Origin of the sequence: Streptomyces sp. SCSIO ZS0520 (genome assembly GCF_025643355.1) — a bacterium.
Lineage (GTDB): Bacteria > Actinomycetota > Actinomycetes > Streptomycetales > Streptomycetaceae > Streptomyces > Streptomyces physcomitrii.
This window is the reverse complement of record NZ_CP092644.1, coordinates 1,088,245-1,203,310: the sequence shown is the minus strand read 5'-3', so window position 1 is coordinate 1,203,310 and position 115,066 is coordinate 1,088,245. Positions and strand designations below refer to the sequence as shown.

Genomic DNA, 115,066 nt, shown 5'->3' with positions numbered 1-115,066 from the left:
GCTCAGAGATCGAACCGCAGGACCGCCCAGACCGCCTTGCCCCCGGTGCGGGTCGAGCGGGCCGCCCCCCAGGAGTCCGCCAGCTGCTGCACGATCAGCAGACCCCGGCCGCCCTCGTCCTCCGGGCCCGCCTGGGCGCCGGGCGGGCAGACCGCCATCTGCCCCTCGTCGTGCACCTCGATCCGCAGCCGGGTCCCCGAGGTCAGCGAGAGCCCGCACAGCACCCGGCTGCTCCCGGAGTGGACGACCGCGTTGGTCGCCAGTTCCGAGACGAGCAGCACCGCGTCCGCGCACACCTCCCCGGGCAACTGCCAGGCGCGCAGCCTTCCGCGCACGGTGTCCCGCGCGACGCGCATGTTCGTACGGAGTGAGGAGAGGCCGAACCAGTGCTCCCGGGGCGGGTAGGGGAGTGCTAACGGGCGGGGCGAAGAGACCATGTGGGGGGTCACGTTGATCGCTTTCCAGGGAGGGCGGACGCGGTGCGGAGGACGGACCTGAGCGGGCGCCCGGCACGGAAGGCGGACGCAGGGCCGGGCTCGACCTGCTGCCTCGACGCCGAATGTGCAACTCCCCAGCCGTAGCCGCGAGTTGACGGCCGGCTGTCCGATCGGAGGGGCTCGCTCACAGACGCAACTATGCTCGCAGGGCAGTTCATGCTGCAACCGGAACCCTGATATTTTCAGAAGGACGCTCTCGGGCTAGCGAGATCATCAAGTCGCTGTCACACTCGGAATGTTGACTGACCCTCAGGAGGTAGGCGGAGCGTGAGCGAAGCTCGATCCGGCGCCGGCACCAGCGCGCCGACGGTGCTGCGCATGATCCTCGGCCGCAGGCTGCAGGACATGCGGCAGAGCGCGGGAGCCTCCCTGGACGACGCCGCCAAGGCCCTGCGGGTGACGCCGCTGACCATCCGCCGCCTGGAGAAGGCCGAAGTCGCCCTCAAGCCCCTCTACGTCGAGAAGCTCCTGGAGACCTACGGCGCCGGGCAGCAGGAGATCGAGGAGTTCGTCGACCTGGCCGAACAGGCCAACAAGCCCGGCTGGTGGCACGTCTACCGCGATGTGGTGCCCACCTGGTTCACCGCCTACGTCAGCCTGGAGACCGGCGCCACCACCCTGCGCACCTATGAGCCGCACTACGTCACCGGGCTGCTGCAGACCCGCGCCTACGCCCGCGCCGTCCTGAGCGGAGGCCTCTCGCACGGCCCCGAGGAGGAGCTGGCCCGCCGGGTCGACCTGCGGCTGCGCCGCCAGGGGCTCCTCGACCGGGAGCAGGCGCCCACCCTCTGGGTGGTCATGGAGGAAGCCGTACTGCACCGGGTCGTCGGCGGCCCCGAGGTGATGCGCGAGCAGATCGACCGCCTCTTGGAGGTCTCGGAGCTGCCGCACGTCAGCATCGACATCCTGCCCTTCACCGTCGGCGCCCATGTCGGGGCCTGCGCCCCCTTCACCTACTTCCGGTTCGAAGAGCCGGAGCTGCCGGACATCGTCTACAGCGAGGTCCTCTCGGCCTCCATGTACATGGACCAGCGTGAGGACGTCGTCGCTCATCTCGAAGCGCACAACAGGATGTCCCTGCTGACCTCCTCCCAGGAGAGCAAGGCGCTCCTGAACCGCATGCGCAAGGAGTATTCATGAGCATCGCCGACGGCAGCGTCTACAACGGCATGCCCGCCACGGACCTCGGCGAACACGGCTGGGAGCGGCCGTGGAGCGGTCCCAACGGCGGCCAGTGCGTGGAGACCAAGCTGCTCGCCGACGGACGGATAGCGGTACGCCAGTCGACCGACCCGGCCGGGCCCGCGCTGATCTACACGCCCGAGGAGATCGGCGCCTTCGTCCAGGGCGTCAAGCAGGGCCTGGCCGACCACCTCACGGCCGGATCCGGCGGACAGCGGACCACCAGCAATGCCAGAGAGGGAAAGGCGACGGGCCACCTCAGGCCCCGGGCCACCCGGCACACCGCAGTACATCTTCTGGAAGGGACAGGATGAGCAGCACCCACCTCGGCCGGGATCTCGACACCACCAGGCCGCACTCCGCGCGTATGTACGACTACTACCTGGGCGGCAAGGACCACTTCGCGATCGACAAGCAGGCCGCCGAGTCGGCCGCCGAGGCCAATCCGAACGTCTTCGCCTGCGCCCGGGAGAACCGCGCCTTCATGCACCGTGCCACCCGGGCGCTGGCCCAGGAGCACGGCATCCGCCAGTGGCTCGACATCGGCACCGGGATACCCACCGAACCGAATGTGCACCAGGTCGCGCAGTCGGTGGTCCCCGAGGCCCGGGTGGTCTACGCGGACAACGACCCGCTGGTCCTGAAGTACGCCGAGCGCCTGATGCGCAGCTCACCGCAGGGCCGCACCGCCTATATCGAGGCCGACTTCCACGACCCCGACTCGCTGCTGAACGCGCCCGAGCTGGGCGAGGTCCTCGACCTGTCCCAGCCGATCGCCCTGTCGCTGAACGCGCTGCTGCACTTCGTCACCGACGACGCCGACCCGTACGGCATCGTCGGCCGGCTGATGGCGGCCCTGCCCTCGGGCAGCGCCCTCGCGCTCAGCCACGCCACACCCGAATTCGACCCGCCCACCTGGGAGAAGCTCGCCGCCGTCTACAACGGCGCGGGCACTCCGGTGCGGTTCCGTACGAAGGCGGAGGTGGCCCGCTTCTTCGAGGGGCTCGACCTGCTCGAACCCGGTCTCGCCATCTGCCACCGCTGGCGGCCCGCCCAGCCCGACGGCGCCGACACCCCCACGGACACCCAGATCAGCCTGTGGGCGGGGGTGGGCATCAAGCCGTGACCTCGCGCGAGCACCACGGCGGCGCCGTCCGCCGGGCCTGACCGGCGGACGGCGGCAGAGACCACGACCAGCTTCTCTCCGGGGGCAGTTCCAGAAACGAAACCGATCACGTGCGCGCCGCCCACCCCCACCCGCGCGGACGTTTTCGAGGGAGTCCCGATGAACACGGTGGCACTGCGTGCGAGAGCACGGTCGTGCGACGAGGCAGCGGTGGCCGGGCAGGGGAACCCGCCACCCGAGCCGGGGACGGGAACCTACGGGCGCACCTGCCTCGGCCCTTCGCGGTCCCGGTCCGGTGAACCGGCGGGACGCGGCCGGGGAGGCGGGGCGGCATGATCGTGCAGGACGCCTACGACCTCTTCCTGGCACACCTCGTCGACTGCGCCCGCTGCCGCAAGGCACCCGGCGGTGAGCTGTGCTGCACCGGCCGGGGCCTGAAGACCACCTGGACCGAGGCCCGCCGCGCCTCCTCGGCCCAGCACCGCAGGAAGAGGACCGTCGCATGATCTGCGTCCGCTGCCAGCAGGGCATCAACCCGGGCGAGCCGTACGACGAACACCACCACGACTCGTCCTCCGCGGCCGGCTGCACCAACTACTCGCACAAGAGGTGCCCCGAGGACGAGGAATCCGCCGGCTCCTCCCGGGACGACCGGTGAGCCGGAGGATGCCCGGTCAGGGCTTCGGCCGCCCCGCCCTCGACGGGCGCGCGACGGGGGAGAGCAGACCCTAGTCTTCGGATCCGACGGTGATGTCCGCGGACCGGAGGCATGAGGCGCCATGTGCTGGAGTGCGACTGCCGACCTGGTGGCCGGTGCCGCCGTCACCGCGGTCGGAGCGGCCTCCGTCGCCGCCGTCCGCAGGCCCGGTGATCTGCCGCTCGCCGCGCTCCCGCTGCTCCTCGGCGCGCACCAGATCATCGAGTCGGTGATCTGGCGGGCGGACGGGGGCACCGGCCCCGCCACCGTGGCCTGGGCGGTCATCGCCCTTCCCCTGCTGCCCTTCTGGGTCCCGCTCGGCGTACTCTGCGCCGCCCGGCCCGGAACCCGGCGCCGGCTGCTGCCCCTGCTCGTCCTCGGCACGGCCACCGCGGCGGCGCTCACCCAGGTGCTCCTGACCCGGACCGTACGCGCGGAGGTACGGGGCCACACCATGGCGTACGCGATCGGGCTCCCGTACCCGGAACTCCTGCTCGCGGGCTATCTCCTTGCCACCCTCGGCGCGCTGCTGCTCTCCCGCGACCGCCTGCTGGTGCTGCTCGGCGCGCTGGCCTCGGCGGGGGCGCTGCTGTGCGGGCTGCTCTGGCGACTGGAGTTCATCTCGACCTGGTGCGCCTTCGCCGCGCTCTGCTCGGTGGTGCTGCTCGCCTGGGCGCGGGGGCGGCGCCGGGCACCCGGGCCCCGGCGGGACGGGCACCGCACCCCGTTCTAGGTCTTGCCCGACCACGCGCGTCCGCCGCCTTCCGGACGACGAGCCGCCTTCCGGGCGACGACGCGCAGGGCCGGACCGGCGGCCCTAGGCTCGGAGCGCACCCGACGGCACCTCAGGAAAGGCCCCGCCCCCATGGATCCCGCCCCCACCCTCGCGGTGACCGGCGCCACCGGCCGTCTCGGCGGGCGGGTGGCCCGCCGCATCGCCGCCTCCGGCACCCCGCAGACCCTGGTGGTCCGCGACCCGGCCCGCGCCCCGGAGCTGCCCGGCGCCCGCGCGGTGCCCGGCAGCTTCGGCGACCGCGAGGCGGTGCGGGAGGCGCTGCGCGGGGTCGACCGGGTGCTGATGGTCTCGGCCTCCGAGTCCGCCGACCGGGTCCGGGAGCACCGCGGCTTCGTGGACGCCGCCGTCGAGGCGGGGGTGGCGCACCTGGTGTACGTCTCCTTCCAGGGGGCCTCGCCCGAGGCGGCGTTCACCCTGGCCCGCGACCACTGGGCGACCGAGCAGCACATCCGCGCCTCCGGGCTCGGCTTCACCTTCCTGCGGGACAACCTCTACGCCGACTTCATGCCGGGCCTGGTAGGCGAGGACGGGATCATCCGGGGCCCCGCCGGACGCGGCCGGGCCGCCGTGGTCACCCAGGACGACATCGCGGAGGCGGCCGTGGCGGTGCTGAGCGACGCCCCCCGGCACCTCGGGGCCACCTACGACCTCACCGGCCCCGAGGCGCTCGGCCTGGACGAGGTCGCCGCCCTGCTCTCCGACCACCTCGGCCGCGAGATCGCCTACCGGCCGGAGACCGTCGAGGAGGCCTACGCCTCGCGCCGCTCCTTCGGCGCCCCCGACTGGCAGCTGGACGCCTGGGTCTCCACGTACACCGCCATCGCGGCCGGTGAACTGGCCGCGGTGAGCGACGCGGTACCCCGGCTGACCGGCCACCCCGCCACCAGCCTGGACCAGCTGCTGCGGCTGGACGGCGCTGAGCTGGCCTGAACTCGCCTGAGGCGGAGAGCGCGCGGCGTCCGGGCGCCGGGTGCGTATGGCGTTCGCGCCGGGGCGCCGGGAGTGCGCGCGCCCCCGGTTCTCAGTGGGCGCCCGGCGCGGTGGACAACCGGGGCAGGAATCCGCGGTCCGTACGCCCTGCGATGTGAGCCGGTTCACTCCCCGGCCGCCGTCGCGGTGCAACGCGCGGGGCCGCCTCGTCGTCTTGCCGGACACAGCGCGCGACCGCGCCCGGGGCCCCCTCGGGAGCCTCGTCGCCGGCGGCGGGCGGGCCGGACCCAGGAGGCGGTATGGCGAAGACGGCGGTCACCGTGGTCCCGGTGCTCCCGCGGTGGATCTCGCACCGGGTGGCACAGGACCGGACCAGGTGCAGCCCCCGGCCCCCGCAGGGGAGGGCGGCCGCGGTCCGGGCGTCCTCCGGCGGCGCCTCGCGGGGTGCGGGCAGCCACCGTCCCGCGTCGGCGACGGACAGGACCGCGGCTCCCGTGCGGAGCCGGAGGGTGACGGTCAGCTGCGGGCTGCCGCTGTGCCGCAGCGCGTTGGTGCCGAGTTCGGTGGCGGCCAGCCCGAGCGTGTGCGCCAGGTCCTCCGGGAGCCCCCAGGCGCGGGCCAGATGCCGTACGAACCGCCGCAGCCGCGGGATCGCTGCGGGGCCCGCGGTCAGGGCGCACACCGCGAACGGTGCGCCGCCCCGGGCCGGTGCCGCCTCCGGGTGGTCCCTCGCGGGCGGGGTCCCCGTCGGGGACTCGGGACTGGTCACGGGATCCTCCTGCCGTGCGACGCTCCGGGAGCCTTCGGGACTCCATGTCCGAAACGTCCGCTTATGCGGCCACTCTCCCCATGTCTGCGCGGGCATCTCAATCGGGGCAGACTGATGTACGGGTACGTAAAAAAACCGGACCGAGGGATGACAGAGGGCACAGCGGTCGGCGCGGACGGTGCCCGCCCCGCACGAGAGCGCTGGTGGCGGCTGCGGACCACGCGCGCCCGGACCCGGGGCCCCGTACTCCTCCTCGTCGAGGGCGCGGCCGGAACCGGGAAGAGCGCCCTGCTCACCCGGCTCCTGGAATGCCGTGAGTTCGCGGCGGCCGAGCACCACCTCCTCGACTGCACCCCGACCGGCCTGCGGACACGCGAACCGGCTCGTGGTGAGGGGAAGCCGGGCCGCCCCGACGGGACACTCCGGCCCCCCGCCGAGAGCCTGCTCGCCGCGCTCGCCTCGGACCCGCCCGCGCACCCCCTCGTCCTGGTGGCCGAGGACGCGCACCTGGCGGACGAGGAGTCCCTGAACGCCCTGTGGGGGTGTCTCGACGGGCCGGTACGGGAGGACCTCACCCTGGTGCTCGCCTACCGGCCGGAGGAGCTCCCTGTCCCCGGTCTGCCCTGGGGCCGGGAGCGGGACTACCCCGCCCGGCTGACCGTGCTGCGGCACCGCCTCGCGCCCCTGGACGAGGAGCGGACCGGGGACCTCGCGCGGACGGCGCTCGGGCCCGGACTGTGCGGCCCCGGCTTCACCGCACGGCTGCACGCGCGCTCCGGCGGCAACCCGCAGGTGCTCGTCGATCTGCTCGGGCTCTGCGCCCCCGCGGACGGCGACACCCGGCCCCGTACCGCGGAGGACGTGGACGAGGCCGGGGTACCGGCGCGCCTGGCCACCCTGACCCTGCGGCGGCTGGCCGCGCTGCCCGGGCCCTACCGCCCGGTGGTGGAGGCGGCCGCGGTCCTCGACGCCCCCGCGCTCTCCGGCGAGCTGGCCGCGGTCTCCCGCTGCCCCGACCACGAGGCGGCGCTCACCGCGGCCCTGGCGACGGGGCTCCTGGAGGAGAGCGGGCAGGACGGTTACCGCTTCGGGGTCCCGCTGGCCGCGCGGGCGGTCCGCGAGCATCTGCCGGGGCCCGTGCGGGAGCGGCTGCACCGGGCCGCCGCCGAGATGCTGGGCCGCGAGCAGCCCGTGCCCTGGGAGCGGGTCGCCGGGCACCGCCGCGGCGCCCGGCAGCTGCGGCTGTGGCTGCGGGCCGTGGAGCGCGCCGCCCGGCACTACGGGGGGACCGGCGACCACCTGGCCGCGATCAGCCTCCTCGAACGCACCCTCGCCGTGGCCCGGGTCCCCCGGCAGCTGCGCGACCGGCTGGCGATCCTGCTCGCCCACAACGCCTTGGAGGGCCCCCGCTCGGACCGGGCGGTGCAGGTCCTGCGGCAGATCATCGACGATCCGGACCTCGACCGGGGGGTACGCGGGGAGGCCCGGCTCGACCTCGGCATGCTCCTGAGCAACCAGGCGGGGCAGCCCCTGGAGGGCAACACCGAACTCATCCGCGCCGTCGAGGAGTTGGCCGACCGCCCCGCCCTCGCCTCCCGGGCCATGTCCCATCTGGCGATGCCGGACTGGCCCGGGCTCTCGCTGGCCGAGAACATGCGGTGGCTGGAGGGTGCCGAGGAGGCGGCCGAGCGCTCCGGGGACGAGGTCGCCAGGGCCGCGGTGCTCGCCAACCGCCTCAGCGCGCTCCTCGGCACCGGCCACCCGGCGGCCCGCGCCCTCCTCGACCGGCTGCCGCGCGCGCACGAACTGCTCGCCTGCCGCCAGCACGCGGCCCGCGGTCTGGTCAACGCGGGTGAGGACGCGGTGGGCATCGGCGACTACGCGCTGGCCACGCGACTGCTCGCCGAGGGCATCGAGTTGTCCCGGCGCACCGGCACCCCGTACAACGTCGCCAGCGGGCGCGGGGCCCAGCTGCTCTGCGACTGGATGACCGGTCACTGGGAGGACCTGCCCGAGCAGGCCCGGGCCTTCGCCGACGAGTCCGAGGGGATGCCGATGCTCAGCGGGCTGCCCGGGATGGCGCTCGCCGGGCTCGCGCTGGCCCGCGGCGACTGGGCCGAGGTCGAACGGCGCCTGTACGGGCCCCACGCGCCCGCCGAGAACGCCGCGCCGGTGACGGTGATGGCGATGGCCTCCGCGCTGCGCATCCGGCTCGCGCTCGCCCGCGGCCAGCGCGAGGAGGCGGCCGGGGAGACGGCCGTGGCCTGGCGGCGGCTGCGTGCCAAGGGCGTCTGGGTGTGGGCCGCCGAGTCGGCGCCCTGGGCCCTGGACGCCGTGCTCGGCATGGGGCAGCGGGAGCAGGCCCGGTCGATGGCCGAGGAGTTCGCGGCGGGCCTGGAGGGCAGGGACGCCCCCGCGGCGAGCGCCGCCCTGGAGTGGTGCCGGGGAGCGCTGGCCGAGGCCGAGGGCGAGGTGGCCGAGGCGGTCGGCCGCTTCCGCGGTGCCGGTGCCGCCTTCGCCGCGCTGCCCCGGCCCTATCTGGCGGCGCTCGCGACGGAGCGGGCCGGTACCCTCGCCGCCGCCGCGGGGACGGACCGGGCGCTCGGCGAACTCCAGCGCGCGGTGGCCGAGTTGAGCGGACTCGGCGCGCTCTGGGACGCGGCACGGGTGCGCGCGGTGCTGCGCGACCTCCAGCCGCCCGAGGAGCGCCGCCCGCGCGGCAGGCCCAGCTACGGCGGCCGGCTCTCCCCGCGCGAGGAGGAGGTCGCGCGCTTCGCCGCCTCCGGCCTGACCAACCGGGAGATCGCGCTGACGCTGCATCTGTCGCCGCGCACCGTCGAGCAGCACATCGCGCACGCCATGCGCAAGACCGGGGCGCAGACCCGGGCGGGGCTCGCCGCACTGCCCCCCGAGCCGCCGGACCAGGGCGCCGCCGGAAGACGGGACGCTCCGGACGCCCGGGCCTGAACCCCCGGCTCCGCAACCACCCGGAACCCGAAGGCTCCGGCGCAGGGGTGAGGAGTCCTCCCGAACTCCCCGGAACCCGAAGGCGCCGGTGCACGGGTGAGGAGTCTCCCGTCCACCGGCGCCTTCCGCCGTGAGCGGCTCCGGCCGCGGGGGCGTGGGTGGCCGCCCCCGCGGCGCGGTCCGTTCAGCCGCTCAGGGCGTGCCCGGCGCCGGGCGCCGGGCCGTCCGCGCCCCCGGGAGCCGCCACCGGCCCGCTGCCCGGGGCGGCGCCGTCACCGTCCGGCCCAGATCCGGTCCACCTCGGCGCGCTCGTCCGCGTCGGGCCGGGAGTTGGCGCAGTCGGGACCCGCGCCGCCGCCGTACCCGGACATCAGCTCGCTGCACGGGCCCGCGTAGTGGTCGGGCAGGCCCAGGATGTGCCCGGTCTCGTGTGCGACGACGCGGGTGGGGTCGAAGCCCTCGTCGGCCATCTGCCTGCTGTCCAGGTAGACGAAGCCGCCGTCGCGGCTGGCGTGCGAACCCTGGCCCTCGCCCTCGCGGTAGAGGAAGTCGCCCTTGCCGTCGGTCTCCTCCAGCCGCACATTGCTCACCGAGCTGTTCCAGATCTCGGTGCTGGCGTCGATGATCTCCTGGTAGCCGGGCGCCGCCGAGTCGTTGTACGTGAGGGTCACGGTTTGGAGTCCGGGCTGAGCGGCCTGCTTGGCGCGGGCCGCCCGCAGGACCAGCTCGGAGAAGTCCCCGCCGCCGGTGTCCCCGCCCTGGGCGTAGGCGGCGACGGCGGTGTGGGGGCTGCCCGCGGCGGCCGCCTCGGCGGTGGTCGGCAGCACGGCGGCCGTGGCCACCGCCGCGAGGCCCAGGGCGAGGCGCAGCGCGCGTGGGTGTGCACTCATGGGGGGTGTGCTCCTGTCCGTCTCCGGCGCGCCGCACGGGCCGTGGTCGTCGCCGCGGGTCGGCCGGGTGACGAGCACTCTGCTCGTGTGCTCATGGGCACGACAATCAGGAGGGCATCGGCTACGCATACGCAGAAAATGGCGCCGGTGCCGCGCCAAGTGCCCCGGGACTACCCGTAGTTGGCGCCAGGACCCCGGGGCACACGCCACGTACACGCTCTCTTCATGGATTCGCCATCAGCCGTGGCGGTCGGCATGAGAAGAAAGTCGCCATGTGCGATGACCTGATACCGCCGAGCGCGGACATGACCGAGCGGCAGTGGCTGGACGCGAAGGCGGCGGCGGGGGAGGCCCCGGCGCCGGGGGAGGCCCCCGGCGGCACCGCGCGCCTGGTGGGGCGCCGTTCGCTGCTCGGCGGGGCGGTGGCGGGCGCGGCCGCGCTCACCGTGCTGCCGGGCGCCACGGGCTTCCCGGCGGCGGCCGCCGGACGGGCGGCGGTGGAGAAGTTCCCGCTCCCCACCGCGCCGAACAGCGCGGGGGAGTTCGCCGTCCTGGTCACCGGGGACGCCGGGACCGGCGCCGAGGAGCAGTACGCGGTGGCGGCCGCCGCCCGCGAGGTCTGCCGCGCCGAGGGGGTCCAGCTGGCCGTGGGCCTCGGCGACAACATCTACGAGAACGGCCCCGAGTCCGACGACGACTCCGAGTTCCAGGAGAAGTTCGAGGCGCCCAACACCGGTATCGACGTGCCCTGGCTGATGGTCCTCGGCAACCACGACTGCTCCGGGCTCATCCCCGGCAGCGGCGGCGACCCCTCCCGCGGCGACCGCGAGGTGGCCTACGCCCGGACCTCCTCGCGCTGGTACATGCCCAGCCGCTACTACCAGGTCGCGCTGCCCGAGGGCGGGGCGCCGCTGGTCGAGTTCTTCGGGATCGACTCCAACCCGGTGGCCTCCTCGGTGATCCAGCTCGACCCGTACTACCACTGGGACGGTCCGTACATGCGCGAGCAGCGGGCCTGGCTGGACGGGGCGCTGTCCGCCTCCCGGGCGCGCTGGAAGATCGTGCTCAGCCACCACCCGTACCTGAACAACGGCAAGCACGGCAGCGCCGGTTCGTACGACGGCTTCACCTTCGGGGACTACACCAGCGGGATCCACCTCAAGGAGCTGTACGAGGAGGTGGTCTGCGGGCGGGCCGACCTGATCATGTCCGGGCACGACCACACCCTGCAGATCCTGGAGCCGACCGTGCGCACCGGCGGCACCCGGCCGGTGGTCTGCGGGGCGGCCGCCAAGTCCGGTGACGGCACAGCCCACTTCACGCACCCGGCGGCCTGGCAGGACTTCGCCGCCCGGGGGTTCATGCTGCTGCGGGCGAGCGCCGAGGCGCTCACCCTGGAGGCGTACACCGTCGATGTCGCGGCCGGTACGGCGCAGTTGGCGCACCGGGTGCGCACCACGGTGCCGGTCGGCGAGGCGGGGGTCAGGGCCGGACGCTGACGCCGCCGACCGAGCGGGCCGATTCCTGAGGTCCCGGAGCCCCTGAGCCCCCGAGACCCCTGAGGCGGGGTCCGCCCGGCATCGCGCCGGGCGGACCCCGCCTCAGGTCACGCGGATCCACCGTCCTCGGATGGTGCGGCCCCGCCGCCCTCAGGTGATCCGCAGTGTCCGCTTCTGCTCGGTGGCCGAACTGGCGCCCGCGTACACGTCGATCGCGCCCGGCTCGACCAGGAACTCGCCCTCGGGGGAGTTGGTCCAGAAGCCGAGGTCCTCGGCGCCCAGCGCGAAGCGGACCGTGGTGCGTTCGCCCGCCTCCAGGGTGACCCGGCGGAACCCGCGCAGCCTGCGCACCGGTTGGGCCAGGCTCGCCGCGAGGTCGTGCACGTAGAGCTGCACCACCTCGTCCCCGGCGCGCTTGCCGGTGTTGCGCACGCTGACCGTGACCTCGACCGTGCGCCCGCCGCGCAGCGCCGCGGCGGAGATCCGGTCGGCGCCCAGGCGCGGGGCGCCCACCTCGAAGCGGGTGTAGCTCAGCCCGTGGCCGAAGGGGAAGCGCGGACCGTGCGCCAGGTCCAGGTACTTGGAGGTGTACTTGTTCTCCGGGTCGTAGGGGCGGCCGGTGTTCTCGTGGTTGTAGTAGACGGGGATCTGCCCGGCCGAGCGCGGGAAGGTGACCGGCAGCTTCCCGCCCGGGTTGACCTTGCCGAAGAGGACGTCCGCGACCGCGTTGCCCGCCTCGACGCCCGGGTGCCAGGCCTCGAGGACGGCCGGTGCCTTCGCCAGCCAGTCGCCGAGGACCAGGGGGCGGCCGTTGACCAGGACCACCACGTAGGGGCGGCCGGTCGCCGCCACCGCCTCGATCAGCTTCTCCTGGGCGCCGGGCAGGGTGATGTCGCTGCGCGCCGCGGCCTCGCCGCTCATCGCCGCGGGCTCGCCGACCACCACGACGGTGACCTCGGCCGCCTTCGCCGCGGCGACCGCCGCCGCGATGCCGCCGGTGTCCTCGCCCTCGGGGTCGGTGCCGCGGGCGTGGGTGACCTTCGCCTTCGGGGCGGCCTTCTTCACCGCGTCCAGGATCTTCCCGGCCGGGAAGCGCTCCTGCGCCTTGGGGATGACCCAGGTGCCCAGCAGATCGGCCGAGTCCGCGAAGGGGCCGACCACCGCGATCGAGCCCACCGAGGTGCTCAGCGGCAGCGCCCCGTCCTCGTTCTTGAGGAGCACCATGGAACGGGCGCCGGTCTGCCGGGCCGCCGCCCGCGCCTTCGCGCTCGGCTCGTCGATCGCCTCGGACTCGTCCACGTACGGCTTCTCGAAGAGGCCGAGGGTGAACTTCAGGCGCAGGATCCGGGTGACCGCCTCGTCGAGCCGGGCCCGGCTGATGGCGCCCTGGGCGAGCAGCTTCGCACCGTGGTCGACGAGATGGGTGCTGGTCATCTCCATGTCCACCCCGGCGTTCAGGGTGAGCCGGGCCGCGTCCGCGCCGTCCTCGGCGAAGCCGTGCGGGATCAGTTCCTGAACGCCGGTCCAGTCGCTGACCACGACCCCGCCGAACTTCCACTCCCGCTTGAGGATCTGGGTCAGGGTGTGGGTGTTCCCGTGCGCGGGGACCCCGCTGACGGTGTTGAAGGAGGCCATCACGGTGGCCGCGCCCGCGTCCAGGGCGGCCTTGAAGGGCGGCAGGTAGTGGTTGCGCAGCCGCGACTCGGAGACGTCGACGGTGTTGTAGTCCCGGCCGCCCTCGGCGCCGCCGTAGCCGACGAAGTGCTTGGCGCAGGCGGCCACCCGGTCCTTCGCCCGCAGGTTCTTGCCCTGGTAGCCGCGGACCTTCGCGGCGGCGAACTCGGCCGTCAGGTACGGGTCTTCGCCGTTGCCCTCGGCGATCCGGCCCCAGCGCGGCTCGTGGGTGACGTCCATCATCGGGGCGAAGGTCCAGTGCACGCCGTTGGAGCGGGCCTCCCGCGCGGAGACCTCGGCGTCCAGGGCGCTGACCTCGGGGTCGAAGCTGGCGGCCTGGGCGAGCGGAATGGGAAACGTTGTCCAGAATCCGTGGATCACGTCCAGGCCGAAGAGCAGCGGGATGCCGAGCCGGGACTCCTCCACCGCGATCCGCTGGAGCGCGTTGGTCGCCTCGGCGCCGAGGATGCTCAGCACCGAACCGAGCCGGCCGGCCCGCGCCGCGTCCTCGATCTCCTTGGTCTCGCCGCCGCCGGGCCCGGTGTCCCAGGTCCACGGCAGCTGCTGGAGCTGGCCCAGCTTCTCCTCGACGGTCATCCGCTTCAGGAGCGCGCCGATCCGCGCGTCGTGCGGGCCGGGCGCCAGCGGCGCCGGACCCGCCGCGGCCGGTGCCCCGCTCGCGGCGGCGCCCTGGACCGCGGCGCCGGAGGCCACGGCCGCGCCGCCCACGGCGGACAGGAGGGTACGTCGTCTGATCACTGCCATGGCTTCACCACTTCGACTCAGGGTCCCGTCGATCGCCCGCTCTGCCTGCGAAAGATGAAGCGAAGCTAGGGGCGGCCCCGGGACCCGTCAAGGGTGCGGGCCGAGGTGTTCCGTACCAGGTGAACCGGCCCGGCGGGTGGTGCGGGACCCCACTTCCCGTGCCCCGCCCAGAAGTTGACGCTCCATCAGGAACGTGGCGTCCGCCACGACCCCTTGCCCCGGGGCGCTTCACGGGTGAGCCTTCGGGGGCCGCGTCACCTGTGCGGCGGCAGAGCGGGGCCACCGCGGCCGAGGAAGGGAAGGGACCGCATCCATGGAGCAGCCGGTTTCGGAGTCGATACGTATCGCCGTGCCCCCGGAGGCCGTCTACCGGGCCGTCGCGAACGTCGGCGACATGGGCCGCTGGAGCCCCGAGTGCACCGGCGCCCAGGTCAAGGACGTCGGCGCCGCCGGGCTCCAGGCGGGCGACCGCTTCACCGGGCGCAACGCCGTCGCCCGGCGGCCCCCCTGGTCGACCCGGTGCACCGTCACGGCCGCCGAGCCCGGCCGGCGGTTCACCTTCGAGGTGCGGGGCGTGGGCCTGCCGGTCGCCGAGTGGAGCTACGCCTTCGCCCCCACCGCGGACGGCCGCTCCACCGAGGTCACCGAGACCTGGGTGGACCAGCGCGGCCCCCTGATGTGGGTCCTCAGCACCCTGGTCAGCGGCGTACGCGACCGGTCCGCCCACAACCGCAGGACGATGCGGGTGACCCTCGCACGGCTCAAGGAGTCCCTGGAGAGCGAGTACGAGGCGGCCTGAGCGGGGCGCGGCCGCGGCGGCCCGCACCGGCCGCCCGGTGCCCGCGGCCCGATATCCGCGGGAATCCCGCCGTGCAGCCAGGGGATCACTTCCGGGTGGCGCGGTTACGATGAGTGTCCGCGTACCGAAGGGCCCCGCCGGGCACGGCAGGCATCCGCGCCGGTTCGGGCGCACACTCGAAAGGGCGGGGGCGCCCGCGACAGTGACGGGGAGGACAGGACGGTGAACGGCGGCAGCCGCAATCGGCGACTGACCAGTCGGCTCGCCGCGCAGAATGCCTCCACCACCCACAACTCCACCGGCCGGAGCCTGCGCTTCCGGCGCGGGCGCGGGGCGGGGACCGAGCAGTTCACCACCCGCTCCCGGCTCGCCTGGCTGAACCTCGCGAGCACCCGGATCGGCACCACCCTCGACCTGGAGCGCACCGCCGAGGAGCTGGCCCGGTTCATCGTGCCCCGGTTCGCCGACGCCGCCGCCGTCGACCTCCTCGAAGCGGTGCTGCGCGGCGAGGAGGGCGCCCGCTGGACCGGCGCGGGCATCCCCGACAGCCGCGCCATGGCGGTCCAGGCCGTGGACTCCCTCGCCTCCCTGGAGCCCACCCCGGTCGGCGAGACCATCGTCCGCACCGAGATGAAGCGCGAGACCCTGCTGCACCGCTACTGCCTGCGGCAGGGCAAGCCGGTCCTGGTCAGCCGGATGGCCGACGAGGACTTCGACCGGGTCGCCCCGACCGACAGCGCCGCCGACAAGATGCGCCGCACCGGGGTGCACAGCTACCTCGCCGTCCCGCTGATCGCCCGCGGCGTCCTCCTCGGCACCGCCGACTTCGTCCGCGCCCAGGGCAGCCCGCCCTTCAGCACCACCGACCTGGCCCTCGCCGAGCAACTCGCCTCCAAGGCCGCGGTGTTCATCGACAACGCCCGCCTGTACGGCCGCGAGCGCGAGCACGTGGTCACCCTCCAGCGCAGCCTGCTGCCGCGCGCCACCCCGCACACCCCGGGCCTGCGGGTGCACGCCGACTACGCCCCCGCCATGGACGCCCGCGGGGTCGGCGGCGACTGGTACGACGTGATGGCGCTGCCGGGCGGCCGCACCGCCCTGATGGTCGGCGACGTGATGGGCCACGGGCTGCCCGCGGCGGCCACCATGGGGCGGCTGCGCACCGTCGCCCGCACCCTGATGATGCTCGACATGGCACCGGAGCGGGTCCTCGCCCGCCTGGAGATGGCCACCCGCGACCTGGAGGACGAGCAGGTCGCCACCTGCCTGTGCGCCGTCTACGACCCCGCCGACTCCAGCTACACCCTGGCCAGCGCGGGCCACCCGCCGCCCCTGCTGCGCGAGGAGTCCGGCGCCGCCGCCTTCCTGCCGGTGCCGGTCGGCGCGCCGCTCGGGGCGGGCGTGATCCCGTACGACCCGCTGCGGGTGCCGGTGCCGCCGGACAGCCGTCTGGTGCTCTTCACGGACGGGCTCGTGAAGACCCGCGAGGACGATGTGCACATCCAGCTGGAGCGCCTGCGGGAGGCCGCCGAGGACCTCGCGATCGGGCGCCTGGACGAGGGCGGTCTGCTCGCTTCCGCGCCCACCGGCGAGTCCCGCTTCGACGAGGCGGTGCTCCTGGTCGCCCGCCAGGCCCCGCCCGCCGGTACCGAGCTGCGGGTCTGGGAGCTGCCGGGCGACGGCACCGCCGCCTCCACCGCCCGCCGCCGGGTCACCGAGCAGCTCGCCGCCTGGGACCTCGACGAGCTCGCCGACGTCACCGAGCTGGTGGTCAGCGAGCTGGTCGGCAACGCGCTGCGCTACGGCAAGGGCCCCGGGCAGCTGCGGCTGCTGCGCGGCGAACGCCTGGTGGTCGAGGTCTCCGACAGCGGTCCCGACCTGCCGCAGATCCAGCACGCGGACGTGAGCGACGAGGGCGGCCGCGGCCTGCAGCTCATCAACATGCTCTGCCGCAGCTGGGGTTCCTGCCGCACCGCCACCGGGAAGGTGGTCTGGGCGGAGCAGGACCTCGGGACCTAGGGCCTCAGGCCGGGCCGGGGCGATCCGGCCCGGGCCGAGGAACCGTGCCGCCGACCGGCCTCTCCGTGCCCCGGGCGCCCCGCGCCCCTCCGCGCCGCCCGCGTCCGCCCCCACGCTTGTCCACCGCTCCGCGAGGGGCTAGCGTACGCATGTAGAAAGCGCTTTCTATCCGGTGAGTGAGGTCCAGACATGGCGCGCAGAACGATCCGTATCGCCCTCAACGGCGTGACCGGCCGGATGGGGTACCGCCAGCACCTCGTCCGGTCCCTGCTCGCCCTGCGCGAGGACGGCGGGCTCGACCTCGGCGGCGGGGACACCCTCTGGCCGGAGCTGGTGCTCGTCGGGCGGCGTGAGCACGCGCTGCGCGAGATCGCCGGGCGGCACGGCCTCGGGGAGTGGTCCACCGACCTGGACGCCGTGCTCGCCGACGACAGCATCGACATCTACTTCGACGCCCAGGTCACCGCCGCCCGCGAGGAGGCGCTCAAGAAGGCGATCGCGGCCGGCAAGCACCTCTACACGGAGAAGCCCACCGCCACCACGCTCGCCGGGGCCCTCGCCCTCGCCCGGCTCGCCGACGAGGCGGGCGTCAAGCACGGCGTCGTCCAGGACAAGCTCTTCCTGCCGGGCCTGCTCAAGCTGAAGCGCCTGATCGACGGCGGCTTCTTCGGCGAGATCCTGTCCGTGCGCGGGGAGTTCGGCTACTGGGTCTTCGAGGGCGACTGGCAGCAGGCGCAGCGCCCCAGCTGGAACTACCGCGCCGAGGACGGCGGCGGCATCGTGGTCGACATGTTCCCGCACTGGGAGTACGTGCTGCACGAGCTCTTCGGCCGGGTCACCACCGTGCAGGCGCTCACCGCCACCCACATCCCGCGCCGCTGGGACGAGCGGGGCGCGCCCTACGAGGCCACCGCCGACGACTCCGCGTACGGCGTCTTCCAGCTGGCGGGCGGCGCCGTCGCCCAGATCAACTCCTCCTGGGCGGTGCGCGTCAACCGCGACGAGCTGGTGGAGTTCCAGGTCGACGGCACCCACGGCTCCGCGGTGGCGGGGCTGCGCAACTGCCGGGTGCAGCACCGCTCGGCGACCCCCAAGCCGGTGTGGAACCCCGATCTGCCGGTCACCGAGTCCTTCCGGGACCAGTGGCAGGAGGTCCCGGACAACACCGAGTTCACCAACGGCTTCCGCGCCCAGTGGGAGCTGTTCCTGCGGCACGTCGTCCTCGACGAGCCCTGGTCCTGGGACCTGCTCGCGGGCGCCCGCGGGGTGCAGCTCGCCGAACTCGGCCTGCGCTCCTCGGCCGAGGGCCGCCGCCTCGACGTACCGGAGCTGACGCTGTGACCCTGCGACTCCCCGCGCCGGGCGGCTCCCTGCGCGACTACCGGCCCAGCGGACGGGCGCTCACCCTCGCCCCCGGCGGACCGCCGCTCGCCTCCCGGCGGGTCTTCTCCGCGGCCCATGTGGTCGCCGACCCGCTGGCCGACACCGGCCCCGACGACCCGGCGGCCGTCGACTGGGACGCCACCCTCGCCTTCCGCCGCCATCTGTGGGGGCACGGCCTCGCGGTGGCCGAGGCGATGGACACCGCGCAGCGGGGCATGGGCCTGGACTGGGCGGGCGCCAAGGAGCTGATCCGGCGCTCGGCCGCCGAGGCGCGCGCGGTCGGCGGCGGGCTCGCCTGCGGGGTCGGCACCGACCAGCTCGGCCCCGGACCGCACACCCTCGCCGAGGTCACCGCCGCCTACGAGGAGCAGCTCGCCTTCGTCGAGGGCTGCGGAGCCCAGGCCGTCCTGATGGCCTCCCGCGCGCTCGCCGCCGCGGCCCAGGGCCCCGAGGACTATCTGAAGGTCTACGGCTCGCTGCTGCGCCAGGCCGCCGAACCGGTGGTCCTGCACTGGCTCGGGCCGATGTTCGACCCTCAACTCGACGGCTACTGGGGCGAGACGGACCTCGACGCCGCCACCGACTCTTTCCTCGCCGTGCTCGCCGAGCACCCCGACAAGGTGGACGGCATCAAGGTCTCGCTGCTCGACGCGGACCGCGAGATCGCCCTGCGCAGGCGGCTGCCGGTCGGGGTGCGCTGCTACACCGGCGACGACTTCCACTACCCGGAGCTGATCGCGGGTGACGAGCAGGGCTTCAGCCACGCCCTGCTCGGCGTCTTCGACCCGCTCGCGCCCTTCGCCGCCGAGGCGGTACGGGCCCTGGACACCGGGGACGCCGAGCGCTTCCGGTCCCTCCTCGACCCGACCACCCCGCTCGCCCGCCACCTCTTCGCGACGCCGACCCGCTTCTACAAGACGGGCGTGGTCCTGCTCGCCTGGCTCGGCGGCCACCAGTCCCACTTCACGATGGTCGGCGGGCTGCACTCGGCCCGCTCCCTGCCGCACCTGGCCCGCGCCTACGAACTCGCCGACACCCTCGGCCTGTTCCCCGACCCGCAGCTCGCCGAGGCGCGGATGTCCGCCCTGCTGCACGTCCACGGAGTACCCCGATGAGCAACCCGCCCGACCTCTCCCGCCTCAGCATCAACCAGGAGACCATCCGCCAGTGGTCGCTGCCCGAACTGGTCGAGGGCTGCGCCCGGGCGGGCATCGGCGGCGTCGGCCTGTGGCGGGCGCCGGTGCAGAAGTACGGGGTCGAGGCGGCGGCCCGGCTGGTGCGCGAGGCCGGGCTCACCGTCACCAGCCTGTGCCGCGGCGGCTTCTTCACCGACCGCGACCCGGCCGCCCGGGCCGCCGCCGAGGAGTCCAACCGGCGCGCGGTGGACGAGGCGGCGGCGCTCGGCACCGGCACCCTGGTCCTGGTCTCCGGCGGCCTGCCCGAGGGCGACCGGGATCTGGGCGCCGCCCGGGAGCGGGTCGCGGACGCCCTCGCCGTCCTCGCCCCGTACGCGGCCTCGGCCGGGGTGCGCCTCGCGATCGAACCGCTGCACCCGATGTACGCCGCGGACCGCTGCGTGGTCTCCACCCTCGGCCAGGCGCTCGACCTCGCGGAGCGCTTCCCCGCCGAGCAGGTCGGCGTCGTCGTCGACACCTACCACCTGTGGTGGGACGACCGGGCGGGCGAGGACATCGCCCGGGCCGGCGCCGGCGGCCGCCTGGCCTCCTTCCAGCTCGCCGACTGGATCACCCCGCTGCCCGCCGGGGTACTGCTCGGCCGCGGTCAACTCGGCGACGGCAGCGTCGACTTCCGCTGGTTCCACGCGGCGGTCACCGCGGCGGGCTGGACCGGCCCCGCCGAGGTGGAGATCTTCAACGAGGCCCAGTGGGAGCGCGAGGGCGCGGCCGTCCTGGCGGAGACGGCGGAGAGGTATGCGGCGCACGTGCTGTGAGCCTGCCCCTGTCCCTGGCCATTGACGGCGGACAAGCCCCGAATCCCCCGTACGCGCGGGGGATTCGGGGCTTGCTTGCTGTCAACGGCTCACCGGCACCCCGCCCTCACTCCTTCACCAGACCGACGTCATCGCAGAAGCCGTTCCCCTCGCCGCCGCGGGCATAGCAGTAGATCCGTGCGGTGCTCGTGTCCGCCCCGGTGGTGAAGCGCACCGAGCCCTCCCGGTACGCGGTGCCGGTGAAGGCCGTGCGTACGGTCGAGCCCTGGTCGTCGTAGGCCTTGGCGCCCAGGGAGAGTTCGGTGCCCGGGGTCGAGACGCGGCCCCAGCCGGTGAGCCGGTAGGTGGCGCCCGGCTCGAGTGCGACCACCTGCTCGGCGGCGGCGGGGGAGCGGCCGGTGCGTACGGCGCCGCTGCCTCGGTGGGCGCCGGAGTCGAGGGCGGTGCCGCCGTAGGTGGTCCACGGGCTCAGCGAGCCGGTCTCGAAGTTGCCGTTGCGGATCAGGGTGCCAGGGGTGCACTGGGCGTCGTCCACCGTGCTCGCCTGGTGGAAACCGGCGTCGGGGTGGCAGACCCGCGGCAGGGGGGTGCCGAAGTAGTCCTCGCCGCCGTCCGCGAGTACCGGTCCGACGCCCCGGGCGGGGGAGCCCTCGGCGAGCTTGTAGTCGGCGGCCGCGCGCCCGTCCTGCTCGACGAAGCGGGGGTCGGCGGTGACCTTCAGCGGGTCGGCGGGCTCATCGGCCGGGTGGTTGCCGGAGAGGACATTGCCGCGCCAGGTGAAGTCGCCGGGCCGGTACGCGTTGTCGCCGAAGCCGGTGTACCCGCCGGAGCCGAGGTTGTGGAAGACGTTGCCGCTCAGCCGGGTGAGGGAGGAACCGGCGCCCTGCTGGATGATCGCCGTCGTCGAACCCTTCGGCAGATAGGCGGTGTTGTGGTGGACCTGCGCGTCCTTCTCGCCCACCGCGAACAGCCAGCGGCTCTTGTCCCCGACGCTCAGATTGTGGCGCACGACCGTGCCGGTGGCGCTGGAGCCCGCCCCGCAGGCCCCGCAGAACAGCATGAAGCCGCCCTCGTTGTCGTGGCTGTAGTTGTACTGGAAGAGCGCGCCCTTGTTGCCGTAGTCGGCGTCGAAGGCCATGCCGTCGTTGTTGTCCTTCAGCCGCCGGACGTGGTGGACCTCGTTGTGCTGGATCGTGGTGTGGTCCGAATTGATGGTCCAGATACCGGCGTTGGCACCCATCGGGCGCATCGCGAGGTCGTAGGCGGTGTTGTGCTCCACGAGCGCCTTCTCGGCCGCGCGCACCACGATCCCGTCCCCGCCGGTGTCGTTGATCGTGTTGCCGCGGAAGACGATCCGGGTGTTGGCCCGCCAGTTCACCTTGCTGCCGCAGCCGTCCCCGGTGCCGTACTCCGGGCGGCACATCCAGGTGCTGTAGTTGGTCAGGCCCTCCCGGTCCACCCGGGAGATACGGGAGTCGCTGACCAGGACGTCGTCGAAGTTGGTCGGGGTCCTCGTGCCGCTGACCCGGAACTGGATGCCGTTGCTCTGCTTGGTGGCGTCCCCGTTCACGTCGTGCACGTAGACGTCGTCCACCCGGTAGTGGCTGCCGACCCCGTCCGGCAGGTCCTCGATCTCCACCAGGAGGCCGTTGCGCTCGCGCTTGGTGGCGCCGGTGTCCCGGTAGGTGATCTCGATGCCGGAGATCTCCCACTGCTCGACGTTGTAGAGGTGCACCGCCGCCTTCTCGGTGCCGGCCGCCTCGCCCGCGACCACCGGCCGGGCGGAGCCCGCACCGTACGGAGCCAGCAGGACCGGGGCCTTCGCGCTGCCCGAGCCCTTCGGCTTCAGGGTCCCCTCGCAGGTGGCGCCGCGCTTGAGCAGCAGCCGGTCGCCGGGGCCGAAGGTGTGGCCGTTCGCCTGGGCGAGGCTGTTCCAGGGGCTCTGCTCGCTGCCGGAACCCGCTGTGGAGGCCGAGCAGTCGAGGTATCGGTCGGCGGCGGCCGGAGCGCCGGCGGCCTCGGGGGCGGCGAGCGCGCCCGCGAGGACGAGGCCGGCCACGGCGGCCCGTCTGAGGGAGAGCAGCATCATGGGACTCCCGGAGGGAGGGGACGGTGAATGTCCCACAACGTAAAATCGGCCATTCGATCGAGTCAACGGTTCTGACCAAGTCGATCGACAAGCGATCAAACGACTGGTAAATGATCGGGTATCTTTTCTGACCCGGGCTGCCGGTCGTCAGGACGAGCGGTGCAGGATCGTCCCCGGCAGCGCGGCGAGCGGCGGCGGACCGCGGCTCGGCGAGGACCACGGAAGGGGCCCGATGAGCAGTTCGGCGCAGGACCGTCGCAGGCGCATCCTCGAAGCCGTACGCGGGCTCGGCAGCGTACGGGTGGTGGATCTGGCGAGCCGCCTGGAGATCCCGGCGGTCACCGTGCGCCGGGATGTCGCCGCGCTGGCGGACGAGGGCAGGCTGCTGCGCACCCACGGGGCGGTCGCGCTGCCCGAGGGCGGTGCCGCGACCGCCGGGGGCGGCGCCGAACGGCTGATCGGCATGCTGGTGCCGACCCTCGGCTCCTACTTCGACGAGGTGGTCGCGGGCGCCAGCGCGGCCGCCGCGGCCGCCGGTGCCCGGGTGGTCCTAGGCATCGCCCCCTACGACTCCGGCGACGACCGCGCCCAGGTGGAGCGGCTGCTCGAATCGGAGGTGGACGGGCTGCTGCTCACCCCGAACTGGAAGCCCAGGACCGGCCTCGACGAGAGCGACTGGCTCGGTGAACTGCCGGTGCCCGCCGTCCTGGTGGAGCGCAGGGCGGCGCCCGCGAGCCCGGCCGCCGAGCTGGACGCGGTCTGCTCCGACCACCGGCACGGCGTCCTGCTCGCCCTGCGCCGCTTCGCCGGGCTCGGCCACCGCTCGGTGCTGCTCGCCGCCCGCGACGACACCCGTACCGCCTACGAGGTGCGCGCGGGCTACGCCCAGGCGGTGGAGCAACTCGGCCTGCGCGGGGCGCCGGTGATCGACATGCCGAGCGCCGCCGACCCCCGCTCCGCGGTCGACCGGCAGCAGGTCGCCGCCCGGATCGCCGAGGCCGCCGCCTCCGGAGCGCGCGCCCTGCTCGTCCACAACGACCAGGACGCCATCCAACTCCCGCCCCTGCTGCGCTCGTTCGGCCTCAGCGTGCCCGAGGACATGGCCCTCATCTCCTACGACGACGTCTTCGCCTCGCTCTCCGCGCCGCCGCTGACCGCGGTGGCGCCGCCCAAGCGGGCGGTGGGCGCGACCGCCCTCGACGCCCTGCTGCGGCGCCTGGACGCCTCCGGTGAACTCCCGGTCCAGCACGTCGAGTTGCTGCCCTCGCTCAAGCTGCGGGCCTCCTGCGGCGAGCCGGTCCGGGGCGCACGGGAGGCCTGAGGCCCCGCAGGTTCGAGGCGCCCGGAGACCCGAGGAGCCGCGGGCCCGAGGGGCGCCCGGGAAGTCTCTGCTCAGCCGCCGGGCTCGACCCGCGGCGCGGGGGAGTGCGCCACCCGTACCGAGCCCGCGGCGACCTCGGCGCGGTGGCTGCCGCCGCCGGGCCAGTCCACCCGTACGGACCAGCCCTCGGGCCGCGGCGTCACCCGCACCCGGGGCCGCTCCCCGGCGTCCCGCGCAGCGGCGCCGGTCAGCCGCAGCGCGGCGAGGAAGAGGCTGCCGCCCGCGCCGGTCGCCCCGTGCAGCACCGGCACCGCCGCCCGCGGGCCGAAGGCGGTACCGGACTCCGCGGTCCGCACCTCGGCCCCGGCGAGACCGAGCAGCCCGCGCAGCTCGCTGTGCGTCCCGTCCCCGGCGCGCACCCAGGCGGTGCCGTCCTCGGCGCCGGTCCGCAGCTCCTCGCCCGCCGGGGCCCAACCGCCGCACACCACCGGGGTGTCGGGCGCGGCCCCGGACACCAGGTGCAGGCGCACCTCCTCGGCGCCGTCCGCGAGGCTCAGCGAGGTGACCTCGACCCCGGGCAGGGGGCGGCCGCCGAGCCGGGGCGTGTGCGCCGAGGCCGCCCAGCCCGGGCCCGCGCCGAGCGGCTCGATCCGGCCGCGCTCGCTGACCTCGTCCCCGTCCCGCAGCCCGAAGTGGTTGTCCGGGAGCCCGTCGGTCGGCCCGGTCGCCGTGGAGTGCGCGAGCGCGGCGTAGAGCGGGTTGTCGGGGGCCACCTCGGCGGCGGGCTGGTCGTCGCTGCCGTGGTTGTGCAGCCGTACGATCCCGTCCGCCGCGGTGGACTGGAGCAGCCAGCCCGGCTCGGGCAACCCCCGGGCGGTGTCGGCGAGTTCGGCCGGTCCCGGCTCCTCGGTCGCGGTCCAGACCGGGTGGTCCGGCGGCAGCAGGAGGCCGAGGAAGCCGCTGGCGGACCAGTACGGCGAGGCGGGGCCCGAGTAGGGCTGGACCAGGGGTGGATGGGCGCCGTGCCAGCCGAGGGTGAGGCGGCCCTCGGCGTCCAGCGCGCCCCGGTCCAGGAAGTAGCGCAGCGCCCCCGAGGCGATCCGGCGGGTCGCGCCCGGCGCCAGCGGGGTCCGCCCGGTCAGCGCACCGGCCCACAGCGGCGCGGCGGCGGCGAACCGGTAGCTGAGCGAGCGCCCCTGGTGGACCGGGGCGCCGTCGGCGCCGAACATGCCGGTGTACGCGCCCAGGTAGGCGGCGAGCCGTCCGCCGTACCGCGCCGTCAGGGCGGGGTCCCGGGCGAGGTGGGCGTGGAGCACCGGGGTGAGGTGCATGGCCCAGCCGTTGTAGTGGTCGAAGGCGCGGGGGCGGCCGTCGGTGTACCAGCCGCCGCCGAGGTACCAGCCGTCGATCTTCTCCAGGCCGCGGGCGATCGCCGCCTCGGCCGCCTCGGTCTCGATGCCCGCCTCCGCGAGGAAGCCGCCGACGGCGAGCGGGAAGAGCCACCAGTTGTTCTCGTGCGGGGTGCGGTGCAGGGCCTCGGCGAGCCAGCGGCCCGCCCGCTCGCGGACCTCCTGGTCCAGCCGGTCCCACAGCCAGGGGCGGGTGAGCCGCAGGGCGAGCGCGATGGTGGCGGCCTCCACCATGGGCTGGCCGCGGTCGGTGATCACCGGCCAGGACTCGCCGTCGCCGCCGGTGAGTTCGCGTGCGCGGGTGGGGTGCCGGGTGCCGGCGTCCAGGCCCGCGGCGTACCGGTCGAGGAGACCGGCCGGGTCCTCGCCCCCGGCGCCCGCGACGCGCAGCGCGGCGAGCTGGAAGGTGCGGGCGTACCCCTCCAGGCCGTCGGAGCGCGGTCCGGACCAACTCGGGCGCGGGCCCGGCAGGTTGATCAGTGCCTGGCCGGGAGTGGCGTGCGGGGCGACCGCGGCGAGCATCGCGTCGGCCGCCGCCTCCCAGTGGCTCCTGGTCCAGCCGGTGTACGGGCTCAGCTTCCGGTCCTCGGGGGGCAGCCGCATGGATCATTTCCTTTGTCGGACGGTCCGGGCGCCGCCGGTGTCCGCGCCGGTCAGAAGGGGTGCGGTGCGGGTGGGGAAGCGGGCGGCACACTCCGGCGTAAGCGATCAAACGATCGAGTTGATCTGACGATAGCAGCCCGCAACCTCCCTGATAAGCGCTGTTGTCCGCCGGGAAACGGGTCTCTTGGCGGGAGGTGACGGGATTGTTGCCTGATCATTTCAGATCATCTGATCGCGAAACCTTGACGTCGATCGATGTGAGCTTCAGGATGGCGGTCAATTCAAGCCTGACATCGCCTTCCGGAGCGCCGAGGGACTGCCGGCGTTCGTGAATCCCCCTGGAGCCGTGCTGTGTCCTCTGCGTCTTCTTCCTCCTCTCCGGCCTCCCGCCGGAAAGTGCTCACCGCCGCCGTGGCCGCGGCGGCCGCCCTGTGCCTGACGCTCTCCGCCTGCGGCGGCTCCGAGGACTCGGCCGCCGGTGACGGCAAGCCGGTCACCCTCACCTTCTGGGGCTGGGCCAAGGGCACCAAGGAGGTCGTCGACGCCTTCAACGCCTCCCACAAGGACATCAAGGTCGACTACAAGGAGATCCCCTCCGGCAACGCGGGCGGCTACGCCAAGCTCTCCAACGCGGTGAAGGCGGGCAACGCCCCCGACGTCTTCAACGTCGAGTACCCGCAGCTGCCGGACTTCGTGAGCCAGGGCGCGGTGCGGGACATCAGCGAGTACGTCACCCCGGACGTCGAGGGGCAGTACCTGCCGCAGGCCGTGGAGCTGACCACGCTCGGGGGCAAGAAGTGGGCGCTGCCGCTGGATGTGGCGCCGCAGACCTTCTACTACCGCGAGGACGTCTTCGAGAAGGCGAAGATCAGCAGCCCGCCCAAGACCTGGGAGGAGTTCCGCGCGGACGCCGAGAAGATCAAGAAGGCCGACCCGAAGGCCCGTATCGCCACCTTCTTCCCGGACGACGCGAGCGCCTTCGAGGCGATGGCCTGGCAGGCGGGCGCCCGGTGGTTCGAGACCGGGAAGGACTCCTGGAAGGTCGACTTCCAGCAGAGCGCCACCCGCAGGACCGCCGCCTTCTGGCAGCGGCTCATCTCCGAGGACCTGATCCGGGTCACCCCCTCCTTCTCTCAGCAGTGGACCGCCTCGCTGCAGAAGGGCCAGACCGTCGGCTACCTCGGCGCGAGCTGGGGCGCCGGTGTCCTCGGCGAGACCGTCCCCGACCAGTCCGGCAAGTGGCGGGCCGCCCCGCTGCCCAGCTGGGACGGCAAGCCCGCCAGCGGCATGGTCGGCGGCACCACCTTCGCCGTCGCCAAGGACAGTGAGCACGCCGAGGCCGCCGTGGAGTTCGCCAAGTGGGCGACCACCACCGAGGCCGGGTTCAAGGCCCGTATCGCCACCGGCACCTCCTCCGCGTACCCGGCGGCCCCCCAGCTGGTGCCGGTCGCGCAGAAGGCCTTCAAGACCGGCTTCCTCGGCGGGCAGGACGTCTACGCCCTCAACCGCAAGGGCGCCGTGTCCATCAACGAGCGGTGGACCTGGGGCCCGGTCATGGGCGTCACCAACAACTCCCTGAAGGACTCCTTCGCCGAGCTCGAGAGCGGCGGCGGCGACCTCTTCGCGAGCGTGCGGCGCGCCCAGCGGGACACCGAGAAGGAACTGAGGAACCGCGGCATCGAGGTGAGCCGCTGATGGCCGCTCCCCTCACCGAGGGACCGGCCCCCCGGCGCCGCCGCGGACCCCTCGGGGCGCCGCTGCTGCTCCTGGCCCCCTTCTTCCTCCTGTTCACCGCCTGCACCCTGGTGCCGATCGGCTACGCGATCCACCTCAGCCTCTACCGCGAGCAGCGCTCCGGGCTCGGCTTCGGCGGCGTGGAGAAGGCGTTCACCGGCCTCGGGAACTACCGGCGGGCCCTGGAGGACGAGGCCTTCCGGGACGGCTTCCTCACCCTCGCCCAGTACTGCGTGCTCTACATCCCGCTGATGATCGGCCTCTCCCTGGCCCTCGCGCTGCTCCTCGACTCGACGCTCGCCAGGGCCCGGCGCTTCTTCCAGCTCGCGCTCTTCCTGCCGCACGCGGTGCCCGGCATCATCGCCGCGCTGATCTGGATGTACCTCTACACCCCGGGCGTCAGCCCGGTGATCGGCGCGCTGGACTCGGCCGGATACCAGATCGACCTGCTCGGCCACCCGGTGCCCGCCGTCGTCAACATCGCGCTCTGGGAGTGGACCGGCTACAACCTCATCATCTTCTTCGCCGCGCTCCAGGCGATCCCGCGCGAGGTCCTGGAGGCCGCCGTGGTCGACGGCGCCGGACCGCTGCGGACCGCCCTCAGCATCAAGGTCCCGCTGATCCGCGCCTCCCTGACCATGGTCGGGCTCTTCACCGTGATCGGCTCCCTCCAGCTCTTCACCGAGCCGATGATTCTGCACGACGCGGCCCCCGGCGTCGTCACCACCTGGACGCCCAATATGTACGCCTACACCGCTGCCTTCGAGCGCAACGACTACGGTCTGGCCGCCGCGGCCTCCGTACTGCTCGCGCTCACCGCCGCCGTGCTCTCCTTCGCCGTCACCCGCTTCGGCGGCGGCCGCTTTGCCAAGGCGAAGGAGGCCCGGGCATGAGCACCACCGCCCCCGTGAAGCCGAGCCGCCGCCGCCCGCTGCCGCCGCCCGCCCCGGCCCCCGGCCGCCGCCCCTGGTCGCTGTCGAAGACCGCGGTCAACGGCGCCCTGGTGCTCGCCACCGTCTACACCCTCTTCCCGCTGCTCTGGCTGCTGACCGCCGCCGCGAAGAACACCGGGGACCTGCTCGGCGGCCGGACCCTGACCCCCGCCCGCTGGAACCTCGGCGACAACCTGGGCAGGCTCGCCGAGACCGGCGACGGGGTCTACTTCCGCTGGTACCTCAACTCCCTGCTCTACGCCGGGTTCGGCGCCCTGCTGTGCGCCCTGGTCTGCGTGGCCGCCGGATACGCCTTCCACGTCTACGACTTCCCCGGCAAGGAGAAGCTCTTCGGCCTCGTCCTGCTCGGGGTGCTCGTCCCCACCACGGCCCTCGCCCTGCCGATGTACCTGCTCGCCTCCGAGCTGGACGTGGTCAACACCTATTGGGCGGTCCTGGTGCCCTCCCTGGTGAACCCCTTCGGCGTCTACCTGGCCCGGGTCTTCTGCGCGGGCTACGTACCCGGCGAGGTCCTGGAGGCCGCGCGCATGGACGGCGCCTCGGAGCTGCGCACCTTCTGGTCGATCGGGCTGCGGATGGTGATGCCCGGCTTCGTGACCGTCTTCCTGTTCCAGTTCACCGCGATCTGGAACAACTTCTTCCTGCCGCTGGTGATGCTCTCCGACACCAAGCTCTTCCCGGTCAGCCTCGGGCTCTACTCGTGGAACACCCAGACCCGCTCCTTCCCCGAGTACTACCCGCTGGTCGTGACCGGTTCGCTGCTCGCCGTCGTCCCGCTCGTCGTCGCCTTCCTCGCCCTCCAGCGGTTCTGGAAGGCCGGACTGGCCGCGGGGAGCGTCAAGTGACCGGCACCCGCGAGACCTCCGCGGCCCACCCCCACCCTCCTCGGGAGACCTCCGTGCACAGCCCCCTCCCGCTGCCCGCGCCCGCCGCGGCGCCCGGCGGCCGACGGCGTCCGCGGGCCCTGCTCGCCATGCACGCCGACCTCGCGGGACGGCTCATCGACCCCGCCACGATGCGCAGGCTGACCAGCCTCGCCGACCTCGACCCGGGCTTCGTCGCCGACGACTTCCGGACCCCGCGGGCCGTCGAGGCGCTGCGCGAGACCGAGGTCATCGTCAGCTGCTGGGGCTGCCCGCCGCTGGACGAGGAGGTGCTCGCCCGCGCGCCCCGGCTGCGCGCGGTGATCCACGCGGCCGGTTCGGTCAAGCACCACATCACCGAGGCCTGCTGGCAGCGTGGCATCGATGTCACCTCCGCGGCCTGGGCGAACGCCCTGCCGGTCGCGGAGTACACGGTCGCCGCGGTGCTGCTCGCCAATAAGCAGATCCTGCGGCTGCGCGAGGACTACCGCGGCCGCAGAGCCGCCCACGACTGGCAGGCCGCCTACGGCCGCGCGGGCAACTACCGCCGTACGGTCGGTGTCGTCGGCGCCTCCCGGATCGGCCGCCGGGTCCTGGAGCTGCTGCGCGCCCACGACCTCGAACTCCTGCTGCACGACCCGTACGTGGGCGCCGAGGAGGCCGCTCGGCTCGGCGCCCGCTCCGTCGGTCTCGACGAACTCTGCGCCGCCGGCGACGTGGTGAGCGTGCACGCGCCCGAACTCCCCGAGACCCGCCACCTCCTCGACCGCCGCCGCCTCGCGCTGATGCCGACCGGCGCCACCCTCGTCAACACCTCCCGCGGCTCGCTCGTCGACCAGGAGGCGCTGACCGAGGAACTGGTCTCCGGGCGCCTGGAAGCCGTCCTCGACGTGACCGTGCCCGAGGTGCTGCCGCCCGACTCACCGCTGTACGACCTGCCGAACGTCGTCCTCACCCCGCATGTGGCCGGCTCCCTCGGCACCGAACTGCACCGGATGGCCGCCGCTGCCGCCGACGAACTGGCCCGTTACGTCGACGGCCGCCCCTTCGCCCACGCGGTCACCCCCGAGGAGGCCCGCATCTCCGCCTGATCCGCCCGATCAACCTGATCCGCTCGGCCGCCTGCCCCGGAGAGCGGTCGCACAGAGTACGCGGCGCGTACGCGCAGTGAGAGCGGCGCCGCGGAGGGGCAGGGGAGCGGTGGTCGGGCCGGGGGAGCGGCGGGGGGTGGCAGCGAGGCCGGGCAGGCCGGAGAATTGGGGCATCTGCCTCCGAAAGGGTTGCCCATGCCCGGCCTCAAGGGCGGCGGAGAGCCGGCCGCCCCCTTCGATCTGCCCAGAACAGCCACCGCCGTCTGCGACGACAGCGGAGTGCTGACGGGCTGGTCCGAGGCGGCGGCCGGACTGCTCGGCCTGCGCGCGCGGGAGGTCCTCGGGCGGCCGGTCGCGGAACTCCTCGCCGAGGGCGAGAACGGCGGCGCCCTGCGCACCGCCCTGAGCGAGCGGCACCCGGGCCCCGACCCCGCCGGGGTGCTCCGCGCCCGGCACCGGGACGGCCGCACGCTCGTCCTCGGGGTGCAGGCCACCGCGCTGACCGCGGACGGCGGACGCCACTGGCACCTCTCCGCGGTGGACATGGCGCGCAACCCCTGGTGGAGCACCAGCCACTCGGTGGTCGAGCGCTTCCTGCGGAACGCGCCCTTCGGCATCGGCGTCCTCGACCCCGAGCTGCGCTACGTCTGGACCAACACGGCCCTCGACGCGATGTCCGGGGTCGGCTGCGCGCAGCGCCTCGGCCGCACCATGGCCGAGGTGCTGCCGGACCTCGACCCCGGGGTGCTCGAAGGGCGGCTGCGGGAGGTGCTGCGGACCGGGGAGCCGGTGGGCGAATTCGAGTACCGCGGCTACGTCCCCGCCGACCCGCACCGCGAGCACGCCTTCTCCACCTCCTGCCTGCGGCTCGACGACACCGAGGGGCGGGTGCTCGGGGTCTGCTACACCGGCGTCGACATCACCGAGCGCTGGCGGACCCGGCAGCGCGTGGACCTGCTCATGGAGTCCGGCAGCCGGATCGGCACCACCCTGGACCTGCAGCGCACCGCGGAGGAACTGACCGAGGTCGCGGTCCCCCGGATGGCCGACTTCGCGGTGGTGGATCTCCTCGAACCGGTGCTGCGCAGCGAGGAACCGGCCGGAACGCCCGGCCCGGACTCCGGCGGCAAGCTGCGCCGGATCGCCCACCTCAGCGTGCGGCCCGGCAACGCCGACATCGTCACCGAGCTGGGTACGGCCCCGTACTACCCGGTGGACTCCCCGATGAGCCGGGCGATGCACGAGGGCCGGGCGCTCCTGGTGCCCGGACCGGACAGCGACTTCTCCTGGCTCGGCCACGATCCCCAGCGCAGCGCGGTCCAGCTGACCTATCCGGTGCGCTCGCTGCTCGCGGTGCCGCTGCGGGCCCGCGGCAAGGTGCTCGGACTCGCCACCTTCTGCCGCTCCGACCGCCGCGACCCCTTCGAACCCGACGACCTGTCGATGGCCGAGGACTTCGTCTCCCGCGCCGCGGTCTGCCTCGACAATGCCCGCCGCTACACCCGCGAGCACCGCACCGCCCTGGCCCTCCAGCGCAGCCTGCTCCCGCAGATCCTCTCGGTGCCGCCCTCGGTGGAGGTCGCCCACCGCTATGTGCCGGCCACCGCGCACGAGGGCGTCGGCGGCGACTGGTTCGACGTGATCAGGCTCTCCGGCGCGCGGGTCGCCCTGGTCGTCGGCGATGTGGTCGGCCACGGCATCCACGCCGTCGCGGCCATGGGGCGGCTGCGCACGGCGGTGCACTCCCTCGCCGACATGGACCTGCCGCCGGACGAGCTCCTCGCCCACCTGGACGACCTGGTGCTCAGGGTCGCCGACGAGCAGTCCGGGGAACCGGAGGTCGAGGGCGCGGCCACCGCGGCGGTCGGCGCCCGCTGCCTGTACGTCGTGCACGACCCGGCGACCCGGCGCTGCACCGTCGCCCGGGCCGGTCACGTACCGCCCGCGCTGCTCTCGCCGGAGGGCACCGTCACCTTCCCCGAACTGCCCGCCGGGCCCCCGCTCGGCGTCGGCGCGCTGCCCTTCGAGGCCGTGGAGTTCGCCCTGCCCGAGGGCGCCACCCTGGTCCTCTACACGGACGGGCTGCTGCGCGCCGCCGACACCGACCTGGACGAGGCGACCGCCCGGCTGCGGACCGCCCTCGCCGGCGCCCGGCCCGACCTCCAGGACGCCGCCGACGACGTCCTCGCGGGGATGGGGATCCAGGCCCGTACCGACGATGTCGCCCTGCTGCTCGCCCGTCCGCACGGGCTGAGCGAGGAGCAGATGGCCACCTGGGAGCTGCGCGCCGACCCCGCGGAGGTGGCCAGGGCGCGGGCGCTGGCCGCCGAGGCGCTGGAGCAGTGGGGGCTCCAGGAGATGGCCTTCACCACCGAGCTGATCGTCAGCGAGCTGGTGACCAACGCCATCCGGTACGCGGCCGAGCCGATCCGGCTGCGGCTCATCCGGCAGTCCGTGCTGACCTGCGAGGTCACCGACGGCACCAGCACCTCGCCCCGGCTGCGGCACGCCCGTACCACCGACGAGGGCGGCCGGGGGCTGTTCATGATCGCCCAGCTGGCCCGCCGCTGGGGTACCCGCTACTCGGCCAGCGGGAAGATCATCTGGGCGGAGCAGGTACTGCCGGACAGCGGCCCGGGGCTGTGACGCCCGCGCCCGGCCCCGGTCAGCCGCGGAACTGGCGGGGCGGCACCCCGTAGTGGGCGCGGAAGGCCCGGCTGAAGTGGAAGGGGCTGACGAAACCCGAGGCGGCGGCCACCTGGCCGATGTCCAGAGCGGTGCTCTCCAGGAGCCGCGCCGCGTGCCGCAGCCGGGCCTCGCGCAGCGCCCGCATGGGGGAGCGGCCGGTGTGCAGGGTGAAGAGGTGGGCGAACCGGGAGGGCGAGAGCGCGACCGCGGCGGCCAGTGAGGCCACGGTGTGCGGGGCGGCCGGATCGGCCCGCAGCAGGGTGAGCGCCCGCCGCACCCGGGGGTCGCCCTCCTCGGCCTCGGCGGTGACCGAGGTGGTGAGCAGCAGGACCCGTTCGACCCCGTTGCGGGCCAGCTCCGCGGCGCGCGGCAGCGCGGCGGCCACGGCGGGCACCGCCCGGTGGTGCGCGGCGACCGGCGGTGGCGGGGCGCCCTCGCCGCTCCAGCGGGCGTCGGCGTGCACCCGGCGCAGCTCCTCGGTGATCAGGGGCCGGGCCGCGGGCGCCACCCCGGTCACCGCGTGGCAGCCGTCGCCCCGCGCGTGCGGGGCGAGCCAGGACCGGGCGGCGGGGCGGATGCGGCAGTGCACCCACCAGAAGTGCCAGCCCCCGGCGTCCTCGGCGACGCGGTACTCCTGGCGGACCCCGGGCGCGAGCACCACCAGGTCGCCCGCCTCCGCGCGGAGGCGGGCGGCGCCCTGCCGCACCCGGCCCGCGCCCCCTTCCGTCCACAGCAGCAGCCAGCTGCGGGAGCCCGCCGCGCGGTGCACGGCGTAACCGGGCCGCTGGTCGTAGCGGCCCACGACCAGCGCGTCGGCGGGCGGTGAGTCCGGGAGCGGGGCAGCAGGATCAGGCATGTCGTCCGAGGGCACGGGCATAGCCTGGCACGCCCCGTCCTCCTACGGTCGGACCATGGACATCGAGGAGTTCCACCGCACCGGATCCACCGTCGCCCGGGCCTTGGTCCCCCGGCAGGAGACCGAGGCCCTGCGCCGGGAGTTCATGGCCCTGCCCGCCGGTGGCCGGGTGCCCGGGCACTTCGAACCCCGCCCGCGCCGACCCGGCGAGGACTACGACCCGCTGGGCGAGTATCCCCGGGTCATGAACCCCCACGAGATCAGCGCCGCGGCCCGGCGGATGCTGCTCGACGCCCGCCTCACCACGGCGGTGGCCGCCCTCCTCGGCGAGGAGCCGATAGCAGCGCAGAGCATGTTCTACTTCAAGCCGCCCGGGGCCCGCGGCCAGGCCCTGCATCAGGACAACTTCTATCTCCGCGTGGAGCCGGGCACCTGTGTCGCCGCCTGGCTGGCCCTGGACCGCGTCGACCGCGGCAACGGCGGCCTGGAGGTGGTGCCGGGCACCCACCGCATGGACCTCTTCTGCCCCGAGGAGGCGGATCCGGGCACGTACTTCACCAGGGAGTACGTGCCGCCGCCGCCCGGCCTGGAGCGGGTGCCGGTCGACATGGAGCCCGGGGACGTCCTCTTCTTCAACGGCAGCCTGGTGCACGGCTCGGAGCCCAACACCACCCGCGACCGCTTCCGCCGCTCCTTCATCTGCCACTACGCCCCGCACTCCACCGCCCGCATCTCCCGCTTCTACCGGCCGCTGAGCCTGGACGGCCGGGACCTCTGCCTCGCCGAGAGCGCCGGGGGCGGACCCTGCGGTACGGAGGTGGCCGGGCCGCACTGAGCGGGCCCGGCGGTGGAACGGCCGAAGGCCGGCACCTGGGGGGTGCCGGCCTTCGGCGGGTGTCGCCCGGTCACCGGCGGGGGGTGTGCCGGTGGGCCGCGAGGGGCCGCGCGTGGTGTCGCCGGGTTGTTCGGTTCGTGGTGCCGGTTGCAGTGCGTGTGGTGGGGTCAGTACGCGCTGTCGACGTTGTCCATGGAGCCGTACTTGTCGGCGGCGTAGTTGGCGGCGGCGGTGATGTTGGCGACGGGGTCGTAGATGTCCTTGGGGGTGCCCTTGACGTGGTAGGCGTCGAAGGTCGGGGGGATCACCTGGAGGAGGCCCTTGGAGGGGACGCCGTTGATGGCGTTGATGTCCCAGTCGTTGATGGCCTTGGGGTCGCCCGCGGACTCGCGGATGATGTTGCGGTGCAGGCCCTCGTAGGAGCCGGGGATGCCCTTGTCCTTCATGATGGCGAGGGATTCGCGGATCCAGCCGTCGAGGTTGTCGGCGTAGGTGGGCTTGCGGTCGGAGGAGCGGTTGGCGGCGGGCTTGTCCTTGCGGTCGGCCTTCGCCTTGCTCTCGGCCTTGTCGCCCTTCTTCTCCGACTTCTCGGCCTTCTCGGTCTTCGTGCCGAGCTTGGCGGTGGCGTCCTTGACCTTCTGGTCGGCACCGGCGTTCTGGTTGGTGATGTCGGTGTGCGTCTCCTTGACCTGGGTGGCCGAGGCGGGCGCGGCGTCGGTGGTGCTGGTGCTGCCGCCGTCGGTGGTGGCCAGGCCGAGGGTGAGGGCGGCGGCGCCGAGGGTGGCGACTCCGGCCATCGTGTACTTCTGGGCCCGGTTCAGGTCACGCGTATAGGCGGCGGTGGCGTCCTTGGCCTGGACGGCCTTTGCCTGCGTGTAGTTCTGGGCCTTGGCGAAGTGCTTTCCGAGACCGTGAATCGTCGTGTTCTTGGGCATGGGGGAGACCTCTTCTTCAGGTACGGAGGAGGTCGCTCTCTCTGTCCGGGGGACGGTTCCGGCGTAAACGGCCTGGGGTTTCCCAGTGGCGCCGAGCGACATGGACCAGTTGTAGCGAGCGGATTTGTGCTTGGCAAAGGTGTGTCATACGAAGCCGCCTAGTGGGAATCGGGGTGGCCGAAAGTCCCGGGACCACCGTGTATGCCCGGCGCTTTTCGGGAGCGCGCCCACTAAAGGGTTTCGTACGTGACGTGGCTCCTATTGCGCGGCTCACATCGCGCGCCCTTCTCCCTGACAATCCGTCGGTCGCGGGTGACGCGGAGTGGAGAAATCCGGCACCCAATCCGACATGTCCGGTGGCGGTGCCGGTCGCGGTGCCGACGGCGCCGGTGGTCGCCGTGCCGGTCGCGGGTCGTGCGCCGGCCGCCCGGTGTGAGGCGGCGCCCGCGCCGCGGTGACGGCGGTCCGCACCGCGATGCCCCGGCCGGGCTGAGGTGAGCGCCGGGTGGCGCCGTCCTCGCTCTCCGTCTCGGTCTCGCGCGTCACGCTCGCCCGCGCGCGGGATTCGCGCGCGCCGAAGGAGGGCGATCTGCCGGGACTGTTCCCAACTATCCATGCGGATCCCCGGAGTTGAGGTTGCCGGGAGGGTGCATGTTTCGGTTATGTTAGGTTAGCCTTACCTAAGTTAATGGGGGTGCTGAGGCGTGCTGGATTCCGAATTGCGGGGCAGGACCGCACTGGTGACCGGAGCAGGGCGCGGCATCGGCGCGGCGGTGGCCCGGCTGCTCGCGGAGCGCGGGGCGACGGTGCTGGCGACCGACCGCTCGGCCGACTTCGAGGACCCCGGCACCGCCGAGCGCACCGGCACCCTGTCCACCCGCCCCCTGGACGTGACCGACGCCGCCGCCGTCGACCTCCTCGTCGAGGAGGTGGTCACCGCCCATGGCCGCCTCGACATCCTGGTCAACGTCGCGGGAGTGCTGCGCCCGGCCCCGGTCGCCGAACTCAGCGACGAGGACTGGGCGTTGACCTTCGCCGTCAACAGCTCCGGGGTCTTCCACACCTGCCGCGCCGCCGCCCGCGTGATGACCGGGCAGGGGCGGGGCAGCATCATCACGGTCGGCTCCAACGCCGCGGGGGTACCGCGCACCGGTATGGCCGCCTACGCCGCCTCCAAGGCGGCCGCCACCCATTTCACCCGCTGTCTCGGACTCGAACTCGCGCCGAGCGGGGTGCGCTGCAATGTGGTCTCGCCCGGTTCCACGGACACCGCCATGCAACGCCAGTTGTGGGCCACCCCCGACGCCCCCGAACGCGTCATAGCCGGTGACCCGGCGACATACCGCACCGGAATTCCGCTCGGCCGTTTCGCGGACCCGGCGGACATCGCCGAAGCCGTGGCATTCCTGGCCTCCGACCGGGCCCGGCACATCACCATGCACGACCTTTATGTGGACGGCGGAGCCACGCTCAAAGTCTGAATTCCCCTCCAGCGCTTTCGCATACCCCCACACCGGTACCCATGCGTGCCGCAGACTCCGGGAGAAGAACCAGTGACCGCGGTCCAAGACCTCCTCGGTACAGACGAGCCCAGATCCTCCACGGTCGGCGCCGCCACCGCGCTGCTCGACGCCTACCAGCCAGAGACGGACCACTTCTTCGCCTCGCCGACCAGGACACTGCTCGCCCACGGCATCCGCGCCCGGGTGCCGCACGACGCGCGCCCGCTCGCCGCCCGGGTCCGGGAGACCCTGGAGGCCACCGGCGACCCCGAGGCCCTGGTCCTCGGCGCGATCCCCTTCGACCAGTCGGGGCCGGTGACCCTGGCCGTGCCTGCCTCGGTGCGCCGGGCCGGGGCGCTCGGCACCGACCCGCTGCTCGGACTGCCGGCCCCGGCCGCCCCGGCCGCCGGCTGGGAGCTGCGCCCGGTGCCCGAGCCGCCCGCCTACGCCGCCGCCGTGGAGGACGCGGTACGGCGCATGAGCGCGGGGGAGTTCGACAAGGTCGTCCTCGCCAGGGCGCTCGATGTGCGCGGGGCCGGGCGGCCCGACATCCCCGGCATGCTCCAGCGCCTCGCCCGCCGCGACCCGGGCGGCTACACCTTCGCGGTGCCCTCGGGCCCCGGCCGCACCCTGCTCGGGGCGAGCCCCGAACTCCTCCTGTCCCGGCGGGGGAAGCGGCTGGTGACCAATCCGCTGGCCGGTTCGGCGCCGCGCAGCGCGGACCTCGCCGAGGACGTCCGCCGGGCCGCCGCCCTCCTCGACTCCGCCAAGGACCTGCGCGAGCACGCCCTCGTGGTGGACGCCATCCGCGCCGCCCTCGCCCCCTTCTGCACCGCTCTCGACGTCCCCGAGCGGCCCACCCTGGTCCGTACCGCCGCCATGTGGCACCTGTCGAGCACGCTGACCGCCACCGTCGCCGACGACTCGCTCAGCGCCCTCGACCTGGCCTGCGCCCTGCACCCCACCCCGGCGGTCTGCGGCGCCCCCACCCGGCTGGCCCGCGAGGTCATCCGCGAACTCGAACCCTTCGACCGGGGCCTGTACACCGGCATCGTCGGCTGGGGCGACGCCCGGGGCGACGGCGAGTGGGTCGTCACCATCCGCTGCGCCGAGGCGGGCGCCGAGGGGCTCAGGCTCTTCGCGGGCGCGGGGGTCGTCGCCGACTCCTCCCCGCAGGCCGAGACCGAGGAGACCGAGGCCAAGTTCGGCACCTTCCTGCACGCCCTGGGAGCCTCCCTGTGAGCACCGACGCACCCCTGACCACCGACGGACCCCCGAGCACCGCGGCGACCGCGGGCGCCGACGCACCCACCTGGCCCCCGGAGTTCGCCGCCCGCTACCGTGCCGCGGGCCACTGGCGCGGTGAGACCTTCGGCGCGATGCTCCGCGAGCGGGCGGCGGCGCACCCGGACCGGATCGCCGTCGTCGACCCGGCGGGCGCCGGACGCCGCTGGACCTACCGGGAACTCGACCGCCGCGCCGACCGGCTCGCCGCGGGCTTCGCCGCGCGCGGCATCGCCAAGGGCGACCGCGTGGTGGTCCAACTCCCCAACACCGCCGAGTTCTTCGAGGTGGTCTTCGCCCTCTTCCGGCTCGGCGCGCTGCCCGTCTTCGCGCTGCCCGCGCACCGCGACGCCGAGATCGCCTACTTCTGCTCCTTCAGCGAGGCCGTCGCCTACATCCACCCCGGGGTGCACGAGGGCTTCGACTACGGGGCCCTGGCCACCCGGGTGCGCCCCGAAGCCCCCACCCTGCGCCAGGTGTTCGCCTCCGGCGGCGAGCCGGGCGAGCACACCCCGCTGCGGGCGGTACCGGCGGCGCCCGTCGCGCTGGACGGCCCCGAAGCCTCGGACCTCGCCTTCCTCCAGCTGTCCGGCGGCAGCACCGGCGTGCCCAAGCTCATCCCGCGCACCCACGACGACTACCTCTACTCGCTGCGCGGCTCCAACGAGATCTGCGAGGTCGACGAGGACAGCGTCTACCTCGTGGTGCTGCCCGCCGCCCACAACTTCCCGCTCAGCTCGCCCGGTTCGCTCGGCGCGCTCTGCGCGGGCGGCCGGGTGGTGCTCTGCCCGCGCCCCGACCCGGAGACTGCCTTCCCGCTGATCGCCCGGGAGGGCGTGACGATCACCGGCCTGGTGCCCCCGCTCGCCCTGGTGTGGACCGAGGCCGCCGCCTCCGACCGGTACGACCTCAGCAGCCTCGACGTCCTCCTGGTCGGCGGCGCCAAGTTCAGCGAGGAGGCGGCCCGGCGGGTCACCCCCGCCCTCGGCTGCCGGCTCCAGCAGGTCTTCGGCATGGCCGAGGGGCTGGTCAACTACACCCGGCTCGACGACGACATCGAGACCATCGTGACCACCCAGGGGCTGCCCCTCTCCGCCGACGACGAGATCCGCATCGTCGACGACCACGACAACGAACTCCCCGCGGGCGAGACCGGCCACCTGCTGACCCGGGGCCCGTACACCATCCGCGGCTACTGGCGGGCGCCCGAGCACAACGCCCGCTCCTTCACCGAGGACGGCTTCTACCGCACCGGCGACCTGGTGCGGATGACCCGCACCGGGCACCTGGTGGTCGAGGGGCGCGCCAAGGACCAGATCAACCGCGGCGGCGAGAAGATCGCGGCCGAGGAGGTGGAGAACGTCCTGCTCGCCCACCCGGCCGTCTTCGACGTCTCGGTGGTGGCCGTGCCCGACGCCTACCTCGGCGAACGCACCTGCGCCTACGTCATCCTGCGCCAGGGCGCCGAGGCGCGGCCCGCGGCGCTCCGGCGCTTCGTACGGGAGCGGGGCCTCGCCGCCTACAAGGTCCCCGACCGGGTGGTCTTCGTGGCGGAGTTCCCGCAGACCGGCGTCGGCAAGATCAGCAAGAAGCACCAGCGGCAGACCGCGGCGCTCCCCGCCCCCCACTGAAAGGCCCGCACATGGCGCTGCCCGCCATCTCCCCCTACCCCATGCCCGGCGCGGACGCGCTCCCCGCTAACCGCGTCGACTGGACCCCGGACTTCTCCCGGGCCGCGGTCCTCGTCCACGATCTGCAGAACTACTTCCTGGGCGCCTTCACCCCCGGGACCTCGCCGCGGACCGAGCTGCTGGCCAACACCGCCCGGCTCACCGAGGAGGCGCGGCGCCGCGGCGCGCCCGTCTTCTACTCCGCGCAGCCCGGCGGCCAGAGCCCCGCCGAACGCGGCCTCCAGCAGGACTTCTGGGGCCCCGGACTCCCCGACGACCCTCAACTCGCCGCGATAGCCGAGGAGGTGGCCCCGCGGGAGGGGGACACCGTGCTCACCAAGTGGAAGTACAGCGCCTTCGTCCGCTCCCCCTTCGCCGAGCGGCTGCGTGCCGCCGGGCGCGACCAGCTGATCGTCTGCGGGGTGTACGCGCACATCGGCGTCCTGATGACGGCCGCCGACGCCTGGATGCGGGACATCAAGGCCTTCGTGGTCGCCGACGCCGTCGCCGACTTCAGCGAGCGCGAGCACCACGAGGCGCTGCGCTGGGCGGCCGGACGCTGCGCCGTCGTCACCACCACCGACCGACTCCTCACGAAGGACTGAACCGTGGCCCTGACCCTGCGGCAGATACGCGAAGACCTGGCGGACGTGCTCGACGAGGACGCCGAGGAGATCCCGGTCGACGAGAACCTGGTCGACCACGGCCTCGACTCGGTGCGCCTGATGAGCCTCGTCGAACGCTGGCGCCGCGACCACGGCACCGAGGTGGCCTTCGTGGACCTCGCCGAACGCCCCGCCATCGAGGCCTGGCTGCCCCTGCTCGGAGCCGAGGGGTGACCACCTTCGCCCCGGCCAGCCCCCGCGGTGCGCGGGCTGCCGCTCACCGCCGCCCAGCGCGGCATGTGGTACGCCCAGGCCCTCGACCCCCTCAGCCCGGCGCAGAACACCGCCGAGTACCTGGAGATCCACGGGCCGGTGGACCCGCGGCTGTTCACCGAGGCGCTGCACCGCACCACCGGCGAGGCCGACACCCTGCGCATGCGAGGGCCTCCGCCCAGGCCGCCCCGCCCGGCGGGGAACCGTCCCGGAGTCACGGCCGGGGCGCCCGGGCGCGGTGGCCGGGCCGCACACCGCGCCCGTCCCCCTGGTCACGCAGGGGGACGGGCGCGGCGGTGTCTCCGGGCGCGGCGCGGGGGCCGCGCTCACCGCTCGCGCGGGCCCCTCACCGCGCGGCCAGCGGGGTGCCGATGCCGGAGAAGGCCTCGGCGAGCGCCTCGGGCCAGGGCCGCAGCGGCGCGAGACCGGCGGCGGCCCAACGGCCGTGCCCGAGCACGCTGTTGGCCGGGCGCGGGGCGACCCGGTCCAGGTCCTCGCTGCTGAGCGGCCGTACGAGGGCGGGGTCCGCCCCGGCCAGCCGGTAGATCTCGCGGGCGAACTCGTACCAGGTGGTGCGCCCGGCCGAGGTGGCGTGGAAGATCCCCGCCGCCCGGCTCACCTGGAGCTCGCCCAGCTCGTAGAGGCGCTGGGAGACATCGCGGGCCCAGGTCGGCTGGCCGTGCTGGTCGTCGACGACGCGCACCGCCTCGCCCGCGGCGGCCTTCTCCTTCATGGTGGCGACGAAGTTGCGGCCGTGGGCGCCGTACAGCCAGGCGGTGCGCACCACGGTGCCGCTGTGCGGGAGTTCGGCGAGCACCGCCTGCTCCCCGGCGAGCTTGCTGCGGCCGTACGCGGTGCGGGGTGCGGGCCGCGCCTCCTCGGGCCAGGGGGCTTGGGCCTGCCCGTCGAAGACGTAGTCGGTCGACAGGTGGAGCAGCCGGGCGCCGGTCGCGGCGCAGGCCTGGGCCAGCCTGCGGACCGCGTCCCCGTTCACCCGCAGCGCCGCCGCCTCGCTCGACTCGGCGCCGTCCACGTCCGTATAGGCCGCGCAGTTGACGACCACCCGGGGCCGGGCGCGCTCCATCGCCATCCGCACGGCGTAGCCGTCCGCCAGGTCGAGGTCGCCGTGGCTGAACGCGAGCACCGGCTGCCGCCGCGCGCGCAGCAGGGCGCACAGTTCGCTGCCGAGCATGCCGCCCGCCCCGGTCACCATCCATCCGTTCACCGCCACCACCTCCGGTTCTCGCGGTACCGGCCCCTCGTGCGGTCCGGCCCCCGGGTGGAGGAGTGCCGGAGCCGGTGGCCGGGTTCCCCAGGGATCCTCGGGCACCGGGCCGCGTTCCGGGGCGCGGCGCCCCGGGTGCCCCCCGAACGGTCGCGGTGTTTCCGGCCGGTGCCGCCCCGCGGACGGAGGCGCGCGGGGCGTCCGCCCGGCGGTGAGCCGGGGAGGGATCTGGCGAAGCGGGAGCCGGGGGATCCGGCTCCGCCCGTGGCAGGCAGAGGCATGGGGTGATTCTCCGGTCGGGGCGCGGGCCTCGGCCCGCCGTACCTGGTCAGCTGGTGCGCCGGACCCGGCCGAGCCTGCCGGGGGCGCGGCCCTGGCCGCCGTCGTGGTGCTGGTCGTGGTGCTGGGGGAGCGGCGGCCGGACCGGGCCGGGTTTCGCCGCGAGGGCCCCGTCCGTCGCCGTCGTCCGGCCGGGCGCGCGGCGGGAGTCGGCCCTCCCGGGGGATCCGGCGGCCGTATCCGGACGGGTGCCGTCCGGGGTCCTCGGGCGCGGGGGCCGACGTACCGCCGTCTCCGGAGGCGGGGGCCGACGTACGGGAGCGGAACCGGACATGACGGCGCCGGGCGGGCCGGAGCAGGGCGGGCCGGAACCGGGCAGGCCGGGGCGCAGTGGCCGCGGGGTGCCGCGGCCGGACTGTGCGGTCCTCCGGAAGGGGAGGGGAGATCCCGGATGCATGAGGTTAGCTTAGGCTAAGCTAAGTTACCTTCGTTCCGAGGTGGTCCGTCCCGACCCGGCGGCCCGCCTCAGGCGGTCGGCGCGCGCCGCCGCCGGACGAGTCGTGACGGCAAGTCATCCAGGAAAGCGGGGATTCATGCGCGTTCTGTCCGCCGGACCGCCCTCCTTCGGGCCACCGCGCCCGAGCAGGCCACGCGCGGGTGCGCAGGCGCGAGCGCGGGTGGCCCGGGCTCAGGCGCCGCGAGCGCAGGCGCCGCGGGCACGGACGACGCGGACGGGAGCGAGCCCCGCGGGTCCCGGCCGCCCGGCGGCGACCACCCACCCCGCCACCGTCCCCGCGATCGGCCAGCCCGCCACCGCGACAACTCGCCCCGCCGCGCCCGCTCGCCCCACCGCCGCGACAACTCGCCCCGCCACCGCGCCCGTCCGTCCGGTCCGCGCCCGTGTCCAGGGTGCGCCGCGATGAACGAGGCCAGTGCGCTGATGACGCCGCAGCAGTCGGAGCAGGCCGAGGACATCCGGCCGCTGCCCGCCACCGGGCCCTGTGTCGAGCGCCTCGCGGCCCGGCTCGCGGGCACCGCGGGCGCCGAACGCGAGGCCGTCCTGGAGGAGTTCTGGACGGAGGCCGCCCGCGGCGGCACCCCGCTGGTCGAGGAGGTCCCGGGCGAGGCCGGAAGCGGCCACCGGGTGGTGACCTTCCTGTGGCGCGGCCACCACGCGACCCGGCAGGTACTGCTGGTCGCCAACCGCCTCGTCGACCGCGCGAACCTCACCCGCTCCCTCCTCCACCGGCTCTCCGACACCGATGTCTGGCACCTCTCGTACCGGCTGCGCGCCGACCACCGCGGCTCGTACAAGATGGCCGCCGACATCTCCACCGGACCGCTGCCCGAGGACCCGGTCCGGCTCCAGCAGCGGCTGCACGCGCTGATGCCGCACGCCGCCTCCGACCCCCTCAACCGCCGCCCGATGCCCAGCCGTTGGGACGCCTCGGACAGTTCGGTCTACGCGCTCCCGGACGCCCCGGAGCAGCCCTGGGCCCAGCGCAGGACCGGACTGCCCGCGGGCGAGCTGGCCCGGCACCGCTTCCCCAGCCCGGCCCTCGGCGGCGACCGCGACGTCTGGGTCTACCTGCCGCCGGAGCGGCCCGCCCCCGAGTCCGGACGGCGCGAGCAGCCCGAACTGCCGGTGCTGCTGCTCGCGGACGGGGACATGTGGTTCGGCCGGCTCGGCTTCCAGTACACCCTGGACGCGCTCATCGCCGACGGGGCGCTGCCGCCGCTCGCGGTGCTCTCCCCGGACGCGGTGGACAACGCCACCCGCTGGCAGGACCTGGGCGCCCGGGAGCCCTTCGTCTCCTTCCTCGCCGACGAACTGCTGCCCTGGGCCGCCGGCCGCTGGCCCCTGACGACCGACCCGGAGCGGACCGCCGTCTGCGGGCAGAGCCTCGGCGCGATGACCGCGCTCTTCGCCGCCCACATCCGGCCGGAGCGCTTCGGCCGGGTCCTCGCGCAGTCCAGCTCGCTGTGGTGGCGGCCGGGGCTCGCGCCCGGCGTCCCCAAGACCGTGCAGGGCACGGTGCCCTGGCTGGTCACGCAGTTCCGCGAGGCCGCCCCGCGCCCCGTCACCGTCCACCTCGACGTCGGCCTGCACGAGGGCGCCATGGTCCTCTACAGCAGGGCCCTGTACGAGGTGCTGCGCGCCCGCGGCCACCAGGTCTCGCTGAACGAGTACAACGGCGGCCACGACTACGCCTGTTGGCGCGGCGCCCTCGCGGACGGCCTCGTCCGGCTCCTCGGCGACCCCGGCTGACCTGCGGGCGGCCGCCGCGGGGGCCGTCCTCGACTACCCCGCCGCCGAACTGGCAGCATGAACGACCCCGGCCTTGTGCGGGGAGAAGAGAGCGAGAACATGGTGAACAAACCCGGAGTGTCCCGCCGCGGGATACTCGCCTCCGCGGCGGCCCTCGCGCTGGCCGCACCGCTGACCGCCTGCGGCGGCGACTCGGACGAGGACTCCACCGAGGGCGGCTCGAAGTCCGGCGGCAAGGGCCCCTGGACCTTCAAGGACGACCGCGGCCGGAAGGTCAGCCTCGACTCACGGCCCCAGACCCTGGTCGCCTTCGTGAGCACGGCCGCCGCCCTGTACGACTACGGCGTCGAGGTCAAGGGCATCTTCGGTCCCAGCAAGCCGGTGGACGGCAAGCCCAACCCGCAGGCGGGCAGGCTGCCGCTCTCCAAACTGACCAGCCTCGGCACCGAGTTCGGGCAGTTCAGCATCGAGAAGTACGCGGCCCTCGGGCCCGACCTGCTGATCAGCAACATGTTCCCGCCGCCCGATCTGTGGTTCGTCCCCGAGGAGAGCCGCAAGAAGATCGAGTCGCTGGCGAAGACCGTGGGCATCAGCGTCGCCCACACCTCGCTGCTCCAGCCGCTGAGGCGCACCGCCGAACTCGCCGAGAGCCTGGGCGCCGACCTCAAGGCGCCCGAGGTGGTGAAGGCCAAGAAGGACTTCGACAAGGCCGTCGAGGAACTGCGCGCCGCCGCCCGCGACAACGGCGGGATCAAGGTCCTCGCCATGACCGGCGACGACCAGCAGATGTATGTGGCCGTCCCCGACTCCTACTGCGACCTGCACTTCTTCAAGGAGCTGGGGATCGAGTTCGTCGAGGGCAAGAAGAGCGACGAATGGGGCTTCTGGGAGTTCCTCAGCTGGGAGAACGCCGACAAGTACCACGCGGACCTGATCATGATCGACAACAGGTCGAGCGCCCAGTCCCCGGAGGAGCTCAAGCGCCACAAGACCTGGCTCCAACTGCCCGCGGTCAAGGCCGGCCAGACGGTGCCCTGGGCCATGGAGGAGCGCTACAGCTACCTCGGCTACACGCCCGTACTGCAGTCACTCACCGAGGCGATCCGCAAGGCGAAGAAGCTCAAGGGCTGAGACGGTCGGCCGCGGGTCCCGGGAGCGGGGGCCCGGGACCTGCCGCCGTGTGAGAGCCGGGGAGCGGGCGGCGAGCCCGCTTCCCGGCTCTTTGCCCTCTCCCAGTCTCCCTTCCCGCTGCCTTCTCCTTCTCTCCCTCCTCTTCTCTCCCTACTCCTCTGAGGTCGGCCGTGCGTGTCCACCACGTCGACCTCGGCGGTCTGCCGACGGTCGCCCGGGTGTCCATTCGCCGGTCCACCATGCGGGCACCGCGTTGACCTGCATTCCGGCCGGCGGTTAGGTTGCGCGCCATGCACCGTTCCGCGCTTCTGACGTCCCGAGGTCATGTCGACCTCAAGCGCGTCTGCTCGGCGGCGTGTCAGCGCGGCTGACCCCGTCGTTCAGCGTGGACCGGCAGCGCGCGGCGGCCTGTGACGCGGCCCCGGTGAACCGGGCGTGTACGGCGCCCCTTCTCCCTGCCCCTCCCGCAGGTCGCGGCCCCGGCCGCGTGGGCTCCCGGTGTCCCGGGGCCGTCACCGGAGCAGTCACCGGCCGTGGGGCGGGTGGCGCGGCTCCGGCCAACTCGCCGCCCAGGCATGGGAAGTCCCGTGGAAACACCGTCCGTGAGCCGGCCGCGCCCGGTCCGCCGCTCCGAGATCCCCGCCGTACCGGTCCGCCGGTCCTCGGGTATCGCCGCCGTGCTCGGCGCGGTCCTCGACCACCAGCCGGTCGCCCGCAGCACGGTCGCCCGGCTGACCGGCCTGTCCCCGGCCGCCGTGAGCGGCCACTGCAACCGGCTACTGGCCCGCGGACTGCTGCGCGAACGCCCGCAGACCGCCGGGCCCAAGGGACTCGGCCGCCCGCATGTCCCGCTGGAGATCGACACCCGGCGCTATCTGGTGGCGGGCGCGCACATCGCGGTCGCCCACTCCACGGTCTCCCTGATGGACCTCACCGGCCGCATCGTGGCGGAGGACCGCCGCCCGCACCGTGACACCGATCCGTCCCGGATACTGGACGACCTCGCCGCCCGGCTGCCCGCCCTGCGACGCGCCCACTGCGCCGGACGCGAGGTGCTCGCCCTCGGCGTCGCCACCGGCCACCGCGTCGACCCGGCCTCCGGCACGGTGGTGGAGCACCCCCAACTCGGCTGGCAGGACGTAGGGGTACGCAGCCACCTCGCCGCCGCCACCGGTCTCCCGGTCCACGTCGACAGCCACTCCCGGGCGCTGGCCAGGGCCGAGCAGCTCTTCGGGGAGGTGTCCACCCGGACCAGTACGGTGCTGCTCTTCGTCGGCGCCGTGGTGGACGCCGCCTTCGTCACCCAGGGCGCGGTCCACCTCGGCCCGCACTCCGGGGCGGGCAGCGTGGCCCACCTCCCGCTCGGCGCGGAGGAGGCGGGGGAGTCCGGGCTCCTCGCCGGGCTGGGATCGGGCGACGACACCGGAAGCGCGCCGTGCTCCTGCGGTCGCCCCGACTGCCTCCAGTCACAGGTCTCCGAACTCGTGATGGTGCGTCAGGCGAAGCAACTCGGCCTGGAAACCGGCACGTTCCGGGAACTCCTCGGGCTCGCCCTCGCCGGGGAGCCGCGCGCGGTGGCCCTCTTCCGCCGCCGGGCACGGCTCGTGGGCCGGGCCGCCGCCCTGCTCCTCGACATGTTCGACCCGGAGGTCCTGGTCGTGGTCGAGGCCGGGTCGAGCCGGGAACCCGCCCTGCTCGCCGCACTCAGGGAGGAGGTCGCGGCCCGCTCCTGGGTGTGCGAGGACCCCGCCCGCGCCGTGGTACCCGGCAGCTTCACCGGCACCGTCCTCGCCACGGCGGGCGCCGCGGTGGCACTCGGCGCCCTCTACGCCGACCCGCTCGGACCCTGGCCGGCGCTCTCCGCGGCCTCCTGAACAGCGGCCGCGGCGGGCCGACTTAATTCAGTGAGTTGCATTGTTGACCCGTCTCGGAGAAGAACGAGAAGATGGATTCATGAGCAGCCGACAGCGAGTGGAAAAGAGCACGCCCCACCGGGCGCCACGCTGTCCCGGCGTTCTCCCGCTCCGCCCGCCGGAATTCTGTCGCCGTTCCTGTCCGGGTACGCGATAACCCTTTCCCGGCAGGGTTCTTGAGCTTCCGAGAGTCTTCCGTATCACCTTCGAGTCACCTTCGTTCGCGGTTGCGGGTGCTTCGCGGTTCCATGCGTACGAGTGCGAGTAGGGATACGAGTACGCGTGCGTCCGCCTCCGCCTCCGCCTCCACGTCTACGGGTGTACGAGTGTCCGTGGCACCTATCCGTGGCGCCGTGAATTCCCGCTCTCCGAGCGGCTCTTGGTGACCGCGCGGCGGACCTACGGGCAACGGTTCCGGTCCTTCGACGGCCAATTTCTCGCGTCGCGCGCCCCCTGGCTCACCGTATTCCTGCGCTTTCCCCGCTAAGCCCTGAACCCGCCCAGCGGCGAAATCCCTTTCCCCCCGGTGCTGTCCCCCACCGCCCCGGGCTCCCGTACCCCTCGACTCCGTACGCCCCGTGCCCCGTTCCCGTACCCCCGCATGCCCGCACGCGCCCTGCCCCAGCCCCGCCGCACACCGCGCCCCGCCCTCCCAGGAGGAGAACATGACCCTCACCGCCGCCTCTCCCGTGCACACCGGTGTCGATCCCGACCGCTTCCGGCAGGCCTTCCGCCGCTATCCGGCCGGGGTCGTGGTGATCACCGCCGACGCGGGCAGCGGGCCGGTCGGCTTCACCGCGACCTCGCTCACCTCGCTCTCGCTGACCCCGCCGCTCGCCTCCTTCGGCATCGCCACCGGTTCCTCGTCCTGGCCGCACATCGAGCGGGCCGAGACCGCGGTCGTCAACTTCCTGGCGGCCGAACAGCAGGACGTGGCACGGCGGTTCGCCACCAGCGGCATCGACCGCTTCGCCGCGCCGACCGCCTGGCGGCGGCTCGACGGGGGCGCCCCGGTGCTCGACGGGGCCGCCGGATGGCTGCGGCTCGCCGTCGAGCAGCTGGTGCCCGCGGGCGACCACCGCATCGTCATCGGCCGGGTCGAGGAGGTGCACCTCGACGAGAGCCGCACTCCGCTCCTCTTCCACAACGGCGGCTATCTGCCGCTCTGAACGCACCGCCCCTCCCACCCGCGCTCCCTCTCCGCTCCCCTTCCCCCTTCTCCTTTTCCCCAGGAATTCCCATGCCTCCTCTGAACTCCGCGCCCCTCGCCCGCCGTTCCTTTCTCACCCTCGCGGGCGGTGCGCTTGTCTCCCTTTCCGCCTGCGCCCCGGCGACCCAGAACGCGGCCAGTGAGAAGCCCCTCGGCAAACTCCCGACGGGAGATCCGCCGCCCGGCACCAGACTCACCGTCGCGGTACGCACCGCGCGCCTCCAACTCGGCCCCGCGGGGCTGGCGAAGGAACTCAAGTTCACGGTCCCCGAGTGGCCGAACCTCTCCGCGGGGCCGGATATTATCCAGGGTTTCCGCGCCCATTCCATCGACCTCGCCGGAAACGCCGGTATTCCGCCCATCCAGGCCGAGGTGATAGGCGTCGGGGCGAAGATCGTGGCCGTACAGGAACGCCATCACCCCACCTACGTCTTCGCCACCGCACCCGGCTCCGGCATCCGCGAGGTGAGCGGATTCCGGGGCAGGAAGATCGCCTTCTCGCAGGGGCAGGCCCAGGGCGTCGTGGTGCTGCGCGCCCTGAAGAAGGCCGGTATCGGCTACCAGGACGTCGAGCTGGTCCCGCTGCCGAGCACCCAGTTCCTCACCGCCCTGCAGTCGAAGCAGGTCGATGTGGCGCCGCTCAGCGAGCCGACCCTGACCAAGTACCTGAGCCAGTACGCGAAGGACGGCGCCCGCCCGGTCCGTACCGACGTCGTCGACCTGCTGTCCGTGCTGTGGGCGCCCACCTCCGTACTGGAGGACGAGGCGAAGGCCGCGGCGGTGCGCAACTTCGTACCGCTGTGGGCCCGCGGCCAGGTCTGGGCCTGGGAGAACACCGACGAGTGGATCGACACCTACTACGTCAAGGACCAGGGCGTGACCCGCGCCGACGGCGAACGCATCGTCAAGTCGCTGCGCAAGCCCCGGTTCCCGGTCAGCTGGGACCGGGCGATCGCCTGGGAGCAGGAGACCGCCGACCTGCTCACCGAGGGCGGCTTCGTGCCCAGGACCGAGGTCACCGACCTCTTCGACCGCCGTTTCGAGGGCCTCGCCGCCAAGGCCGTCCCCGCCGCGTACCAGGAGACCCGATGAGCGAGACACTGTCCCGCGCCCGTACGGCCACGGCGCCGCCCGGCACCCCGGGAGCGCCGCCCCGCGGGGCGGCCGACCGGCCCGCGCCGCCCGGTTCCGGCGCCGCCCCCGCCCGCCAGGGGCACCGACCCCGCCGCCTCGGCCCGGGGCGGGCCGTCCCCTTCGGGCGCCTGATCGGCCCGGTGCTCCTGGTCGCCGTCTGGTGGCTGGCCTCCGTGCTCGGCTACCTCGACCCGCGCATCCTCTCCGGCCCGGGCACCGTCCTGTCCACCGCCTCCGACCTGGTGTCCACCGGGCGGCTCCAGGACAACGCCCTGGCCTCCCTGCAACGGGCCGCGCTGGGGCTGCTCTTCGGCGTCCTCGCCGGGGTGCTGCTCGCCGTGGTGGCGGGGCTCAGCCGCAGCGGTGAGTACCTGGTCGACGGGCCGCTCCAGATCAAGCGGGCGATCCCCTCGCTGGCCCTGCTGCCGCTGCTGATCCTCTGGCTCGGCATCGGCGAGCAGATGAAGGTCACCGTCATCGCCCTCGGTGTCGCGGTCAACGTCTACATCAACACCTACGCGGCCCTCACCGGCATCGACGGCCGCCATGTCCAGCTCGCCGAGAGCCTGCGGCTGGGCCGCTGGACCTTCCTGCGCAAGGTCGTCGCGCCCGGCGCGCTGCCCGGCTTCTTCGTCGGGCTGCGGCTCGGGGTGACCTCGGCCTTCCTCGGCCTGATCGTGGTCGAGCAGGTCAACGCCACCAGCGGCATCGGCTACATGATGTTCCAGGCCCAGCAGTACGCGCAGTCCGATGTGATCATCGTCGGCCTGGTCGCCTACGGCATCTTCGGCTACGCCTCCGACGCCCTCGTCCGCATCATCGAGAGGAGGGCCCTGTCATGGCGGCACACCCTGGCCCGCTGACCGCGGCACCGCCCGCCCTGCGCACCCGCCGACTGGTCCGCCGCTTCGGCGAGCGCGAGGTGCTCCGGGAGATCGATCTGACCGTCGGCGCGGGGGAGTTCACCGCCCTCCTCGGCCGCAGCGGCTCCGGCAAGTCCACCCTGCTGCGGGCCCTGTCCGGCCTCGACCACGGGGTGCGGGGCTCCGGTGAACTCGCCGTGCCCGAGCGGGTGTCGCTCTCCTTCCAGGACTCGCGGCTGCTGCCCTGGCTGCGGGTGCTCGACAATGTCGTCCTCGGTCTCGGCGGCCGGCAGGCCGAGGACCGCGGCCGCAAGGCCCTCGCCGAGGTCGGCCTCGCGGGCCGCGAACGCTCCTGGCCGCACGAGCTGTCCGGCGGCGAGCAGCAGCGCGCCGCGCTCGCCCGCGCCCTGGTCCGCGAGCCCGAACTCCTGCTGGCCGACGAGCCGTTCGGCGCCCTGGACGCCCTCACCCGGATCAAGATGCACGGGCTGCTGCGGGAGTTGTACGAACGCCACCGGCCCGCCGTGCTCCTGGTCACCCACGACGTCGACGAGGCGGTGGAACTCGCCGACCGGGTCCTGGTCCTGGAGGAGGGCCGGATCGCCGTCGACCTCGCCGTCGACCTGCCCACCCCGCGCAGCCGCCGCGCACCCCGCTTCCAGGAGTACCGCGACCGCCTGCTCACCGCGCTCGGCGTGCACCCCGAGCCCGTACCTTCGGAGAAGAACGATGCCTGAGCGCAAGCCGCTGCACCTGAACGCCTTTTTGATGTCGGTCGGCCACCACGAGGCGGCCTGGCGGCTGCCGCAGAGCCCGGCCTCCGGCGGCACCGACCTCGACCACTACACGAACCTCGCCCGGATCGCCGAACGCGGCAAGCTGGACTCGCTGTTCCTCGCCGACAGCCCCGTGCTGCAGGGCGACCCCGGGCGCCGCCCGGTCAGCAAGCTGGAGCCGACCGTCCTGCTCACCGCGCTCGCCGGGGCCACCAGCCGCATCGGCCTCATCGCGACCGCCTCCACCAGCTACAACGAGCCCTACAACCTGGCCCGCCGCTTCGCCTCCCTCGACCATGTCTCGGGCGGCCGGGCGGGCTGGAACATCGTCACCACCGCCGGTGCCGACGCCGCCCGCAACTTCGGCCTCGACGACACCCCGCAGCACCACGCCCGCTATCTGCGCGCCGCCGAGTTCGTCGAGGTCGCCACCAAGCTCTGGGACACCTGGGCCGACGACGCGGTCCTCGCCGACAAGGAGAGCGGGGTCTTCGCCAGCGCCGAGCGGGTGCGCGCCATCCGGCACCAGGGCACGTACTTCCGGGTCGACGGACCGCTGAACGTGCGGCGCTCCCCGCAGGGCTATCCGCTGCTCGTCCAGGCCGGATCCAGCGAGGACGGCAAGGAGTTCGCCGCCCGCTACGCGGAGGCCGTCTTCACCGCGCAGCAGACCCTTGAGGAGGGCATCGCCTTCTACAAGGACGTCAAGCAGCGCGCCGAAGCCCTCGGCCGCAGCCCCGAGGGCATCAAGATCCTGCCCGGGATCGTCCCCGTCATCGGCGAGACCGAGGCCGAGGCCCGCGAACTCGACGCGGAACTCGACCGGTTGATCGTCCCCGAGTACGCCAAGCGGCAGCTCGCCGAGCGGCTGCGGATCGCCCCCGAGGACCTCCACCTCGACGAGGAACTGCCCGAGGACATCCCCACCGAGGACGAGATCGAGGGCGCCAAGAGCCGCTACACCCTGGTCGTCGAACTCGCCCGCCGGGAGCGCCTGACCGTCCGCGAACTCATCGGCCGCCTCGGCGGCGGGCGCGGCCACCGCACCTTCGCGGGCACCGCCGAGCAGGTCGCCGACACCATCGAGCACTGGTACGACAGCGGCGCCGCCGACGGCTTCAACATCATGCCCGCCGTGCTGCCCTCGGGCCTGGAGGTCTTCGTCGACCGGGTGGTGCCGATCCTCCAGGAGCGCGGACTCTTCCGCACCGAGTACGAGGGCAGCACCCTGCGCGAGCACTACGGACTGCCGCGCCCGGCCAACCGGCTCTTCGAGGACGTCGACCGGAGCGAGGGCCACCTCGGCATCGGCCTGGCGGCGGCCACCTGAGCCGCTGTACGCCCGGCGGGAAGACCCCGGCCGCCCCCACCCGCGCGCCCCGCCGTCCCCGCCAACTCGCCTCTCACCACCAGGAGTTCACGATGACCGCCTACCGCCCCCTCGGACGTACCGGCGTCCAGGTCAGCCCCCTGTGCCTGGGGACGATGATGTTCGGCGCCCGGGGCAACCGGGACCACGAGGACAGCGTGCGCATCATCCGGCGCGCCCTGGACGCGGGCATCAACTTCGTCGACACCGCCGACGTCTACTCGACCGGGGAGTCCGAGACCATCGTCGGCAAGGCGCTCGCCGGAGGCCGCCGGGACGACGTCGTGCTGGCCACCAAGTTCCACGGCGCGCTCGGCGAGGACGTCAACGCGCGGGGGAACTCCCGGCGTTGGATCATCCGGGAGGTGGAGAACAGCCTGCGCCGCCTCGGCACCGACTGGATCGACCTCTACCAGGTGCACCGGCCCGAGCCCGGCACCGACTTCGACGAGACCCTGGGCGCCCTGTCCGACCTGGTCCACCAGGGCAAGATCCGCTACATCGGCACCTCCACCTTCGAGCCCTCCGCGATCGTCGAGGGCCAGTGGATCGCCGAACGCCGGGGCCGGGAGCGCGTGGTGACCGAGCAGCCCCCGTACTCGCTGCTCGCCCGCGGCATCGAACGCGAGGTGCTGCCCCTCGCCCAGCGCTACGGACTCGGCGTACTGTCCTGGAGCCCGCTGGCCGGCGGCTGGCTCTCCGGGCGCTTCCGCGAGGGCGCCGCACAGCCCCGGGTCACCCGCGCCGACCGCCAGCCGGAGCGCTTCGACGTGAGCGCGGCGGAGAACCGGGCCAAGCTGGCGGCGGCGGAAGCCCTCGCCCAGCTCGCCGAGAAGGCCGGGCTCACCCTGGTGCAGCTCGCCCTGGCCTTCGTCCTCGAACACCCGGCGGTCACCTCGGCCATCATCGGGCCGCGCACCTTCGAGCAGCTCGAAAGCCAGCTCGGCGCCGACGCCCTCACCCTCGGCCCGGAGATCCTCGACGCGATCGACGCCATCGTGCCACCGGGCACCAACCTCTCGGCCCGGGACGCCGGTTACCGGCCCGCGGTGCTCGACGATCCCGCGCTGCGGCGGCGTTCCCGCGGCTGAGCGGTCCCCTCCGGGCGGCGCGGGACCACGCCGCCCGGAGGGCCGTCCTCCTCTCAGGCCCGCAGCCAGAAGCCCGCGCACTCCAGCCAGAGGTCGAGCAGCCCCGCGTCACCGCGGATCTCGACCCCCTCGTCCGCGGCGGTGCGCCGCCGGTACAGGAGCAGCGCGAGATCGGCCACCGGGGCGGTCACGGTGACGGCGGCCTCCCGTGCGGAATCCTCCGCCGCGGGGCGGCAGAGGACCGCCTCCCCGGTGAGGTCGACCAGCCACCGGACCGGGGTGCCGGTGCCGGTTCCGTGGAAGTACAGCCGGCGGCCGGGCCCCAGCAGGGGCGGCAGTCCGGGCTGGGGTTCGAGGACCTCCGGCACGGTGCCGAAGCCCATCCACTCCTCGACCGCGTCGGCGGCCAGCTCCTCGTCCAGCGTGAACTCCACGCCCAGCGCCCCGCAGGCGTCGGCCCGGTGCACCACCGTCTCGTACAGCATCCGGCGGGCCCAGAAGTCGGTGGTGCCCTCCGGCCCGGGGCTCCACACCGGTGTCCCGGGCCCGGCGTCGCGCAGCGCCTCCGCCAGCCCGGCCGCGCCCTCGGCGAGCCAGGCGTCCAGCTTCCCGGGATCGGCCTCGGTGTACGCGGAGACGTCGTTGACCAGGTCCTCCGAGACCGGCTCGGTGGTCCGGCTGCGGACCACGGACCCGGCCCAGTGGTGCGCCCCGCCGACATGGCCGAGGAGCTGGCCGAGGTGCCAGCCGGGGCAGCTGGGCACCGGCACCCGGAGGTCCGCCCCCTGCGCGTGCGACCGCAACAGGTCGGTCTGCACGCCGAGTTCGGCGAGGCGGCGGTCGTAGCTCAGCACAGTCATGAGGTGATCGTAGTCCGGCGGGCGCGGGCGCCTCGGGCCGTTGTCCTTCGAAGGCTGCCCCGCCCCTGGTCGGGTCGGCCTGTGCCCCGCCCGGTGGGAGATGTGTGGCAAGCGGCCGAGCGGGCACCCGGCCTTCGCTCACCCACGGTCCACATAGGGCCAAGATCCTCCATGAGGGCCTGCACAGGGCAAATCCAGGGCCCCGAGCGGTTCCGGAAGAGGGAGAAGAACCAGTGTCCAGCTTCGATGGTTCCCAGTCCGCAGAGCAGCACGAGGAGGAGGGAGTGGACAAGAAGCCGGAGCCCCGTGAGGCGCACCGGGAGCGGGAGGAGGGCCGCGCTCCGCGGGGTGAGGACGATGTCGTCACCGAGGATGCGGAGAGCGCGGCCGAAGGCGAGGGGATGGAGCCGTAGCCGTCCGAAGGCAGAGCCTCGGCCCCGCCCGCGTGAGGTACGCGCCCGGGCGTCGACGACCGATCAGGAAAGGGGCGCTGAAGCGGTGAAAGCTGCGAGGAGCGACCACGAGTCGCCCGATGGCCGTCGCCTGCGGAGTGCCGCCTCCGCGAGGTTCGCCGCCTGGGTGGAGGGCGAGGCCCGTCAGATGCCGCTGCCCGGGTCGGGCGCGACGCGGGAGCGCTTCGCCCTCCTGCAGGGTCTCGGTCGCGCGGACCTCTCCCTGACCCGGCTGGCCGAAGGCCACGCCGACGCGACAGCGATCCTCCATGAGCTGGGCGCACCTCCGCCCGCGCCGCAGGAGCGCTGGGGTGTCTGGGCGGCCCAGCCTCCCGGCGCGGTCCTCAAGGCCACGCCGGAAGGGACGGGCGCGTGGCGCCTGGACGGGGTCAAGGCCTTCTGCTCCGGCGCCGGCAGTTGCACGCATGCCCTGGTGACGGCCGAGACCGATGCGGGACGACGGCTCTTCGCCGTGGGTACCGAGCACCCCGGCTGTGCGGCGGTGGCGGGGTCCTGGCAGGCGGTGGGCATGGCCGGCAGCGACACACCCGACGTGGTCTTCGACGCGGTGCCCGCCCTCCCCGTCGGTGAGGTGGACGCCTATACGCACCGCCCGGGTTTCTGGCACGGCGGTGTCGGGGTGGCCGCCTGCTGGCTCGGTGGAGCACGCGGTGTCGCCGACACGTTGCTGCGCTCCGTACGGCGGCGTGAGCCCGACCAGCTGACAGCCGCGCATCTGGGCGCGGTCGACACCGCCCTGTACAGCGCCGAGTGCGTCCTGGAGACCGCGGCGGCCGAGATCGACGCCGACCCCGCGGACGCCGGCGCGGGGGCGCTCGTACGCGCGGCCAGGACCCGGGCGGTGGTGGCCGATGTCTGTGCGCGGGTACTGGACGAGGTCGGACGGGCTCTGGGCGCCGGGCCCCTGTGCCACGACGGTGAGCACGCCCAGCGGGTCGCGGACCTGGGCGTGTACATCCGCCAGCACCACGCGGAACGTGACCTCGCAGCGCTGGGGTCCGCGCTGGCCGCAGACGGCGACCGGTCGGGCAGCCCGGGACGGGCACGATGAGCGAGCCGAAGACCCGCCCCGGCGACCGCGAACGGGCAGCCGCGGCCATCGGCGCGGAGGGCACCGGTGAGGAGCTGTGGGCCTCCTGGCCGAACCCGGACCGCTGGCCGGAGCCGCTGCTGCCGGACGGCCCCGTCCTCCTCGTGGCCGCACACCCCGATGACGAAGTCCTCGGATTCGGCGGCACGCTGGCACAGCTCACCCCCACCCGCGAGGTCCATGTCCTCACCCTGACCGACGGGGAGGCCTCTCATCCGGGCAGCCGGCTGATGCCGCCTCCCACGCTGGCCCGGGCCCGCAGGAAGGAGCTGGCCGAGGCACTGGACATCCTCGGCGTGGAGCCTGCGGCGCGCCACCGGCTCGGGCTGCCGGACACCCGGCTCGGTGCGCACGAGACCACGGCCACCGAGCGGATCGGGGAACTGCTCCACGCCATCGGGGCACCTCTGTGCGTGGCGCCCTGGAGAGGCGATCTGCACGCCGACCACGAGGCGGCCGGCCGGGCGGCCCGCTCGGCCGCGGCCGCGGCCGGTGCCGACCTGTGGCAGTACCCGATCTGGATGTGGCACTGGGCGGGTCCGGACGACGAGCGGGTGCCCTGGCAGGCCTGCGGGCGTCTGCCGCTGACCGCCGAAGCGCGCATCCGCAAGGACCGGGCCCTGCGCTGCTTCCGCACCCAGACCGCGCCGCTGGCCGACCACGCCGCCGTGATCCTCCCGCCGGGAGAACTCGCCCATCACCAGCGTTCCTTCGAGACCGTGATCACCGAGAGGGACGCCTGATGAACACTCCCACGCCCGGTACGTACTTCGACGCGATGTACGCCCGCGCCGCGGACCCCTGGGACCTCGCCGGACGCTGGTACGAACAGCGCAAGTACGCGCTGACCCTGGCCGCCCTGCCGCGTCCGCGCTATCGGCGCGCCTTCGAACCGGGCTGCTCGGTCGGGGTCCTGACCCGGCTGCTGGCCGACCGCTGCGACTCGGTGCTCGCCTGCGACCGGGTCCCGCGCGCGGTCGAGGAGGCGGCCGCGCGCAACCGCGACCTCCCTCACGTCCGCACCGAGCACCTCGTCGTCCCGGAGCAGTGGCCCGAGGGAACCTTCGACCTGGTGGTGCTGTCCGAACTCCTCTACTACTTCGACGAGGACGGGCTGCGGGACATCCTCGACCGCACCGTGCAGGGTCTGGAGCCCGGGGGCACCCTCGTGACCGTTCACTGGGACCACCCGGTCGCCGAACACCGCCTCACCGGCTCCCGGCTCGTGTCCAGCCTGCGGCAGACGCCCGGGCTGATCGAAGGATGCGGATTCCGCGACCCCGACTTCGTCCTGCAGACCTTCACCCGCCCGCTGCCGGACGGGACGCTGCCGCCGACTCCCGCGGCCGCCGAGGGACTGCTGTGACCACCGTGATCGACGCCGTCGTCGTCGCCATCCCCGCCCACAACGAGGCAGCCACCCTCCCCGAGACCCTCCGTACCCTCAGGCAGGCGCAGGAGCGCTGCCGACGCGACCTCCCCATCGCGCCCCCGCTGACGCTGGTGGTGGCCGCCGACTCCTGCACCGACACCTCCAGAGCCGTCGCGGAGAGCTTCGGCGCCGAAGTGGTGGAGATCGCCGAGCGTTCCGCGGGCGGAGCCCGGGCCGCCGCCGTGTCCCGGGGCCTGGACTCCTGCGGCGCGCCTGTGGAGGCCACGTGGATCGCCACCACCGACGCCGACTGCCGCGTCCACCCCTCCTGGCTGGTGCACCAGCTCACCTGCGCCCGCAGGAACTGGCAGTGCGTGCTCGGCACCGTCCGGCTCTCCGCCACGCCGCCGGTGAAACCGGCCGTGCGCGCACTGCACGACGCCCACTACTTCGCCGGCCGCACCGGCCCCCGCTGGCACCATCCGCACGTCCACGGCGCCAACTTCGGCATCCGCGCCGACACCTACCTGCGGGCAGGAGGCTTCCCCACCGTCCCCCACGGCGAAGACCGCGCACTCGTCGACGCCCTGCCCCCTCGCACGCGCATCCTGCGCACCGACGCCTGTCCCGTGATGACCTCGGGCCGCACGACTCACCGGGCACCCCACGGCTTCGGTGCCTTCCTGCACCGCCTGGACCAGGACCATCCGAAGGCGGAGCGGTAGCCAAGAGAGCCGCCGACCTGGCCGAAGTACCGCCGTGGCACCGCATCCAAGGCCTGACCGGCGGGGTGAGGGCCCTTGCCGAGGGCCGACGTCAGGTCGGGCATCGCGTGTACCCGCCCGGCTCGCGCCCGGACTACGGCTGTTCGGTCTCGAGGTGCCGCCGGCGGTCCCAGCGGTCGAGCCATGCCACCACCGGGGCCGCCGCGACACCGTGCAGGAAGACGGACACGACGACGGTGAACGTGACCACCGCCCACAACTGCCCGGCCTCGACCGCGAATTCACCGTGCCCCAAGGCATAGGCGAGGTAGAAGAACGAGCCGATGCCCCGGATCCCGAAGACAGCGGTCACCAGCCGCGCCGAGGGAGCACGGGTACCCGGCGGCTGCGCGAGGTATCCGATGAGGGGCCGGATGACCAGCAGGAGCAGCATCGCGAGCAGTGCGCCGCGCCAGGTCAGTGCCGAGAGGCCGCCCTGGGCGACGAAGCCGCCGACCAGGAAGAGCAGCGCCCCGGTGAGGAGCCGCTCGATCTGGTCCATGAAGGAGTGCATGACGCGGTGGTAGCCGTGGGGGCGTTCGGCCGCCCGGATCGTGACGGCCGTCGCGAAGACGGCGAGGAAGCCGTAGCCGTGCAGCAGTTCGGTCAGCCCGTACGAGACGGCGGCGGTGGCCAGGGCGACGAAGCCCTCACTGTGCTCGGACAGGCGCAGCGACTCGTTGCGCGCCCGGAAGAAGAGCCGGCCCAGGAGCCGTCCCAGGACGATGCCCACGGCCACTCCCACCGTAAGGCGCAGGAGCACCTCGACCAGGGCCCAGTGCCACAGCCATGATCCGGACCAGCCGGTGAGGGAGGCGGCGGACAGGGCGAGAGCCGCCATGACGAAGGGGAAGGCGAGCCCGTCGTTGAGGCCTGCTTCGCTGGTGAGGGCGAACCGCACCTCGTCCTCGTCGTACTGCGCATCGGTCGGCTCCCCGACCCGCACTTCACCGGCCAGGACGGGATCGGTGGGCGCCAGGACCGCCGCCACGAGGAGCGCGACCGCCGGTGCCCAGCCGAGCAGCGTCCAGCCGGCCAGTGCCGTGGCCAGGATGGTCAGGGGCATGGCCAGACCCAGAAGCCACCAGGTGGTGGACCAGGAACGCCTGCCGAAGGGGCGATTGATGGCCAGTCCCGCGCCCATGAGGGCGACGACCACACAGATCTCCGTCAGGTGCTGCACGGTGGTGCCGGAGCCGACGGGATCGAGGTCGGGCAGCAGGTCGAACGGGAGCAGGAAGACGGCGAATCCGAGGGCCAGAAAGATCATGGGCGCCGAGAGCGGTCTGCGGGCCACGATCCTCGGCAGCACCGCGGCTCCCAGAGCACCCAGCCCCAGGACCGCGTAGACCAGCCCGGTTCCCGACAGTTCCATCCAGCACGCCACTTCCCGGTCATGGGCGGTGAGAAGCATCGCGGCCCCGGTCGGCCCCGCGGCCGGGGAAGGCCCTTCCCTCCTGCTCCTCGTCCTCTCGTACCCGATGATCCACCGCGCACGCGACACCGGTCCCCACGACATGGACGCACCCCGAGCCGACCGAGGCGCGCTCTCTCGTACGGCTTCGCACGCGAGGCCGCCCGCCGACGGTGCGCCGCGGCGTCTCGTTTATCCAAGAGGCCTGCTGGGTAAAGGAGTTGGCGCCTTTTCTCTCGGCGGCTCCGAATGGTTCTCGCGGTCGCTATCGGTGACACGGGCGATGCCGACTGTGAACCGCGCGCACCTGTGACGGATACGTAAAGGCCGTGCGTTATTGCCCCGATTTTCACCGTCTTTGGCTCGGCTGCCGGGGTGCGGGTATGCGTCACTTTCGGGGCTTCGCGGAAGGTGCTCGCCCGCTCGGCGGCCGTCTCACACCATTGTCATTTCCCGCGCATGATCGTGCTGCCCCCGGCCTCTGCGGGGGGTAATTCCAGCCGCCCGGGGGAAAATGCTTTCCGGTTGAGTTGTCCGTTTCGCGTCCACCGCCTGTCCTGAAGCGGACCAGGTGGGGACGTGAAATGAATACTGCTCACCTTTTTCCCGGGGTGCCGTCGCCGTCGTTCCCCGGGTGCTCGGCCCGCGTCTGTAGTGCGCAGACGGGTGCGAGGGGGCGGATCCGCGCGGAGGGCGGTCGGCCCGAGGCCGGGTGTGCGGGCCGGGAGCGGGCGCTGCGCCGCGGGTCCCTGGAATCAAGTGGTCCGATTTGACTGGGAACCGATGGGTCGACTTATCGGAATCCACTGAATAGTATGCCCAACGGCTTTTGGCCACCGAACAGTTGTCCATACTCCGTGCTCACTGCGCACTTCCCGGAGTTGGTTTCGTGGTGGTCCTGTGTTCACCGTGATCTGTGAGCACAGGTCATTAACGCCGAGGTTCAAGGGGGGAACTCGCCGATGCGGTGCCGAACTGGGCGGTATCAGGGCGGAAGGAATCACTCCGGTGAATCCTTTTCCGGGAGTTCCGCCGGGGACCTGCCCGGCGGGGAGTGGCCGGTTCGCGGCCTTGTGCCCTTCGGTGGCTGTCGCTGTTCCGCACGCAGACATGACACGGAGTGCCGCCGATGCGGTTCCAGCTGCTAGGCCCGCTGAGCATCGCCAACGGTGACGAGACCGCCGTACTGAAGCCCTCCAAGCCCACCAGCCTGCTCGCGGCCCTGCTCCTGCACCCCAACTCGGTGGTGTCCACCGGCTATCTGCTGCGCGCCCTGTGGGACGAGGAGCAGCCCGCGACCGCACGGGCCGCGCTGCAGACCTGTGTGCTGCGGCTGCGGCGCATCTTCGCCAAGTACGGCATCGACGGCGCCGCCATCGAGTCGGTGCCCGGCGGCTACCGCATGCACGCCAGCGACCGGACCCTCGACCTGGTCCGCTTCCGCGCCCTGGCCGACACCCCCGCCGGGGAGGACGCCGAGGGCGAGCTGTACCGGCTCAAGGAGGCCCTCGCGCTCTGGCACGGGCCGCTCCTCGCCAATGTCGCCTCCCGGATGCTGCACCGCGACGCGCTGCCCGGCCTGGTCGAGGAGCGCCTGCGCGTCCTGGAGCGGGTCTGCGACCTCGAACTCGCCGCGGGGCAGTGCCGACAGGTCCTGGTCGACCTCTGGGACACCGTCCGCGACCACCCCGGGCGCGAACGTTTCGCCGAGCAGCTGATCGAGGCGCTCTACCGCACCGGCCGGCAGGCGGAGGCGCTCGCCGAGTACCGCGCGGTCAAGGAGCGGCTCCACGACGAGCTGGGCATCGACCCCGGCCCCGGGCTCCAGCGCCTGGAGCTCGCCATCCTGCGCGCCGAGGACCTCGGCCCGCTCAGCCCCGCACCCCGCGCCGCCCTGCCCGCCCCGGCCCGCGCCCAACTCACCGCCGCCGGAGACCCGTCGGCCGCCCTCGTCGGCGCCCCCGAGGAGCCCGCGCCCACCGGGGCCCGGCCCGCCCGCGTCGCGGCGACCGCCACCGCCCTCACCGTGCAGGTGCCCCGGACGGTCACCGCCGCGGTCCCGGCCGCCCCCGCGCCCCGGGCCGTGCCCGGCTTCACCGGACGCGTCCGCGAGCGCGCGGAGCTGGCGCGGCGGCTGCTCGCCGACGGCGGCGAAGGCGCCCTGGTCGTCGTCTCCGGGGCACCCGGCATCGGCAAGACCGCCCTCGCCCTGCAGACCGCCCACGAGGTGCGGGACTCCTTCCCCGGCGGGGTCACCGTGGTGACCATGTCCCGGCCGGACGGCTCCGTGCTCACCAGCGAGGAGGCCGCCGCCCAACTGCGGCCCGCCGAACCCGACACGGGCCGCCGCCTGCTCGTCCTGGACGACGTGGCCAGCGGCTGGCAGGTGCGCCCGCTGCTGCCCGCCCCCGAGGGCGCGGCGGTGCTCCTCACCAGCCGCCGCGGACTCGCCGCGGTGGTCGCCACCCACGGCGGCGCCGTGCACCGGCTGGACGTGCTGCCCGCCGCGGACTCCCGGAGCCTGCTCGCCGCACTCCTCGGCGAGGAGCGCACCGCCGCCGAGCCCCGCGCCACCGCCGAACTCGCCGAGCTGTGCGGGCACTTCCCGCTCGCCCTGCGCATCGCGGCGGCCCGCCTGCTCACCCGCCCCGGCCTGACCGTGGCGGCCTGCCTGGACTGGCTCGCCGGGAACCCGCCCGCCCGCCTCACCCTCGCCGAGGACCCGCGGCTCTCGGTGCCCGCCGTGCTCGGGCAGGCACTGGACGCCCTGGACCCCGAGGCCGGTGCCGCCTTCCTGCACCTGGGCGCGGAGGCGGACGGCGGCATCGTGCACCCGGCGGACGTACCGGAGCGCTTCGGCGACGCCGAGACCGTACTGGAACAGCTCGCCGAGGCCGGACTCCTCGAAGACGGCCCGCCCGGTCCTTACCGCATGCATTCTTTCCTTCAGCTCTACGCGCGTTGGCATCACCGTACGAAGTCAGCGGAGCCCGCCGCCGTACCGCACTGAACGGGAGAAGCCGCCGGCCGCGCCCCGGTCTCCGTACCGTCCGCCGCCCGGCCCCGCCCGACCGCACCGCTCGCCCGAACCGCTCCGATTCCGCAAACAGGGGTGTCCACTCATGGCCTCAGCCAGCTACGAAGCCGTCGCCGCGACCCGGCCGCGCATCCGCCGGGACGTGCTCTTCACCGAGACACCGGAGGGCGTGCTCTTCCACAACGCCGACGGCGGCTTCCGGCTCAACGCGAAGTCCGCCTACCGCTTCGCCACCCTCATCGTCCCGCATCTGACCGGCGAGAACTCCGTCGCCCAGCTCTGCGAAGGACTGGGCGAGGCACAGCGCGCCATGGTCGGCGAACTCGTCCGGACGCTCTACGACCGGGACTTCGCCCGCGATGTCCCCGCCCGGGACCCGGACGCGGCGAAGACCCCGCTCCCCGCGGACGTGGCCCGCCGCTACGGCCCGCAGATCGCCTACGCCGACCACTACGCCGACGACGCCGAGGCCCGCTTCGCCCGCTTCCGGGACACCCGCGTCGCCGTGCTCGGACAGGACCTGGTCGCCGAGTGGGCGGTGCGCAGCCTGGTCCGCAACGGCTGCGCCACCATCGGCACCGACCCCGCTCTCGACCTCGCCGCGGCCGAGGCCGACGCCGCCGAGGCGCAGGCCGACGGCTGCCCCGTACAGCTCCTGCCGCTGCCCGGCGAGGGCGCCGCGCACCCCGCCTCCTGGACCGGACTCGACGGCTGGGACGTCGTCCTGGTCACCGGGGAGACCGCGCCCGCCCGGGTCGCCGCCCTGCTGCAGGCCGGGGTGCCCGAGGGGCGGCGGCTGCTCGCCGCCTGGTCCTTCGGCAAGGACACCGTGGTCGGCCCGCTGATGAGCCACGGCTCGACGGGCTGCTGGTCCTGCGCGGCCCTCCGGCTCGGCTCCAACGGCGACCGGGGCGCCGCCGCCGACCTGTGGAGCGCCCTGGCCGTCCCCGGCAGCGCGCCGCACGGTGCCGTCCCCGGCCGCCCGCTCGCCGCGATGACCGGCAACCTCCTCGGCTACGAGGTCTTCCGGCTGACCTCGGGCGCCCTGCCGCCGGAGACCGAGGGCCGGCTCGTCGTCCAGGACACCGAGTCCCTGGACGTCACCGCCGAGCCGCTGCTGCCGCACCCGCGCTGCCCGTACTGCGCCGAACCCGAGCCGGTCCCCGCCGCCGACCTCACCACCGCGGACGCCGCGAGCGGCCCCGCGCTGCCCACCCTGGAGACCGCCCGGGAGGCCGAGGAACTCGTCGAGGAGCTGAACTCCCGTACCGTGCTCGTGCGTTCGCGGGCCGGGGTCTTCAAGCGCTTCGCCGACGAACCGCTCACCCAGATCCCGCTGAAGACCGGCGCCGTCGAACTCGGCCTCGGACACGGGCCGAGCCGCACCGTCGCCGCCTTCGACATCCACCATGTCGCCGGGGCCCGGCTGCGCGCCCTGGACGCCGCGGCCCGCGTCTACGCCGAACACGTGGTGCCGGCCCGGGACCTGGTCGGCGCCGCCGCGGCCGGCACCCTGGTCGACCCCGGCTCCCTGGTGCTGGCCAGCGGAATCGCCACCGGCGGACAGGTGCGCTACCTGCCCGCGATCTCGCTGGTCACCAAGGAGCCCGCGCTGGTCCCCGCGGGCGCGGTGCGCCCCTTCGGCCCCGACAACGAGGACCGCCGCTTCGAGCGCAGCTCCGCGGGTACCGGCGCGGGCCAGGACCCGGCCGAGGCCGCCGTGCGCGGGCTGCTCTCCGCCCTCGGCCACGACGCCCTGCTGCGCGCCGTCCGGGGCGCCGCCGCCTCCCGGGTCCCGCTGCCCGAGCCGGACGCTGCCGACGGACCGGACGGCCAGGACGCCGAACTGCTCTTCCTGGTCCGCTCCGCCGCCCGGCTCGGCATCGAGGCCGAACTGCTCGACCTCGGCGAGGAGGACCGCAGCGGAGTGAGCGTGCTGCTCGCCCGGCACGGCGAGCACTGGGCCCTCGGCAGCGAGAGCGACCGGCGCACCGCGGCCGTCGCCGCCCTGCGCGAACTGCTCGGCGCCGCCCAGTACGCGGCCGACGAGGCGGGCGGCCCGGTCGACACCGGCGACCCGCTGCTGCGCGACCTCGACGCCCGCACCCTCACCGTCTCGGGCACCGCCCCGCAGGCGGACCGGGGCACACCCCTCGCCTGGACCGAGGTCCTGGACCGGCTGCGCGCCGCGGGCCGAGACGCCTACGCCGCCGCCACCGGCTCCTCGGACCTGCGCGCGGCGGGCATCCACACCGTACGGGTGCTGCTCGGCGCGGAAGCCGCCCGGTGAGCGCGCCCACCCTCAAGGCCGCCCCGCCGGGCCTGACCCGGCTGGGCGAGCTGGGCGACTTCCCCGCCCGAGTCGACCGCGCGCTACGGGACTTCGGCGGCCCGGCGGTCCGCCTCGCCGCGCTCGGCTTCACGGACGCCTTCCAGGAGGACGCGAAGGAGGACGCCGGGAACGCCGTCCCGGGCGGCTCCGGAGCCGCCCTCCCAGACGCCCTTGAGGCGGACCGCGAAGGCGCCGCCCGCACCGAGGACGCGCTCCTCCTCGGCGGCCCGGTCACCGGATCGGCGCCGCTGCCGGTCTGGCTCTACGGGCGCCACGCGGTGCTCGGCCCGGTCACCGCCGAGGGCGCGCCCGGCTGCGCCCGCTGCCTGGAACGCCGGTGGCAGGCGGTGCGCTCGGTCGCCCTGCGCGACGCCCTCGAACTGGGCGGCGGCACCCGCACCGCGGGTCCCTGGCCCTTCGCCACGCCGCTGGTCGCCGACACCCTCGCGGCCCTCGCCTGCGCGGTGGCCCGAGGCCCGTTGCCCGAGGGCCCGTTCGCGGAGATCCGGCTGCTCGACCTGGCCTCGCTCGCGGTGCGCCGCTATCCGCTGGTGCCCGACCCCGAGTGCCCGCGCTGCGGCGTCCGGGAGCAGGACACCGCCGAGGCGGCCCGGCCCCCGGGCGAGCCCTCGCCCAAGCACAGGACCGGCACCTTCCGCACCCGCGCCCTGGAGTCGTACCGACTGCCGGTGGCGGCCTTCGCCAACCCGGTCTGCGGGGCGCTCGGCCCCTCCCTGGTGCAGGACGTCTCCTCCACCTCCACCTCGGCCACCATCGGCTGCTTCTCGATGCGCTCCGGCGAGTACCTGCGGGAGACCTTCTGGGGCGGGCACACCAACTCCTTCACCCGCAGCGCCCGCGTCGGCGTCCTCGAAGGGCTGGAACGGTACGCGGGGATGCGCGCCCGCGGGCGCGCCCTCACCGTTCGCGGCAGCCTGAACGAGCTCCGCGCGCAGGCCGTGGACCCGCGCCAAGTCGGCCTGTACGCACCGGAGTTCTACCGGGACAACCCGCGGGTGCGCCCCTTCGACCCGGACCGGGAGATCCCCTGGGTATGGGGCTGGTCGCTGCGCGACGGCGAACCCCGCCTGGTGCCCGAGATCCTGACGTACTATCACGCGCCGGGCCTGGAGAACCGGTTCGTGCAGGAGAGCTCCAACGGCTGCGCCTCCGGCGGAAGTTGGGCGGAGGCCGCCTACTTCGGCCTGATGGAGGTCGTGGAGCGGGACGCCTTCCTGCTCACCTGGTACGGGCAGCAGCCGCTGCCGGAGATCGACCCGGCGAGCAGCACCAGGCCCGCCACCCGCGCCATGGTCGACCGGCTCGCCATGTACGGCTACCGGGCCCGCTTCTTCGACACCCGGATCTCCTTCCCGGTGCCGGTGGTGACCGCCGTCGCCGAACGCTTCGACGGCGGCCCCGGCCGGATGTGCTTCGGCGCCGGAGCCGGGCTCGACCCCGAGTCCGCCCTCGACTCCGCGCTCTGCGAGATCGCCACCGACGCGGTGAACCTCCAGGACCGCACGGTGCGCGACGAGGACCGGCTGCGCGCCATGGCCGCCGACTTCGACCAGGTCACCGCGCTGCACGACCACCCGCTCGTCTACGGCGTCCCGGAGATGGGCCGGTACGCCGACTTCCTGCTCCGGGCCCCGGGCCCCGCACCGGACCCGCGCCCACTCGCCGACCTCGCCTGGCCGGACGACCGGGGCCGCCACGCCGCACCGGACCTGGGCGAGGACCTGGCCCGCTGCGTCGGCGCAGTGGCGGAGCGGGGCTTCGACGTGGTGGTCGTCGACCAGAGCCTGCCCGAGCAGCGACGGCTCGGCCTGCACACCGTCTCGGTGCTCGTGCCGGGGCTGCTCCCGATCGACTTCGGCTGGTCCCGGCAGCGGGCCCGCACCATGCCCCGGATGCGTACCGCCCTGCACGAGGCGGGCCTGAGGGACCGGGAGCTGCTGCCCGAGGACCTCAACCCCGCACCGCACCCCTTCCCCTGACCGCCCGCCGGTCGTGCCCCGCAGAGCCCCAGAGAGCCGCAGAGAGGAGGACCCCATGGGTGTTGCCCATGAGTACGCCAAGGACATCATGTGGCGCAGCCGGGTCCCGATGGAGCCCGTCGACTTCGTGCCGAACTGGGCGGACCGCCCCCGCAAGAACAAGTTCTATCCCGGGACCGAGACCTTCCCGCTGCCCCAGAGCCCGGCCGAGGCGGCGGAGGCGGACATCGCCGCCGGCTGCCTGCCCGGGCCCGGGGGCGCCGCGGACGGCGCCGCGTTCACCCTGCCGCTGCTCGCGGGCATGCTCCAGGACTCCTACGGGCTCGTCGACCGCCGGCTCGGCGTGCAGGCCAACACCGACCTCGCCGGGCTGCCGCACGCGACCCACGCCAACTTCTCCCGGGGCACGGCCTCCGGCGGCGGCCTCTACCCGGTCAGCGTCTACTGGGCCGCGGGCTCCAGCGGGCCGCTGACGCCCGGCCTGTACCACTACTCGCCGTCCCAGCACGCGGTGAACAGGCTCCTCACCGGCGATGTGACCGGCGAGGTCAGGGCCGTCCTCGGGGAGGGCGCCGAGGGCGCCGACACCGACCAGTTCCTCATCCTCGGCATCAAGTACTGGCAGAACGCCTTCAAGTACAACAACTTCTCCTTCCACGTGGTCAGCATGGACCTCGGCACCGTGGTGCAGACCTGGCGGATGTGGGCACGGCCGCTGGGCCTGCGGATCGCGCCCGCCCTCTGGTTCGACGAGGAGCGCCTGTCCCGGCTGCTCGGGGTGGACCGCCCCGAGAACCCGGCGGACGAGGCCGAGGAGGGCATCTTCGCCGTCGTGCCGCTGTCCTGGGAGGGCTCCCGGCCGCCCGGCCCCGCGCCCCGCCCGGCCCCGGTCGTGCGGCACCGGGATGTCACGGCCTCCCGCACCCTGCTCTCCTTCGACACCCTGCAGAAGGTCCACCGGGCCACCGCCGAGCACGCCACCGAGCGCCCCGCCCCGGGCACCCTGGCGGCGGCGGCCGCCGTCCTGCCCGTCCGGGGCGAGGGCCAACTCGCCCTGCCCGCACCTGAGTTGCCGAAGGCCTCGGTCTCCGAGGTGCTGCGCGCCCGGCGCAGCAGCTTCGGCCGCTTCGACGCGCGCCGGCCCCTGACGGCGGTCCAGCTCGCCTCCACCCTCGCCGCCTGCGCCGCCACCTCGCTCGGCAGCGACGCCGAGGAACCCGGCGGCACCGCCCTGACCCGGCTCTACGCCTTCGTCAACCACGTCGAGGGACTGGAGCCCGGCGCCTACGCCTACGACCCGGAGGCCCACGCGCTCAAGCTGGTGACCCCCGGCTCCTCGGGCGCCTTCCTCCAGCGCAACTACTTCCTCTCGAACTACAACCTGGAACAGGCGGGCGCCGTCCTGGTGCCCACGGTCCGCACCACCGCCGTCCTCGACGCGGTCGGCGACCGGGGATACCGGCTGGTCGCCGGGACCGTCGGCGCCGTCTCGCAGACCTTCTACACCGCGGCCTCCGCGCTCGGCCTCGGTGCGGGCGTCGCCCTCGGCTTCGACAACATCTCCTACGTCGAGGAACTCGGGCTCCAGGACGGGGACGAGGCCCCGCTGCTGATCATGCTGCTCGGCAACGAACGGCCCCGGCCCGCCGAATTCCGCCACGAAATCGCCTGAGAGGAACGAAAGATGAGTTCCCCGACCTCCGCGACGCCCCGGCCCGCCGAGAGCGCGCCCGGCGACGCCGACTGGCACCTGGGCCGCCGCTTCATGCTGCGCGTCGCCGGACTCCCGGCGGCCGCCGCCGACGGCCTGCGCTGCGCGGACGCCCACCGCTGGGCCGAGGACGTCCTCGCCGCCGAGGAAGCCCTCGCCGCCGGTGCCGAGCCCCTGAGCGACCTGCTGCACCAAGCGGTCGGCGCGACCGACACCGACTCGGAGGAGGGCGCCGCCCAGCGCCGTGAACTGCTCGCGCTGCGCCGCCGGATACACAACAACCGGCTGCCCGCCGACCCGGCCCGCGCCGTCCACCTCCTCTCCGTCGTGCACCCCGCCGCCACCGCGCCCGTCCGCGCCTGGATCGAGGGACGCCGGAAGCTGGACCGCCTGCGCGCCGAAGGCGCCCCCCTGCTCGGCACCGAACTCGCCGCCGCCCGGGCCGTCCTGCGCGAGCTGCTCAGCGACCCCCGGCTGCGGCGCGGCCTGCTGCTCGCCTCGCCCGTACTGGAGGGGCAGCTCGACGGCTATCTGCGGTCCGGGGAGCGGGCGCCCAACGGGCGGATGCGCAAGATGGAGCGCTCGGTGCTCCAGTACCTGTACCGCACCGCCCTGAAGACCAGCCCCTTCAGCACGCTCACCGGGGTCGCCACCGGCCTCTTCACCGAGGAGCCGCGGGACGGCGCGGGCGCGGCCGAGGTGCGCATCGAGGAGGAGTGGACCAGCCACGTCCGCCTCAACGTCGTGGTCCTGGCCCGGCTCGCCGAACTCCTGCTCGCCCGGCCCGAGTACCGCCGCGACCTGCCGCTGCGGCTCGCCTCCGGCTGGGGCCGCGACGACGACCGGGTCCGCTATGTGCGGCGCTGGGTCACCGCCGGCGACGACTCGGCCGCGATGACCTTCGACGCCGTCAAGGACCGGCTCTTCTTCCTGCGCCGCAGCGGCACCCTCGACCGGCTGCTCGGCCTCTTCGGCGAGCGCACCGAGGTGCGCCACCACGAGCTCGCCGACTGGCTCGCCGAGGAGCACGGCGCCGACGCCGAGGGCTGCGAGGCCTATGTCGCGGCCCTGCTCCAGCTCGGCATGGTGCGGGTGCCCCTGCTCGACACCGACGTGCACAGCGGCGAACCGCTGCGCACCTTCCAGGAGGCGCTCACCGGCCTCGGCACCGACTGGTCCGTCCGGCTCGCCGGGCTGCTCGACGAGCCCGCCGAGGCGATGGCCCGCTACCCGAAGGCCGACCACACCGAGCGGGCGGCCCTGCTGCGCACGCTGCGCGCCGCCCTCGGCCGCGTCCAGCGGGAACTCGGCGCCGCCGAGGACACCCCGCTCCCGCAGACCCTGCTCTACGAGGACGTCACCGCGGGCGCCGACCTGCACTGCCCGCCGCCCGCCTGGGCGCACGGGGACGGCGGCAGCCTGCGGCGGGTCGAGGGCGTCCTGCCCGCCTTCGACGTGACCCTGCCCCAGCGCATCACCTTCGAGGGCTTCTTCACCGCCCGCTACGGGTCCGGCGGCCGCTGCGAGGACCTGCTCGGCCTGGTGCACGACTTCCACGAGGACTTCTTCGACCAGTACCTGTCCTTCACCTCAGGGCGCAGCGCGATCGGCCCCGACGGCGAGTACGTCCCGGAGGAGAACTGGCTCGGCCTGCCCGGCATCAAGGCCGTCGACAGCGCCCGCCGGACCTTCATCGACCGGATGCGCGCCGCCTGGTCCGGCCACGATCCGCGGCAGGGCGAACTCCGCCTCGACTCCGCCGACCTCGCCGAGGTCGCCGCCGAGATCACCCCCCTCACCTCGGGCTTCGCCCCCCGGTGCCACCACCTCCAGCTCGTCCGCGACCCGGCCACCGGCACCGAGCTGACGGTGCTCAACCGCTCCTACGGCGGCCTCTCCTTCCCCTTCAGCCGCTTCACCCAGGCCTTCGACGGCGAGGGCACCGCCTTCTCCGAGGAACTGCGGGCGACCGCGAGCCGCGTCACCCCGCCCGGAGCCGTCCTGGCCGAGGTCACGGGCGGCCCCGTCACCACCAACCTCAACCTGCACGGCCGCCTGACGGACTACCAGATCGTCTGCCCCGGCGAGACCGCCAGCGTCCCCGAGGACCACCAGCTCCACCTGGACGACCTCTACGCCGAGCACGACCCCGGCGAGGACCGCGTCCTGCTGCGCTCCAAGCGGCTGGGCACCGAGGTGGTCCCCGTCTACCTCGGCTACCTCGTCCCGCTCGCGCTGCCCGCCATCTCGCGCACCCTGCTGCTGCTCTCCCCGTCCTCGATGTCCCCGCTCGACGTGTGGGCCGGGGTCCCCGAGGGCGCCGAGCGCCACGGCGTGACCACCCGGCCCCGGGTCGTGCACGAGGACATCGTGCTCAGCCGCCGGAGCTGGACCACCACGGCCGGCCGGCTCCCCGCCCCGGCCGCCGGCACCGGCGAGGCGGACCACTTCCTCGACTGGCAGCGCTGGCGGCACGCCCACGGACTGCCGGACGAGGTCTTCGCCACCGTCTCGGCGGGACCGGGACCGCTCGGAGTCAAACCGCAGTACGTGGACTTCGCCAGCCCCCTGTCGCTCAGCGCCTTCGAGACGCTGCTGCGCGAGCCGGAGCACCGGGTCGTCTTCCGCGAGATGCTGCCCGGCCGCGGCGGACTGCACGTGCGCTCCGCCGCGGGCACCCACGTCGCCGAACTCGCCGTGGAAACCTTCACCACCCGCCGACACCCGAAGGGCGACCCCCATGCCTGAGCCCACCCTCCCCGCCGCCGAGGGCGTCGAACCGGGCCCCTGGCAGGCGATGCACATCTTCTACGCCGCCAACCCGCAGCCCCTCCTGGTGACCTGCGTCCGCCCCCTGATCACCGCCCTCACCGAGGAAGGCCTGATCGACGGGCACTTCTTCATCAACTACTGGCTGGAGGGTCCGCACGTCCGGCTCCGGCTGCGCCCCGCCCGGCCCGCGCTCACCGAGGAGGTGCGCCGCCGCGCCGAGGAGGCCGTGAGCGCCTTCCTGCGGACCCGGCCCGCCCTCTATCAGGTCGACTCCGGCTTCCTGAACGAGTTCTACAACGCCCTCTTCGAGATCGAGTTCCCCGAGGGCGACCGCAGCGCCTTCATGGGCCCCGACGGCCGGATGAACCTGCGCCCCAACAACTCCTACACCTGGGAGGCGTACGAGCCCGAGTACGGCAAGTACGGCGGCCCCGCCGGGATCGAGCTCGCCGAGTGGCACTTCGCGCACTCCAGCGACCTCGTCATGGAGGGACTGCGCTCCATGAACCTGCACCTGCGCACCGTCCTGCTCGGCTCCTCCGCGCAGCTGATGATGGTGATGGCCGCCGCCTTCCTGCCCGACCGCGAGAGCCTGGCCGACTTCTTCGACCGCTACTACGAGTTCTGGAACCGGGCCTTCCCCGGCACCAACTTCATCGGCTCCGAGGAGTACGACCGCCAGTACGCCGCCGCCGCGCCCGGCGTCGCCAAGCGCTTCGCCGCCGTGCGCGAGACCCTGGCCTCCGGCGAACTCGGCAAGTTGCCCGCCTTCCTGCGCGGCTGGGCCGAGCACTGCATCGAACTGCGCACCCGGGCCGCGCGGTTGGCGCGGGAGAAGAAGCTGGTCTTCCGCTTCCCGAACACCCCGCAGGACCAGGTCTTCGAGGACCCCGCCGCCGCGCTCCCGCTGCTTCTCTTCCCGTATATGCACATGACCAACAACCGGCTGCATGTGACCGTCCGCGACGAGGCCTACCTGTCCCAGCTCCTCGGCCGGGTGCTGCGGGAGCAGGAGCCCTCGGCCACGGCGGTGGCACCGTGACGCCCGTCGAACGAGGAGCTCTCACCGCCCTCAAGCCCGCGCTCAGGGACGGGATCCTGCTCTCGCCGCCCCTGCTCGACGGGGCGGCCACCGTCCACCTGGTCAAGGACCCGGTGAGCGGCTCGGCCTTCGAGGTCGGACCGAAGGAGTTCTTCCTCCTGTCCCGCCTCGACGGCCGCCGCACCCTGGAGGAGATCGGCACCGAGTACGGCAGCGCCTTCGGCCGACGGCTCGGCGAGGCCAACTGGCAGCAGCTGCTGGCCCTCCTCGGCAGCCGCCGCCTCCTCGCCGGCGCCCCGCCGGGGGCCGCACCCCAGCGGTCCGCGAAGCCGTTCAGCGGCACGCTCCTCAAGGGCACCCTGCGCATGGTCGCCGACGCGGACGCGACCACGGCCCGGCTGCACCGCGGGCTGCGCCCCCTGCTCAGCCGCTATGTCCTGCTGCCGCTCCTGCTGCTGTGCCTCGGCATGGAGGTCCTGCTCGCCACCGAGGTGCCGGTGCTCGCCGACGACACCTGGTGGCTGCTGCACCGGCCGGTCGCCCTGGCCGCCGTCGCCGCCCTCATGTGGCTGAGCACCGCCCTGCACGAACTCGCCCACGGGGTCGCGGCCCGCCAGGTCGGGGGCACCGTCAGCGAGATCGGACTGCGCTGGCGCCTGCCGGTGGCGATCATGTACTGCACCGTCGACAACTACCGCTATCTGCGGCGGCGCAGGGACCAGCTCGCCGTCGCGGCGGCGGGCGCCTTCGCCAACCTGCTGTTCCTGCTGCCCTTCTGGCTCTGGTGGACGCTGCTCGACGAGGGCGACCCGACCCGCAGGGTGCTGTCCGTGGTGCTGCTCGCCGGCAGCTTGCAGGCGCTGGTCAATCTGGTGCCGCTGCCGCCGCTGGACGGATACACGATGCTCGGCCACGCCCTGCGGGTCACCCGGCTCGCCCCGGGCAGCAGCGAGTACCTGCGGCTGCGGCTGCGCGACCGGACCCGGGCCGAGGCCTATCCGCCCCGCGCCCGCACGGTGTACACCGTCTACGGCGCCGGCTCCGCGGTCCTCGTCGTCTGCCTGCTCGCCACGGCGGTCCTCGCCGTCTGGTCCTTCGCCGCCACCCGCTGACCGACCCCCGACCCCGACACCCGCCACCACCCGAACCACACCGAGGGGCACGCCCACCATGACAGCAGCCGTCCACCACCAGCCCGTACCGCCGGCCGAGGGCGACGCGGCAATCCACGTCCGCGAGGTACGCAAGAGCTACGGGGCCCACCGGGCCGTCGACGGTGTGTCCCTGGACGTCCGGCACGGGGAGTTCTTCGGGCTGCTCGGCCCCAACGGTGCCGGCAAGACCACCCTCGTCGAGATCATGGAGGGCCTGCGCGAGGCGGACTCGGGGGAGATCACCGTGCTCGGCCAGTCGCCCTGGCCCCGCAACACGGCGCTGCTGCCGCGGATGGGTGTGCAGACGCAGTCCTCGGCCTTCTTCGTCCGCCAGACCGCCCGCGAACACCTGGTCACCGTCGCCGCCCTCTACCGGGCCGGTGCCGCGGCCGCCGACCGGAGCCTGGAGACCGTGGGCCTCGGATCGCAGCGCGACACCCTCGTCGAGAACCTCTCCGGTGGCCAGCGCCAGCGTCTGGCCATCGCCTCCGCGCTGGTCCACGGCCCCGAACTCATCTTCCTCGACGAGCCGACCGCCGCCCTCGACCCGCAGGCCCGCCGGGACCTGTGGGAGGTGCTGCGCACGCTCAAGGGCGAGGGCCGCACCATCGTCTACACCACCCACCACCTCGACGAGGCCGAGGCCCTGTGCGACCGGGTGGCGATCCTGATGGCGGGCCGGGTCCGCGCCCTGGACTCGCCGCACGAACTGGTCAGCGCCACCGGCGCCCCCTCCCGGCTGATGCTGCCCGCCGGGCGCCTCAGCCCGGAGAAGGCCGCCGAGATCCCCGGCGTCGACCGGGCCTCCGTCCAGGGCGGATCCCTCGTCCTGGAGACCGCCGCCACCGGCAAGGTCCTCCAGGCGCTCGACACCCTCACCGGCCTGGACGGCGTGATGACCCGCACGGCCACCCTCGAAGACGTCTACCTCGAACTCACCGGCGCCCCCGCGCCCGACGGTACGAGCGCGCACCACCACCCGACGGAGCAGAAGGCATGAGCGCATACACGACACTGACCGCCGCCGGATACCGCGCCGCGGTCCGCGACAAGGTGACCCTCTTCTTCACCTTCGCCTTCCCGCTGATCTTCCTCGTCGTCTTCGGCCTGATCTACAGCGACCAGGACGTCAGCGAGACCGGCCGCCCGTACATCTCCTACATCGCGCCCGGCGTCATGTCCTGGGGTGTGGCCAACGCGGCCGTCTTCGCCATCGCCTTCACGCTCATGCAGTGGCGCCGCGACGACCTGCTGCGCCTCATCCGGCTCACCCCGACGCCGGTCACCTCGGTCCTGGCCTCGCGCTATGTGCTCGCGCTCGCCATCGGCCTGGTCCAGGCGGTCTTCTTCGTCGCGGTGTCGCTGCTGCCGCTCTTCGGCCTCAGCCTCGACGCCCAGTGGCCGCTGACCCTGCCCGTCCTGCTCGCCGGCATCACCGCCTTCCTCGCGATCGGCGTGATCATCGGCTCCCGGGCCGACTCTCCCGAATCGGTCGCGGCCATGGCCAACTGCCTGATGGTGCCGATGGCCTTCCTCTCCGGCTCGTTCCTGCCGATCGACATGATGCCGTCCTGGCTCCAGACGGTCGCCAAGATCCTGCCGCTCTACTACTTCAACGACGCCGCCTCCGCCACCCTGACCGGCGACGGCGGACTCGCCGACATCGGCGTCGACTGCGCCGCGATGGCCGCCTTCGCCGTGGTCTTCGGTGCGATCGGGCTCAAGGTCTTCAGATGGAGCAACCGCACATGACAGAGGTCATCCGGCACCCGAGCACGACCGCCGCCCCCGGCACCACCGCCACCGACCGGGCCCCGGGCGCCCCCGCGGTCCCTCCCGGCGACGTCCGCGCCCCGGACGCGACCGCCCTGGAGTCGGCCCGCCGGGAGCTGTGGCACGCCTTCGCCGCGTCGCTCCCGGACGTGCCCGGGGCAGGACAGCCGGTGGGCCTCCCCACCGTGGTCACCGTCGGCGTGCACGACGCGCTCGGCCCCCGCGCGGCGGACCCCTTCGCCGCCGTCCGCCCCGGCGCCCGGGTGCACCTCACCGCGGGCGCCCTGCTCATCGGGCCCTGGGGCGGCGACGGCACCGCGCCCGCCTGCGGGCAGTGCCTGGCCATGCGCTGGCAGCGGCTGCGCTCCCGCAGCGAACGCGACGCCCTGGAGACCGGCTCCCGCCCCGCCACCAAGGCCACCACCGTCGCCCCCGACTGGCCCCGGCTGCCCGGCTACCTCCTCGACACCGCCCTCGCCCTGTACGAGGCCGTCTCCGGCGGCGGCCGGACCCCCCTCGCCCCCGGCCCGACCGCGGCCGACCGGGCGCTGCCCCAGGTCACCCGGCTCGACCTCGCCACCCTCCAGGTCCGCAGCTACCCGCTGCTCGCCGACCCGCTGTGCCCGCACTGCGGACCGCGCGGCACCGACAGCGCCGAGGCGGCCCGCTTCACCCCGGCCTCCCGCCCCAAGCCCGCCCCGGACGCGGCCCGGCTGCGCCGCGCGGCCGACTTCCCGCTGCCCTCCGACGCCCTCGCCAACCCGGTCACCGGGCTGCTCGGCGGCGGCACCTGGATCAACGTCACCTCGCCCACCACCGCCCCCGTCGCGGGCAGTGTCTTCATGCGCGGCTACGCCGGACTGACCGACGTCACCTGGAGCGGCCAGGCCAACAGCTTCACGCACAGCCGCGACCTGGCCTTCCTGGAGGGCCTGGAGCGCTACGCGGGCACCCACCGCCGCACCGGCAACACCCTGCTCACCGCCTCCTACGAGGAACTCGGCGACCGCGCCCTCGACCCGGCCTCCTGCGGCTTCTACGCCCCCGAGACCTACCGCACCGACCCGCTGGTCTCGCCCTTCGACCCGTCCCGCCCGATCCCCTGGGTGTACGGGCACTCGCTGCGCGACGACCGGCCCGTCCTGGTGCCCGCCCGGCTCGTCCACTACAGCGCGGGGCTCGCCGCCGACAACTTCGTCTTCGAGTGCTCCAACGGCTGCGCCATCGGCAGCTGCCGCGAGGAGGCCATGCTCGGCGCCCTGCTCGAACTCATCGAGCGGGACGCCTTCCTGCTCGCCTGGTACAGCGGGCTCACCCTGCCGGAGATCGACCTCGCCACCGTGGACTCGCCCGCGGTGCGCACCATGACCGACCGGGCCGCCCTCCAGGGCTACGAGGTGCACGCCTTCGACAACCGCATCGACCTCGACGTCCCGGTCGTCACCGGCCTCGCGGTCCGCAGGGACGGCGGCCCCGGTACGTACTCCTTCGGCGCGGGCGCCGCCCTCGACCCGGTCGGCGCTCTCGAGGCCGCCCTCTCGGAGGTGCTCACCTACATCCCGCACCTGCCCGGCCAGGTGGCCGGACGGCGGGCCGAACTCGACGCCATGGCCGAGGACTTCCGCCTCGTCAAGCACCTCAAGGACCACGCCCAGCTGTACGGGCTGCCGCGGATGACCGAGCACGTCGCCCCGTATCTGCGCGCCCGCAGGCACCCCGTGCCGGAGCTCTACGGCGACTGGCAGGAGCGCGGTCGCCCCCGCACCGGCGACCTCCGGGACGACCTCGGGCACCTCACCGCCGAGCTGACGGCCGCCGGGCACGATGTGCTGATGGTCGACCAGACCACCCCGGAGCAGCAGCGGATGGGCCTGCACACGGTCTGCGCCGTGGTGCCGGGACTGCTGCCCATCGACTTCGGCTGGACCCGGCAGCGCGCCCCGTACCTGCCCCGGCTGCGCACCGCGGCCCGCCGGGCGGGACTGCGCACCACGGACCTGGCCGAGGCGGAGATCCGGATGGTGCCGCACCCCTTCCCCTGACGGGCCCGGGCAGCCCTACGGCGAAGGCCGCACCCCCCGTTCGTCAGGGGGTGCGGCCTTCGCCGTGGCGGACCCGGGGTCAGCTCCAGCGCACCGTGTTGCTCAGCACCACCCCGTGGCTGGCGAAGTCCAGGGTGATCCGGTCGCCGTCGGCCATCTGGTGGCCGCCGTGGAAGCTGCTGCGGTCGGCGCCCAGGTAGACGTAGTGGATCCGGCCGGGGTGGTGCAGCGCCCGGTAGGAGAACAGCTCCGTCATGATGTCGGCGAGGCCGTAGTGCAGGGCCTTGGTTCCGGTGGTGAACTCGCCCTGGTAGGCGGCCTGTCCGCCGCGCTCGATGGTGACGGTGCCGGTGACCGACTCCGGCGGCTCGCCGAGAAAGAGGAAGGGGGAGATCCCGGCCTCGCAGAGCTTGGCGTACGAGAGGTGGCCGGCGTGCCGCTTGAAGCGGCCGATGTCGGTGAGGTCGTTGCCGAAGCCGTGGCCCAGGTAGCGGGGCTCGCCCGAGGCGTCGACCGCGTAGACGAGGACGACCTCCGCCTCCTCGCAGATCGCCAGCGAGGAGGCGGGCACGGCCAGTTCGCTGCCGGAGACGCGCAGGCCCTCGCCGAGGCTCTTGAAGAACCAGTTGGGCTGGGACTGGGTGGTGGCGTCCACCTTGACGTTGTGCGTCTGCATGAAGCCGCCGACCAGGGCGTCCCCCACCGAGTCCGGCAGCAGCGGCGGCCGGAACTCCACCCCGGCGGACTCCGTCCAGGGCACCTCCACGGCGGGCCGCCCGGCGGTCAGCGCCGCCCGGGGGTCCGCACCGGAGGCCGCGGCGTCGAGCAGGGCGGCGGACAGGTCGAGTCCGTCCAGCCGGTGCAGCCGCAGCGGTTCGCCCTCGGCGGGAATGCCGAAGCCGAAGTACCGCTCGCCCTGGTGGACGCATTCGAAGAGCACCGTCATCTTGCCGTCTCCTTGCGGGAGTTCGTACGGGAGTCGTTGCGAGTTCTTGCGCGGGCGGGGAGCCGGATCGGTCCGGTCCCCGCCCGGATCAGTCCGGTCCGGTCACGAGAGGGCGCGCCAGTGGCCGGAGGCCTCGTCGTAACGGAGGGCGGCCCACTCCCGGGCGGAGGGGTTGAGCCGCAGTCCGAGCCCCGGACCGGGCGCGGGGGAGAGGGTGTTGGCCGTGCGGTCGACCACCGGGGCGGGCGAGACGATCATCTCCGGGAAGAAGCGGTCCGACTGGCCCCCCTCCACGGTCAGCGCGTCCGGGTTGCGGAAGGCCAGCGCGCGGCCCGCGTTGATCAGCGGCCCGACCTCGGCGACCTGCACCCCGAACTGGAAGCCGAGGCCCTGCTGCCGGGCGTGGGCGGCGAGCCGGGCCGAGCGCAGCAGTCCGCCGTTCTTCGCGAGCCGGATGTTGAAGACGTCGCAGGCCTCCTCGGCGACCGCCCGCCGCGCGTCCTCGGCGGTGCACAGCGACTCGTCCAGCATGACCTTGAGCCCCGACTCCCGCCGCAGCGCCCGCAGTTGCTCCCAGGAGCGCGGGGGCAGCGGCTCCTCCACATAGGCGGCACCGGCGGCGTGCAGCTGCCTGCCCCGGTCCACCGCCTCCTCGGCCGTCCAGCTCATATTGGCGTCGACCAGGATCGGCACCGCCTCGCCGAGCCGCCCGCGGATCGCGCGTACGGTCCGCAGATCCCGCGCGAGGTCGTCGCCGGCCTTGACCTTCACGAAGTGGAAGGGGCCCCGGGTGTCGAGGAACTCCTCCACGTCCAGGCTGAGATCGAGGACCTGCGAGACCGGCAGCCGTGCGGGCGCCGGGCCTTGGCCCTCGTCCGGCAGCAACTCGTAGGCGGAAAGGCCCAGTTGATGCCCGAGCAGGTCGAGTACCGCGGTCTCCAGGAGGCAGAGGAGATTGCTGCCGCCGTCGATGCCGAAGACCGCGCCGAAGTCCTCCTCGCGCAGCCGGGCGAGCAGGTCCGCCGGGGAGCTGCCGCGCAGCACGGCGAAGAGCTTGTCCAGCGGCACCCGCCGCAGGGCCTCCGTCACGCTGCCGGTGGTCTCCCCGGTGACATAGCGCCGGGGCGCGCACTCGCCGAGGCCCTGGGCGCCGTCCAGACGCAGCCGAAGGACCAGGCTGTCGCTGGTGGAGCGCTTGGCCGCCGGGTGGTCGAATCTGATCCGCATGGGCAGCGCCACCCGGTGCAGCAGTGCCTCAGCCATCGCGGTCCACGCCCTGCAGCAGGGTGTGCGTGCTGGTCCAGTCGACCAGGTCGTCCCGTACGTCGGTGTAGAAGAGGTAGTGCTTCGGGGTCGGGAACTTGAGGATCATCCCGCGGTCGGCGGTCAGTTCGCCGAAGACCCGGTGGGTGGCGTCGAGGTCGACGATCGGGTCGGTCAGCCCGGAGACGAAGGCCGAGGGCACCTCGGGCAGCGCCCGCCGCGGAGCGAGGTACAGCTCCTCCAGCCCGAGCAGGGTGGCGCGGGAGCGGCGGGTGATCCGGCGCAGCGCCAGATCGTCCTCGTCGATGAAGCGCCGGTAGAGCGGATCGTCGGTGAAGTCCTCGGACTTGAGCCCGGCGTCCCACAGCTCCGCGCTGTCCTCCGCGGCGAGGGCGGCGCGCTCCTCCTCGCCGAGCAGGGCGTGCAGCCGCCCCAGCCAGGTGGAGCAGTAGACCACCGCCTGGTAGGGCACCCGGAAGGACTCGTGGTGCAGCAGGGCCGCCAGGAAGGAGCCGCCCAGGCAGTGCCCGAAGAGGGTGAGCGGTACCTTCTCGCCGATCCTGCGCCGCACCTCGGTGAGGGCGTGCACATAGTCCGCGACGACGGTCTCCACGTCCGGGATCTCCTGGCGCTCGCCCTGGCTGACCCCGCTGCCGCGCCGGTCCAGTACGTAGAGCGCAACATCGTTGTCGGCGAAGCGGGGCCCGACCTCCCACAGCCAGCCGGCGTGGCTCTGCAGCCCGTGGAAGTAGAAGACGGCGCCCTTGGCCGGCTTCTCGGGCTGCCAGAGGTGCAGGGCGAGTTCGGTGCCGCCGGACACCAGGGGGATGATCTCCTTGCGCACGTTCTGCGGCGGCCTCTTGGTCTCGATCACGGTCTGTGTGTCCCCTCAGCGGCCGACGATGTCGGCGAGGAATCCGACGTCCTTCTGGAACGGCTTGTACTTGTGCTGGGTCGGATTGGCCGGGTGTCTGCGGGCCTCGTTGTACGCGTTGATCGCGTCCTTGGGCACGGTGTAGAACTCCAGGGCCCCGAGCCGGCCGCTGGTGCGCTTGGAGGCGTACTCCAGGTTGATCTCCATCAGCTGCCGGTCGACGGCCGAGGAGAGGGTGTGGTCCAGCTCCGGGTCGGGCAGCGGGACCTCGCTCACCACCACGTAGTGCGGCGGCTCGGCCCAGTTCGGCCCGCACATGTACAGGCTGGTGTCGATGCCGTGCGCGGCGGTGCCCTCCCGGATGGCCTGGGTGACCTGCGCCTCGGTGATCTTCTCCCCGGTGAAGGAGTGGAAGACGCCGTCGCGGTGGACGAAGTGGATCCAGGGGGTGCCGTCGACGATCCGGTCCACCCGGTAGATGTCGCCGCTCCACAGCCGGAACAGGCCGTTGCCCTGGGTCATGATCAGGTGGTAGTCGCGGCCCGGCTCCACCTCGTCGAAGAGCAGGGTGTCCACCTTCTCCCCGGCCTCGATGAGGGAGCCGAGCGGCACCTCCGCCGGGACGAACTCGAAGAAGGCCTGCCCCACCGCGAGCGGCTGGCTGTCCAGCGAGTCGTCCACCGGGATGGTGGTGACCCCCTCGGTGCCGCAGCTCATGAACGGCATCTTGGCGACGCCGGGCAGCACCTCGTCCAGCTTGGCCTGGTAGAGCCCGGCGGAGGAGGAGAGCCAGCAGCTGTACAGGCTCAGCGAGGGCCAGACGTCCTTGAGGCTGAACTCCTCCCGGGCGAGCACGGCGGCGAGGCGCTCGGCCCCCTCCGGGTCGGGCGCGCCGAAGGGCTCGCCCTCCAGGGTGCCCTCGCGCAGGTCGCGGACGAGGGCGGGCCCGTGCGCGGCCACCAGGTCGCGCAGCGAGATCAGCGTGCTCGGGTTGATCGCCGAGATGAAGTGCAGGTCCTCACCGAGGAGTTGGCGGATCCGGTGGTACATCCGGCCCTCGTGCGAGGCGGGCGCGCGGGTGCCGAACCAGGGCGCCTCGCCCCAGGGCGGGTTCCAGTCCCGGCTGTTGAGCTGCGGGTAGCGGTTGCTGATCGCCTGGTACTGCACCCCGTACAGCTGGTCGGTGACCGCCTCGCGCACGGTCTGGGTGTCCAGCGTGGCGTGCGGGTGGTCGAGCAGCTCGGGGTGGTGCTCCAGGTAGGTGCCCCACATGGCGGCCATCGCGGGGATCCGGTAGGTCAGCAGCCAGTGCAGGGTGTACGGGACCCGCTTGGGGACGCCGGTGGTGCCGCTCGTCTTCAGCCAGCGCAGCACCGGGCTGCAGGAGAGCACGCCGCCCTTGGTGCGGGTCTCCCGGTCGATCTGCCGCTCGAAGTCGCCGTAGCGCGTCAGGGGCAGGATGTCGCGGAAGGTGCCGGGGTCGGCGGCGATGCGGTCGTAGCCGTTCTCCTTCCAGTACAGGGAGTCGACGCAGAGGGCGATGACGTCCTCGAGGACCCGGCGCTGTGCCGTCTGGGGGTCCTTGAGGTCGGCCAGCAGCTCGGCACGGGCCTGTCGGCATTCCTCGGCGAACGGGGTGCGACGCGCTTTCCAGTGTTCTTGCCAGTCAGGTCGGTCCACTGCCTTCAGCTTCTCTCTGGCTCGTTTCCGGTACGGAGAGTGTGCGGATGAGTGCGCGGTGAATTGTCCGGCCGCGATGAACGTCCGGTGCCCGGTGTGCTTTTCAGGTCCGGCGGCCCGGGCCCGGTGGAACGGGCCCGGCCCTTTGTCGCTCGGTCGTCTTGTTGCTCAGTCGTCGAATGCGGCGAAGAGTTCGCGCTTGCTGACCTCGCCCAGTCGATTCACGTCGAACTCCTCGGGATCGGCGACCGACAGCGAGTCGAAGACGAGGTTGATGGCGGCCACCAGACCCCAGGCCTCCTTGTACGGAGGCCAGCCGGGGCTGCCCCGGTCGGCGTCCTGCTGGCGGGCGAAGAGGTAGTCGGCCCACTGGCGGGTGGCGGGGTAGCGGTGGTGGAAGTCGTGCACCACCGTGTCGCCGGTGAGCACCAGGTAGCGGGTCGGCGCGTGGACGAAGGCCATCCGCGAGCCCCACCGGAGCCAGCCGAACGCGCGGCGGACGGGCGGCAGCGAGCGGTCCGGCGCCGCGTCCCCGAGGAAGATCGCGTTGGTGAGCGAGCCGAAGTACTCCTTGCCGCGCTTCACCTCGATGCCCGGCGCCGGGAAGGTGTGCTTCACGCACAGCCGCAGGGTGTTGCTCACCTGGAAGAGCGGAACCAGCGGCACCAGCCAGGCGAGGACCAGGTACTCCCAGGTGCCGGTCGCCACCGTGACGGCGCCGAGTCCCACGTAGAGGCCGAGGGCGCCCGCCTTCTCGCTGGGGGCCGAGGCGTTCCAGAAGGACCGGCTGCGGGCCACCGCGAAGGCGAAGTGGAACCTCGGGGAGAACAGCTTCCCGAGGAGCCGGCGCCACATCTGACGCCGCGTCATACCGGGGTGCACGTCGAGGCTCACCAGGAAGGCCTGCACCGTGGGGTCGCGCATCGTCATGTGGTGCGCGGCGTGGTGGTCGCTGACGTGCTCGCGGCTGTAGCGGGCGAAGTTCTGGATGATCAGCGTGCTGGAGATCGCGCGCCCGATGATCCCGTCGGGCCGGCGGCGCCGGTACATGTTGCTGTGCGCGCACTGGTGGAAGATCATCATCCGCAGGTTGCGCATCCCGTGCAGGGTGGCGGCCCAGCCCGGGAGGAACAGCAGCAGCCAGGCCCCGGAAAGGAAAAGGCCGGTGCAGCTGAGTGCGATGCCGACCGCCATGGAGAACACGGCAGAGACCAGATGAAAAGTCGGTGACCACCAGGAAAGAGGTTTCTGCCCGGCGAGCGGCTTACCGGTGAGCAGGGTCAACGGGTACTGCGTGAACCTGGGTAGCGGACGCATTGATTCACGGGGGTCTAATAGATCTTCCGCGAAGTCATCGGTTCTCGGGTCGCTTTCGATGGCGGCCATCGCGCTCCTGTGGAGTCTTGAACGAGCGGGTTCTCGAATTCGATCGCAGGGATCGGGTGGAACACCGTGCGCATAGCAGCAGGGCCGCCCTGAGGGAGGCACGCGAATTATCTTTTCAGCGGACCGGTAAGCCGTCAACCGTTATTTTGCTGCAACTTCCTGCATTTAACGGAAGTGCAGCAGACGACACCTCCGGGCAGTGATTCGGCAAAGTTCACCGGACTTTTTCCGGGCACGCGTACGTGCCGTTCCGCACAGATGCGGAACGGCTTCGCGGTAAATCCTGTTCTGCGGAATCAGGAATCGGCGGGTGCGGATTTGCGCACGACCTCCTCCTGTTGTTCGGGAAGTTCGCGGCGCCCCCGCACGGGGGACAGGAAGACCGGCAGGAAGGCGAGCGAGAGGATCACGCCGCCCACCCACAAGGTGGTGTGCACGCTGGTGAGTTCACCGATGGCGCCGGCCACGGCCGAGCCGACCGCGAGGGCGCCGGTCAGCATGAAGCGGAAGGTGGCGTTCATCCGCCCGAGCAGGGAACTCGCCGTCATGCGCTGGCGCAGGCTGACTCCGAGAACGTTGTCCATTCCGGTCTTGAACATCGCGAGCAGGTAGCCCGCACCGGCGAGATACAGCCATCCTCCGCGGTCGACCAGCGGGATGAGCAGCCCGGCCGGGGCCATGCAGAGCCCGGCGAGACCGAGCGTGCGGCCGTAGCCGAGCCGTCCCGCGATGGGCCGCGCACAGCGCGCTCCGGCGAGGAGCCCGGCGCCGCCGGCCGCCCAGAACAGGCCCAAGGCGCCCGCGGGCAGGTCGAGTTCGCGCACGAAGAGCACCGGCAGCATGGTGTTGATGATCTGCGAGCCGAGGTTGGTGAAGGCGGCGGTCAGCGCCAGGGCCCGCAGCTCCGCGTTGCGGAAGACGTGCCGTACGCCCTCGGCGATCTGCGCGCGTAGCGTGACGGCCGCGCCGGACGGCGGCGGAGGCGGCGGGGGAGTGTGGCGGATGCCGGTCAGCCGCAGCCCGGAGGCGAGGTAGCTGCCCGCGGTGAAGGCGACCGCGACCGGCGCGGTGAGCAGCTGGACGAAGCCGCCGCCCGCGCCGCGGCCCGCGACGTTGCCCGCCGCGATGAGCGTCATGACGGCGGCGTTGGCCTGCACCAGGCCTTCCTTGCCGACCAGTTGGGGCAGCACGCTCTGCGAGCCGACGTCGAAGAAGACGGTGGCGCAGCCGTTGAAGAGCACCACGGCGTAGAGCTGTCCGAGGGTGAGCGAGTCCAGCCACCAGGCGATCGGCAGCGAGGCGAACAGGGCCGCCCTGGTCAGGTCGGCCGCGATCAGCACCCTGCGGTGCCGCATCCGGTCCACCCAGGCGCCCGCGGGCAGCCCGATGAGCAGGAAGGCGACGGTGCTGAGGGTGGCGAGCGCGCCCACCTCGCCGGGGCTGGCGTCGAGTTCGGTGACCGCGATCAGCGGTACCGCGACATAGCCGATGTTGGTGGCGAGCTGGCTGAGGGTGGTCGCGGTGAACAGCGTGCGGAAGTCGGGTATCCGCCAGGGGGAGTTGGTCTGCATGATCCGTTCAGCTCAGCCGATGGTCGCTCTGGAGTGGCGCAGCGGTGCGGGCCTCCGACGGGAGGCGGCGAGGTCTCGGGTCCCGGGACCGGGTGCGGTGGCCACCGGGTGCCTGTCCACAGGCGTGACGCACCTCGGCGCTGACTGAACCATGGATCCCCCGTGTGCTGTCGTCACCGACTGCTTCGACGTACAACCTAGCGTGGCGGAGGAAATATTGGACCAGGTTGCAACACGTTTGCAATGTATACGGGGGTCGTCGAGGGAAAGTTCTTCCGCAGTTGAACCCTGTCCGATTCTCGACGTCGCGAATTCCGTCTTGACAGCGACTTCCCTGGTGGAGGTGTGATCCGAAGGGTTCGCCCTTTCCTCGGAGGTCGTGACGTGCGTCACACCTTCACATTGCTCTGTGACTTGCGTCACATTGTGATCAGTGCGTGAACTCGTTGACAGCTGCGCGTAGTTGGGTGATTGTCAGATTCGAAACCAAGAGCGCGTGCCTCGTCCGGGCTGGGAATCACAGGGGGGAAGAGCGGTGGACCGCCGCTGCGTGTTTTCCGGGTGGGGATGCCGCCGCCCGAATGGCCGGAGCCCTCGGGCCCGTATTTCTCTCATTCCCCCGCCGGTATTCAGCAGCCCCCGCATCCGGATATCCGGAGCCCGGAGTTCACTCGGCCCTGCGCCTCAGGCAGGGCTTGCCGCAATCAGACAAGCCAGGTGAAGAGCTAATGACCGTACGAACTGCCCTCCTCATCGGTGCCGCCGGTGGAATTCTGCGCGAGGTCTCCCGCGCGCTGGCCGACCAGGGCCACTCGCTCGTCCTCTTCGACCGGAACGAGGAGGCGGTGAACGCCCTCGCCGCCGAGCTCTCCGGCCGGACCAAGGTCGAGACCGTGGTCGGCGACATCACCGACATCCCCGCCGCCGAGCGGCAGTTGGCCGAGATCGCCGAGCAGCACGCCCCCTCGATCCTGATCAACGGCGTCGGCGGCGACACCCGGGTCATCGGCTACGAGGACCTGACCACCGAGCACTTCGAGCAGACCCATCTGGAGAACGTCACCAGCACCTGGATCGCGATCAAGGTCTGCGCGCCGTACATGGTCCGCGACGGCTACGGACGCATCGTCAACTTCGCCTCCGCCGGCGGCCGTACGTACAGCCACTTCAACAACGCCGCCTACGTCGGCGCCAAGGCCGCCGTCATCGGCATGACCAAGCAGATCGCCTACGAGCTGGCCGCCACCGGCGTGGTCGCCAACGTGGTCGCGCACGGCCCGATCGCCACCGAACGGGTCGCCGGCGCCTGGGAGAAGCGCGACCCGGCCTCCAAGGAGGCCGTGCTCTCCAAGCTGCCGATGAAGCGGATGGGCACCGTCGAGGAGGCCGTCGGCAGCGTGCTCCACCTGGCCTCGGAGAGCGCCGGCTACTCCACCGGCGCCGTCATCGACATCAACGGCGGCCTGTACATGTGACCGCGGCACCCCCCAGGAAAGGCCAAGCCATGCCGAAGTTCGTCGTCGAGTTCAGCTACAACGTCGACCGCGCCGGGCGCCAGGAGTTCCACCCGGCGCACGCCGCCTACCTGCACCAACTCACCGACCAGGGCATCCTGCTGCTCGCCGGCCCGGTCGAGGGGGAGAACGCGGGACTGCTCGTGTACGAGGCCGCCGACCGGGCGGAACTGCAGCGGATCCTCGACGAGGAGCCCTACATCAAGGGCGGCGTGGTCGCCAGCACCCGCGTCCTGCAGTGGGCCCCCGGCAAGGGCACCCTGGCCGCCAAGCCTGCCCGGTCCGCCGTCTGAGAAGCCACCGCCCGGCCGTTCGAAGCAAGAGGAAGCAAAGGGACATGAATTCACCGGCAGTTCAGGGCACCGAGGCCCGCACGGCGCGGATCAGCGGCGAGGACGGACTCGTCTCGCTGCGGCAGGAGTGGCTGCACCCGGCCATCGTCGACCCCGAGATGGACTCGATGCGCCTGCTCAGCGAGACGGCGATGCGCTTCCCCGAGGCGCTCTCCTTCTCCTCCGGTGCCCCCTACGACGGCAACCACGACCTGGCCGCCCTCAGCTTCCACCTCGAGCGCTATGTGAAGCACCTGCGGGAGAAGGGCCTGCCCGAGGACCGCATCACCAGGACGCTCTTCCAGTACGGCCCGGTCAACGGCTTCATCCAGGACGAGGTCGCCCTGATGCTGAAGCGGGACGAGGACATCGACGCCCCGCCCGGCTCCATCATGATCACCCACGGCTACCAGGAGGCCGCGCTGGTCGCCCTGCGCGGCCTGTTCTCCTCGCCCGACGAGGTCCTGCTCACCGTCTCGCCCGCCTACGTCGGCATCCGCGGCGCCGCCCGCATGCTCGACATCCCGGTGCGCGGAATCCTGGAGAGCGGCCCCGACGGGCTCGACCCCGAGACGGTGCGCGAGACCGCGCGGGCCCTGCGCGCCGAGGGCAAGCGCGCCGTCGCCCTCTACCTGGTCCCCGACTTCTCCAACCCCTCCGGCACGGTGATCCCGCTGGAGGCCCGGCGCCGCCTGCTCCAGGTCGCCGCCGAGGAGGAGCTGATCCTCCTGGAGGACAACCCGTACGGACTCTTCGCGCGGGACGGCGAGACGCTGCCCACCCTCAAGTCCCTGGACACCACGCGCAATGTGATCTACCTGGGCTCCTTCGCCAAGTCCGCCTTCCCCGGCGCCCGCCTCGGCTACCTGGTCGCCGACCAGCCGGTCACCGACGCGGAGGGCACCACCCGGCTGCTCGCCCAGGAGCTGTCCAAGGCCAAGGCCATGTACAGCGTCGGCTCCTCCTCGCTCTCGCAGGCCGTCATCGGCGGCATCCTGGTCGAGAACGACTACACCCTGCGCCCGGCCACCCGCGAGCTGGCCGCCGTCTACCTGGAGCGCCTGGACACCGTGCTCGACGCGCTCGCCGGGCACTTCCCCGCCGAGCGGCACGAGGAGCACGGGGTCAGCTGGAACGAACCGCGCGGCGGCTTCTTCCTCACCCTGCGGGTCCCCTTCACCGCGGACCTCGCCAAGATGGAGCGCTCCGCGCGGGACTACGGGGTCAGCTGGGCGCCGATGAGCATGTTCCACATCGAGGGCGGCGGCTACCGCGAGATCAGGCTCGGCTTCAGCAACCTGGCCCCCGAGGCCATCCGCGAGGGCATCGCCCGCCTCGCGCGCTTCATCGCGGACACCCCGCGCGACTGACCGGCCCCCGGCGGCCCGCGGACACCCCAAGCGGACCCTCAGCACACAAGCGGACTCTCAAAGGGACGAGTATGAGTGGCACCAGTGACAAACCGACCGCGGTCGTGGTCGACGGGTACTCCGCCGGGAACTTCTACCCCGCGGCCTTCGCCGCGGCCGGTGCGCGGGTGATCCACGTCCAGAGCACCCCCGAGCTGATCCCGAGCATGCTGGCCCCCGACCTCACCGCCTACGCCGAGAACATCGTCGACGGCGACGTGGACTCCCTCGCCGCGCGCCTCGCCCCGCTCGACCCGGTCTGCGTGGTGCCGGGGCAGGAGTCCGCGGTACGGCTCGCCGACGCGCTCAGCGAGGCCCTCGGCGTCAAGAGCAACGGCACCCGCCTCTCCCCGGCCCGGCGCGACAAGTACGAGATGATCGAGACCCTGCGCCGCGCGGGGGTGCGCTGCGCCCGCCAGTTCAAGAGCGCGGATCCCGCCGCCCTCGTCGACTGGGCGGAGCGGGAGGGCGGCTACCCGGCGGTGGTCAAGCCGCTCAGCTCGGCCGGTTCGGACAGCGTCTTCATCTGCCGGGACGCGGCCGAGGTGCGCGCCGCCGCCGAGCGCATCCTGGACGGGCACAACATCTTCGGCGCCGCCAACACCGAAGTGCTCGCCCAGTCGTATCTGGAGGGCACCGAGTACATCGTCGACACCGTCAGCTGCCGGGGGCACCGCTACGCCTGCGGTATATGGGAGTACGAGAAGACGCTCCTCGACTCGGGCCAGCGGATCTACAACCGGGACATCCTGCTCGCCGAGGACCAGGAGCCCGCCGCCGACCTCGTCGCCTATGTGGACGAGGTGCTGAAGGCCCTCGGCGTCGAGTGGGGCCCCGCCCACGCCGAGGTCATCGTCACCGAGGAGGGCCCCACCCTCGTCGAGATCGGCACCCGGCTCAACGGCAACCTCAACCCGGGCTTCCACGACGTGGCCCTCGGCCGCAACCAGGCCGCCCTGTCCGCGCTGGCCTACGCGGACCCCGACGCCTTCCTCGCGCAGTTCTCCGGCGGCGTCTACACCAAGCGCCAGCACGCCTTCGTCTACAACGCCCCCACCGTGCTCGACGGCATCGTCAGCGCGGTGGACGGTGCCGCGGTCGCGGAGATGCAGGGACTGGAGAGCGTCTTCCAGGCCGCCCCGCGCTATGTGCCGGGCGCCCGCATCAACCCGACCACCGACCTGATGACCACCTCGATGAAGATCTTCCTGACGGGCCGTCACCAGGAGCAGCTCACCGCGGACTACGAGAAGGTCCGCGGGCTCAAGGACCTCGTCTACCGCGTCGACCAGTAGCGGCCGGCGCCGCCCGCCCGGCGGGCGGCGCCCCGCACCGCCCGGGCCCCGCCCCCTCCCATCCGTACACCGTTCCGCTCCATCCACCCCACGGAGGAAAGCTGTGCACAGCCGTATCGGTCTCTTCCTGTCCCCGGTCCACGAGACCGGACAGGATCCGCACCTGGCCATCAGGCGCAATCTCGACCTGGTCGACCACGCGGACCGGCTGAACTACGACGAGGTCTGGTTCGGCGAGCACCACACGCTGGGCTGGGGGCTCGTCGGCGCGCCGGAGACGCTGATCGCCGCGGCCTCGCAGCGCACCACGCAGATCAAGCTCGCGCACGGGGTCACCCCGCTCTCCGGGCACCACCCCTTCCACGTCGCCAGCCGGGCCGTCCACCTGGACCACCTGACCCGCGGCCGCTACATCCTCGGCGTCGGCCCCGGCGTGCCCTTCGACGCGGCCACCTTCGGCCTCGACCCGAAGGTGCAGCGCAAGCGCCTCGACGAGGCCCTGCCCACCGTGCTCGAACTCGTCAACGGCGAGGAGCGCATCACGCAGAAGACCGACTGGTTCGAACTGCGCGACGCCAAGCTCCAGTTGCCGCGGTACAGCCCCCAGGGCATCGAGATCGCGGTGGCCACCAGCGGCACCTCGGTCACCAGCCCCCGCCTGATCGGCCAGTACGGCCTGAGCATGACCTCCTTCGCGCTGCCCTTCGCGCTGATGACCCCGGGCGCCCCGGACCACATCGGGCTCGCCGGGCAGTGGAAGCACGCCCAGGAGGCCGCCGAGGAGTACGGCCAGACCCTCGACCGCGACGCCTGGCGGGTGGCGCTGCCGGTGCACGTCGGCGAGACCCGCAAGCAGGCCTTCGACGAGGTCCGCGAGGGCTACGACCGCTGGCTCTTCGAGTACTTCGGCAAGGCCGCCGGACGGGATGTGCTCAGCCCCGGCGCCTCCCGCGAGAAGGCCCTGGAGGCCCGCGTCGAGGCCGGGGGCGCCCTGGTCGGCTCGGTCGAGGACGTGGTCGGCGGCATCCGCCGGATGCAGGAGGCCACCGGCGGCTTCGGCACCCTGCTCGTCTACGTCGCCGACTGGACCTCCTGGGAGAACACCAACCGCAGCCTGGAACTGCTCGCCCGCTATGTGGCGCCGCAGATCAACGGCGCGGTCTCCCGCCCCCGGGAAGCGGTGGACTTCGCCATCGCCCAGCGCGCCAAGTAACGGACCCCCGGGGCCCGTTGATCTCCGCCCGCCGCGCCGGCCCGTCCGGCGCGGCACCGAGACCTCACCCGTCACCGCCGGACGTCCACGTCCAGCCCGGATTGAGTGGAAGACAGATGCTGGAGCAGCGTTCGTTTCGCGACATCCTCGGCCGGTTCACCACGGGCGTCGTGCTGGTGACCGCGCAGACCAAGGAAGGACCCGCGGGGATGGCGGTGAACTCCTTCACCTCGGTCTCCCTCGAACCTCCGCTGGTCGCCCTGTGCGCCGCGCACACCTCCACCACCTGGCCCGCGATCCGGGAGACCGGAGGCTTCGCGGTGACCATCCTCGGCGACCAGCACGCGGACCTGTGCCGCCTGTTCGCCACCCACGGAGCCGAGCGCTTCGCCGGACGCCAGTGGGGGCTGACCTCCGCCGGGCACCCGATCCCGGCGGACGGACTCGGCTGGCTGGACTGCCGCATCACCGACATCCACCCGGCGGGCGACCACGAGCTGGTGGTCGCCGAAACGGTGGCGGGGGCGCTGACCGGCTCGGTCGACCCGCTGGTCTTCCACGCGGGCCGGTTCCGCGAACTCATCGGCTAGCCGGGGGAGTCCAGCCGGGTGCGACCCCGAGTCCGCACCCGGCTGCCCACTGCCCGCCCCGATCCCTGCTCCTCTCTTCTCCGCTGCTCCTCCTCTTCTCTCCTTCTCTCTTTCTCTTCTCACCGATCGTCTTCTCTCAGTCCGTCCGTCTCAGCACCGCACTCTCCGCTCTCTCCGCGACGGGGGTTTCCATGCCGTACGAAAGTGGTCCGCAGTCCGCCGGCTCCGCCGAGCCCAGAACCCGGACGGTCATCCTGGGGGTCGCCGCCAGCGACAGCCATGTGGTGGCCAACCACCTGATCGCGCACGCGCTGCGCGCCCAGGGATTCCATGTCGTGAACCTCGGCACCTGCACCACGGTCGGCGAGTTCGCCGAGGCGCACGCCGAACACCCCTGGGCCGAGGCCGTCATCATCGGCAGCCTCAACGGCCACGCCTACGAGGACCTCCAGGAACTGCCCGAGGCACGGCGGGCCGGGCAGCTGGCCTGCCCCGTGATCGTGGGCGGCAACCTCTCCGTCGGCAGCCACAAGGACAGCAACGACATCGAGCGGCTCAAGGGCCTCGGTGTCGACGTGGTGCTCTTCGACCCGGAGGAGCTGCCCGCCACCCTGGACCGTCTGCGCACCCCGGTGGCGGAACCCCTGCCCGCCTCATGAACCATCAGCCGGACAGCGGGAGAACCGGACTCCCCCCGGTGAGCGAGGGCCCAGGGGCCGCCGCCCAGGCGGTGGCCCCCCTGCCCTCACTCACCGAATCGGTCGCCTACGTACGGGAGTTGGGCAAGCCCACCGCGGCCGAGGTGCTCGGCGAGGCCCGGGCGCGGGGGCGGGTCGCCCTGCAGCCGCGCTGCGGGGTCGGCTCGCACGTCCAGATGACCACCCTGCTCCAGGACCTGGAGCGGCACGGCAGCCCCGACATCCTCTCGCTGACCATCGACTCGCACACCCGGCTCAAGCGCTTCGACAAGGCCGAGGCCGCGCTGCGCAGGAACCCGGCCGACCTGAACGGCTACCCGCTCGTCACGCACGGCTGGCAGCGCGGCCGGCAGCTGAACGAATCGGTCGGCGTGCCCCTGGAGATCCGCCACGGATCCCCCGACGCCCGGCTGCTCTTCGAGACCGCCGTCGCCTCCGGCATCACCTCCTTCGAGGGCGGCGGCATCTCCTACAACCTGCCGTACTCCAAGGCCGTACCGCTCAGCGAGTCCCTCGCGGCCTGGCGGGACGTGGACCGGCGCTGCGGCGAACTCGCCGAACTGGGCCTGGTCATCGACCGGGAGCTGTTCGGCACCCTGACCGCGGTGCTCGTCCCGCCCTCCATCAGCCTCGCGATCAGCGTCCTGGAGGCGGTGGCCGCCGCCCGCGAGGGGGTGAAGTGCATCTCGGTGGCCTACCCCCAGGGCGGCCACTGCGAGCAGGACGTGGCCGCGCTGCGCACCGTCCCGGAGCTCGCGGCGCGCTATCTGCCCGAGGGCACCGAGGTGCACGCCGTCCTGCACGAGTACATGGGGCCCTTCCCCAAGGACCGCGGCGACGCCGAGGACCTGATCCTCTACGGCGCCCTGGTCGCCCGGCTCGGCGGGGCCACCAAGCTGATCACCAAGACCTACCAGGAGGCGTACGGGATCCCCGACACCCGGGCCAATATCGACGGCCTCGTCCTCGCCGCGCGCGCCAACTCCCCGCTGCTGTCCTGCCTCCGGCTCGACGAGGACCGGATCGCCGAGGAGCAGGAGTGGATCCTGCGCGAGGTGGCCGAGATCGTCGAACCGGTCCTCGCCGCGCCCGAACTGCTGCCCGCCATCGCCGAGTCCTTCGCCTCCGGGCGCCTGGACATCCCCTTCAGCGCCAGCCGCTACGCCCTGTCCGAGGTGATCCCGCGGCGCGCCCCCGACGGCGCGATCCGCTACCAGGCCACCGGCGGGCTGCCGCTCTCGAACACCCTGAAGCGGCGCAACGAGCAGGCCCTCGCCACCGGCGGCGGCGAGGAACTCGGCGAGATGGTCCGCGGGTTGACCGCCGACATCAACTACTTCCTGACCGCCTTCGACACCCCCGGCGCGCCCCGGTGACCGCGGCCGGGTACGAGGGACAGCGGGAGGCCGGAAGTGGCATCGTAGGCGCCGTCGCGAGTGATCCTCTTTCCCCAGCAGGAGCCTGACATGCAGTCGATTCGTGTGCACAAGCCCGGCGGCCCGGACGCCCTCCTCGCCGAGGAGACCGAGGTCCCGCGGCCGGGCCCCGGTCAGGTCCTGGTGCGCAACACGGCGGTCGGCGTCAACTACATCGACGTCTACTACCGCGACGGCAGCTACCCCGCCCCGACCCCGCTCGTGCCCGGCCAGGAGGGCGCGGGCGTGGTCGAGTCGGTCGGCCCGCAGGTGGAGGGCTTCGCCCCGGGCGACCGGGTCGCCTACGCCTCCGGGCTCGGCGCCTACGCCGAGTACACCGCGGTCGCCGCCGAGAAGCTGGTCCCGGTGCCCGAGGCGGTCCCCCTCGAACAGGCCGCCGCGGTGCTCCTCCAGGGGCTCGCCGCGCACTACCTCACCCACCAGACGCACCCGGTGGCCGAGGGCGACACCGTCGTCGTACTCGCCGCCGCGGGCGGACTCGGCCGCTTCCTGGTGCAGTTCGCCGCGCACCGCGGGGCCACCGTGATCGCGGTGACCTCCAGCCCCGAGAAGGAGAAGGCGGCCCGCGAGGCAGGCGCCCAGCACGCCGTCGGCTACGACTCCTTCGACGAGCGGGTGCGCGAGATCACCGGCGGCGAGGGCGCGCACGTCGTCTACGACTCGGTCGGCGCCGCCACCTACGAGGCCAGCCTGCGCAGTCTGCGCCGCCGCGGACTGCTCGCGCTCTGCGGTCTCTCCAGCGGCCCCGTGCCCCCGCTGGACGTCGAACTCCTGCGCGGCGGCGGCTCCTTGTACCTGACCCGGCCCACCATGCGGGACCACCTGTACGACGCGGCCACGCTGCGCGCCGGGTCCGCCGCGGTCTTCGACGCGCTCGCCGCGGGGGTGCTGCGGCCGCTGATCCACCGGCGCCTCCCGCTCGCGGAGGCGGCCACCGCGCACCGCCTCCTGGAGGGCCGCGAGACCTCCGGCAAGCTGCTGCTCACCCCGCCCGCCGCCTCCTGACCGCCGTACCGTAGGACTTCCGAGCCCGTCGAACGCCCAACTCCACCCGACCACAAGGGAGTCGGCCGCCCCGCACCGCGGGGCGGCCGCCGCCCCGACCGAAGAACCGCCCGGGGGACCACCCGCCGCGCGCCCCGCACCGGGGCCCGGCGGCGGTGCCCCGCGCGCGAACCGTACCCGCATCCCGCAGGAGCACCGAATGTCCGATCCCACCCACCGCAAGCTGCTCTTCGTCGGCGGTGCGGGCGACGCGACCCTCGCGGTCGACGTCGTCACGCACGCGATAACCGAGGCCCGCAAGCGGGGCCTGAGCGTGCATGTGACCAACCAGGAGGCCACCCTCGCGGCGACCCCCACCATCAGCGAGCAGGCCGACGCGGTCAGCGTCGTCGACTTCTCCGAGCGGGGCGCGAGCGCCGCCTGGGCGCGTGAACAGGTCGCCGCGGGCGAGCAGTTCGACGTCGTCTTCGGCGTACGGGAGATGGCGCAGGAGGCGGTCGCCGAGGTCGCCGACGCCCTGGGCCGCCCCGGCAACACCCCGGCCGCGGTGCACCGGGTGCGCACCAAGGACGCCGCCCGCGCCGCCCTCGCCGAGCGGGGCTTCCGGCAGCCGGCCTTCCGGGTCTGCACCACCGCGGCCGAGGCCGCCGCCTTCCTCGCCGAGCACAAGGGCCCCTGGGTGGTGAAGCCCCGGGACGCCATGGGCAGCGAGGGCGTCAGCAAGATCTCCGGGCCCGGGGAGCTGGACGCCGCGGTCGCCTTCCTCCCCGAGGCGGGCGAGCCGTTCATCGTCGAGCAGTACGTCGAGGGCCGCGAGTACAGCGTCGAGGGCGTCTTCCTCGGCGGCGAGCCGCATGCGCTGGCCGTCACCGACAAGGAGAAGCTGCCGCCGCCGTACTTCTTCGAGACAGAGTACGTCATCCCGGCGATCGTCCCGGAGGAGCTGCGCGCGGAGATCGTCCGGGAGGTGACCGCGGCGCTGACCGCCCTGGACCTGCGCTACGGGCAGTTCCACGTCGAGCTGTGGGCCACCGAGGACGGCGTGGTGCTCGGCGAGTTCCACGTCCGCAACGCGGGCGGCTGGATCCACCGGATGCTGCGGCATGTGGTGCCGGGCCTGGAGTGGTTCGGCCTGGTCTTCGACGACGCCCTCGGCCTGCCGGTCGACCGCGCCGCGCTCGCGCCCGTCAAGGGCTCCGCGGCCCGCTTCCTCACCCCGCAGCCGGGCCGGGTCGTCTCGGTGGACGGCTGGGACGAGGTGCTGGCCCACCCCGCCGTGCTCTACGCCGAACTCCGGGTCGCCGAGGGCGACATCATCCCGGCGCCGCGCTCGGTGGAGGACCGGATGGGCGTCATCGTGGTCGGCGCGGACACCCCCGAGGAGGCCCGGGACCTCGGCCGCAAACTCGCCGACTCGGTACGCGTGGAGACCGAGCCGGTGGCGGAGCAGCAGGACTGAGACGGGAGTCGGGCCCGCCCGACTCCCGCCCCGCAAAAGGGCGTTCGCCCCGGTTCCGCGGAGAACCGGGGCGAACGCCTGTGCTGCGCGAGCTGAGGGCTCAGGCGCTGCAGGAGGTGGTGCTGGTGGTCGAGGAGCAGGTCGAGGTCGAGCTGCAGCTCGTCGAACCGGCGAGAACGACCTCGCTCGCGTCCGAGTAGTCCGAGATCTCGAAGGTCTCCGACTCGAGCTCCAGGATCTCGTCCGCGAGGGAGGCGAGCGGCGTCTTCTCCATGATGACTCCTTGGGGTACGAGCGGCCCCCGGGAGGGATCCCGGAGGTCCGTGGTGCCACAACCGCATTCCACCCCCCGCCGCCGACAGGAGGCCCGGCGTCCCGCTGACACCTCACTGACACCTTCTGTCAGCGGCCTGCCGTCCGGCCCCGCGGCCCGGCCGTGGACGATGTCCCCATGAACGCCGCAGCAGCACCCGACGCCGCGACCGGGACGGTCCTCGAAGGACTCGGCGCGGCGCTGCGCCCGCTGACCGCCTTCTGCCTCGACGTCCACCAGCACCCCGAACTCTCCGGCCAGGAGACCCGTACCGCCGCCCGCTTCGCCGAACTCCTCGCCGCCGAAGGCCTGCTGACGGCCCCTCAGGTCGGCGGCACGGGCGTGGTCGGCGTACTGGAGAACGGCCCGGGCCCCACGGTGTGGCTGCGCGCCGAGCTGGACGCCCTGCCCGGCCGGGAGGAGACCGGCCTGCCCTATGCCGCCGCCGGCGAGGCGGCGCACAGCTGCGGCCACGACCTGCACCTCGGCGCGGCCGCCGGGGCCGCGGTGCTCCTCGCCCGGGCCCGGGAGTCCTGGCGGGGCACCCTCGTCGTCCTCGGGCAGCCCGCCGAGGAGACCCTGGAGGGCGCCCGGGCCATGCTGACCGACGGCCTCTACCGCCGCTTCCCGCGCCCCGATGTGGTCCTCGCCCAGCACAGCGCCCCGCTGCCGGGCGGGATGCTGGCGCACGGCTACGGCCCGATGACCGCGGGCAGCGTCACCCTGGACGTGGTGGTGCACGGCACCGGCGGGCACGCGGGCGCCCCGCACCTGGCGGTCGACCCGGTGCTCACGGCCGCCTCGGCGGTGACCCGGTTGCAGGGGGTGGTGGCCCGCGAATGCGCCCCCGCCGAGCAGGTGGTGGTCTCGGTGGGCTCCTTCCACGCGGGGGAGCGGGCCAATGTGATCCCCGACCGCGCCCGGCTCGGCCTGACCGTCAGGGCGGTGGGGCCCGAGTCGCTGGAGCGGGCCCTCGCCGCGGTGGAGCGGGTGCTGCGCGCCGAGTGCGCGGCCTCCGGCTGCCCCCGCGAACCGGAGATCACCCGGACCTCCTCCTCCCCGCTCACCCACCCGGACCCGGCGGCCACCGCCCGGGTGCGCGAGGCCCACGTACGCCGGTTCGGCCACGAGCGGGTGGCGATGTGGCCGCCGACCCTGGCCACCGAGGACTTCGCGCTCTACGGGGACGCGGGCCGCGCGCTGCACGGCGAGGAGGGGATCGCGCTCTCCTACTGGATGCTGGGCGCGGTGGGCCCCGCCGCCTGGTCGGCCGCCCCCGGGACCACGGCCGCCGAGAAGATGGCCGCGCTGCCCGCCAACCACAGCCCCCGCTTCACGGTCGACCTGCGCACCGCGCTGCCCACCGGGATCGAGGCGCTGGTCACCGGCGCGATGAGCTGGCTCGGCCGCGACTGAGCCCCCGGCGGCGCAGGGCCCGCAGCGTTTGACAAGCGGCGGTGCGGTGAGACCGTGGAACCGGGTGCCGGTGTGGCGCGGGACTCCCCGCGTGCCACGGGACGCGCCCGCGCACGGCGGATCCCGTACCGCGGATCCGCGCACGCCTCCCGGCGGCGCTAAGGATGCCCCGGCGTGAGCGCGCCGCCCCGCACCCGTGACCGCGTCCCCTCCGGCCGCCCGCGCGGGTTCCGGCAGGGACTCGCCGCACGAAGGTGGAGGGAATCCCATGAAGGCGCTTGTCTACGACGGACCGCACACGGTGAGCGTGCGGGAGGTGCCCGACGCCCGGATCGAGCGGCCGACGGACGTCCTGGTGAAGATCACCTCGACCAATATCTGCGGCTCCGATCTGCACATGTACGAGGGCCGCACCGACATGGAGACGGGGCGGGTCCTCGGCCACGAGAACCTCGGCGAGGTGGTCGAGGTCGGCGCGGGCGTGGACCGGGTGCGCGTCGGCGACCTGGTCTGCCTCCCGTTCAACATCAGCTGCGGCTTCTGCCGCAACTGCGAGAGCGGCCTGACGGCCTTCTGCCTCACCACCCCCGACGACCCGAAGATGGCCGGCGCCGCCTACGGCTTCGCGGGCATGGGCCCGTACACCGGCGGCCAGGCCGAGTACCTGCGGGTACCCTACGGCGACTCCAACTGCCTTGTCCTGCCGGAGGAGGCCTGGGAGAGGCAGACCGACTACGTGATGCTCTCGGACGTCTTCCCGACCGGCTGGCACTGCACCGAACTCGCGGGCGTGCGGCCCGGCGAGAGCGTGGTGATCTACGGGGCGGGTCCGGTGGGCCTGATGGCCGCCCTCTCGGCGAACCTCAAGAGCGCCGCCAAGGTCATGGTGGTGGACCGCCACCCCGACCGGCTGCGCCTGGCCGAGGAGATCGGCGCGATCCCCGTCGACGACTCCGCGGAGAACCCGGTCGACCGGATCCAGGAGGAGACCAAGGGGCTCGGCGCGGACCGCGGTTGCGAGTGCGTCGGCTACCAGGCGCACGACGCCGAGGGCCGCGAGCAGCCCGATCTGACGCTCAACAACCTGGTGCAGTCGGTGAAGGCCACCGGCGGCATCGGCGTGGTCGGCGTCTTCGTGCCGCAGGACCCCGGCAGCCCGGACAAGCTGTACCAGGAGGGCGGCGAGGTCGCCTTCGACTACGGGGCGTTCTGGTTCAAGGGCCAGTCGATGGGCACCGGCCAGGCCAACGTCAAGGCCTACAACCGGAGGCTGAGCAGCCTGATCGAGCAGGGCAAGGCGGAGCCGTCCTGGATCGTCTCGCACGAACTGGCCCTGGACGAGGCCCCGCAGGGCTACGCGCACTTCGACAACCGCGACGACGGCTGGACCAAGGTGGTCCTCCACCCGGACGGCTCCCGCTGAACCGGCCCGCGCCCCGGCGCCGGCCCCGCGCGAAGGAGGCCTGAGGATGAACACCCCCGGAGACAATCTGGTCTGCTCGCACCTCGACCAGGTGCGGGAGGTCACCCCGGACAGCCCCGACTCCTGTCCCGAATGCCTTGAACTGGGCGACAGTTGGGTCCATCTGCGCGAGTGCCAGATCTGCGGGCACGTCGGCTGCTGCGACTCCTCGAAGAACAAGCACGCCACCGCGCACCACGAGTCCAGCGGCCACCCCCTGATCCGCTCCTACGAGCCGGGCGAGCGCTGGTGGTGGTGCTACGAGGACCTGGTGACCTTCGAGGTGGAGGGCGTCGACCCGGCCCGGGCGGCGTGACAGCGGCGGGACCAGCACGCCGCCCGGCCGCCCCCGACGGGCGGCAGCGGCTCAGGACATGTCCCGCATCCGGTTGATCTCGGAGGTCTGCTGGGCGACCACATCGGTGGCCATCTCCTCGATCTGGATGTTGTTGCCCTCGGACTGCACCTCGGTGGCCATGGTGAGCGCGCCGCCGTGATGCGTGATCATCAGCTTCAGGAAGAGGGCGTCGAACTTCTCGCCCCGGGCGGCGCGCAACTTCTTCAGCTGGGCCTCGCTCGCCATGCCCGGCATGTCGTGGTGGTGCGCGTGCGCGTCCTCGCGCGGCCCGCCGTGCCGGGTCAACCAGCCCTTCATGGCCTCGATTTCGGGGCCCTGGGCGGTGGAGATCCGGGCGGCGAGGCGGCGTACCTTCGCCTGCCCGGCCTGCTTCGGGGCGAGCCGGGTCATCTCCAGTGCCTGCGCGTGGTGCGTGATCATCATCTGCGCGTACCGGAAGTCGGCCGAATTGGGCCGGTCGTCGGATTTGCGCTCCGCCGCCTCCTTCGGGTCCAGCGTCTCGGCCGCCTCACCCGGCTTGCCCGGCGCGATCACCGAGGGGCTCCCCGAACCGCCGCGGGCCTTGCCCTCGGTGTCCGACTCGCATCCGGCGAGGGCGAGGGCGGCGGCGAGCACCGCGGCCGCCGCGGCCGCCCGCGTCAGTCTCCGATGCGGCCGGGGCGAGCGGGCCTGGGAGCGGTGGGACACGGCAACCTCCTGTGCTGCGGGGGGAGTTGGAGCGTACTGCGAGTCTGTCCAGATCTGGGCGGTTCCGGGGAGGGGGAGCGTGACAAGTCCTCGTGTCGAGGACGTTGCCACCTGTTGATTTCAGCGTGCACATGACGATACTGCGGGTGTCCTCCAAGCATTCCACCCCGAATGGAGACAGAGGAGACCGCAGTGAACCTCTTGCACACCCCCCGCACCCGGCGCAGACGGCTGGCGACCGTCGCCGCCGCGGCCGGACTCCTGGCGGGGCTGCTCACCGCAGCGCCCGCCGTGGCGACCCCCGATCCCGGAGACAGCTCCAAGAGCCCCTCCGCGGTCTCGGAGAGCGACGCGGCGAAGACCAGGTCGGCCATCAAGAAGGGCGACATACCCGGCCCGGGCGTCGTCGACCACTCCGACAACATCCAGCACCTCGCGAACATCCCCAAGGAGGCGCTGCCGGGCACCAATTCGGACCTGGCCTTCCAGGGCAAGTACGCCTTCGCGGGCAACTACGACGGCTTCCGCGTCTTCGACATCAGCAACCCGAAGCGCCCGCGGACCGTGGCCCAGGTGCTGTGTCCCGGCTCGCAGAACGACATCTCCGTCTCGGGCGATCTGCTGTTCCTGTCCACGGACTCCTCGCGCAGCGACAACTCCTGCGCCAGCGCCACCCAGCCGGCGACCGAGAAGTCCTCCTGGGAGGGCATGAAGGTCTTCGACATCAGCGACAAGGCGAACCCGAAGTACGTCGCCGCGGTGGAGACGGCGTGCGGTTCGCACACCCACACCCTGGTGCCGGAGCGCAGGAACGTCTACGTCTACGTCTCCTCGTACGGGCCGAGCGACACCTTCCCCGACTGCAAGCCGCCGCACGACGGCATCTCGGTGATCAAGGTCCCGCGCAAGGCTCCGCAGAAGGCCGCCGTGATCGACTTCCCGGTGCTCTTCCCCGGTGAGGGTCCCGACGGCGGCGGCAACCCCGGTGACCCGACCAACCCGGGCGTCTCCAAGACCACGGGCTGCCACGACATCACCGTGCTGCCGTCCAAGGACCTCGCGGCCGGGGCCTGCATGGGCGACGGCATCCTCTTCTCGATCAGGAACCCGGAGCGCCCCCGGGTCATCGACCGGGTCCAGGACAACGTCAACTTCGCCTTCTGGCACTCGGCGACCTTCAACCAGCGTGCCGACAAGGTGGTGTTCACCGACGAGCTCGGCGGCGGCGGCGCGGCCACCTGCAACGACGAGGTGGGCCCCGACCGCGGCGCGGACGGCATCTACGACGTCACCGGCCGCGGCGACAAGCGCAAGCTCTCCTTCCGCAGCTACTACAAGATCCCCCGGGCCCAGGCGGACACCGAGAACTGCGTGGCGCACAACGGCTCGCTGATCCCGGTCAAGGGCAAGGACCTGATGGTCCAGGCCTGGTACCAGGGCGGCGTCTCGGTGTGGGACTTCACCAACTCCTCCCGCCCGAAGGAGATCGCCTACTTCGAGCGCGGCCCGCTCTCCACGGACACCCTGTCCGTCGGCGGCTCCTGGTCCGCGTACTACTACAACGGCTACATCTACTCCAACGACATGTCGATGGGCTTCGACGTGCTGAAGCTCGACGACCGCCGTACGGATCCGGCCAAGGGCGTGCGCCTGGACGAGCTGAACGTCCAGACCCAGCCCGACTACTTCGACCGGCACCGCCACTGAGTCTCCGCTCTCCGCGCGTGGGGCCGTCCCGGGGGACCGGGGCGGCCCCACGCCCGCGTCCGGGAGCCTCGCGGACGCGGGCGGGCTCGCGGAGCCCGGCCCCGCTCAGCCGGTGCGCCGCAGCGCCAGTACCGCGTTGTGCCCGCCGAAGCCGAAGGAGTTGCTGAGGGCGATGTCGGCCGCCTCGGGAAGGGCGCGCGCCGCGCCGGTCACCACGTCCAGGCCGAGGCCCTCCTCCGGCTCCTCGCAGCCGAGCGTGGGCGGGATGACCCCGTGGTGCAGGGTGAGCGCGGTGACGATCGCCTCCACGCCGCCCGCCGCGCCCTGCATATGGCCGACGTGGCCCTTGTTGGCGGTGATCGGCACCGCGCCGTAGGCGGTCTGCCCGTCCAGGACCTCGCACAGGGCGAGCGCCTCCGCGCGGTCCCCCTCGACGGTGGCGGTGGCGTGCGCGTTCACATGGGCGACCGCCGAGGCGTCGGTCCCGGCGTCGTGCAGGGCCCGGCGCAGGGCGAGGGCGACCCCGGCGCCGGTGGCGTCCGGGGCCGCGATGTGGTGGGCGTCCGCGGACAGGCCCCAGCCCGCGGCCTCGCAGTAGATCCGCGCCCCGCGGGCCCTGGCGTGCTCCTCCGACTCCAGGACGACTACGCCCGCGCCCTCCCCGCAGACGAAGCCGTCCCGGTTGCGGTCGAAGGGGCGGGAGGCCGCGGCGGGGTCGTCGTTGCGCGTGGACAGCGCCCGCATCGCGGCGAAGGAGGCCATCACCACCGGGGTGATGACGGCCTCGGCGCCGCCCGCGACGACCACGTCGAGGTGCCCGTGCCGGATCCGGTCGACGGCCTGGCCGATGGCCTCGGTCCCGGAGGCGCAGGCGCTGGTGACGGTGCGGGCCTCGCCGGTGATGTGCAGGTCCAGGGAGATCTGCGAGGCGGCCTGCGAGGGCACGGTCATCGGGTTGGTGAGCGGCGAGACCCCGCGCGGGCCCTTCTCGCGCAGTTTGCGGTCGCTGGCCACCATCACCGGGGTGCCGCCGATGATGGTCCCCATCGAGACCCCGACGCGGTGCGCGAGCAGCCCGCTGGCCAGGGTGCCCTCGGGGTCGAGACCGGCGTCCCGCCAGGCCTCCCGGGCGGCGAGCACCGCGAACTGCGCGGCCCGGTTCATCCGCCGCGCCCGCGAGCGGGGCAGCAGCGGGGCTGGGTCGGGCGCGGTGGCGGCGATCCGCACCGGCTGGTCCGCGAACTCCTCGTCGATCAGGGTGTGCACCCCGCAGTGGTCCTCCAGCATGCCCTGCCAGAGCTCGGTCACGGAGGGCCCGAGCGGGGTGACCGCCCCCAGGCCGGTGATCACGACCCGGTGCCTTCGCCCCGGCGCGGGCCCGCCCTGTACGCGGCCCAGCTCCTCGGCGGCGGTGTCTCCGGCTCGGGTCATGGCTGCACCTCTCTCGCCTCGATGACCGGTGCCGCCGGGGCGGGCTGCCCGCCGCCGGTACGCACCTCGTGGTGGGCGCCCCGACGTGCTCGCCGTAGGGAGTCGGCGGAGGCAGCCGGTACCCGGCATCCCGGGCGGAGCCCAGGGGGTCCGCCCGAGATGTCATCGCTTGTCGATGTTACTGCCGCCTGGGTGGTTCGAGCCTGTCCGGGCCGGGGCAGGAGAGCGGGCATGCGCACGGAGGGGAGCGGGGCGGGCGCGGAGGGTGGTGGATCGCCGGTCGCCGGGAGGCCCGGGCGGTCAGTCGACCGGGAAGCCGGCGACCCGGGTGGTGATGCGGGCGATCCGCCGGGCCGACTCCTCGGGGGAGTTGCCGGGCTGCACGATATGGCTGACGGTCAGCCGCACGATGGTCTCCACCGCGAGGCTGCGCCACTCGGGCTCGACCTCGGACCAGTGCTCCTCGGCGTAGGCCTCCAGCATGGCGATGGCGGTGTTGAAGACCGGCTCCGGCCGGGTGGTCAGATAGGCGAGCAGGTCCTCGTCGCCGGTGCGGGCGTAGGTGAGGATGGCCTTGATCAGGCCGTTGTCGGCGGCCTCGCGCAGCGTGAAGCCGACACCGGCCGCGGCGGCGGACTCCAAGTCGCTTCCGTGCGGCCGCAGTTCGCGCTCGATGCCGACCAGGAAGCGCTCCGCCTCGCGCTCCACCAGGGCCCGTCCGACGGCGTCCTTGGAGCCGAACTCGTTGTAGAGCGTCTGCCTGCTGATCCCGGCCTTCCTGGCGATCGCGGCAAGCCGGAGGCCCGCCCAGCCCTGGGCGGTCACGAGTTCGTAGGCGGCGTCCAGCACCCGTTCTCGCAGGAGGGATCGGACGTTCTCCCGAAAGGTAGTCATCGTGTTCCCACCCTATCGATTCAATGCTTATCAAAAGTATTGACGCTTAGTGGGGTGGTGCCTACGTTCTGGACACCTAACCAGAGAAGTGTCCAGTGAAAGTGAGACGGTCATGTCAACGACCGGCGGTTCGGGCACCGCGACCGACGTCACCTGGCGCGATCCCAAGCGCTACCTCTGGCTCATCGGCCTGGTCGTCCCCCTGTTCCCCTTCATCGCCTGGGGACTCGTCGAGGCCACCGGGGTCGGCCTCCTGTGGTGGACCGGGATCCTCCTGCTCTATGTGATCTTCCCGGTCGTGGACATCCTCTTCGGCAAGGACAGCGCCAACCCGCCCGAGAGCGCCACGGCCTGGCTGGAGCAGGACCGCTACTACCGCTGGTGCATCTACCTCTACCTGCCGGTGCAGTACGCGGGCCTGGTCTTCGGCTGCTGGCTGCTCACCCACGGCGACCTCTCCTTCCAGGGCAGGCTCGGCCTGGCCATCACCCTCGGCGGCGTCGCGGGCATCGGCATCAACACCGCCCACGAACTCGGCCACAAGAAGGAGTCCGTGGAGCGCTGGCTGTCCAAGGTCGCCCTCGCCCAGACCTGCTACGGGCACTTCTTCATCGAGCACAACCGCGGCCACCACGTCCGCGTCGCCACCCCGGAGGACCCGGCCAGCGCCCGCCTCGGCGAGAGCTTCTGGGCCTTCTGGCCGCGCACCGTCTCCGGCAGCCTGCGCTCGGCCTGGCACCTGGAGAAGAAGCGCATGGAACGCCTCGGCAAGAGCCCCTGGTCGCCGCGGAACGACGTCCTCAACGCCTGGGTGATGTCCGCGGTCCTCTTCGGCGCCCTGGTCCTCGCCTTCGGCCCCGGACTGCTGCCCTGGCTCGCCCTCCAGGCGGTCTTCGGCTTCAGCCTCCTGGAGGTCATCAACTACACCGAGCACTACGGGCTGCTGCGCCGGCACACCGAGAGCGGACGCTACGAGCGCTGCGCGCCCCGGCACAGCTGGAACAGCGACAACGTCGCCAGCAACGTCTTCCTCTACCACCTCCAGCGGCACAGCGACCACCACGCCAACCCGACCCGCCGCTACCAGGCCCTGCGCCACTTCGAGGAGGCACCCGAACTCCCCACCGGCTACGCGGGGATGATCGTGCTCGCCTACTTCCCGCCGCTGTGGCGCCGTGTCATGGACCACCGCGTACTGGCCCACTACGGCGGCGACATCAACCGCGCCAACCTCCACCCCGGCAAGCGCGAGGCGCTGCTCACCCGCTACGGATCCGCCGTATGAGCCGCTGGACCTGCCCCGTCTGCGACTACGTGTACGAGGAGAGCAAGGGCGCGCCCCGCGAGGGCGTCCCCGCGGGCACCCCCTGGAGCGCCGTCCCCGACGACTGGTGCTGCCCCGACTGCGGAGTGCGCGAGAAGATCGACTTCGAACCCGACAACGGCTGAGGAAACCATGAAGAAGTGGCAGTGCCTGGTGTGCGGATTCATCTACGACGAGGCCGAGGGCTGGCCCGAGGAGGACATCGCCCCCGGCACCCGCTGGGAGGACATCCCGGACGACTGGTCCTGCCCCGACTGCGGCGCCGCCAAGGCCGACTTCGAGATGGCCGAGATCACGCATGCCTGAGCCGTACGTCGTCGTCGGCACCGGGATCGCCGGTGCCACGGCCGCGCTCACCCTGCGCGCGGAGGGCTGGAGAGGCCCCCTGGTCCTGATCGGCCAGGAACCCGAACCCCCGTACCGGCGGCCCCGTACCGGGGCGGAGGCGGCCCCCGCCCCGGGCCGTCAGCTCTCGCTCGCCGCCGCCTCCAGGGCGATCGCGGTGACCACGAATCCGCGGCGCGCCAGCCACTTGCCCTCGAAGACGTCGAGGCGTTCGCCCGCCACCAGCGGGCCCGGCACCTGGAGCCGGGCGCGGAAGGTGCCCGCCTCCGGGTCGATGTCCAACTCGGCCTCCTCGAAGTCGAGTTCGAGACCGGTCAGCGGGTACCAGGTCTTGAACACCGACTCCTTCGCGCTGAACAGCAGCCGGTCCCAGGAGACCGCCGGGTGGCTACGGGCCAGTTCGGCGAGCCGCGCGGTCTCCGCGGGACGCGCGACCACCTCCAGGACGCCCTCGGGCAGCGGCAGGTTCGGCTCCGCGTCGATGCCCAGCGAGGTGAGGTCGGTGGCCCGGGCCACCGCCGCGGCACGGAAGCCCGCGCAGTGCGTCATCGTGCCGACCACGCCCTGCGGCCAGACCGTCGCCCCGCGCTTGCCCGGCACCAAGGGCACCGGCGGCAGGCCGAGTTCACCGAGCGCCCGGCGCGCGCACAGGCGCACCGTGGTGAACTCCTCGCGCCGCTTGGCCACCGCCTTGGCGATCGCGGCGGCCTCGGCGGGGAAGAGCCCGCCCTCGGCGGTCTCGGCCAGGTCGCCGAAGGACGAGGCGCAGGCCACCTGGGCGGGCAGTATCTCCTCGATCACTTCTCATTCTCCTCGCTCACGTCCGCCGCCTCGCGGGCGGCGGGGGAGTCTCTGCTTCAGGCCGGGGGCTGGGGGAGGATCTGCCGCAGCGGCTCGCGCGGCGGGCGCGGGCGCCACTCGCGCGGGTAGCCGATGGACACCTCCTCGAAGCGCACCCCGTCGTACCAGGTCACCCGGGGGATGTGCAGATGACCGTAGACCATCGCGGCGGCCCGGAAGCGCACATGCCAGTCGGCGGTCAGCTCGGTCCCGCACCACTGCGCGAACTGCGGGTAGCGCAGGACCAGGGTGGGGTCGCGCACCAGCGGATAGTGGTTGATCAGCACCGTCCGGTGCGCCGGGTCGATCGCGGACAGGCGCTGCTCGGTGAGCGCGATCCGCGCCCGGCACCAGTCGTCCCGGGTGGGGAAGGGGTCCGGGTGCAGCAGGTACTCGTCGGCGCAGACGATGCCGGAGTCGTGCGCGACCTTCAGCGACTCCTCCTTGGTACGGGTGCCGGGCGCCCGGAAGGAGTAGTCGTACAGGGTGAACAGCGGGGCCACCGTGACCGGTTGCTCCTCGCCCTGCCACACCGGGTACGGGTCCTCCGGGGTGAGCACACCGGCGCCGCGGCACATCTCCACCAGGGCCTCGTAGCGGGCCACCCCGCGCAGGGTGACCGGGTCCTGGGGGTGGGTCCACAGCTCGTGGTTGCCCGGCGACCAGATCACCTTGGCGAAGCGGTCCGCGAGCAGCTTGAGCGCCCACTCGATGTCGGCGAACTTCTCGCCGACATCGCCCGCGACGATCAGCCAGTCCTCGTCCGAGCCCGGACGCATCTCCTCGGTGAGCTTGCGGTTCTCCTCATGGGCGATGTGCTGATCGCTGACCGCGAGCAGTTTTCCTGTGGTCACTGACGCTCCTTTCGCCGGGACGGACCGAGTGGCTGGCCCGGGACTGTCGTGATGCCGCGGGCTTCAGGCGGGGGTGAGCCGGTCCGCGAGGCTCTTCAGGATCGCGGGCTGGTGGTCCACCAGGTAGAAGTGGCCGCCCCGGTACACATCGAGGGTGAAGGGCCCCTCGGTGTGCTCGGCCCAGGCGCGCGCCTCCTCCTCGGTCACCATCGGGTCCTGGTCGCCGATCATCGCGTAGACGGCGCTCTTCAGCTTCGGGCCCGGCTGGTAGCGGTAGGTCTCCGCCGCCTTGTAGTCGCCGCGCACCGCGGGCAGCGTCATGCGCAGCAGCTCCTCGTTGCCGAGGACCTGGTCGTTGGTGCCGCTGAGGCTGCGCAGCTCGGCGATCAGCTCCTCGTCGGTGCCGAGGTGCACGGTGCAGTTCTCGCGGTGCCGGGAGGGCGCGGGCCGGGCGGAGGGGAACAGCGCCTCGGCCACCAGTCCCTCGGCCTCCAGGCGGCGGGCCAGCTCGAAGGAGAGGGTGGCGCCCATGCTGTGCCCGAACAGGGCGAAGGGGCCGTCGAGTTGGGAGCGGAGCACCGGGAGCAGCTGGTCGGCGAGCTCCTCCACGGACTCGATCAGCTTCTCCGCGTGGCGGTCCTGGCGGCCCGGGTACTGCACGGCGAGCACCTCGATGCCGGGGGCGAGCGCCTTGGCCATCGGGAAGAAGAAGGTGCCGCTGCCGCCGGCGTGCGGCAGCACCACCAGCTTGGGCGCGCCGGGGCCGGCCGGGTGGTAGCGGCGTATCCACAGGTCGTCGGTGTTCCTGGTGCCGGTCATGGGGGAGTGCTGTCCTTCCGTGCCGCGCCCGCGCGGGCGCTTCGTCGGGTGAGAGGCGGCTGCTGCCGGTTCGGTGGAGACGGTCAGGGGTTCAGCGGAGCGCCTCGGGGGCGATCCGGTCGTACGCGGCGGTGATGCGCGCCAGTACCGGGTGGTCCGCGGGGAAGGCCACCTCGCCGACCGCGGCCAGCGGGCGCACGCCCACCGCCGCGTTGGTGGCGAACGCGGCCTGCAGGCCCGGCAGCTGATCGAGCGTCAGCGGGCGGCTGGCCTGGGGCAGTTCGGTGGCGGCCAGCAACTCCCGGGTGACACCGGGAAGTTGCTCGGCCGCCGGCCAGAGCAGCCGCTCGCCGTCCCAGAATCCGGTGTTCCAGGTGGCGCCCTCGGAGATCTCACCGCCGGGCGAGACGAACAAGGCGTCGTCCCAGCCGTCGAGTTGGGCCCGGCGGCGCAGGTACAGGCTCTCGAAGAGCCCGGTGTGCTTCACGACCGCGCACTGGCGGACGTACGTCACCGGGGTGACCCGCAGCGGCTCCGGCGGCAGCGGCGGCGCCTCGCGGGTGGTCACCAGGATCCGGGGGCGGGCCTCGGCCGCAGGATGGGCGAGGCCGAGCGCGGGGTCGAAGACGGTGACCCGGGCGACGAGCGCGCCGGTGCGCCCGGCCAGGGCACCCCGCAGCCGCTCCCGTACCGCCTCCGGGTCCAGGGCGGTGCCGAACACGGCGCGGCAGTCCCGCGCGAGCCGGGCCAGGTGCAGCGACAGTCCCCGTACCGCGCCGTCCTGGACCCGCATCGTCGTGAAGTGTCCGTAACCGGTCAGCGCCAGCGCCTGCAGCGCCTCGGTGCTCACCGGCCCCCCGTCGAGCTCTCCCATGCGGCACAGTGTTCCACCTGGTGGGCGTGGTCGGCGTACGGGGACGGTGATGATTGTCACGCGCCGGGTCCCCGGCGGGCGGCCCCCGCCGCGAGGGCGCGGAAGGCGGCCAACCGCCCGGATCCCGGACGTAGGGGGACGTCTCGGCCCGGTGCCCCGGCGGCCTCCCGCCCGGGGCCCGCGGCGGGAGCCCACACAGGGGCATTGGCACAGGCCTCGGGCATCTGGCACGATCGCGACGGCCGTCGATGGCGCCCGCAGGGCTTCGATGTCGACCGTGGAACGGGGAACCACCGCTGATGGAGATGATCGAACTCGCCGCACGCCGGGCGGGGTTCGCCCTCGACGGTTCCCAGCTCGCGGCGGCCCGGCGGCTCACGGCGCTCGGCGAGGCCCTCACCCGCAGGCGCCGCCTCCTCGGCCGCGCCGGCCCGGTCCGTGGCCTCTACCTCTGGGGCCCGGTCGGCCGCGGCAAGAGCTGGCTGGCGGACACCTTCTACGAGTCCCTGGAGCTGCGGCACAAGCACCGGGTGCACTTCCACGAGTTCTTCCGGGAGTTCCATACCGCCTACGCCCGCCACCGCGGCGACCGGGCCGCCTCGGACCTCGCGGTGGCCGAACTCCTCGGCGACTGCCGCTTCCTGTACTTCGACGAGTTCCACGTGCACGACCCGGGCGACGCGATGATGATCGGCCGCGTGCTGCGCTCCCTGGTCGACCGGAGGACCACCCTGCTCGCCACCTCCAACTACCGGCCCGCCGAGCTGCTGCCCGACCCCGTCCACCACCCCCTGTTCGAACCGGCGATCGCGCTCCTGGAGGGCCACCTCGACGCGGTCGAGGTGGCGGGCCCGCGGGACCACCGCGCCGCCCGCCGCCCGGGCGCGGTGCGCACCGGGTTCGAGCGGGGCGGCTTTCTGCGGCCCGGCACCGAGGAGCAGTTCGCGGCCGCCGGACTGCGGGTCCCCGGGCCCGCCGAGCGGGAGAGCCTCACCGTCCGCGGACGCGGGATCGCGGCGCGCGCCGTCCGCGGTGACCTGGTCTGGTTCGACTTCCACGAGCTGTGCTCCACCCCCACCTCCACCCTCGACTACCTCGACCTCGCCGACCGCTTCGGCAGCTGGGTGCTCTCCGGGCTGCCCCGCCTGGGCCCGGGCCACCGGGACGCGGCCCAGCGCTTCGCCAACCTGGTGGACGTGCTCTGCGACCGGGGCGTACGCCTGCACCTGGCGGCCGAGGCGCCGCCTGCCGAGTGCCTGGGCGGCGGGGCCCTGCCCCTGGACCTCGACCGGACCGTGAGCCGCCTCGGGCTGCTCCCGGACCTCGCCGCGCCGGAGGGCTCCAAGACCCCGGCGGGCGCCTGACCTTCGGGGCGGACCGCCCCCGCCCCTCGCGGGCACCCGCGACAGTTTCGGAGAAAGAGGCGAGACCCCCATGGCGGCTGAAGAGAAGCTGCGCGACTACCTCAAGCGGGCGACCGCCGAGCTCCGCCATGTGCGGCAGCAGCTCCAGGACGCGCAGGACCAGGCGCACGAACCCGTCGCGATCATCGGCATGAGCTGCCGCTACCCGGGCGGGGTCACCTCCCCCGAGGAGCTGTGGCGGCTGGTCGCGGACGGCACCGACGCCATCGCGCCCTTCCCCGCCGACCGCGGCTGGGACACCGAGGGCCTCTACGACCCGGACCCGGAGCACCCCGGCACCTCCTATGTCCGCGAGGGCGGCTTCCTCGACGGCGTGACCGGCTTCGACGCCGCCTTCTTCGGCATCAACCGGCGCGAGGCCCTGGCGATGGACCCGCAGCAGCGCCTGCTCATGGAGACCTCCTGGGAGGCCGTGGAACGCGCCGGGATCGACGCGAGCACCCTGCGCGGCAGCCGCACCGGCGTCTTCGCCTCGGTGATGTACCACGACTACGCGGGACTCCTGGAGGGCCAGGAGGAGTTGGCCGGGTACGTCATCAACGGCAGCGCGGGCTCCATCGCCTCCGGCCGGATCGCCTACACCTTCGGCTTCGAGGGCCCGGCGCTCACCGTCGACACCGCCTGCTCCTCCTCGCTGGTCACCCTGCACCTGGCCGCCGAGGCGCTGCGCGGCGGCGAGTGCACCCTGGCGCTCGCGGGCGGGGCCACCGTGATGTCCACACCCGCCTCCTTCGTGGAGTTCAGCCGCCAGCGCTCGCTCGCCCCGGACGGCCGCTGCAAGGCCTTCTCCGCCGCGGCCGACGGCACCGGCTGGGGCGAGGGCGTCGGCATGCTCCTCCTGGAACGCCTCTCGGACGCCCGGCGCAACGGCCACCCGGTGCTCGCCGTGGTCCGCGGCTCGGCCGTCAACCAGGACGGCGCCAGCAACGGCCTCACCGCGCCCAACGGCCCCTCCCAGCAGCGGGTGATCCGGCAGGCCCTGGAGCGCGCCCGGCTGCGCCCGGAGGAGATCGACGCGGTGGAGGCGCACGGCACCGGTACCGCCCTCGGCGACCCCATCGAGGCGCAGTCCCTCCTCGCCACCTACGGGCAGGAGCGGGCCGCGGACCACCACCTCTGGCTGGGCTCGCTGAAGTCCAACATCGGGCACAGCCAGGCCGCGGCCGGGGTCGGCGGCGTGATCAAGATGGTCATGGCGATGCGGCACGGCGTCCTGCCCAGGTCCCTGCACAGCGAGGAGCCGACCACCCACGTCGACTGGGCCTCGGGGCCGGTGCGGCTGCTCTCCGAGGCCCGGCCCTGGCCCGAGACCGGCCGCCCCCGCCGGGCCGCCGTCTCCTCCTTCGGCATCAGCGGCACCAACGCCCACGCCCTCCTGGAGGAGCCGCCCGCGCCGGAACCCGCGCCCGACGCGCCGGGGACCTCGGACGCGCCGGGGACCCCGGAGGCTGCCGAGGCCCAAGTCGCCCCGGCCGAGGCCCTGTTCACCGAACCCGCGGCGACGGAACCCGCCCCGCTGCTCCCCTTCGTCCTCTCCGCGCGTTCCCCCGAGGCCCTGCGCGAACGCGCCCGCCTGCTCGCCGCGCAGCTGACCGCCGCGCCCGGTGAAAGCCTCGCCGCCCTCGCGGCCTCGCTGCTCGCCTCCCGCGCCCTCTTCGAGCACCGCGCGGTCGTCCTCGCCGGAGAACGCGCCCTCCTGCTCGCCGAACTCGACCGCCTCGCCGCCGGTGAACCCGGCGAGTCCACGGTGGCCGGGACCGCGCTCGCCGCCGCGCCCCGCCCGGTCTTCGTCTTCCCCGGCCAGGGCTCCCAGTGGACCGGCATGGCCCGCGAACTCCTCGACACCTCACCGGTGTTCGCCCGCCGCGTCACCGAGTGCGCCGAGGCGCTCGCCCCGTACACCGACTGGTCGCTCACCGAGGTCCTGCGGGGGACCGAGGGCGCCCCCTCGCTCGACCGGGTCGATGTCCTGCAACCCGCGCTCTTCGCGGTGATGCTCGGCCTCGCCGGACTCTGGCGCGCCGCCGGGGTCGAACCGGCCGCTGTGGTCGGCCACAGCCAGGGCGAGGTGGCCGCCGCGGTGGTCGCCGGGGCCCTCACCCTGCCGGAGGCCGCCCGCGTGGTCGCCCTGCGCAGCCAGGCCCTGCGCGACATCTCCGGCACCAGCGGCATGGCCTCGCTCGCCCTCTCCGCCGAGGAGGCCACCGCCCGCCTCGCGCCCTTCCCGGACCGGCTCTCGGTGGCCGCCGTCAACGGCCCCGGCTCCACCACCGTCTCCGGCGACGGCGAGGCCCTCGACGCACTCCTCACCGCCCTGGAGGCGGACGGCGTCTGGGCCCGCCGCATCCCCGGCGTGGACACCCCCGGCCACTCGGTCCACATCGAGGCGGTACGCGACCGTATGCGCACCGCCTTCGCCGACCTCACCCCGCGCCCCTCCCCGGTGCCCTTCTTCTCCACGGTGACCGGCTCCCTCCTCGACACCGAGCGGCTCGACGGCGCCTACTGGTACCGCAACATGCGCGAGACGGTGCTCTTCGAACCGGCGGTACGCGCCCTCGCCGAAGCCGGGTACGCGCACTTCCTGGAGATCAGCCCGCACCCGGTGCTGCACGTCTCGCTCGGCCAGACCCTGGACGCGGCCGGACAGCCGCACTTCCTCGGCGAGAGCCTGCGCCGCGAACAGGGCGGCCGGGGGCGGCTGCTGGCCTCCTGGGCAGGGGCCTGCGCACACGGCCTCGCCCCGCGCTGGGCCGCCGTACTGCCCCCCGGCACCGCGCCCACCACCGCCCTGCCCACCTACCCCTTCCAGCGGGAGCACTTCTGGCCGCGTCCGCGCCGGGCGGGCGGCGACGCGGCCTCGCTGGGCCTCGGCGCCGCCGGGCACCCGCTGCTCGGCGCGGCGGTGGAGCTGCCGGGCGCGGACGGCCACCTCTTCACCGGCCGCCTCGCCCGCGGCACCCACCCCTGGCTCGCCGAGCACGCGCTCGGCGAGAACGTCCTGCTGCCCGGCACCGCCTTCCTCGAACTCGCCCTGCACGCGGGCCGGTTGCTCGGCTGCCCGCAGGTGGGCGAACTCCTCCTGGAGGCCCCGCTGACGCTGCCCGCCCAGGGCGCCGTACAGCTCCAGCTCACCGTCGGCGCCCCCGAGGAGTCCGGCAGCCGCACCCTCCAGGTCCACGCCCGTACCGAGCTGCCCGGCGAGGAGTCCGCCCCCTGGACCCGGCACGCCACCGGCGTCCTCACCCCCGGCACCGCCACCACCCCGCTCCCGGGGGCCAGTTGGCCGCCGCCGGGTGCGCAGCCGCTCGAACTCGACCGCCACTACGAGGACTTCGCCGCGGCGGGCTTCGCCTACGGCCCCGCCTTCCGCGGTCTGCGCGCCGCCTGGCGGCACGGCGGGGAGATCCTCGCCGAGATCGCGCTGCCCGGTGAACTCGCCGCCGAGGCAGCCCGGTTCGGACTGCACCCCGCCCTCCTCGACGCCGCCCTGCACGCCATCCCGCTGGGCGCGCTCGGCGGCGACGGGGGCATCGGGGCGGGCCGCCTGCCCTTCGCCTGGCACGGGGTGCGGCTGCACGGCCCCGGCGCCTCCGCCCTGCGGGTGCGTCTCGCGCCCGCGGGCGAGGAGGCCGTCTCCCTGGAGGTCGCCGACCAGTCCGGGCTGCCGGTGGCCTCGGTGGAATCCCTCCTGCTGCGCCCGCTGCCCAAGGGCGCCCTCACCGCCACCCGCACCGACTCCCTGTTCCGCCTGACCTGGGAGAAGACCACGGTGCCCGGGGCCGCGCCGGTGCGCTGGGCGGTCCTCGGCCCCGGGGTGCCCGCCCCCGAGGGCAGCCAACGCTTCGGCGGCTACGAGGAGTTGGCCGCCTCCCTCGGCGAGGGCCTCGTACCGG

Annotated in this window: 93 protein-coding genes and 2 pseudogenes (1 of these 95 cut by a window edge); 70 read left to right on the top strand and 25 right to left on the bottom strand. The window is 73.4% G+C overall.

Annotated features, from left to right (window positions below; all coding sequences use genetic code 11):
• Window positions 1–2 precede the first annotated feature (2 nt).
• A complete protein-coding gene (locus tag MID12_RS04060) occupies window positions 3–356 on the bottom strand; it encodes an ATP-binding protein (RefSeq protein WP_246342152.1) in 354 nt (117 codons plus the stop codon).
• A 408-nt stretch (window positions 357–764) separates the two neighbouring features.
• On the opposite strand from MID12_RS04060, the gene MID12_RS04055 reads away from it, so the two are divergent.
• From MID12_RS04055 to MID12_RS04025, 7 genes and pseudogenes are all read left to right on the top strand, one after another.
• On the top strand, window positions 765–1,637 hold the full coding sequence (locus MID12_RS04055; RefSeq protein WP_040246757.1) for a helix-turn-helix domain-containing protein: 873 nt from the start codon (window positions 765–767) through the stop codon (window positions 1,635–1,637).
• Window positions 1,634–1,882 (top strand): annotated as a pseudogene (locus tag MID12_RS04050) (DUF397 domain-containing protein); the annotation flags it as partial. The gene MID12_RS04055 and the pseudogene MID12_RS04050, both read left to right, overlap by 4 nt.
• A 107-nt stretch (window positions 1,883–1,989) precedes the next feature.
• Window positions 1,990–2,805 (top strand): SAM-dependent methyltransferase, encoded by an 816-nt coding sequence (locus MID12_RS04045; protein ID WP_263164938.1) that lies wholly within the window; start codon window positions 1,990–1,992, stop codon window positions 2,803–2,805.
• 332 nt (window positions 2,806–3,137) lie between these two features.
• Window positions 3,138–3,311, top strand: coding sequence for a hypothetical protein (locus MID12_RS04040; protein WP_159392984.1), 174 nt, complete (start codon window positions 3,138–3,140; stop codon window positions 3,309–3,311).
• A complete protein-coding gene (locus tag MID12_RS04035; RefSeq protein ID WP_159392983.1) occupies window positions 3,308–3,463 on the top strand; it encodes a hypothetical protein in 156 nt (51 codons plus the stop codon). The genes MID12_RS04040 and MID12_RS04035 overlap by 4 nt, the downstream gene beginning before the upstream one ends.
• 121 nt (window positions 3,464–3,584) lie before the next feature.
• Window positions 3,585–4,235: a DUF6629 family protein gene (locus tag MID12_RS04030; RefSeq protein WP_263164935.1), complete on the top strand. Its 651-nt coding sequence runs from the start codon at window positions 3,585–3,587 to the stop codon at window positions 4,233–4,235.
• Between the two features lie 132 nt (window positions 4,236–4,367).
• Window positions 4,368–5,228, top strand: coding sequence for an SDR family oxidoreductase (locus MID12_RS04025; RefSeq protein WP_040246752.1), 861 nt, complete (start codon window positions 4,368–4,370; stop codon window positions 5,226–5,228).
• A 91-nt stretch (window positions 5,229–5,319) separates the two neighbouring features.
• On the opposite strand, the gene MID12_RS04020 is transcribed toward MID12_RS04025, so the two are convergent.
• Window positions 5,320–5,997 carry an ATP-binding protein gene (locus MID12_RS04020; protein ID WP_263164933.1) on the bottom strand — a complete coding sequence of 226 codons (678 nt, stop codon included), beginning with the start codon at window positions 5,995–5,997 and terminating at the stop codon, window positions 5,320–5,322.
• Window positions 5,998–6,144: 147 nt separating this feature from the next.
• Between MID12_RS04020 and MID12_RS04015 the strand changes: the two genes are divergently transcribed.
• A complete protein-coding gene (locus MID12_RS04015) occupies window positions 6,145–8,964 on the top strand; it encodes a LuxR C-terminal-related transcriptional regulator (protein ID WP_263164931.1) in 2,820 nt (939 codons plus the stop codon).
• 272 nt (window positions 8,965–9,236) lie between these two features.
• Here the strand turns inward: MID12_RS04015 and MID12_RS04010 are convergent, their stop codons facing one another.
• Window positions 9,237–9,854 (bottom strand): snapalysin family zinc-dependent metalloprotease, encoded by a 618-nt coding sequence (locus MID12_RS04010; protein WP_263164929.1) that lies wholly within the window; start codon window positions 9,852–9,854, stop codon window positions 9,237–9,239.
• Window positions 9,855–10,126: 272 nt separating this feature from the next.
• On the opposite strand from MID12_RS04010, the gene MID12_RS04005 reads away from it, so the two are divergent.
• Entirely contained in the window at window positions 10,127–11,353 is a 1,227-nt protein-coding gene (locus tag MID12_RS04005; RefSeq protein ID WP_263164928.1) for a metallophosphoesterase, read from the top strand.
• A 150-nt stretch (window positions 11,354–11,503) separates the two neighbouring features.
• Here the strand turns inward: MID12_RS04005 and MID12_RS04000 are convergent, their stop codons facing one another.
• Window positions 11,504–13,792: a glycoside hydrolase family 3 N-terminal domain-containing protein gene (locus MID12_RS04000; RefSeq protein ID WP_263164927.1), complete on the bottom strand. Its 2,289-nt coding sequence runs from the start codon at window positions 13,790–13,792 to the stop codon at window positions 11,504–11,506.
• A 313-nt stretch (window positions 13,793–14,105) separates the two neighbouring features.
• On the opposite strand from MID12_RS04000, the gene MID12_RS03995 reads away from it, so the two are divergent.
• From MID12_RS03995 to MID12_RS03975, 5 genes are all read left to right on the top strand, one after another.
• Entirely contained in the window at window positions 14,106–14,591 is a 486-nt protein-coding gene (locus tag MID12_RS03995) for an SRPBCC family protein (RefSeq protein ID WP_040246747.1), read from the top strand.
• A gap of 222 nt (window positions 14,592–14,813) precedes the next feature.
• A complete protein-coding gene (locus MID12_RS03990) occupies window positions 14,814–16,610 on the top strand; it encodes a SpoIIE family protein phosphatase (RefSeq protein WP_040246746.1) in 1,797 nt (598 codons plus the stop codon).
• A gap of 189 nt (window positions 16,611–16,799) precedes the next feature.
• The gene (locus MID12_RS03985) at window positions 16,800–17,951 is read left to right on the top strand and encodes a Gfo/Idh/MocA family protein (RefSeq protein WP_040246743.1); all 1,152 of its coding nucleotides are present in this window, start codon (window positions 16,800–16,802) and stop codon (window positions 17,949–17,951) included.
• Window positions 17,948–19,108, top strand: a complete 1,161-nt coding sequence (locus MID12_RS03980; RefSeq protein WP_040246742.1) for a dihydrodipicolinate synthase family protein — start codon at window positions 17,948–17,950, stop codon at window positions 19,106–19,108. Before MID12_RS03985 ends, MID12_RS03980 begins: the two co-directional genes overlap by 4 nt.
• Entirely contained in the window at window positions 19,105–19,944 is an 840-nt protein-coding gene (locus tag MID12_RS03975) for a sugar phosphate isomerase/epimerase family protein (protein WP_263164922.1), read from the top strand. Before MID12_RS03980 ends, MID12_RS03975 begins: the two co-directional genes overlap by 4 nt.
• Window positions 19,945–20,050: 106 nt before the next feature.
• Here MID12_RS03975 and MID12_RS03970 read toward each other — a convergent pair whose 3' ends face one another.
• Window positions 20,051–22,033, bottom strand: a complete 1,983-nt coding sequence (locus MID12_RS03970; protein ID WP_263164921.1) for a carbohydrate binding domain-containing protein — start codon at window positions 22,031–22,033, stop codon at window positions 20,051–20,053.
• Between the two features lie 232 nt (window positions 22,034–22,265).
• Here MID12_RS03970 and MID12_RS03965 point away from each other — a divergent pair, with 232 nt between their 5' ends.
• Window positions 22,266–23,354: a LacI family DNA-binding transcriptional regulator gene (locus tag MID12_RS03965; RefSeq protein ID WP_040246736.1), complete on the top strand. Its 1,089-nt coding sequence runs from the start codon at window positions 22,266–22,268 to the stop codon at window positions 23,352–23,354.
• A 71-nt stretch (window positions 23,355–23,425) separates the two neighbouring features.
• Here the strand turns inward: MID12_RS03965 and MID12_RS03960 are convergent, their stop codons facing one another.
• Window positions 23,426–25,366: a DUF2264 domain-containing protein gene (locus MID12_RS03960; RefSeq protein ID WP_263164918.1), complete on the bottom strand. Its 1,941-nt coding sequence runs from the start codon at window positions 25,364–25,366 to the stop codon at window positions 23,426–23,428.
• A 396-nt stretch (window positions 25,367–25,762) separates the two neighbouring features.
• Here MID12_RS03960 and MID12_RS03955 point away from each other — a divergent pair, with 396 nt between their 5' ends.
• From MID12_RS03955 to MID12_RS03935, 5 genes are all read left to right on the top strand, one after another.
• Window positions 25,763–27,061, top strand: coding sequence for an ABC transporter substrate-binding protein (locus tag MID12_RS03955; protein WP_263164916.1), 1,299 nt, complete (start codon window positions 25,763–25,765; stop codon window positions 27,059–27,061).
• Window positions 27,061–27,993, top strand: a complete 933-nt coding sequence (locus tag MID12_RS03950; RefSeq protein WP_078844722.1) for a carbohydrate ABC transporter permease — start codon at window positions 27,061–27,063, stop codon at window positions 27,991–27,993. The genes MID12_RS03955 and MID12_RS03950 overlap by 1 nt, the downstream gene beginning before the upstream one ends.
• Window positions 27,990–28,898 (top strand): carbohydrate ABC transporter permease, encoded by a 909-nt coding sequence (locus tag MID12_RS03945; protein WP_263164913.1) that lies wholly within the window; start codon window positions 27,990–27,992, stop codon window positions 28,896–28,898. The genes MID12_RS03950 and MID12_RS03945 overlap by 4 nt, the downstream gene beginning before the upstream one ends.
• Window positions 28,899–29,026: 128 nt before the next feature.
• The gene (locus MID12_RS03940) at window positions 29,027–30,007 is read left to right on the top strand and encodes a hydroxyacid dehydrogenase (RefSeq protein ID WP_263172844.1); all 981 of its coding nucleotides are present in this window, start codon (window positions 29,027–29,029) and stop codon (window positions 30,005–30,007) included.
• A gap of 195 nt (window positions 30,008–30,202) precedes the next feature.
• Window positions 30,203–32,653: a SpoIIE family protein phosphatase gene (locus MID12_RS03935; protein WP_052482094.1), complete on the top strand. Its 2,451-nt coding sequence runs from the start codon at window positions 30,203–30,205 to the stop codon at window positions 32,651–32,653.
• A 19-nt stretch (window positions 32,654–32,672) separates the two neighbouring features.
• Here the strand turns inward: MID12_RS03935 and MID12_RS03930 are convergent, their stop codons facing one another.
• Entirely contained in the window at window positions 32,673–33,551 is an 879-nt protein-coding gene (locus tag MID12_RS03930; protein WP_263164911.1) for a helix-turn-helix domain-containing protein, read from the bottom strand.
• A gap of 55 nt (window positions 33,552–33,606) precedes the next feature.
• On the opposite strand from MID12_RS03930, the gene MID12_RS03925 reads away from it, so the two are divergent.
• Window positions 33,607–34,386 carry a phytanoyl-CoA dioxygenase family protein gene (locus tag MID12_RS03925; protein ID WP_411577042.1) on the top strand — a complete coding sequence of 260 codons (780 nt, stop codon included), beginning with the start codon at window positions 33,607–33,609 and terminating at the stop codon, window positions 34,384–34,386.
• Window positions 34,387–34,553: 167 nt separating this feature from the next.
• On the opposite strand, the gene MID12_RS03920 is transcribed toward MID12_RS03925, so the two are convergent.
• Window positions 34,554–35,183 carry a transglycosylase SLT domain-containing protein gene (locus MID12_RS03920; RefSeq protein ID WP_263172842.1) on the bottom strand — a complete coding sequence of 210 codons (630 nt, stop codon included), beginning with the start codon at window positions 35,181–35,183 and terminating at the stop codon, window positions 34,554–34,556.
• An 842-nt stretch (window positions 35,184–36,025) separates the two neighbouring features.
• Between MID12_RS03920 and dhbA the strand changes: the two genes are divergently transcribed.
• The 6 genes and pseudogenes from dhbA to MID12_RS03890 all read left to right on the top strand — a co-directional run.
• Complete coding sequence (dhbA, locus tag MID12_RS03915; protein WP_263164907.1) at window positions 36,026–36,802, top strand: 2,3-dihydro-2,3-dihydroxybenzoate dehydrogenase; 777 nt, start codon at window positions 36,026–36,028, stop codon at window positions 36,800–36,802.
• 72 nt (window positions 36,803–36,874) lie between these two features.
• Window positions 36,875–38,065 carry an isochorismate synthase gene (locus MID12_RS03910; protein ID WP_263164906.1) on the top strand — a complete coding sequence of 397 codons (1,191 nt, stop codon included), beginning with the start codon at window positions 36,875–36,877 and terminating at the stop codon, window positions 38,063–38,065.
• Window positions 38,066–38,079: 14 nt separating this feature from the next.
• On the top strand, window positions 38,080–39,738 hold the full coding sequence (locus tag MID12_RS03905; RefSeq protein ID WP_263172840.1) for a (2,3-dihydroxybenzoyl)adenylate synthase: 1,659 nt from the start codon (window positions 38,080–38,082) through the stop codon (window positions 39,736–39,738).
• 11 nt (window positions 39,739–39,749) lie between these two features.
• Entirely contained in the window at window positions 39,750–40,382 is a 633-nt protein-coding gene (locus MID12_RS03900; protein WP_263164904.1) for an isochorismatase family protein, read from the top strand.
• A gap of 3 nt (window positions 40,383–40,385) precedes the next feature.
• The gene (locus MID12_RS03895; RefSeq protein WP_040246726.1) at window positions 40,386–40,616 is read left to right on the top strand and encodes a phosphopantetheine-binding protein; all 231 of its coding nucleotides are present in this window, start codon (window positions 40,386–40,388) and stop codon (window positions 40,614–40,616) included.
• Window positions 40,617–40,643: 27 nt separating this feature from the next.
• Window positions 40,644–40,823 (top strand): annotated as a pseudogene (locus MID12_RS03890) (condensation domain-containing protein); the annotation flags it as partial.
• A gap of 178 nt (window positions 40,824–41,001) precedes the next feature.
• On the opposite strand, the gene rfbD reads toward MID12_RS03890, so the two are convergent.
• Window positions 41,002–41,880 (bottom strand): dTDP-4-dehydrorhamnose reductase, encoded by an 879-nt coding sequence (gene rfbD, locus MID12_RS03885; RefSeq protein ID WP_263164901.1) that lies wholly within the window; start codon window positions 41,878–41,880, stop codon window positions 41,002–41,004.
• Window positions 41,881–43,078: 1,198 nt separating this feature from the next.
• Between rfbD and fes the strand changes: the two genes are divergently transcribed.
• From fes to MID12_RS03840, 9 genes are all read left to right on the top strand, one after another.
• Window positions 43,079–44,428, top strand: a complete 1,350-nt coding sequence (gene fes, locus MID12_RS03880) for an enterochelin esterase (protein WP_263164899.1) — start codon at window positions 43,079–43,081, stop codon at window positions 44,426–44,428.
• Window positions 44,429–44,527: 99 nt separating this feature from the next.
• The gene (locus tag MID12_RS03875) at window positions 44,528–45,559 is read left to right on the top strand and encodes an ABC transporter substrate-binding protein (protein ID WP_263164897.1); all 1,032 of its coding nucleotides are present in this window, start codon (window positions 44,528–44,530) and stop codon (window positions 45,557–45,559) included.
• Between the two features lie 575 nt (window positions 45,560–46,134).
• Window positions 46,135–47,433, top strand: a complete 1,299-nt coding sequence (locus MID12_RS03870) for an ROK family transcriptional regulator (RefSeq protein WP_263164895.1) — start codon at window positions 46,135–46,137, stop codon at window positions 47,431–47,433.
• Window positions 47,434–48,137: 704 nt separating this feature from the next.
• Complete coding sequence (locus MID12_RS03865; protein WP_263164893.1) at window positions 48,138–48,641, top strand: flavin reductase family protein; 504 nt, start codon at window positions 48,138–48,140, stop codon at window positions 48,639–48,641.
• Between the two features lie 71 nt (window positions 48,642–48,712).
• Window positions 48,713–49,774 (top strand): ABC transporter substrate-binding protein, encoded by a 1,062-nt coding sequence (locus MID12_RS03860; protein WP_263164891.1) that lies wholly within the window; start codon window positions 48,713–48,715, stop codon window positions 49,772–49,774.
• The gene (locus MID12_RS03855; protein WP_263164889.1) at window positions 49,771–50,679 is read left to right on the top strand and encodes an ABC transporter permease; all 909 of its coding nucleotides are present in this window, start codon (window positions 49,771–49,773) and stop codon (window positions 50,677–50,679) included. Before MID12_RS03860 ends, MID12_RS03855 begins: the two co-directional genes overlap by 4 nt.
• Window positions 50,655–51,416 (top strand): ABC transporter ATP-binding protein, encoded by a 762-nt coding sequence (locus MID12_RS03850; protein WP_040246718.1) that lies wholly within the window; start codon window positions 50,655–50,657, stop codon window positions 51,414–51,416. Before MID12_RS03855 ends, MID12_RS03850 begins: the two co-directional genes overlap by 25 nt.
• The gene (locus MID12_RS03845; RefSeq protein WP_263164886.1) at window positions 51,409–52,785 is read left to right on the top strand and encodes an LLM class flavin-dependent oxidoreductase; all 1,377 of its coding nucleotides are present in this window, start codon (window positions 51,409–51,411) and stop codon (window positions 52,783–52,785) included. The genes MID12_RS03850 and MID12_RS03845 overlap by 8 nt, the downstream gene beginning before the upstream one ends.
• Before the next feature lie 92 nt (window positions 52,786–52,877).
• On the top strand, window positions 52,878–53,915 hold the full coding sequence (locus MID12_RS03840) for an aldo/keto reductase (protein ID WP_263164884.1): 1,038 nt from the start codon (window positions 52,878–52,880) through the stop codon (window positions 53,913–53,915).
• Between the two features lie 53 nt (window positions 53,916–53,968).
• Here MID12_RS03840 and MID12_RS03835 read toward each other — a convergent pair whose 3' ends face one another.
• Window positions 53,969–54,775 carry a maleylpyruvate isomerase family mycothiol-dependent enzyme gene (locus tag MID12_RS03835; RefSeq protein ID WP_263164882.1) on the bottom strand — a complete coding sequence of 269 codons (807 nt, stop codon included), beginning with the start codon at window positions 54,773–54,775 and terminating at the stop codon, window positions 53,969–53,971.
• A 233-nt stretch (window positions 54,776–55,008) separates the two neighbouring features.
• Between MID12_RS03835 and MID12_RS03830 the strand changes: the two genes are divergently transcribed.
• The 5 genes from MID12_RS03830 to MID12_RS03810 all read left to right on the top strand — a co-directional run bounded on the left by MID12_RS03830 (window position 55,009) and on the right by MID12_RS03810 (window position 58,435).
• Window positions 55,009–55,188, top strand: coding sequence for a hypothetical protein (locus MID12_RS03830; RefSeq protein WP_263164880.1), 180 nt, complete (start codon window positions 55,009–55,011; stop codon window positions 55,186–55,188).
• A gap of 85 nt (window positions 55,189–55,273) precedes the next feature.
• On the top strand, window positions 55,274–56,299 hold the full coding sequence (locus tag MID12_RS03825) for an acyl-CoA dehydrogenase (RefSeq protein WP_263164878.1): 1,026 nt from the start codon (window positions 55,274–55,276) through the stop codon (window positions 56,297–56,299).
• A complete protein-coding gene (locus MID12_RS03820; RefSeq protein ID WP_040246708.1) occupies window positions 56,296–57,081 on the top strand; it encodes a PIG-L deacetylase family protein in 786 nt (261 codons plus the stop codon). The genes MID12_RS03825 and MID12_RS03820 overlap by 4 nt, the downstream gene beginning before the upstream one ends.
• Window positions 57,081–57,704, top strand: a complete 624-nt coding sequence (locus MID12_RS03815) for a class I SAM-dependent DNA methyltransferase (protein ID WP_263164875.1) — start codon at window positions 57,081–57,083, stop codon at window positions 57,702–57,704. Before MID12_RS03820 ends, MID12_RS03815 begins: the two co-directional genes overlap by 1 nt.
• Entirely contained in the window at window positions 57,701–58,435 is a 735-nt protein-coding gene (locus MID12_RS03810; protein WP_263164873.1) for a glycosyltransferase, read from the top strand. Before MID12_RS03815 ends, MID12_RS03810 begins: the two co-directional genes overlap by 4 nt.
• A gap of 133 nt (window positions 58,436–58,568) precedes the next feature.
• Here the strand turns inward: MID12_RS03810 and MID12_RS03805 are convergent, their stop codons facing one another.
• The gene (locus tag MID12_RS03805; RefSeq protein WP_263164871.1) at window positions 58,569–59,849 is read right to left on the bottom strand and encodes a cation:proton antiporter; all 1,281 of its coding nucleotides are present in this window, start codon (window positions 59,847–59,849) and stop codon (window positions 58,569–58,571) included.
• A gap of 1,168 nt (window positions 59,850–61,017) precedes the next feature.
• Between MID12_RS03805 and MID12_RS03800 the strand changes: the two genes are divergently transcribed.
• The 10 genes from MID12_RS03800 to MID12_RS03755 all read left to right on the top strand — a co-directional run bounded on the left by MID12_RS03800 (window position 61,018) and on the right by MID12_RS03755 (window position 77,751).
• Complete coding sequence (locus MID12_RS03800; protein WP_263164869.1) at window positions 61,018–62,898, top strand: AfsR/SARP family transcriptional regulator; 1,881 nt, start codon at window positions 61,018–61,020, stop codon at window positions 62,896–62,898.
• Window positions 62,899–63,010: 112 nt separating this feature from the next.
• Window positions 63,011–65,215 carry a TOMM precursor leader peptide-binding protein gene (locus MID12_RS03795; protein WP_317633362.1) on the top strand — a complete coding sequence of 735 codons (2,205 nt, stop codon included), beginning with the start codon at window positions 63,011–63,013 and terminating at the stop codon, window positions 65,213–65,215.
• The gene (locus MID12_RS03790) at window positions 65,212–67,257 is read left to right on the top strand and encodes a TOMM precursor leader peptide-binding protein (RefSeq protein ID WP_263164867.1); all 2,046 of its coding nucleotides are present in this window, start codon (window positions 65,212–65,214) and stop codon (window positions 67,255–67,257) included. The genes MID12_RS03795 and MID12_RS03790 overlap by 4 nt, the downstream gene beginning before the upstream one ends.
• A 55-nt stretch (window positions 67,258–67,312) precedes the next feature.
• On the top strand, window positions 67,313–68,929 hold the full coding sequence (locus MID12_RS03785; RefSeq protein WP_263164865.1) for a SagB family peptide dehydrogenase: 1,617 nt from the start codon (window positions 67,313–67,315) through the stop codon (window positions 68,927–68,929).
• A 12-nt stretch (window positions 68,930–68,941) separates the two neighbouring features.
• Entirely contained in the window at window positions 68,942–71,716 is a 2,775-nt protein-coding gene (locus MID12_RS03780) for a lantibiotic dehydratase family protein (protein WP_263164863.1), read from the top strand.
• Window positions 71,709–72,782: a lantibiotic dehydratase C-terminal domain-containing protein gene (locus MID12_RS03775; RefSeq protein WP_040246700.1), complete on the top strand. Its 1,074-nt coding sequence runs from the start codon at window positions 71,709–71,711 to the stop codon at window positions 72,780–72,782. The genes MID12_RS03780 and MID12_RS03775 overlap by 8 nt, the downstream gene beginning before the upstream one ends.
• Window positions 72,779–73,894 (top strand): peptidase M50, encoded by a 1,116-nt coding sequence (locus MID12_RS03770; RefSeq protein ID WP_040246698.1) that lies wholly within the window; start codon window positions 72,779–72,781, stop codon window positions 73,892–73,894. Before MID12_RS03775 ends, MID12_RS03770 begins: the two co-directional genes overlap by 4 nt.
• A 58-nt stretch (window positions 73,895–73,952) precedes the next feature.
• Window positions 73,953–74,936 carry an ABC transporter ATP-binding protein gene (locus tag MID12_RS03765; protein ID WP_052482092.1) on the top strand — a complete coding sequence of 328 codons (984 nt, stop codon included), beginning with the start codon at window positions 73,953–73,955 and terminating at the stop codon, window positions 74,934–74,936.
• Window positions 74,933–75,688 (top strand): ABC transporter permease, encoded by a 756-nt coding sequence (locus MID12_RS03760; protein WP_040246697.1) that lies wholly within the window; start codon window positions 74,933–74,935, stop codon window positions 75,686–75,688. The genes MID12_RS03765 and MID12_RS03760 overlap by 4 nt, the downstream gene beginning before the upstream one ends.
• Window positions 75,685–77,751: a TOMM precursor leader peptide-binding protein gene (locus MID12_RS03755; RefSeq protein WP_263164859.1), complete on the top strand. Its 2,067-nt coding sequence runs from the start codon at window positions 75,685–75,687 to the stop codon at window positions 77,749–77,751. Before MID12_RS03760 ends, MID12_RS03755 begins: the two co-directional genes overlap by 4 nt.
• Before the next feature lie 79 nt (window positions 77,752–77,830).
• On the opposite strand, the gene MID12_RS03750 is transcribed toward MID12_RS03755, so the two are convergent.
• From MID12_RS03750 to MID12_RS03725, 6 genes are all read right to left on the bottom strand, one after another.
• Complete coding sequence (locus MID12_RS03750; RefSeq protein WP_040246696.1) at window positions 77,831–78,697, bottom strand: fumarylacetoacetate hydrolase; 867 nt, start codon at window positions 78,695–78,697, stop codon at window positions 77,831–77,833.
• A 102-nt stretch (window positions 78,698–78,799) separates the two neighbouring features.
• On the bottom strand, window positions 78,800–79,960 hold the full coding sequence (locus MID12_RS03745; protein ID WP_263164857.1) for a mandelate racemase/muconate lactonizing enzyme family protein: 1,161 nt from the start codon (window positions 79,958–79,960) through the stop codon (window positions 78,800–78,802).
• A complete protein-coding gene (locus MID12_RS03740) occupies window positions 79,953–80,834 on the bottom strand; it encodes an alpha/beta hydrolase (RefSeq protein WP_040246694.1) in 882 nt (293 codons plus the stop codon). Before MID12_RS03740 ends, MID12_RS03745 begins: the two co-directional genes overlap by 8 nt.
• Before the next feature lie 15 nt (window positions 80,835–80,849).
• The gene (locus tag MID12_RS03735; RefSeq protein WP_263164854.1) at window positions 80,850–82,514 is read right to left on the bottom strand and encodes a GH3 auxin-responsive promoter family protein; all 1,665 of its coding nucleotides are present in this window, start codon (window positions 82,512–82,514) and stop codon (window positions 80,850–80,852) included.
• A gap of 168 nt (window positions 82,515–82,682) precedes the next feature.
• Window positions 82,683–83,708, bottom strand: coding sequence for a fatty acid desaturase (locus MID12_RS03730; protein WP_237282649.1), 1,026 nt, complete (start codon window positions 83,706–83,708; stop codon window positions 82,683–82,685).
• A gap of 488 nt (window positions 83,709–84,196) precedes the next feature.
• Window positions 84,197–85,471, bottom strand: a complete 1,275-nt coding sequence (locus MID12_RS03725; protein WP_263164852.1) for an MFS transporter — start codon at window positions 85,469–85,471, stop codon at window positions 84,197–84,199.
• A 728-nt stretch (window positions 85,472–86,199) separates the two neighbouring features.
• On the opposite strand from MID12_RS03725, the gene MID12_RS03720 reads away from it, so the two are divergent.
• The 10 genes from MID12_RS03720 (at window position 86,200) to MID12_RS03675 (ending at window position 96,422) form a co-directional block, all read left to right on the top strand.
• Window positions 86,200–86,946, top strand: coding sequence for an SDR family NAD(P)-dependent oxidoreductase (locus MID12_RS03720; RefSeq protein WP_040246688.1), 747 nt, complete (start codon window positions 86,200–86,202; stop codon window positions 86,944–86,946).
• Between the two features lie 29 nt (window positions 86,947–86,975).
• Window positions 86,976–87,278: a YciI family protein gene (locus MID12_RS03715; RefSeq protein ID WP_040246687.1), complete on the top strand. Its 303-nt coding sequence runs from the start codon at window positions 86,976–86,978 to the stop codon at window positions 87,276–87,278.
• 44 nt (window positions 87,279–87,322) lie between these two features.
• A complete protein-coding gene (locus MID12_RS03710; protein WP_263164849.1) occupies window positions 87,323–88,687 on the top strand; it encodes a PLP-dependent aminotransferase family protein in 1,365 nt (454 codons plus the stop codon).
• A gap of 71 nt (window positions 88,688–88,758) precedes the next feature.
• The gene (locus MID12_RS03705) at window positions 88,759–90,021 is read left to right on the top strand and encodes an ATP-grasp domain-containing protein (RefSeq protein WP_263164847.1); all 1,263 of its coding nucleotides are present in this window, start codon (window positions 88,759–88,761) and stop codon (window positions 90,019–90,021) included.
• A 103-nt stretch (window positions 90,022–90,124) separates the two neighbouring features.
• Entirely contained in the window at window positions 90,125–91,234 is a 1,110-nt protein-coding gene (locus MID12_RS03700) for an LLM class flavin-dependent oxidoreductase (protein WP_040246684.1), read from the top strand.
• Window positions 91,235–91,350: 116 nt separating this feature from the next.
• Window positions 91,351–91,824, top strand: a complete 474-nt coding sequence (locus tag MID12_RS03695; RefSeq protein WP_040246683.1) for a flavin reductase family protein — start codon at window positions 91,351–91,353, stop codon at window positions 91,822–91,824.
• Window positions 91,825–92,015: 191 nt separating this feature from the next.
• Window positions 92,016–92,483 carry a cobalamin-dependent protein gene (locus tag MID12_RS03690; RefSeq protein WP_052482090.1) on the top strand — a complete coding sequence of 156 codons (468 nt, stop codon included), beginning with the start codon at window positions 92,016–92,018 and terminating at the stop codon, window positions 92,481–92,483.
• A gap of 38 nt (window positions 92,484–92,521) precedes the next feature.
• A complete protein-coding gene (locus MID12_RS03685) occupies window positions 92,522–93,898 on the top strand; it encodes a methylaspartate mutase (RefSeq protein WP_263164844.1) in 1,377 nt (458 codons plus the stop codon).
• A gap of 90 nt (window positions 93,899–93,988) precedes the next feature.
• Window positions 93,989–94,963, top strand: coding sequence for a quinone oxidoreductase family protein (locus tag MID12_RS03680; RefSeq protein ID WP_263164843.1), 975 nt, complete (start codon window positions 93,989–93,991; stop codon window positions 94,961–94,963).
• Window positions 94,964–95,162: 199 nt separating this feature from the next.
• Window positions 95,163–96,422 carry an ATP-grasp domain-containing protein gene (locus MID12_RS03675; protein WP_040246681.1) on the top strand — a complete coding sequence of 420 codons (1,260 nt, stop codon included), beginning with the start codon at window positions 95,163–95,165 and terminating at the stop codon, window positions 96,420–96,422.
• Between the two features lie 100 nt (window positions 96,423–96,522).
• Here MID12_RS03675 and MID12_RS03670 read toward each other — a convergent pair whose 3' ends face one another.
• A complete protein-coding gene (locus MID12_RS03670) occupies window positions 96,523–96,696 on the bottom strand; it encodes a thiazolylpeptide-type bacteriocin (protein WP_040246680.1) in 174 nt (57 codons plus the stop codon).
• Between the two features lie 177 nt (window positions 96,697–96,873).
• On the opposite strand from MID12_RS03670, the gene MID12_RS03665 reads away from it, so the two are divergent.
• From MID12_RS03665 to MID12_RS03655, 3 genes are all read left to right on the top strand, one after another.
• Window positions 96,874–98,151 (top strand): amidohydrolase, encoded by a 1,278-nt coding sequence (locus MID12_RS03665; protein ID WP_263164840.1) that lies wholly within the window; start codon window positions 96,874–96,876, stop codon window positions 98,149–98,151.
• A gap of 268 nt (window positions 98,152–98,419) precedes the next feature.
• Complete coding sequence (locus tag MID12_RS03660) at window positions 98,420–99,574, top strand: glutathione-independent formaldehyde dehydrogenase (RefSeq protein WP_040246676.1); 1,155 nt, start codon at window positions 98,420–98,422, stop codon at window positions 99,572–99,574.
• A 46-nt stretch (window positions 99,575–99,620) separates the two neighbouring features.
• Complete coding sequence (locus tag MID12_RS03655; protein ID WP_040246674.1) at window positions 99,621–99,929, top strand: UBP-type zinc finger domain-containing protein; 309 nt, start codon at window positions 99,621–99,623, stop codon at window positions 99,927–99,929.
• Window positions 99,930–99,980: 51 nt separating this feature from the next.
• On the opposite strand, the gene MID12_RS03650 is transcribed toward MID12_RS03655, so the two are convergent.
• On the bottom strand, window positions 99,981–100,658 hold the full coding sequence (locus tag MID12_RS03650) for a DUF305 domain-containing protein (RefSeq protein ID WP_411576901.1): 678 nt from the start codon (window positions 100,656–100,658) through the stop codon (window positions 99,981–99,983).
• 192 nt (window positions 100,659–100,850) lie between these two features.
• On the opposite strand from MID12_RS03650, the gene MID12_RS03645 reads away from it, so the two are divergent.
• Entirely contained in the window at window positions 100,851–102,365 is a 1,515-nt protein-coding gene (locus MID12_RS03645) for an LVIVD repeat-containing protein (protein ID WP_040246672.1), read from the top strand.
• Between the two features lie 105 nt (window positions 102,366–102,470).
• On the opposite strand, the gene MID12_RS03640 is transcribed toward MID12_RS03645, so the two are convergent.
• Both MID12_RS03640 and MID12_RS03635 read right to left on the bottom strand, forming a co-directional pair.
• On the bottom strand, window positions 102,471–103,796 hold the full coding sequence (locus MID12_RS03640) for a beta-ketoacyl-[acyl-carrier-protein] synthase family protein (protein WP_411576900.1): 1,326 nt from the start codon (window positions 103,794–103,796) through the stop codon (window positions 102,471–102,473).
• A gap of 300 nt (window positions 103,797–104,096) precedes the next feature.
• Window positions 104,097–104,690, bottom strand: coding sequence for a TetR/AcrR family transcriptional regulator (locus tag MID12_RS03635; RefSeq protein ID WP_040246670.1), 594 nt, complete (start codon window positions 104,688–104,690; stop codon window positions 104,097–104,099).
• 112 nt (window positions 104,691–104,802) lie between these two features.
• Between MID12_RS03635 and MID12_RS03630 the strand changes: the two genes are divergently transcribed.
• From MID12_RS03630 to MID12_RS03620, 3 genes are read left to right on the top strand one after another with little or no spacing between them, the layout of a single operon-like run.
• Window positions 104,803–105,975, top strand: coding sequence for an alkane 1-monooxygenase (locus tag MID12_RS03630; RefSeq protein ID WP_040246668.1), 1,173 nt, complete (start codon window positions 104,803–104,805; stop codon window positions 105,973–105,975).
• Window positions 105,972–106,139 carry a rubredoxin gene (locus tag MID12_RS03625; protein WP_263164838.1) on the top strand — a complete coding sequence of 56 codons (168 nt, stop codon included), beginning with the start codon at window positions 105,972–105,974 and terminating at the stop codon, window positions 106,137–106,139. Before MID12_RS03630 ends, MID12_RS03625 begins: the two co-directional genes overlap by 4 nt.
• 7 nt (window positions 106,140–106,146) lie before the next feature.
• Window positions 106,147–106,320 carry a rubredoxin gene (locus tag MID12_RS03620; RefSeq protein ID WP_040246665.1) on the top strand — a complete coding sequence of 58 codons (174 nt, stop codon included), beginning with the start codon at window positions 106,147–106,149 and terminating at the stop codon, window positions 106,318–106,320.
• Between the two features lie 159 nt (window positions 106,321–106,479).
• On the opposite strand, the gene MID12_RS03610 is transcribed toward MID12_RS03620, so the two are convergent.
• The 4 genes from MID12_RS03610 to MID12_RS03595 form a co-directional block, all read right to left on the bottom strand.
• On the bottom strand, window positions 106,480–107,160 hold the full coding sequence (locus MID12_RS03610; protein WP_040246663.1) for a 4'-phosphopantetheinyl transferase: 681 nt from the start codon (window positions 107,158–107,160) through the stop codon (window positions 106,480–106,482).
• A 56-nt stretch (window positions 107,161–107,216) separates the two neighbouring features.
• Entirely contained in the window at window positions 107,217–108,053 is an 837-nt protein-coding gene (locus tag MID12_RS03605) for a metallophosphoesterase family protein (protein WP_040246660.1), read from the bottom strand.
• Between the two features lie 63 nt (window positions 108,054–108,116).
• Complete coding sequence (locus MID12_RS03600; RefSeq protein WP_040246658.1) at window positions 108,117–108,872, bottom strand: thioesterase II family protein; 756 nt, start codon at window positions 108,870–108,872, stop codon at window positions 108,117–108,119.
• Between the two features lie 91 nt (window positions 108,873–108,963).
• The gene (locus tag MID12_RS03595) at window positions 108,964–109,746 is read right to left on the bottom strand and encodes an aminotransferase class IV (protein ID WP_263164834.1); all 783 of its coding nucleotides are present in this window, start codon (window positions 109,744–109,746) and stop codon (window positions 108,964–108,966) included.
• Window positions 109,747–110,045: 299 nt separating this feature from the next.
• Between MID12_RS03595 and zapE the strand changes: the two genes are divergently transcribed.
• Together zapE and MID12_RS03585 are read left to right on the top strand one after the other, a co-directional pair.
• Window positions 110,046–111,110 (top strand): cell division protein ZapE, encoded by a 1,065-nt coding sequence (gene zapE / locus MID12_RS03590; protein ID WP_263164832.1) that lies wholly within the window; start codon window positions 110,046–110,048, stop codon window positions 111,108–111,110.
• An 88-nt stretch (window positions 111,111–111,198) separates the two neighbouring features.
• Window positions 111,199–115,066, top strand: the 5' portion of a protein-coding gene (locus tag MID12_RS03585) for an SDR family NAD(P)-dependent oxidoreductase (protein ID WP_411577041.1). The gene runs 1,799 nt beyond the window's last position; the window shows 3,868 of its 5,667 coding nt (coding positions 1–3,868); it begins with the start codon at window positions 111,199–111,201; its stop codon lies off the right edge, out of view.

Bases quoted from the DNA above. Each gene is read 5' to 3' on its own strand.
- MID12_RS04060 (WP_246342152.1), bottom strand. From the start codon at position 356: ATGCGCGTCGCGCGGGACACCGTGCGCGGAAGGCTGCGCGCCTGGCAG.
- MID12_RS04045 (WP_263164938.1), top strand. From the start codon at position 1,990: ATGAGCAGCACCCACCTCGGCCGGGATCTCGACACCACCAGGCCGCAC.
- MID12_RS04040 (WP_159392984.1), top strand. From the start codon at position 3,138: ATGATCGTGCAGGACGCCTACGACCTCTTCCTGGCACACCTCGTCGAC.
- MID12_RS04035 (WP_159392983.1), top strand. From the start codon at position 3,308: ATGATCTGCGTCCGCTGCCAGCAGGGCATCAACCCGGGCGAGCCGTAC.
- MID12_RS04030 (WP_263164935.1), top strand. From the start codon at position 3,585: ATGTGCTGGAGTGCGACTGCCGACCTGGTGGCCGGTGCCGCCGTCACC.
- MID12_RS04025 (WP_040246752.1), top strand. From the start codon at position 4,368: ATGGATCCCGCCCCCACCCTCGCGGTGACCGGCGCCACCGGCCGTCTC.
- MID12_RS04015 (WP_263164931.1), top strand. From the start codon at position 6,145: ATGACAGAGGGCACAGCGGTCGGCGCGGACGGTGCCCGCCCCGCACGA.
- MID12_RS04010 (WP_263164929.1), bottom strand. From the start codon at position 9,854: ATGAGTGCACACCCACGCGCGCTGCGCCTCGCCCTGGGCCTCGCGGCG.
- MID12_RS04005 (WP_263164928.1), top strand. From the start codon at position 10,127: ATGTGCGATGACCTGATACCGCCGAGCGCGGACATGACCGAGCGGCAG.
- MID12_RS04000 (WP_263164927.1), bottom strand. From the start codon at position 13,792: ATGGCAGTGATCAGACGACGTACCCTCCTGTCCGCCGTGGGCGGCGCG.
- MID12_RS03995 (WP_040246747.1), top strand. From the start codon at position 14,106: ATGGAGCAGCCGGTTTCGGAGTCGATACGTATCGCCGTGCCCCCGGAG.
- MID12_RS03985 (WP_040246743.1), top strand. From the start codon at position 16,800: ATGGCGCGCAGAACGATCCGTATCGCCCTCAACGGCGTGACCGGCCGG.
- MID12_RS03975 (WP_263164922.1), top strand. From the start codon at position 19,105: ATGAGCAACCCGCCCGACCTCTCCCGCCTCAGCATCAACCAGGAGACC.
- MID12_RS03970 (WP_263164921.1), bottom strand. From the start codon at position 22,033: ATGATGCTGCTCTCCCTCAGACGGGCCGCCGTGGCCGGCCTCGTCCTC.
- MID12_RS03965 (WP_040246736.1), top strand. From the start codon at position 22,266: ATGAGCAGTTCGGCGCAGGACCGTCGCAGGCGCATCCTCGAAGCCGTA.
- MID12_RS03960 (WP_263164918.1), bottom strand. From the start codon at position 25,366: ATGCGGCTGCCCCCCGAGGACCGGAAGCTGAGCCCGTACACCGGCTGG.
- MID12_RS03950 (WP_078844722.1), top strand. From the start codon at position 27,061: ATGGCCGCTCCCCTCACCGAGGGACCGGCCCCCCGGCGCCGCCGCGGA.
- MID12_RS03945 (WP_263164913.1), top strand. From the start codon at position 27,990: ATGAGCACCACCGCCCCCGTGAAGCCGAGCCGCCGCCGCCCGCTGCCG.
- MID12_RS03940 (WP_263172844.1), top strand. From the start codon at position 29,027: ATGCACGCCGACCTCGCGGGACGGCTCATCGACCCCGCCACGATGCGC.
- MID12_RS03935 (WP_052482094.1), top strand. From the start codon at position 30,203: ATGCCCGGCCTCAAGGGCGGCGGAGAGCCGGCCGCCCCCTTCGATCTG.
- MID12_RS03930 (WP_263164911.1), bottom strand. From the start codon at position 33,551: ATGCCTGATCCTGCTGCCCCGCTCCCGGACTCACCGCCCGCCGACGCG.
- MID12_RS03925 (WP_411577042.1), top strand. From the start codon at position 33,607: ATGGACATCGAGGAGTTCCACCGCACCGGATCCACCGTCGCCCGGGCC.
- MID12_RS03920 (WP_263172842.1), bottom strand. From the start codon at position 35,183: ATGGCCGGAGTCGCCACCCTCGGCGCCGCCGCCCTCACCCTCGGCCTG.
- MID12_RS03900 (WP_263164904.1), top strand. From the start codon at position 39,750: ATGGCGCTGCCCGCCATCTCCCCCTACCCCATGCCCGGCGCGGACGCG.
- fes (WP_263164899.1), top strand. From the start codon at position 43,079: ATGAACGAGGCCAGTGCGCTGATGACGCCGCAGCAGTCGGAGCAGGCC.
- MID12_RS03875 (WP_263164897.1), top strand. From the start codon at position 44,528: ATGGTGAACAAACCCGGAGTGTCCCGCCGCGGGATACTCGCCTCCGCG.
- MID12_RS03870 (WP_263164895.1), top strand. From the start codon at position 46,135: ATGGGAAGTCCCGTGGAAACACCGTCCGTGAGCCGGCCGCGCCCGGTC.
- MID12_RS03865 (WP_263164893.1), top strand. From the start codon at position 48,138: ATGACCCTCACCGCCGCCTCTCCCGTGCACACCGGTGTCGATCCCGAC.
- MID12_RS03860 (WP_263164891.1), top strand. From the start codon at position 48,713: ATGCCTCCTCTGAACTCCGCGCCCCTCGCCCGCCGTTCCTTTCTCACC.
- MID12_RS03855 (WP_263164889.1), top strand. From the start codon at position 49,771: ATGAGCGAGACACTGTCCCGCGCCCGTACGGCCACGGCGCCGCCCGGC.
- MID12_RS03850 (WP_040246718.1), top strand. From the start codon at position 50,655: ATGGCGGCACACCCTGGCCCGCTGACCGCGGCACCGCCCGCCCTGCGC.
- MID12_RS03845 (WP_263164886.1), top strand. From the start codon at position 51,409: ATGCCTGAGCGCAAGCCGCTGCACCTGAACGCCTTTTTGATGTCGGTC.
- MID12_RS03840 (WP_263164884.1), top strand. From the start codon at position 52,878: ATGACCGCCTACCGCCCCCTCGGACGTACCGGCGTCCAGGTCAGCCCC.
- MID12_RS03835 (WP_263164882.1), bottom strand. From the start codon at position 54,775: ATGACTGTGCTGAGCTACGACCGCCGCCTCGCCGAACTCGGCGTGCAG.
- MID12_RS03820 (WP_040246708.1), top strand. From the start codon at position 56,296: ATGAGCGAGCCGAAGACCCGCCCCGGCGACCGCGAACGGGCAGCCGCG.
- MID12_RS03815 (WP_263164875.1), top strand. From the start codon at position 57,081: ATGAACACTCCCACGCCCGGTACGTACTTCGACGCGATGTACGCCCGC.
- MID12_RS03805 (WP_263164871.1), bottom strand. From the start codon at position 59,849: ATGGAACTGTCGGGAACCGGGCTGGTCTACGCGGTCCTGGGGCTGGGT.
- MID12_RS03800 (WP_263164869.1), top strand. From the start codon at position 61,018: ATGCGGTTCCAGCTGCTAGGCCCGCTGAGCATCGCCAACGGTGACGAG.
- MID12_RS03795 (WP_317633362.1), top strand. From the start codon at position 63,011: ATGGCCTCAGCCAGCTACGAAGCCGTCGCCGCGACCCGGCCGCGCATC.
- MID12_RS03785 (WP_263164865.1), top strand. From the start codon at position 67,313: ATGGGTGTTGCCCATGAGTACGCCAAGGACATCATGTGGCGCAGCCGG.
- MID12_RS03780 (WP_263164863.1), top strand. From the start codon at position 68,942: ATGAGTTCCCCGACCTCCGCGACGCCCCGGCCCGCCGAGAGCGCGCCC.
- MID12_RS03775 (WP_040246700.1), top strand. From the start codon at position 71,709: ATGCCTGAGCCCACCCTCCCCGCCGCCGAGGGCGTCGAACCGGGCCCC.
- MID12_RS03765 (WP_052482092.1), top strand. From the start codon at position 73,953: ATGACAGCAGCCGTCCACCACCAGCCCGTACCGCCGGCCGAGGGCGAC.
- MID12_RS03760 (WP_040246697.1), top strand. From the start codon at position 74,933: ATGAGCGCATACACGACACTGACCGCCGCCGGATACCGCGCCGCGGTC.
- MID12_RS03755 (WP_263164859.1), top strand. From the start codon at position 75,685: ATGACAGAGGTCATCCGGCACCCGAGCACGACCGCCGCCCCCGGCACC.
- MID12_RS03750 (WP_040246696.1), bottom strand. From the start codon at position 78,697: ATGACGGTGCTCTTCGAATGCGTCCACCAGGGCGAGCGGTACTTCGGC.
- MID12_RS03745 (WP_263164857.1), bottom strand. From the start codon at position 79,960: ATGGCTGAGGCACTGCTGCACCGGGTGGCGCTGCCCATGCGGATCAGA.
- MID12_RS03730 (WP_237282649.1), bottom strand. From the start codon at position 83,708: ATGGCGGTCGGCATCGCACTCAGCTGCACCGGCCTTTTCCTTTCCGGG.
- MID12_RS03725 (WP_263164852.1), bottom strand. From the start codon at position 85,471: ATGCAGACCAACTCCCCCTGGCGGATACCCGACTTCCGCACGCTGTTC.
- MID12_RS03720 (WP_040246688.1), top strand. From the start codon at position 86,200: ATGACCGTACGAACTGCCCTCCTCATCGGTGCCGCCGGTGGAATTCTG.
- MID12_RS03715 (WP_040246687.1), top strand. From the start codon at position 86,976: ATGCCGAAGTTCGTCGTCGAGTTCAGCTACAACGTCGACCGCGCCGGG.
- MID12_RS03710 (WP_263164849.1), top strand. From the start codon at position 87,323: ATGAATTCACCGGCAGTTCAGGGCACCGAGGCCCGCACGGCGCGGATC.
- MID12_RS03705 (WP_263164847.1), top strand. From the start codon at position 88,759: ATGAGTGGCACCAGTGACAAACCGACCGCGGTCGTGGTCGACGGGTAC.
- MID12_RS03695 (WP_040246683.1), top strand. From the start codon at position 91,351: ATGCTGGAGCAGCGTTCGTTTCGCGACATCCTCGGCCGGTTCACCACG.
- MID12_RS03690 (WP_052482090.1), top strand. From the start codon at position 92,016: ATGCCGTACGAAAGTGGTCCGCAGTCCGCCGGCTCCGCCGAGCCCAGA.
- MID12_RS03680 (WP_263164843.1), top strand. From the start codon at position 93,989: ATGCAGTCGATTCGTGTGCACAAGCCCGGCGGCCCGGACGCCCTCCTC.
- MID12_RS03675 (WP_040246681.1), top strand. From the start codon at position 95,163: ATGTCCGATCCCACCCACCGCAAGCTGCTCTTCGTCGGCGGTGCGGGC.
- MID12_RS03670 (WP_040246680.1), bottom strand. From the start codon at position 96,696: ATGGAGAAGACGCCGCTCGCCTCCCTCGCGGACGAGATCCTGGAGCTC.
- MID12_RS03665 (WP_263164840.1), top strand. From the start codon at position 96,874: ATGAACGCCGCAGCAGCACCCGACGCCGCGACCGGGACGGTCCTCGAA.
- MID12_RS03660 (WP_040246676.1), top strand. From the start codon at position 98,420: ATGAAGGCGCTTGTCTACGACGGACCGCACACGGTGAGCGTGCGGGAG.
- MID12_RS03655 (WP_040246674.1), top strand. From the start codon at position 99,621: ATGAACACCCCCGGAGACAATCTGGTCTGCTCGCACCTCGACCAGGTG.
- MID12_RS03640 (WP_411576900.1), bottom strand. From the start codon at position 103,796: ATGACCCGAGCCGGAGACACCGCCGCCGAGGAGCTGGGCCGCGTACAG.
- MID12_RS03635 (WP_040246670.1), bottom strand. From the start codon at position 104,690: ATGACTACCTTTCGGGAGAACGTCCGATCCCTCCTGCGAGAACGGGTG.
- MID12_RS03630 (WP_040246668.1), top strand. From the start codon at position 104,803: ATGTCAACGACCGGCGGTTCGGGCACCGCGACCGACGTCACCTGGCGC.
- MID12_RS03625 (WP_263164838.1), top strand. From the start codon at position 105,972: ATGAGCCGCTGGACCTGCCCCGTCTGCGACTACGTGTACGAGGAGAGC.
- MID12_RS03620 (WP_040246665.1), top strand. From the start codon at position 106,147: ATGAAGAAGTGGCAGTGCCTGGTGTGCGGATTCATCTACGACGAGGCC.
- MID12_RS03600 (WP_040246658.1), bottom strand. From the start codon at position 108,872: ATGACCGGCACCAGGAACACCGACGACCTGTGGATACGCCGCTACCAC.
- MID12_RS03595 (WP_263164834.1), bottom strand. From the start codon at position 109,746: ATGGGAGAGCTCGACGGGGGGCCGGTGAGCACCGAGGCGCTGCAGGCG.
- zapE (WP_263164832.1), top strand. From the start codon at position 110,046: ATGGAGATGATCGAACTCGCCGCACGCCGGGCGGGGTTCGCCCTCGAC.